Origin of the sequence: Streptomyces sp. enrichment culture (genome assembly GCF_964272895.1) — a bacterium.
Taxonomy (GTDB): Bacteria; Actinomycetota; Actinomycetes; order Streptomycetales; family Streptomycetaceae; genus Streptomyces.
Genome location: NZ_OZ186832.1, coordinates 172,026 through 287,368 on the forward strand (window position 1 = coordinate 172,026; position 115,343 = coordinate 287,368).

General features: G+C 72.3%; 98 protein-coding genes (1 of these 98 only partly in view). 55 read left to right on the forward strand and 43 right to left on the reverse strand.

Going from position 1 to position 115,343, the window contains the following annotated elements; translation table 11 throughout:
• From ACSU6M_RS00660 to ACSU6M_RS00675, 4 genes are all read right to left on the reverse strand, one after another.
• Positions 1-1,280: the beginning of an SAV_2336 N-terminal domain-related protein gene (locus tag ACSU6M_RS00660; protein ID WP_437066057.1), read on the reverse strand. 1,621 nt of this gene lie to the left of the window's left edge; 1,280 of the gene's 2,901 nt are visible here — the first part of the coding sequence; it begins with the start codon at positions 1,278-1,280; the stop codon falls past the left edge of the window.
• 7 nt (positions 1,281-1,287) lie between these two features.
• The gene (locus ACSU6M_RS00665) at positions 1,288-2,259 is read right to left on the reverse strand and encodes an AAA family ATPase (RefSeq protein WP_437066058.1); all 972 of its coding nucleotides are present in this window, start codon (positions 2,257-2,259) and stop codon (positions 1,288-1,290) included.
• A gap of 30 nt (positions 2,260-2,289) precedes the next feature.
• A complete protein-coding gene (locus ACSU6M_RS00670) occupies positions 2,290-3,708 on the reverse strand; it encodes an effector-associated domain 2-containing protein (protein ID WP_437066059.1) in 1,419 nt (472 codons plus the stop codon).
• A gap of 289 nt (positions 3,709-3,997) precedes the next feature.
• Positions 3,998-4,174, reverse strand: coding sequence for a hypothetical protein (locus ACSU6M_RS00675; protein WP_437066061.1), 177 nt, complete (start codon positions 4,172-4,174; stop codon positions 3,998-4,000).
• A gap of 165 nt (positions 4,175-4,339) precedes the next feature.
• Here ACSU6M_RS00675 and ACSU6M_RS00680 point away from each other — a divergent pair, with 165 nt between their 5' ends.
• Positions 4,340-5,185 carry a hypothetical protein gene (locus ACSU6M_RS00680; protein ID WP_437066062.1) on the forward strand — a complete coding sequence of 282 codons (846 nt, stop codon included), beginning with the start codon at positions 4,340-4,342 and terminating at the stop codon, positions 5,183-5,185.
• A gap of 80 nt (positions 5,186-5,265) precedes the next feature.
• On the opposite strand, the gene ACSU6M_RS00685 is transcribed toward ACSU6M_RS00680, so the two are convergent.
• Complete coding sequence (locus tag ACSU6M_RS00685; RefSeq protein WP_437074944.1) at positions 5,266-5,865, reverse strand: alpha/beta fold hydrolase; 600 nt, start codon at positions 5,863-5,865, stop codon at positions 5,266-5,268.
• Positions 5,866-6,055: 190 nt separating this feature from the next.
• Between ACSU6M_RS00685 and ACSU6M_RS00690 the strand changes: the two genes are divergently transcribed.
• From ACSU6M_RS00690 to ACSU6M_RS00705, 4 genes are all read left to right on the forward strand, one after another.
• Positions 6,056-6,436 (forward strand): nuclear transport factor 2 family protein, encoded by a 381-nt coding sequence (locus ACSU6M_RS00690; protein ID WP_437066063.1) that lies wholly within the window; start codon positions 6,056-6,058, stop codon positions 6,434-6,436.
• Between the two features lie 111 nt (positions 6,437-6,547).
• Entirely contained in the window at positions 6,548-6,787 is a 240-nt protein-coding gene (locus ACSU6M_RS00695; protein ID WP_437066064.1) for a hypothetical protein, read from the forward strand.
• Between the two features lie 114 nt (positions 6,788-6,901).
• Complete coding sequence (locus tag ACSU6M_RS00700; RefSeq protein ID WP_437066065.1) at positions 6,902-7,990, forward strand: helix-turn-helix domain-containing protein; 1,089 nt, start codon at positions 6,902-6,904, stop codon at positions 7,988-7,990.
• Between the two features lie 33 nt (positions 7,991-8,023).
• The gene (locus tag ACSU6M_RS00705; protein ID WP_437066066.1) at positions 8,024-8,446 is read left to right on the forward strand and encodes a peptidase inhibitor family I36 protein; all 423 of its coding nucleotides are present in this window, start codon (positions 8,024-8,026) and stop codon (positions 8,444-8,446) included.
• Positions 8,447-8,683: 237 nt separating this feature from the next.
• Here ACSU6M_RS00705 and ACSU6M_RS00710 read toward each other — a convergent pair whose 3' ends face one another.
• Entirely contained in the window at positions 8,684-10,111 is a 1,428-nt protein-coding gene (locus ACSU6M_RS00710; RefSeq protein WP_437074946.1) for a non-reducing end alpha-L-arabinofuranosidase family hydrolase, read from the reverse strand.
• A 1,027-nt stretch (positions 10,112-11,138) separates the two neighbouring features.
• Here ACSU6M_RS00710 and ACSU6M_RS00715 point away from each other — a divergent pair.
• The 6 genes from ACSU6M_RS00715 to ACSU6M_RS00740 all read left to right on the forward strand — a co-directional run bounded on the left by ACSU6M_RS00715 (position 11,139) and on the right by ACSU6M_RS00740 (position 19,263).
• Complete coding sequence (locus tag ACSU6M_RS00715) at positions 11,139-12,569, forward strand: endo-1,4-beta-xylanase (RefSeq protein WP_437066068.1); 1,431 nt, start codon at positions 11,139-11,141, stop codon at positions 12,567-12,569.
• 100 nt (positions 12,570-12,669) lie between these two features.
• A complete protein-coding gene (locus ACSU6M_RS00720; RefSeq protein WP_437074947.1) occupies positions 12,670-13,968 on the forward strand; it encodes an RICIN domain-containing protein in 1,299 nt (432 codons plus the stop codon).
• 318 nt (positions 13,969-14,286) lie between these two features.
• Positions 14,287-14,889 (forward strand): class I SAM-dependent methyltransferase, encoded by a 603-nt coding sequence (locus tag ACSU6M_RS00725; protein WP_437066070.1) that lies wholly within the window; start codon positions 14,287-14,289, stop codon positions 14,887-14,889.
• 86 nt (positions 14,890-14,975) lie between these two features.
• Entirely contained in the window at positions 14,976-15,347 is a 372-nt protein-coding gene (locus ACSU6M_RS00730; RefSeq protein ID WP_437066072.1) for a MazG-like family protein, read from the forward strand.
• A gap of 103 nt (positions 15,348-15,450) precedes the next feature.
• Positions 15,451-17,718 carry a fibronectin type III domain-containing protein gene (locus ACSU6M_RS00735; protein ID WP_437066073.1) on the forward strand — a complete coding sequence of 756 codons (2,268 nt, stop codon included), beginning with the start codon at positions 15,451-15,453 and terminating at the stop codon, positions 17,716-17,718.
• A 180-nt stretch (positions 17,719-17,898) separates the two neighbouring features.
• Positions 17,899-19,263: a DUF4241 domain-containing protein gene (locus tag ACSU6M_RS00740; RefSeq protein WP_437066074.1), complete on the forward strand. Its 1,365-nt coding sequence runs from the start codon at positions 17,899-17,901 to the stop codon at positions 19,261-19,263.
• Positions 19,264-19,339: 76 nt separating this feature from the next.
• Here ACSU6M_RS00740 and ACSU6M_RS00745 read toward each other — a convergent pair whose 3' ends face one another.
• The 5 genes from ACSU6M_RS00745 to ACSU6M_RS00765 form a co-directional block, all read right to left on the reverse strand.
• Positions 19,340-19,960, reverse strand: a complete 621-nt coding sequence (locus ACSU6M_RS00745; protein ID WP_437066076.1) for an MBL fold metallo-hydrolase — start codon at positions 19,958-19,960, stop codon at positions 19,340-19,342.
• Positions 19,961-20,028: 68 nt separating this feature from the next.
• The gene (locus ACSU6M_RS00750) at positions 20,029-21,063 is read right to left on the reverse strand and encodes a hypothetical protein (protein ID WP_437066077.1); all 1,035 of its coding nucleotides are present in this window, start codon (positions 21,061-21,063) and stop codon (positions 20,029-20,031) included.
• Positions 21,064-21,243: 180 nt separating this feature from the next.
• Positions 21,244-22,059 (reverse strand): SDR family oxidoreductase, encoded by an 816-nt coding sequence (locus ACSU6M_RS00755; protein ID WP_437066079.1) that lies wholly within the window; start codon positions 22,057-22,059, stop codon positions 21,244-21,246.
• A 141-nt stretch (positions 22,060-22,200) separates the two neighbouring features.
• Positions 22,201-22,701: a GNAT family N-acetyltransferase gene (locus tag ACSU6M_RS00760; RefSeq protein WP_437066080.1), complete on the reverse strand. Its 501-nt coding sequence runs from the start codon at positions 22,699-22,701 to the stop codon at positions 22,201-22,203.
• A 69-nt stretch (positions 22,702-22,770) separates the two neighbouring features.
• Positions 22,771-23,349: a TetR/AcrR family transcriptional regulator gene (locus tag ACSU6M_RS00765; RefSeq protein WP_437066082.1), complete on the reverse strand. Its 579-nt coding sequence runs from the start codon at positions 23,347-23,349 to the stop codon at positions 22,771-22,773.
• A gap of 97 nt (positions 23,350-23,446) precedes the next feature.
• Between ACSU6M_RS00765 and ACSU6M_RS00770 the strand changes: the two genes are divergently transcribed.
• Complete coding sequence (locus ACSU6M_RS00770; RefSeq protein WP_437066083.1) at positions 23,447-23,896, forward strand: VOC family protein; 450 nt, start codon at positions 23,447-23,449, stop codon at positions 23,894-23,896.
• Between the two features lie 58 nt (positions 23,897-23,954).
• Here ACSU6M_RS00770 and ACSU6M_RS00775 read toward each other — a convergent pair whose 3' ends face one another.
• Complete coding sequence (locus ACSU6M_RS00775; RefSeq protein ID WP_437066085.1) at positions 23,955-24,530, reverse strand: CGNR zinc finger domain-containing protein; 576 nt, start codon at positions 24,528-24,530, stop codon at positions 23,955-23,957.
• A 120-nt stretch (positions 24,531-24,650) separates the two neighbouring features.
• Between ACSU6M_RS00775 and ACSU6M_RS00780 the strand changes: the two genes are divergently transcribed.
• Positions 24,651-25,514: an NAD(P)-dependent oxidoreductase gene (locus tag ACSU6M_RS00780; protein WP_437066087.1), complete on the forward strand. Its 864-nt coding sequence runs from the start codon at positions 24,651-24,653 to the stop codon at positions 25,512-25,514.
• A gap of 111 nt (positions 25,515-25,625) precedes the next feature.
• On the opposite strand, the gene ACSU6M_RS00785 is transcribed toward ACSU6M_RS00780, so the two are convergent.
• Positions 25,626-26,006 carry a tautomerase family protein gene (locus ACSU6M_RS00785; RefSeq protein WP_437066089.1) on the reverse strand — a complete coding sequence of 127 codons (381 nt, stop codon included), beginning with the start codon at positions 26,004-26,006 and terminating at the stop codon, positions 25,626-25,628.
• A 70-nt stretch (positions 26,007-26,076) separates the two neighbouring features.
• Here ACSU6M_RS00785 and ACSU6M_RS00790 point away from each other — a divergent pair, with 70 nt between their 5' ends.
• A complete protein-coding gene (locus ACSU6M_RS00790) occupies positions 26,077-26,559 on the forward strand; it encodes a MarR family winged helix-turn-helix transcriptional regulator (protein ID WP_437074949.1) in 483 nt (160 codons plus the stop codon).
• Between the two features lie 247 nt (positions 26,560-26,806).
• Here ACSU6M_RS00790 and ACSU6M_RS00795 read toward each other — a convergent pair whose 3' ends face one another.
• The 3 genes from ACSU6M_RS00795 to ACSU6M_RS00805 all read right to left on the reverse strand — a co-directional run bounded on the left by ACSU6M_RS00795 (position 26,807) and on the right by ACSU6M_RS00805 (position 30,913).
• Positions 26,807-28,360 (reverse strand): M28 family metallopeptidase, encoded by a 1,554-nt coding sequence (locus ACSU6M_RS00795; RefSeq protein WP_437066090.1) that lies wholly within the window; start codon positions 28,358-28,360, stop codon positions 26,807-26,809.
• A gap of 283 nt (positions 28,361-28,643) precedes the next feature.
• The gene (locus ACSU6M_RS00800; protein WP_437066092.1) at positions 28,644-30,152 is read right to left on the reverse strand and encodes a DUF4246 domain-containing protein; all 1,509 of its coding nucleotides are present in this window, start codon (positions 30,150-30,152) and stop codon (positions 28,644-28,646) included.
• A gap of 176 nt (positions 30,153-30,328) precedes the next feature.
• A complete protein-coding gene (locus tag ACSU6M_RS00805; protein ID WP_437066093.1) occupies positions 30,329-30,913 on the reverse strand; it encodes a hypothetical protein in 585 nt (194 codons plus the stop codon).
• Between the two features lie 405 nt (positions 30,914-31,318).
• On the opposite strand from ACSU6M_RS00805, the gene ACSU6M_RS00810 reads away from it, so the two are divergent.
• The 4 genes from ACSU6M_RS00810 (at position 31,319) to ACSU6M_RS00825 (ending at position 36,541) form a co-directional block, all read left to right on the forward strand.
• Positions 31,319-32,413 carry an alpha/beta fold hydrolase gene (locus ACSU6M_RS00810; RefSeq protein WP_437066095.1) on the forward strand — a complete coding sequence of 365 codons (1,095 nt, stop codon included), beginning with the start codon at positions 31,319-31,321 and terminating at the stop codon, positions 32,411-32,413.
• Positions 32,413-34,812: a GMC oxidoreductase gene (locus ACSU6M_RS00815; RefSeq protein ID WP_437066097.1), complete on the forward strand. Its 2,400-nt coding sequence runs from the start codon at positions 32,413-32,415 to the stop codon at positions 34,810-34,812. The genes ACSU6M_RS00810 and ACSU6M_RS00815 overlap by 1 nt, the downstream gene beginning before the upstream one ends.
• Positions 34,813-34,943: 131 nt before the next feature.
• Positions 34,944-35,417: a hypothetical protein gene (locus tag ACSU6M_RS00820; protein WP_437066099.1), complete on the forward strand. Its 474-nt coding sequence runs from the start codon at positions 34,944-34,946 to the stop codon at positions 35,415-35,417.
• A gap of 491 nt (positions 35,418-35,908) precedes the next feature.
• Positions 35,909-36,541 (forward strand): FMN-dependent NADH-azoreductase, encoded by a 633-nt coding sequence (locus tag ACSU6M_RS00825; RefSeq protein ID WP_437066100.1) that lies wholly within the window; start codon positions 35,909-35,911, stop codon positions 36,539-36,541.
• 203 nt (positions 36,542-36,744) lie between these two features.
• Here the strand turns inward: ACSU6M_RS00825 and ACSU6M_RS00830 are convergent, their stop codons facing one another.
• The gene (locus ACSU6M_RS00830) at positions 36,745-37,776 is read right to left on the reverse strand and encodes a hypothetical protein (RefSeq protein WP_437066102.1); all 1,032 of its coding nucleotides are present in this window, start codon (positions 37,774-37,776) and stop codon (positions 36,745-36,747) included.
• 89 nt (positions 37,777-37,865) lie between these two features.
• On the reverse strand, positions 37,866-38,096 hold the full coding sequence (locus tag ACSU6M_RS00835; protein ID WP_437066103.1) for a DUF6479 family protein: 231 nt from the start codon (positions 38,094-38,096) through the stop codon (positions 37,866-37,868).
• 241 nt (positions 38,097-38,337) lie between these two features.
• Here ACSU6M_RS00835 and ACSU6M_RS00840 point away from each other — a divergent pair, with 241 nt between their 5' ends.
• The 3 genes from ACSU6M_RS00840 to ACSU6M_RS00850 all read left to right on the forward strand — a co-directional run bounded on the left by ACSU6M_RS00840 (position 38,338) and on the right by ACSU6M_RS00850 (position 42,524).
• On the forward strand, positions 38,338-38,817 hold the full coding sequence (locus ACSU6M_RS00840; RefSeq protein WP_437066105.1) for a hypothetical protein: 480 nt from the start codon (positions 38,338-38,340) through the stop codon (positions 38,815-38,817).
• Positions 38,817-41,357 carry a hypothetical protein gene (locus tag ACSU6M_RS00845; protein WP_437066106.1) on the forward strand — a complete coding sequence of 847 codons (2,541 nt, stop codon included), beginning with the start codon at positions 38,817-38,819 and terminating at the stop codon, positions 41,355-41,357. The genes ACSU6M_RS00840 and ACSU6M_RS00845 overlap by 1 nt, the downstream gene beginning before the upstream one ends.
• Before the next feature lie 132 nt (positions 41,358-41,489).
• Positions 41,490-42,524, forward strand: a complete 1,035-nt coding sequence (locus ACSU6M_RS00850) for a hypothetical protein (protein ID WP_437066108.1) — start codon at positions 41,490-41,492, stop codon at positions 42,522-42,524.
• A 122-nt stretch (positions 42,525-42,646) separates the two neighbouring features.
• Here ACSU6M_RS00850 and ACSU6M_RS00855 read toward each other — a convergent pair whose 3' ends face one another.
• Complete coding sequence (locus ACSU6M_RS00855) at positions 42,647-43,225, reverse strand: Type-2Aa cytolytic delta-endotoxin (protein ID WP_437066110.1); 579 nt, start codon at positions 43,223-43,225, stop codon at positions 42,647-42,649.
• An 804-nt stretch (positions 43,226-44,029) separates the two neighbouring features.
• On the opposite strand from ACSU6M_RS00855, the gene ACSU6M_RS00860 reads away from it, so the two are divergent.
• The 21 genes from ACSU6M_RS00860 (at position 44,030) to ACSU6M_RS00960 (ending at position 71,530) form a co-directional block, all read left to right on the forward strand.
• Positions 44,030-45,517 carry a sugar transferase gene (locus ACSU6M_RS00860; RefSeq protein WP_437066112.1) on the forward strand — a complete coding sequence of 496 codons (1,488 nt, stop codon included), beginning with the start codon at positions 44,030-44,032 and terminating at the stop codon, positions 45,515-45,517.
• A gap of 67 nt (positions 45,518-45,584) precedes the next feature.
• Positions 45,585-46,901: a nucleotide sugar dehydrogenase gene (locus ACSU6M_RS00865; protein WP_437066113.1), complete on the forward strand. Its 1,317-nt coding sequence runs from the start codon at positions 45,585-45,587 to the stop codon at positions 46,899-46,901.
• Entirely contained in the window at positions 46,891-48,156 is a 1,266-nt protein-coding gene (locus ACSU6M_RS00870; RefSeq protein WP_437066114.1) for a glycosyltransferase family 4 protein, read from the forward strand. The genes ACSU6M_RS00865 and ACSU6M_RS00870 overlap by 11 nt, the downstream gene beginning before the upstream one ends.
• A complete protein-coding gene (locus ACSU6M_RS00875; RefSeq protein ID WP_437066116.1) occupies positions 48,153-49,577 on the forward strand; it encodes a Wzz/FepE/Etk N-terminal domain-containing protein in 1,425 nt (474 codons plus the stop codon). The genes ACSU6M_RS00870 and ACSU6M_RS00875 overlap by 4 nt, the downstream gene beginning before the upstream one ends.
• Positions 49,574-51,106 carry a Wzz/FepE/Etk N-terminal domain-containing protein gene (locus tag ACSU6M_RS00880; protein ID WP_437066117.1) on the forward strand — a complete coding sequence of 511 codons (1,533 nt, stop codon included), beginning with the start codon at positions 49,574-49,576 and terminating at the stop codon, positions 51,104-51,106. Before ACSU6M_RS00875 ends, ACSU6M_RS00880 begins: the two co-directional genes overlap by 4 nt.
• A 3-nt stretch (positions 51,107-51,109) precedes the next feature.
• Positions 51,110-53,023, forward strand: coding sequence for an asparagine synthase (glutamine-hydrolyzing) (gene asnB / locus ACSU6M_RS00885; RefSeq protein WP_437066119.1), 1,914 nt, complete (start codon positions 51,110-51,112; stop codon positions 53,021-53,023).
• A gap of 24 nt (positions 53,024-53,047) precedes the next feature.
• Entirely contained in the window at positions 53,048-55,222 is a 2,175-nt protein-coding gene (locus ACSU6M_RS00890; RefSeq protein ID WP_437066120.1) for a bi-domain-containing oxidoreductase, read from the forward strand.
• Positions 55,219-57,162: an alginate lyase family protein gene (locus tag ACSU6M_RS00895; protein WP_437066122.1), complete on the forward strand. Its 1,944-nt coding sequence runs from the start codon at positions 55,219-55,221 to the stop codon at positions 57,160-57,162. The genes ACSU6M_RS00890 and ACSU6M_RS00895 overlap by 4 nt, the downstream gene beginning before the upstream one ends.
• Positions 57,163-57,254: 92 nt before the next feature.
• Entirely contained in the window at positions 57,255-58,775 is a 1,521-nt protein-coding gene (locus ACSU6M_RS00900; protein ID WP_437074951.1) for a right-handed parallel beta-helix repeat-containing protein, read from the forward strand.
• Between the two features lies 1 nt (position 58,776).
• Positions 58,777-60,009: an O-antigen ligase domain-containing protein gene (locus ACSU6M_RS00905; protein ID WP_437066124.1), complete on the forward strand. Its 1,233-nt coding sequence runs from the start codon at positions 58,777-58,779 to the stop codon at positions 60,007-60,009.
• A 2-nt stretch (positions 60,010-60,011) separates the two neighbouring features.
• Positions 60,012-61,223, forward strand: a complete 1,212-nt coding sequence (locus ACSU6M_RS00910; RefSeq protein ID WP_437066125.1) for a glycosyltransferase — start codon at positions 60,012-60,014, stop codon at positions 61,221-61,223.
• Positions 61,220-62,455 (forward strand): class I SAM-dependent methyltransferase, encoded by a 1,236-nt coding sequence (locus ACSU6M_RS00915; protein WP_437066127.1) that lies wholly within the window; start codon positions 61,220-61,222, stop codon positions 62,453-62,455. Before ACSU6M_RS00910 ends, ACSU6M_RS00915 begins: the two co-directional genes overlap by 4 nt.
• On the forward strand, positions 62,452-63,234 hold the full coding sequence (locus tag ACSU6M_RS00920) for a glucose-1-phosphate cytidylyltransferase (RefSeq protein WP_437066129.1): 783 nt from the start codon (positions 62,452-62,454) through the stop codon (positions 63,232-63,234). Before ACSU6M_RS00915 ends, ACSU6M_RS00920 begins: the two co-directional genes overlap by 4 nt.
• Complete coding sequence (locus ACSU6M_RS00925; protein ID WP_437066130.1) at positions 63,231-63,878, forward strand: PIG-L deacetylase family protein; 648 nt, start codon at positions 63,231-63,233, stop codon at positions 63,876-63,878. The genes ACSU6M_RS00920 and ACSU6M_RS00925 overlap by 4 nt, the downstream gene beginning before the upstream one ends.
• 3 nt (positions 63,879-63,881) lie before the next feature.
• Positions 63,882-64,907 (forward strand): NAD-dependent epimerase/dehydratase family protein, encoded by a 1,026-nt coding sequence (locus ACSU6M_RS00930; RefSeq protein ID WP_437066131.1) that lies wholly within the window; start codon positions 63,882-63,884, stop codon positions 64,905-64,907.
• Positions 64,895-66,178, forward strand: a complete 1,284-nt coding sequence (locus tag ACSU6M_RS00935) for a DUF4910 domain-containing protein (RefSeq protein ID WP_437066133.1) — start codon at positions 64,895-64,897, stop codon at positions 66,176-66,178. Before ACSU6M_RS00930 ends, ACSU6M_RS00935 begins: the two co-directional genes overlap by 13 nt.
• Positions 66,175-67,473, forward strand: coding sequence for a hypothetical protein (locus tag ACSU6M_RS00940; RefSeq protein WP_437066135.1), 1,299 nt, complete (start codon positions 66,175-66,177; stop codon positions 67,471-67,473). Before ACSU6M_RS00935 ends, ACSU6M_RS00940 begins: the two co-directional genes overlap by 4 nt.
• On the forward strand, positions 67,470-68,417 hold the full coding sequence (locus ACSU6M_RS00945; RefSeq protein WP_437066136.1) for a glycosyltransferase family 2 protein: 948 nt from the start codon (positions 67,470-67,472) through the stop codon (positions 68,415-68,417). Before ACSU6M_RS00940 ends, ACSU6M_RS00945 begins: the two co-directional genes overlap by 4 nt.
• Positions 68,414-69,643 carry a polysaccharide pyruvyl transferase family protein gene (locus ACSU6M_RS00950; RefSeq protein WP_437066138.1) on the forward strand — a complete coding sequence of 410 codons (1,230 nt, stop codon included), beginning with the start codon at positions 68,414-68,416 and terminating at the stop codon, positions 69,641-69,643. Before ACSU6M_RS00945 ends, ACSU6M_RS00950 begins: the two co-directional genes overlap by 4 nt.
• Entirely contained in the window at positions 69,640-70,191 is a 552-nt protein-coding gene (gene rfbC, locus ACSU6M_RS00955) for a dTDP-4-dehydrorhamnose 3,5-epimerase (RefSeq protein ID WP_437066140.1), read from the forward strand. Before ACSU6M_RS00950 ends, rfbC begins: the two co-directional genes overlap by 4 nt.
• Positions 70,192-70,198: 7 nt before the next feature.
• The gene (locus tag ACSU6M_RS00960) at positions 70,199-71,530 is read left to right on the forward strand and encodes a glutamate-1-semialdehyde 2,1-aminomutase (protein ID WP_437066141.1); all 1,332 of its coding nucleotides are present in this window, start codon (positions 70,199-70,201) and stop codon (positions 71,528-71,530) included.
• A gap of 63 nt (positions 71,531-71,593) precedes the next feature.
• Here the strand turns inward: ACSU6M_RS00960 and ACSU6M_RS00965 are convergent, their stop codons facing one another.
• Both ACSU6M_RS00965 and ACSU6M_RS00970 read right to left on the reverse strand, forming a co-directional pair.
• The gene (locus ACSU6M_RS00965) at positions 71,594-72,271 is read right to left on the reverse strand and encodes a phosphatase PAP2 family protein (RefSeq protein ID WP_437066143.1); all 678 of its coding nucleotides are present in this window, start codon (positions 72,269-72,271) and stop codon (positions 71,594-71,596) included.
• Positions 72,268-73,383 (reverse strand): AI-2E family transporter, encoded by a 1,116-nt coding sequence (locus ACSU6M_RS00970; RefSeq protein ID WP_437066145.1) that lies wholly within the window; start codon positions 73,381-73,383, stop codon positions 72,268-72,270. Before ACSU6M_RS00970 ends, ACSU6M_RS00965 begins: the two co-directional genes overlap by 4 nt.
• 116 nt (positions 73,384-73,499) lie before the next feature.
• On the opposite strand from ACSU6M_RS00970, the gene ACSU6M_RS00975 reads away from it, so the two are divergent.
• Complete coding sequence (locus tag ACSU6M_RS00975) at positions 73,500-74,348, forward strand: DUF72 domain-containing protein (RefSeq protein ID WP_437066147.1); 849 nt, start codon at positions 73,500-73,502, stop codon at positions 74,346-74,348.
• 11 nt (positions 74,349-74,359) lie between these two features.
• Here the strand turns inward: ACSU6M_RS00975 and ACSU6M_RS00980 are convergent, their stop codons facing one another.
• Positions 74,360-76,360: a DUF1996 domain-containing protein gene (locus tag ACSU6M_RS00980; protein ID WP_437066149.1), complete on the reverse strand. Its 2,001-nt coding sequence runs from the start codon at positions 76,358-76,360 to the stop codon at positions 74,360-74,362.
• Positions 76,361-76,634: 274 nt separating this feature from the next.
• On the opposite strand from ACSU6M_RS00980, the gene ACSU6M_RS00985 reads away from it, so the two are divergent.
• The 4 genes from ACSU6M_RS00985 (at position 76,635) to ACSU6M_RS01000 (ending at position 83,312) form a co-directional block, all read left to right on the forward strand.
• Complete coding sequence (locus ACSU6M_RS00985; protein ID WP_437066150.1) at positions 76,635-78,731, forward strand: DUF4139 domain-containing protein; 2,097 nt, start codon at positions 76,635-76,637, stop codon at positions 78,729-78,731.
• A gap of 8 nt (positions 78,732-78,739) precedes the next feature.
• Positions 78,740-80,299, forward strand: coding sequence for a mucoidy inhibitor MuiA family protein (locus ACSU6M_RS00990; protein WP_437066152.1), 1,560 nt, complete (start codon positions 78,740-78,742; stop codon positions 80,297-80,299).
• A 273-nt stretch (positions 80,300-80,572) separates the two neighbouring features.
• On the forward strand, positions 80,573-82,288 hold the full coding sequence (locus ACSU6M_RS00995) for a sigma-70 family RNA polymerase sigma factor (RefSeq protein ID WP_437066153.1): 1,716 nt from the start codon (positions 80,573-80,575) through the stop codon (positions 82,286-82,288).
• Between the two features lie 145 nt (positions 82,289-82,433).
• On the forward strand, positions 82,434-83,312 hold the full coding sequence (locus ACSU6M_RS01000; RefSeq protein ID WP_437066154.1) for a PucR family transcriptional regulator: 879 nt from the start codon (positions 82,434-82,436) through the stop codon (positions 83,310-83,312).
• A 41-nt stretch (positions 83,313-83,353) separates the two neighbouring features.
• On the opposite strand, the gene ACSU6M_RS01005 is transcribed toward ACSU6M_RS01000, so the two are convergent.
• From ACSU6M_RS01005 to ACSU6M_RS01015, 3 genes are all read right to left on the reverse strand, one after another.
• Positions 83,354-84,364, reverse strand: a complete 1,011-nt coding sequence (locus ACSU6M_RS01005; RefSeq protein ID WP_437066156.1) for an RNA polymerase sigma factor — start codon at positions 84,362-84,364, stop codon at positions 83,354-83,356.
• A 199-nt stretch (positions 84,365-84,563) separates the two neighbouring features.
• Positions 84,564-85,169 carry a flavodoxin family protein gene (locus ACSU6M_RS01010; protein ID WP_437066157.1) on the reverse strand — a complete coding sequence of 202 codons (606 nt, stop codon included), beginning with the start codon at positions 85,167-85,169 and terminating at the stop codon, positions 84,564-84,566.
• Positions 85,170-85,408: 239 nt separating this feature from the next.
• Entirely contained in the window at positions 85,409-86,419 is a 1,011-nt protein-coding gene (locus ACSU6M_RS01015) for a hypothetical protein (protein ID WP_437066159.1), read from the reverse strand.
• A 244-nt stretch (positions 86,420-86,663) separates the two neighbouring features.
• Between ACSU6M_RS01015 and ACSU6M_RS01020 the strand changes: the two genes are divergently transcribed.
• From ACSU6M_RS01020 to ACSU6M_RS01030, 3 genes are all read left to right on the forward strand, one after another.
• A complete protein-coding gene (locus ACSU6M_RS01020; protein ID WP_437066161.1) occupies positions 86,664-87,089 on the forward strand; it encodes a VOC family protein in 426 nt (141 codons plus the stop codon).
• Between the two features lie 117 nt (positions 87,090-87,206).
• A complete protein-coding gene (locus ACSU6M_RS01025) occupies positions 87,207-87,590 on the forward strand; it encodes a VOC family protein (RefSeq protein ID WP_437066163.1) in 384 nt (127 codons plus the stop codon).
• A gap of 85 nt (positions 87,591-87,675) precedes the next feature.
• Entirely contained in the window at positions 87,676-88,602 is a 927-nt protein-coding gene (locus ACSU6M_RS01030) for a LysR family transcriptional regulator (RefSeq protein ID WP_437066164.1), read from the forward strand.
• An 8-nt stretch (positions 88,603-88,610) separates the two neighbouring features.
• On the opposite strand, the gene fdhD is transcribed toward ACSU6M_RS01030, so the two are convergent.
• The 15 genes from fdhD to ACSU6M_RS01105 all read right to left on the reverse strand — a co-directional run bounded on the left by fdhD (position 88,611) and on the right by ACSU6M_RS01105 (position 106,925).
• Positions 88,611-89,447 carry a formate dehydrogenase accessory sulfurtransferase FdhD gene (gene fdhD / locus ACSU6M_RS01035; RefSeq protein WP_437066166.1) on the reverse strand — a complete coding sequence of 279 codons (837 nt, stop codon included), beginning with the start codon at positions 89,445-89,447 and terminating at the stop codon, positions 88,611-88,613.
• Between the two features lie 3 nt (positions 89,448-89,450).
• Positions 89,451-91,760, reverse strand: coding sequence for an FdhF/YdeP family oxidoreductase (locus ACSU6M_RS01040; RefSeq protein WP_437066168.1), 2,310 nt, complete (start codon positions 91,758-91,760; stop codon positions 89,451-89,453).
• A gap of 151 nt (positions 91,761-91,911) precedes the next feature.
• The gene (locus tag ACSU6M_RS01045; RefSeq protein WP_437066171.1) at positions 91,912-92,772 is read right to left on the reverse strand and encodes a universal stress protein; all 861 of its coding nucleotides are present in this window, start codon (positions 92,770-92,772) and stop codon (positions 91,912-91,914) included.
• A 91-nt stretch (positions 92,773-92,863) separates the two neighbouring features.
• Complete coding sequence (locus ACSU6M_RS01050; protein ID WP_437066173.1) at positions 92,864-93,691, reverse strand: hypothetical protein; 828 nt, start codon at positions 93,689-93,691, stop codon at positions 92,864-92,866.
• A 651-nt stretch (positions 93,692-94,342) separates the two neighbouring features.
• On the reverse strand, positions 94,343-94,996 hold the full coding sequence (locus ACSU6M_RS01055) for a DUF2637 domain-containing protein (RefSeq protein ID WP_437066174.1): 654 nt from the start codon (positions 94,994-94,996) through the stop codon (positions 94,343-94,345).
• A gap of 461 nt (positions 94,997-95,457) precedes the next feature.
• Positions 95,458-96,441 carry an NAD(P)H-dependent flavin oxidoreductase gene (locus tag ACSU6M_RS01060; protein ID WP_437066176.1) on the reverse strand — a complete coding sequence of 328 codons (984 nt, stop codon included), beginning with the start codon at positions 96,439-96,441 and terminating at the stop codon, positions 95,458-95,460.
• Positions 96,442-96,576: 135 nt separating this feature from the next.
• Positions 96,577-97,125, reverse strand: coding sequence for a GNAT family N-acetyltransferase (locus ACSU6M_RS01065; protein ID WP_437066177.1), 549 nt, complete (start codon positions 97,123-97,125; stop codon positions 96,577-96,579).
• Between the two features lie 10 nt (positions 97,126-97,135).
• Positions 97,136-98,053, reverse strand: coding sequence for an RNA polymerase sigma-70 factor (locus ACSU6M_RS01070; RefSeq protein ID WP_437066178.1), 918 nt, complete (start codon positions 98,051-98,053; stop codon positions 97,136-97,138).
• Between the two features lie 6 nt (positions 98,054-98,059).
• Positions 98,060-99,004, reverse strand: coding sequence for an NAD-dependent epimerase/dehydratase family protein (locus ACSU6M_RS01075; RefSeq protein WP_437066179.1), 945 nt, complete (start codon positions 99,002-99,004; stop codon positions 98,060-98,062).
• A 98-nt stretch (positions 99,005-99,102) separates the two neighbouring features.
• On the reverse strand, positions 99,103-100,110 hold the full coding sequence (locus ACSU6M_RS01080) for an SGNH/GDSL hydrolase family protein (RefSeq protein WP_437066181.1): 1,008 nt from the start codon (positions 100,108-100,110) through the stop codon (positions 99,103-99,105).
• Positions 100,111-100,400: 290 nt separating this feature from the next.
• Positions 100,401-102,137 (reverse strand): DEAD/DEAH box helicase, encoded by a 1,737-nt coding sequence (locus tag ACSU6M_RS01085; RefSeq protein ID WP_437066182.1) that lies wholly within the window; start codon positions 102,135-102,137, stop codon positions 100,401-100,403.
• A gap of 87 nt (positions 102,138-102,224) precedes the next feature.
• On the reverse strand, positions 102,225-102,428 hold the full coding sequence (locus tag ACSU6M_RS01090) for a cold-shock protein (protein WP_023544341.1): 204 nt from the start codon (positions 102,426-102,428) through the stop codon (positions 102,225-102,227).
• 199 nt (positions 102,429-102,627) lie between these two features.
• Positions 102,628-103,170 (reverse strand): AAA family ATPase, encoded by a 543-nt coding sequence (locus ACSU6M_RS01095; RefSeq protein WP_437066184.1) that lies wholly within the window; start codon positions 103,168-103,170, stop codon positions 102,628-102,630.
• 121 nt (positions 103,171-103,291) lie between these two features.
• Positions 103,292-105,364: a SpoIIE family protein phosphatase gene (locus ACSU6M_RS01100; protein WP_437066186.1), complete on the reverse strand. Its 2,073-nt coding sequence runs from the start codon at positions 105,362-105,364 to the stop codon at positions 103,292-103,294.
• Positions 105,365-105,875: 511 nt separating this feature from the next.
• Positions 105,876-106,925, reverse strand: coding sequence for a methyltransferase (locus ACSU6M_RS01105; protein ID WP_437066188.1), 1,050 nt, complete (start codon positions 106,923-106,925; stop codon positions 105,876-105,878).
• Between the two features lie 480 nt (positions 106,926-107,405).
• Here ACSU6M_RS01105 and ACSU6M_RS01110 point away from each other — a divergent pair, with 480 nt between their 5' ends.
• On the forward strand, positions 107,406-107,864 hold the full coding sequence (locus ACSU6M_RS01110; protein WP_437066190.1) for an RrF2 family transcriptional regulator: 459 nt from the start codon (positions 107,406-107,408) through the stop codon (positions 107,862-107,864).
• A gap of 135 nt (positions 107,865-107,999) precedes the next feature.
• Here the strand turns inward: ACSU6M_RS01110 and ACSU6M_RS01115 are convergent, their stop codons facing one another.
• Both ACSU6M_RS01115 and ACSU6M_RS01120 read right to left on the reverse strand, forming a co-directional pair.
• Positions 108,000-108,551, reverse strand: a complete 552-nt coding sequence (locus ACSU6M_RS01115) for a phosphatase PAP2 family protein (protein WP_437066192.1) — start codon at positions 108,549-108,551, stop codon at positions 108,000-108,002.
• Between the two features lie 586 nt (positions 108,552-109,137).
• The gene (locus ACSU6M_RS01120; RefSeq protein WP_437066194.1) at positions 109,138-110,412 is read right to left on the reverse strand and encodes a hypothetical protein; all 1,275 of its coding nucleotides are present in this window, start codon (positions 110,410-110,412) and stop codon (positions 109,138-109,140) included.
• 82 nt (positions 110,413-110,494) lie between these two features.
• Here ACSU6M_RS01120 and ACSU6M_RS01125 point away from each other — a divergent pair, with 82 nt between their 5' ends.
• From ACSU6M_RS01125 to ACSU6M_RS01140, 4 genes are all read left to right on the forward strand, one after another.
• Positions 110,495-111,166: a hypothetical protein gene (locus tag ACSU6M_RS01125; RefSeq protein WP_437066196.1), complete on the forward strand. Its 672-nt coding sequence runs from the start codon at positions 110,495-110,497 to the stop codon at positions 111,164-111,166.
• Positions 111,167-111,435: 269 nt separating this feature from the next.
• On the forward strand, positions 111,436-112,083 hold the full coding sequence (locus ACSU6M_RS01130; protein WP_437066198.1) for a beta-glucanase: 648 nt from the start codon (positions 111,436-111,438) through the stop codon (positions 112,081-112,083).
• 180 nt (positions 112,084-112,263) lie between these two features.
• On the forward strand, positions 112,264-113,433 hold the full coding sequence (locus ACSU6M_RS01135; RefSeq protein ID WP_437066200.1) for a tryptophan 2,3-dioxygenase family protein: 1,170 nt from the start codon (positions 112,264-112,266) through the stop codon (positions 113,431-113,433).
• A 77-nt stretch (positions 113,434-113,510) separates the two neighbouring features.
• A complete protein-coding gene (locus tag ACSU6M_RS01140) occupies positions 113,511-114,803 on the forward strand; it encodes a cytochrome P450 (RefSeq protein ID WP_437066202.1) in 1,293 nt (430 codons plus the stop codon).
• Here ACSU6M_RS01140 and ACSU6M_RS01145 read toward each other — a convergent pair.
• A complete protein-coding gene (locus tag ACSU6M_RS01145) occupies positions 114,782-115,297 on the reverse strand; it encodes a hypothetical protein (RefSeq protein WP_437066204.1) in 516 nt (171 codons plus the stop codon). The genes ACSU6M_RS01140 and ACSU6M_RS01145 overlap by 22 nt on opposite strands.
• Between the last annotated feature and the right edge of the window lie 46 nt (positions 115,298-115,343).

Below are 115,343 nucleotides of genomic sequence, written 5' to 3' on the forward strand. Positions count from 1 at the left end.
GCGGGCTGCGGATCGGGGATCATCACCTGGTGCACCATGCGCATCACGGGCTGGCTGAGGGGTACGGCGGTGAGATACATGGCCAGCCTCCACGCGGCGGGGCTGGCGAAGGCCCTGAACCCGTTGACGAGTTCGGCGGCGGACGGTTCCGGCCGGGCGTCGGCCGCGGGCCGGCCGGCCGGTGCCGCGTCGTCGACGAGGATGGCCAGGGCGTCGAGTTCACGGGACTCCCCGCTGGTCAGCGAGGCCCAGGGGCCGAGGGAGCGCGGGTCGAGCATCAGCAGGGGCACCGGCATGCCGGCGACTTTCTGCCCGCAGCCGCGCGGGGACGTCGCCACCAGGCGCGCGTTGGCGGTGCCCGCCTGCGGTGCGAGCAACCGTACGTGCTGCACGGTCGGCCGGGTGCGTTCCCACAGTCGGCGCGGCAGCGGCTGCACGACGGCGACCGGACCGCTGCGGCCCCACAGGCGCAGCAGTTGGGTGAGGGTTCCGTCCGACCACGCGGGCCCGATGCAGTCGGAGACCACGAGCACGATCCGACGTCCGGTCGGGTCGACGAGCTCGCCCGGACTGCGGTCCTCGGGCAAGGACGACGAGGTGGGCATTCCCCGGCGCAGCACGACTCCGCGCGAGCGGGACTCCTCCGACAGCAGCGTCCAGTCCTGCACCGTCCGGAAGGTGCCGACGGTCTGCAGCACGGCTCGGAACTCCTGGACGGAGCGGTCCCACACCCGCATGGACACGCTGTCCTCGACCACCAGGGCCACATCGAGCCACCGGGTCGGCGCGGGCCGCAGCACAGGCAGCCGGAACCCGGTCGCGGCAGCGCGGTCCACGGTGGCCTCCTCGTCCAACTCCCACTCCAGCCGCTCCCGGCCCCAGTGCCCGGCGGCGCGGGAGTGGCGGCCCAGCGGCCGCAGCGCCCTGCGCAGGGCGAGTTCGTGGGGCAGCGCGGGAGGCGTCGGCACGCGGACCGCGATCCCGCCCGCGCTTCCGTCGCGGCCCGGCAAGGTCAGCCCGTGGTGGCTGGTCGGGGACGGGCCGAAGCCGTCGCGGTACGGCTCCTCCGGGCCGGCACGTCCCCCGTGCGGCTCCGGTCCCGCCACGGCCTGCGGCGGCGGGCCCAGGGGCGGCGGAGGCCGGCCGTCGGGGGGCGCGGGCGCACCGCCGTCCGCACCGGACGCGGGCGGCGCGAGCTGGCGGGCCAGCCATAGGGCGTCCGCCAGGTCCTGCCAGCTCGGCTCGTCCGCGAGGAGCCTGGAGATGAAATCGCCGGTCATCCAAGCCTCAGTCCAGCCGCCTCAGCACAGTACGCAGCACGGCGTCCCTCTCGTGCTCGTCGCGCGGCAACACGTCGTGTCCGTCGCGCACGAGAAGGTACACGGCGTTCAGCAACTGATCGGTGGACAGCGCTTCTCGTGACTGGCGCTCGACGAACCGCTCGATCAGCCCCATCCCCTCCACCACCGCGGTCCGCCCGAGGTGCGCCTCGACGATGCGCAGCAACTGGTCGCCCGTGGGCCGCGGCAGGTCCAGGCGCAGACAGCGCCGCAGGAAGGCGGGCGGAAACTGGCGCTCGCCGTTGCTCGTCAGCACGGTGAACGGGAAGACACGGGCCCGGATCGAGCCGCGCCGGATCGGCGTGTGGCTTCCGTCGTAGTCGCGGACCTCCACGACCTCCTGGTTGTGCCGCACCAGTTCAGGGATCTCGAACTGGCCCTCCTCGAAGATGTTGAGCAGGTCGTTGGGCAGGTCCGTGTCGCCCTTGTCGATCTCGTCGATCAGCAGCACCCGCGGCACCCTGTGCGAGAGCAGGGCCGTGCCCAGCGGGCCCAGGCGGATGTACCGCCCCAGGTCCTCGGGGTGGTCTACGGCTTGCCCGCGGAGGTTCGTCTCCTGGAGACGGCCCAGCGCGTCGTAGGCGTACAGGCCGTCGCGCAGGGTGGAGCGGCTGGTGATCGGCCAGGTCAGCACCGGGCCGAGGCGCAGCTCGTGGGCGACGTGGTGGGCGAGGGTGGACTTGCCGGTGCCCGGTGCTCCGGTGACCAGCAGCGGGCGGCGCAGGTAGAGCGCGGCGTTGACCGCGTCCACGATCTCGGGAGTGGTCTGGTAGACGATTCCGCGCGGCCAGCCGCCGCCTTCGTGGCGTCCGGCTCCTTCCCAGTCCCGCCAGGGTGGAGGCACAGGCAGGCGGTCGATGTCGTCGTGCGGCTCACCGGTGCCCCGGTAGACGTGCCACGCGTGTGGTTGGGCTGTCACTCGTGTCTCCCGCTCCTCGCTCGTACGGCCTCACAGGGGAGACCGGAAATCCCCGCTGTCGACTGGTGAGTACTCCGGGTCGTCCCACAGCAGCGCCATCCGCGAGGTCACGAAGCTCTGCTGCCGGGCCTCCGCGGCGTCCCTGCGCCAGCGTCGGATACGATCCGGCAGCCGCGCAACTTCCTCCGGAGCGACGAGAGTTCGCGCCAGCCCGGCGAGGAACCGGTCGCTCTCCTCGTCCCCCCTGCGGTGCCACACCATCACCGGCACCCCGGCGTCCAGGGCCAGGTCGATCTCCGGTGGCACCGCGGCGCTGTGCTCGTGCCATGCCGATGTCCCGCCGACGAGGACGGTGAGGGCCGAGCGCAGGCGCAGGGCCAGCTCCTGCTCGTCACGGGCGGGCTCGTCGGCGTCCAGCAGCAGTGTGTTCCCGCCCCCGCGGTGGAACCACGCCCACTTCTCGTGCCACAGAGCGCGGACCTCGGGGTCGTGCTGCCGTTCCAGGTCGCGCAGCACCACGGGGTACAGCTCCCCGAGAGCAGCCTGGGCCCCGTCCGCGGGCCGCCGCACGGACCACGTCTCCACGGGCAGGTTCATCAGTTCCCTGGGCAGCATGAATTCGACGCGGCTGGGTCCGGCGTCGTCGTGGTCACGGGCCGCGGCCACGAAGTCGTCGACACGGGCGGATATCTGGTCGAGGCTCAGCGGGTCGTCCTCGTGGGTCAGCGGGACCCACCGGCTGGGGCCGTGGCCGAGCCACGCGGACAGCAGGTACTCGGACCGGGCCGGCAGGAAGGGCTGGATCCGCAGCGCCAGGACCAGCTGGCCGTCCTCACCGCCCAGGGGCTCGTCGACGGCGTCGTACACCCGTGTGACGGGGATCTGCAGCCTTGCGGCGACCTCGCCGGCCCAGCGCAGCACGGCCGACCGGTCCTCCGGTGCCGAGCGGTCACCGAGGGCGAGGACGAAGCGGATGAGGGGAGGGACGCTGCCCGGGGGCAGGACGAGGCCCTCCAGCAACTCGACCGCGTGGGGCAGATCGCGGGGGGACTCGGGCACGAGTGACGCGGTCAGCGCGAAGGCGCCGCGCCAGCTCCCGCTCTCCCACGGACGCAAGAACCCGCGCAGCACGTCCCGTTCCCGCCGGGTGAGCAAGGTCGCTACGTCCACCTGCGGCCAGAGTTCCGTGAAGCGGTCCACGTCGGGCGAGTCGCCGTGGAACTCCCGGAGCAGAGCGGCCAGCGTGGGCAGCACGTTCGGATGCCGGACGCAGTCGATCAGCAACGATCGGGCCTGCTGCTCCGGCTCGGTCCCCTCGGCGTTCGGCCGCTCCCCCGTCTCGTCGGCGAGCTCGTCGAGGATGACCGTCCGCGTCTGCTCGTCCCGGAAGCCGTCCAGCCGCAGGAGGACCGCGGCGAGCTCGTCCACCACGTCGTCACGGCGGTTCAAGCGCCCGCCAGGGCCGAACCGGCTGCCGACATATGACCTCCAGGAGGGTTGCGCGTGTGCGACCAGCGAGCCGAGTGCGCTGCCATCGTACGGAGTCGGCTGCGCCGCCAGCAGCCACTTCGAGGGAAGATTCGGCGGCGGCCGGTCCGGGGTCGGATTCGCCTGGCGCTGACCGCCGGCTTCGCGCGGTCGGAGCGGGCGGTGCGAAGGGGGGGCTGGGCGCCCGCGCCTGACACGGGCGGATGTCCGCCGCCGTCGCCGCGGCGCGGGCGCGGGCACCTCCTAGGGGTCAGTGCCCCAGCCAGCTCAGGACGGACACCGCGGTCTGGCACCCCGTCAGGGCTGCCATACCGGAAGGCGACGCCAGCCAGTTACCCATGTCACGGATCGCGGCCACCGCGGCTGTCCCGCGCGCGGCGATCACTGTGCTCACACGGGCCAGCTGTTCCTTGCGCGGCAACTTCATGTTCTTTGACCTCCTGCTGATCGAGGGGGTCACCGTGTCCCCCTCGTCCATCGTTGGAGAGGCCGCGGCCAAGGGGACGGCAAGTGATGCCGGTTGACGAAAGGGCCTTGGCAACGCAAAGCTGGCCTCGGTGAGTTGACACCAGTTGACAAGGGGGTTGGCCTCATGGCGAGGCGAACGGTGACCCTTCCCTCCGAGGAAGAACTTCCCGCCGGTCCACTGCGAGAGCTCACCGCGGCTCTCCACGAGCTGTACGTCGCCGCGGGCTGCCCGAGCCTGCGGGAGATCAGCGAGTCCATCGCCGAGAACGACGACGCTCCGACCACGGTGAGCCACGAACGCGTACGACAGGTCCTCGCCGGAAAAGGAGAGAACGCCAGTTGTGCGGTCGTCGTCGCCATAGCGATGGCTCTCGCCGGCAAGGCCCGCCCGGCCCGCGACGCGGACGCCGAGGCCGACCGCTTCTCAAGGCTCTGGCGCCTCGTTGCAGGCTACGAGCCCTGGCAGCCCTTCCGGCCGGACCCCGTCCCACAGAACCGCCCTGGCTCGCACCCGCACGGTGACAACCCCGTGCTGGACGCCTCGCTCCTCGCCAGTCGCTCGCCTCGGGACATCGCCCGGCAACTGTGCCAGGTCGGCGCCGAGGAGCCCGTGGAGGAGTTCCTCACGGTTTTCATCCGGCGGAGCGACGCCACGATGATCATCGAGCTGATCGGACAGCTGCGGATGGCGGGCCTGCACACGACGGCTGAGCGTCTCATCGACCTCTCGGCGCAGAACCTGCCGTTTCATGGTGTGGACGAACTGCTCTGGCGCTTCTACAAGGAAGACTGGCGCCGCCACCCGCTCTTGACGGCCATCGCTCGCCGTCGCACGCCCGGCGAGGTGTGTGACCTGTTGCGGCAGATGACCGAACGCCGACGCCCAGAGGCGGAAACCCTGAGGAACCTCTTCAGAGAGCTGAGGAGCGACGAGGACGACGCGGAGCTCGCACAACTACTGCAGGAGTAGCGGCCTGATGGTCCGGGCGAGCTCCTCCGGATGGTCGAACTGGGGCGTGTGCCAGCCGGGTGTCCGCAGCACGTCGACCCTCATGCGCTGGCCAGCCACGCGGCGACCTCGTGGAAGAAGGGTGGTGAGTTCTCGCTGACCAGGAGACGGGCAGGCGTGGTGATGCCGGCGAGCGCCTCATCGGCAGGGCGGTACGACTCGAACGTGCCGAGCTCCATGCCGACCAGGGTCTCGCCGTTCGACATCAGCCGGTCGCGCAGGCTCGTGGGCAGACGATCCCAGGTTGCGTCACCGTCCGCGAGGCGCAGGAAGCGGTCGACGGCTCCGGCGGGCCCGCCCTGTGCCATCCCCTCCTCGATGGCCGCCACGACGCCTGCCTGAGCCGCCGCCGGGTCGGCCACCACAGAGCCCATCGGAGGTTCGTGCAGCACGGCGGAGCGGACGACGCCGGGATGGCGGAGCAGCAGGTCGAGGGTGAAGATCGCCCCGTAGCTGTTGCCGTACACGGCGGCGGGAGCGAGCCCGAGCGCGGACAGGAGCGCCGCCGCGTCGTCGGCCTGCTCGGCCACCGATGTCGTCTCCCAGTCATCGGGACGCGGACTGCGCGAGGTGCCTCGCCGGTCGTAGGTGGGCACGGTGACGCGTCGGCGACACTGCTCGGCTTCCCCGGCTCTGCGGATGCTGCCGGCTCGCCCGGCGGGGCGGACCGGGCGCGGCGAACGGCGTCACCTGCGGGTGGGGCGCGTCGGGCGGCCGAACGGCCGTGGCCGGCACCGCGCGCCGGAAGGCGGACCTGCGCCCAGGCCACGCACGCGGCGGGGCGCGAGTGCCGCCCTCGCGAAGCCGGCCGCCCGATCCTAAGCTCCCCTCATGAGCGACCCCGAGAAGAACAAGGCCACGGCCAAGGCGTTCTACGACCTGATGTTCAACCAGTGCCGCCCCGCCGAGGCCGTCGAGCGCTACGTCGGCGACACCTACATCCAGCACAACCCGCACGTCGGCGACGGCAAGCAGGCGTTCATCGACTACTTCGAGCGTATGAAGGCCGAGTATCCCGGCAAGCGCGTCGAGTTCAAGCGGGCCTTCGCCGACGGTGACCACGTCGTCCTGCACTGCCACCAGATCTGGCCGGACGAGGAGTACGCGGGCATCGACATCTTCCGCTTCGACGACAACGGAAAGATCGTCGAACACTGGGACGTGCTCCAGGTCGTCCCGGCCACCTCCGAGAACGCCAACACCATGTTCTGACCAGCATCGACGTCAGGTTGCCGCGCCGGGCCACGCCCTGACGGGCCCGCGCTAGGTCGCGGGGTTCGTCAGCAAGGTCGCCTCCACGCCCGCGATCACGGCCCGCACTGGATGCTGCTCTCGGTCGGCACGGACCCGGTGCTGCCCGCGCTCGACCTCCCCCGGACACGGATCGCGGCCCATCACGCCTATGGCACGGGCGTGTATCTGATCCGCCCCGACGGCCATGTCGGCTGGGCGGGCGGGTCGGCCGAGGGACTGGCGGGGTACGCGCGCCGGGTCGGTCTCGCGGAGCGCGTCGGCGGGGAGACCGCGGGGGCCCGGATGGCGGGCTCCTCGGGGACAGGCTGACTCGATCCGCACGGGCAGCTGTCCCTCGTACCCGCTCCGCCCAGGCGGGAAGGCGACGTTGTCTGACCGGCGGTCGGCTTTCCGGCCGGGGCGCACGGCGGTGAGCATCGTGGAATGTCCATCATCCATGAGGCGGCGGGGCAGGGGGACGGCACGGACAGGCCGGTGATGTCCGTGAGCACGGACGGTGTGCCGGCGGCGGATCGGTTCGGCTGGTGGGCCGACATGGTCAGCGACGAGGTCATGCCCGTGACGATCCGCAGCGCGCACGCGGCACGCTTCAGGGGCGGTGTGGAGGCCGTGGGGATGCCGCACAGCCAGGTTGCCGCCTTCAGCTTCTCCCCGATGACGGCCCGGCGTTCACCCGTGCAGATCCGCCGCCGTGATCCGCAGGAGTACTTCCTGGTCCTGGTCCACGGGAGCCCCATCCGGTTGGAGCAGGCCCGTGGTGTGGCCTGCCTCGGGGCCGGCGACATGGCTCTGTTCTCCACTTCGGCGCCGCTCGTGTGTGACTTCCCCGACCAGGGCCGGCAGATTCGCCTGACCCTGCTGCGGCTGCCGCGCACGGCCCTGCCGCTGGCCGGTGGCCGGGCGGACCGGCTGCTGGCGGAGCCGCTTCACCGGGGCGGCGCGGGGTCGGCGGGGCTGCTCGGCTCGTACCTGCGCGGGCTGCCGGCGGCCGCCCGCACCTGCGGTCCGGCGGAGCTGGCCCGGCTCGGCCAGATCGGCGCCGATCTGGCCGCGACCGTACTGGCGGGACGGCTCGGGGCTGAGGAGACGCTGCCCGCGGAGACGCGCAAGGCCGTGCTGCACGCCCGGATCAGAAGCTTCATCGAGCACCACCTGGGCGATCCGGGACTGCACCCGGCGGCCATCGCCGCTCACCACCACATCTCCGTGCGCAGCCTGCACCTGCTGTTCCGGCGGGACCAGGAGACCGTGGGCGCCATGATCCGGCGGATGCGCCTGGAGCGCTGCCACGCGGACCTGGCCGACCCGGCGCTGGACCACCGCACCATCGCCGCGACGGCCGCCCGCTGGGGCTTCCGTGACCCGGCAGACTTCAGCCGCGCCTTCCGCAGGGCCTACGGAGTCTCGCCGAGCGAGGTACGGGCGCAGGCGCGGGCACAAGCGCGTGCGCTGGATGCCAAGGAAGTGTGCGCTCGGTCCCGACGACCGGCAGGCGGCAGCGGGCCACAGTGAACGCACGGCATTCCAGCGACTCCCGGAGGGGACATGCGCAAGAGGATCGCAGCACTCGCCGCGGCCACGGCTGCCGTCTTCGCGCTCGCCGCGCCGACGGCGGCGAGCGCCGAGGAGACCCGCGTCACCGAGGTGCCCGGCGTGGCGGGCCTGTACTGGCTCAGCGGCGGCGACTACGGCACCCGGGCCTGGTCCGAGTGCGGAAGCGGGTCGTGCTTCTTCCAGAACTCCAACGGCGGCGGCTGGCTGTGGGTGGTTCCCAGCTGCGGCCACCACGTCGTGCCCTCCTGGTTCCAGGACCGGGCGAGCTCGGCCTGGAACCGGACGTCCACCCCCATCCACCTCTACCGGCACAGCGACTACACCGGCTATCTGGGAACCGTCCCCGCCGGGTTCCAGGGCAACCTCGCGGCCGCGCACAACGACGTGCTCAGCTCCGTCTTCGCGGCCTGCTGACAGCCGGCACCCCGGCAGAGCCGGCCCTCGCCTCAACACACTGGTCCTGTCCCCCGGTCGGACGTGACAGGGGGACCCGCCAGGGGGGAACCAACGAGCCCGCTGCCCGGCGCTTTTGGCCCGGCAGCGGGCTCGTCGGGCGGCCGACAGGAACCCCGGCCGCCGCACGGCCGGGGTTCCTGGGGACCGCTTCACGGTCACGCGCATCGGGAGGTCAGCGCTGCAGGGTTCGGGAGGTCAGCGCTGCAGGGTGAGGACACCCGGCCGCCACGGCAGCCGGTTGTAGTCGCCGCCCGCGGTGGGGGACTTGCCCTGGTAGAGGAACTGCAGGTTGCAGGGGTCGATGGTCATGGTCTGGTCGGGGTTGTTGCGGACCAGGTCACCGTGGCTGATGTCGTTGGTCCAGGTGGCGCCGCTGTTGGCCTTGCCCGCGAAGGGGTTGGACTCGGTGGCGGCCTGCGGGGTCCACGTGCCGTTCAGGCTGGAGGCCGTGAAGGAGCGGAAGTAGCGCCCGTTCGCGCCCATCGCCTCGACGATCATCAGGTACTGGTTCTGGCCCTTGACCTTGTAGACCTGTACGCCCTCGAAGAGGTTGGCCTTGGTGTCGCTCATGATCGTCGTGTACGACGAGCCGAAGTTGCCCGGGAAGTTCCCGATCGGCATGCTCGCCCGGTAGATCTTGCCGTTGTCACCGGCGAAGAACAGGTACATGTTCTGGCCGTCGGCGATCAGGGTCTGGTCGATCGGTCCGGTGTCGGAGCCGGAGATGCTGCCGGTGAACAGCGGCTGCGGGGCGGACCAGCCGTTGGGGTTGGTCGGGTCGCTGGACGTGCGGTAGATGAAGGGCCACTGACCCCACTGGTACGCCAGCACCCATACGTTCTTGGGCGCGAAGTAGAACAGCGTGGGCGCCACCGCGGCCTGGTTCATGCCGGTCTGACCGGCCGACGCCATGTCCGACCAGTTCGTGAAGGGACTGAACATCATCGAGCCGTAGGACGTCCCCGAGAAGTTGGACGCGTAGACCAGGTGCTTGCCGTTGTGCGTCACGGTGGTGAAGTCCTTCACCGACGCCCACCCGTTGGCCGGCTGTGCCAGGACACCCGTCGACGTCCACCGGTACGTCGACGGCAGAGTGCACGTGCCGTCGGGCGGGGTCGGCGTCCCGGACAGGCCGGTCCACTTCTGGTTGCTGCCGCCGTTGCACGTCCAGATCTGCACCGCTGTGCCGTTGGCGGTACCGGCGCCCGCGGCCTCCAGGCAGAGACCCGACTGCACGCCGACGACCGTGCCGTCGGAGTTGACCCGCCACTGCTGGTTCGCGCCGCCGGAACAGGTCCAGATCTGCACCCGGGTACCGGGCGTGGTGGCGTGGCCCGGAACATCCAGGCACTTGTTGCCGTACACGGTGAGCTGGTTGCTGTCCGTCAGGGTCCACTGCTGGTTGGCGCCGCCCCAGCAGTCGTACAGCTGCAGAGACGCACCGTCGGTCTGGACGGCGCCCGTCACGTCGAGACACCGGTTCGAGCCGACACCGCGCAACGGGCCGGTGGAAGCCGCCTGAGCCGGAGTGGCGACGAGCATCGCCGCCAACGCGGCCAGGACCGCGACCGCGGCGGCGAGCACCGCGGACGGATGCCTGCGGCTGAAACTCCGTCTGTGCATGGTGGGCATGAGGACTTCCTCACCTCTGGGGTAGGTGTTCCGGACGGACTCGTCAGAGGTTGTCCGGACGGTCGGTGCAGTGCGCTGGTGTGCCGCGGCCTCTGAGCACGACGGCAGACCGCAGGGGACTTCGCGGTCGTGCGCGGCCTACGGGAAGACCGGTGGCGCCCGTCGCCTTCGGGGGGCATCGGCGCCGGGGTGGGGAATCTGACGACGCACAGAAAATGGTTGGCGGGTCCATGACATGCGCATACGCATACAGTGCGCCTCCTTGCGGCTCCGCGTCCGGGGAGCGTGAGGGAGCGAGTTCCCGTGTTCGCGATATCGAACGAAGGTCGGTTTATCGAGCAACCTGAATGATAGGGAGCCCCCGAGCCGCGTCAATACCTCTCGCATCGGTCGCCGAAGGCTCCGAAACATTCGGAGCGCAGTCTGGACCATTCCTAGATCACGCGAGGCAGTAACCCTTGCACGCCGACGCGCACAACCCCCACACAGAAGGCGATCCGACCCCCGCGCCGACGCCAGGTGAAACACTGGATCGGCGAAAGTTTCGAACTCGAAACAGAAAGTTTTTCTGGAGGAAGTATTGACGATGCATCACCAGCACCTCAATCATCCCTGTCTGAGAAACCGGCTCCGGGTCGATGGTTCGAACCGACATCGGTCCTGGGCGGTCCATGCCGCCCAGCCGGTCCACGCACACCCGCACGACACATCCGCGCACCAACGCACCTGCGCCACCCCCCTTCCGTTCCGGTGAGGTTCGCACCAGCGCATCCTGGCTCCTCCCCCAGGTGGAGAGGTACACGACGCCGCGTGACGGTCTCCCGGCTGAGCCGCGATGGAGCACCCGTGCCCGTGTCGAGACACCGCGCCCGCCCGTCGCGGCCCGTCCGTCCGCCTGTCCGCCGGCCCGTCCCTCTGTCCCGTCCGTCCGCCCGTGCGTCCGTCCGCGGAGCGGGAGCGCACAGCACAAGCCCCCGCACCTCAGTCCTTCCGTGATGTCTACCTTGGAGGCACAGTCATGGGCTCGTACGCCCTTCCCCGACCATCTGTCCGCCGGAAGATCGGCGGCCTGCTGCCGGCCCTGCTCGTCGGCGTCCTCGGTGCGACCGCCACACTGGCCGCACCGCCGCCCGCCCACGCCGCCGAGAGCACGCTCGGCGCCGCGGCAGCGCAGAGCGGCCGCTACTTCGGCACCGCCATCGCCTCCGGCAAGCTCGGCGACTCGGCGTACACGACGATCGCGAACCGTGAGTTCAACTCGGTGACGGCCGAGAACGAGATGAAGATCGACGCCACCGAGCCGCAGCGGGGCCAGTTCAACTTCACCGCCGCCGACCGCGTCTACAACTGGGCGGTGCAGAACGGCAAGCAGGTGCGCGGGCACACCCTGGCCTGGCACTCCCAGCAGCCCGCCTGGATGCAGGCCCTCAGCGGCAGCGCGCTGCGCCAGGCGATGATCGACCACATCAAGGGCGTGATGGCCCATTACAAGGGCAAGATCGTCCAGTGGGACGTGGTGAACGAGGCATTCGCCGACGGCAGTTCGGGCGCCCGGCGCGACTCCAACCTCCAGCGCACCGGCAACGACTGGATCGAGGTCGCCTTCCGCACCGCGCGCGCCGCCGACCCGGCCGCCAAGCTCTGCTACAACGACTACAACGTCGAGAACTGGACCTGGGCCAAGACGCAGGCCATGTACAACATGGTCAAGGACTTCAAGCAGCGCGGCGTGCCCATCGACTGCGTCGGCTTCCAGGCGCACTTCAACAGCGGCAGCCCCTACAACAGCAACTTCCGCACCACGCTGCAGAACTTCGCCGCCCTCGGCGTCGACGTGGCCGTCACCGAGCTCGACATCCAGGGCGCCCCGGCCTCGACCTACGCCGCCGTCACCAACGACTGCCTGGCCGTCCCGCGCTGCCTCGGCATCACCGTCTGGGGTGTGCGCGACACCGACTCCTGGCGGTCCGGGGACACGCCGCTGCTGTTCAACGGCGACGGCAGCAAGAAGCCCGCGTACACCGCTGTCCTCAACGCGCTCAACGGCGGCTCCACCACGCCTCCGACGGGCTCCGGACAGATCAAGGGAGTCGGTTCCGGCCGCTGCCTGGACGTGCCCAACGCCAGCACCAGCGACGGCACCCAGCTCCAGCTGTGGGACTGCCACAGCGGCACGAACCAGCAGTGGGCGGTCACCGACGCCGGCGAGCTCAGGGTCTACGGCAACAAGTGCCTGGACGCCGCCGGAACCGGCAACGGGGCCAGGGTCCAGATCTACAGCTGCTGGGGCGGCGACAACCAGAAGTGGCGCCTGGCCTCCGACGGGTCCATCGTCGGCGTCCAGTCCGGCCTCTGCCTCGACGCCGTCGGAGCCGGCACCGCCAACGGCACCCAGATCCAGCTCTACTCCTGCTCCGGCAGCAGCAACCAGCGCTGGACCCGCACCTGATGGGGTCTGACACCGACGAAAGGGTGAATCGATGACGGCTTCCCGAGCGGCTTCTTGCGCCCTGCCGGGAAGACATCGTTGGTTGTCCCGGGTCGCCGCCGTGGTGGCGGCGACCCTCGCCCTCGGCATGCTCGCCGTGCTGAAGCCGGCGCCCGCCGAGGCGGCGACCGTGGACACCAACGCCTGGTACGTCCTGGTGAATCGCAACAGCGGCAAGGCGCTCGACGTCTCCGGCGCGTCCACCGCCGACGGCGCGCGGGTCAACCAGTGGACGCGCAGCGACGGGGCCAACCAGCAATGGCAGTTCGTGGACTCCGGCGGCGGCTACTACCGCCTCAAGGCCCGGCACTCGGGCAAGGTTCTCGACGTGGCCGGGGCTTCCACCGCAGACGGTGCCGCGATCCAGCAGTGGGCCGATCACAACGGGGCCAACCAGCAGTTCCGCCTGGCGGACTCCGACGCGGGCCACGTCCGGCTGATCAACCGCGGCAGCGGCAAGGCGGTCGAGGTGCAGGGCGGCTCCACCGCCGACGGCGGCAACGTCGTCCAGTACAGCGACTGGGGCGGCGCCAACCAGCAGTGGCAGCTCACCAAGCTGTCGCCCGGTGCCGGCGGCTGCGGCAACGCCCCGGCACTGACGAGCGGTACGCACACGATCCAGAGCGGAGGCAAGAGCCGCAGCTTCATCCTCAGGGTCCCCGCCAACTACGACAACACCCACCGCTACCGGCTGATCTTCGCGTTCCACTGGCGGGGCGGAACCGCCACCGACGTCGCCTCGGGCGGCACGAGCGGGAGCGCCTGGTCCTACTACGGCCAGCAGGAACAGTCGAACAACACCGCGATCCTCGTCGCCCCCCAGGGCCTCGGCAACGGCTGGGCCAACTCCGGCGGTGAGGACGTCACCTTCGTCGACGACATGATCCGGCACATCGAGAGCGGCCTCTGCGTCAACCCGACACAGCGTTTCGCCACCGGCTTCAGCTGGGGCGGCGGCATGAGCTACGCCCTCGCCTGCAGCCGGGCCAACGTCTTCCGGGCCGTCGCGGTCATCGCCGGCGCGCAGATCAGCGGGTGCAGCGGCGGCACCCAGCCCATCGCCTACTTCGGGATCCACGGCATCAGCGACTCCGTGCTGAGCATCTCCCAAGGAAGGTCGCTGCGCGACAAGTTCGTCAGCAACAACGGCTGCACCCCGCAGAGTCCGCGCGAGCCCGCACCGGGCAGCCGAACGCACATCACCACCACGTACTCGGGGTGCCGTGCCGGATACCCGGTCCAGTGGGCGGCGTTCGACGGAGGCCACATACCCGGTCCGGTCGACGGCTCCCCCAACGAGAGCGGCGTCACCACCTGGACCAAGGCCGAGATCTGGAGGTTCTTCGCACAGTTCCAGTGACCCTGCCCGCACGAGGGCGTGGCGCCAGGACACTCCTGGCTCCACGCCCTCGACTGCTTTGGCGGAGGGAAGGACGCCGCCCCGCAGGCACCTTGGGCGTCGCCGTTCGGATGGCCCCGCCCCGGCAGCGGCACCCTCGGCGTTTCGGCCACCGCGGCTCGTAGCGCCGGCCTTGCACGGCAAGGGTCGGTGCATGGCACACGCTTTGCCGCGCGCTCCAGTACAAGGTTCGAAGTCCGTCCGAAAGACAGGTGTTCGAAGGGCCGGAAGCGTCGTTGAACTTCACGACGCACCCGCCACCGACGAGGGGGAACCCCTGTGACCTCGGCCGACACCCACGAGCAGCACGAGACATCCACCGCCGCCCCCGCGTACTGGGAGCCCCTGTGGGCGGGGGGCCGCCGCTACCGGCGGATCACCGATGCCGAGGCCCGGCTGCTGGACCAGCATCTCGGCCCCGGCCGCGGCCGGCCGGCCCTCGACATCGGCAGCGGCGACGGCGCCCTCGCCCGACACCTCCACCATCGGCTCGGCTACCGCACGACCGGCATCGACTGCGCGCCCAGCGCGCTCGCCCTCGCGGCAGCGCAGGACACCGCCCCTGGTCCGGCATGGCGGTGCATGGACTTCGCCACCGCCGATCTCTCCGAGCTGCCGGATGCGGCGTACGCGGTCATCACCTGCCGCCTGGTCTACCGATGGATGGAGGACAAGCCCGCCTTCCTCGACCGCCTCCGGCGTCTCCTCCCGCCCGGCGGGAGGCTCTGGGTCGTGACCGAAGTCGCCGGTCGCCGGGGCGCATCCGACCCGCTGGCGGACCTCGCCATCACCGCTGCCGAGGCCGAGACGCTGACCTCGGGCTGGTCCGTCGTCCGCACTGCCGATCTCGACGTGCTCCGCTGCTACGCCCTGCGCCCCTGAAACCCGGGCCCGTCACCCGGCCGCCCGCTTCGCACCCCGGCGACCGGCCGGCTCCGGACCGTCCTCCACGAAAGAGACTCCTCACCGTGAACAGCTCCGCCTGGAAAACCATCGAGCAACTGGCCCGCCTCTTCGATCAGCACGACGAACAGCGCGGCCTGGACCCGCACGAGCGATGGACCTTGCAGGTTCTGAAGATCGCCGAGGAGACCGGCGAAGCCTCCCAGGCGGTCATCGGCGCTCGGGGCACCAATCCCCGCAAGGGGGACAGCCACACGTGGAGTGACGTCCACGCCGAGGTGGCCGACGTGGTCATCACCGCTCTGGTCGCGCTCTTCAGGATGCGGCCGGAAGACGCCGCGCAGTACCTCGACCGGCAACTCACCGCCAAGGCAGTGAAGTTCCTGCCCTCGGCCACGCTCGGCTCCGCCTCCGAGGAAGCGGGACTCGCCCCCTGAATCACCTGTCACAAGTGATCTACCAAATGGCACTATTGGGGCGGGGCGGCATACACCTCGCCCTCATCTCTCATCTCCTCATCGAAAGCGTGAGCATCCGTAGATGCGAATATCCCTCGGCGCGGCGCGCCGTACAGGTGGTGCGGCCGTGCTGTCCTTGGCCACAGCCCTGGCCGGGCTCGCTCTCCCCGCGACCGCGCATGCGGCCGTGAACTGCCCGGCCGGCGTGTGGAAGGCGCAGTACTACGCCGACACCACCCTCTCCGGCACTCCGAAAGCCACCGTCTGCGATACCGCCATCGCCGAGAACTACGGCTACGGCGACCCCTCCGGCGTGACCCTGCCGCGCGACAACTTCGGCGTCCGCTGGACCACCACCCGCAACTTCGGCTCCGGCGGCCCCTTCGACCTGAGCGTCGCCGTCCAGGACGGCGCCCGCGTCTACCTCGACGGCAACCGCAAGATCGACCTGTGGCGCAACGTCAGCTCCACCCAGCGCAGGACCGTCCGCCTCACCGTGCCGCGCGGGACCCACACCCTGCGCGTGGACTTCGCCGCCTTCACCGGCACCGCCGACATCGCCTTCTCCTACAAGCCGGTCATCGGCGCCACGTACGACAAGACCGCTCCCCTGGCCCCGGTCGGCGTGAACTCCGGCTACTCGGCGTCCACTCTGAAGACGACCCTGACGTGGTCCCGCAACCACGAGATGGACCTGGCCGGTTACCGCGTCTACCGCCGCGTCGCCGGCACCAGCGGCTGGAATCTGCGCAACTCCGCCCCGGTCACGGGCACCACCTTCACCGACGCGCCCCCGGCCACCGGCGCCGCGTACGAGTACGCCCTGCGTGCCGTCGACCGCTCCGGCAACGTCTCCGCGCTGTCCGCGGTGACGAGCGTCGTCAGCGCCGACAGGACGGCTCCCGCCGTGCCCACGGGGCTGACGGCCACGTACGACCCGTCGGCCGGCGCCCGGCTCTCCTGGTCGCCGGTGAGCGGGGCGGGTTCCTACGAGGTGCAGCGGGCCGTCGCGCCCGAGGGGCCGTTCGCCTCGGTCGGCGCGCCCACGCAGGGCACCGCACTGACCGACCCGTCCACCGCCGTGGGCACGACCTACTACTACCGTGTACGGGCCAAGGACAACGCGGGCAACACGTCCGCGTACTCCGCGCCCGTCCAGCTCGACGTCACCGAGGCCAAGCCGCTGCCGCCGGCGGCTGTCTCCGCCAACGGCTGGGTCGACCGCAACACCGTCGGCTGGCGGTACGACGGTGACACCTCCCACCGGTTCCACGTCTATGCCGCCGGGTCGGCCGGCGGTCCGTGGACCCGGTTGACCGAGACGCCGGTCCCCGGCCCCGCGTACGACGACTACGCGGCGCCCGTCGGCGAGGTGCGCCACTACCAGGTCAGGACGGTCACGGCTCTCGGCACGGAGTCGTCCCCGTCCGCGACGGCCTCGGCCACCCGCACCGGCGACGTCACCCCGCCGCGCATGCCGTACGGCCTGGACGCCTGGGACGGCACGGACGGCGTGCACCTCGTCTGGACGCCCAACACCGACGACACGGACCACTACCTCGTCCTGCGCAAGCCGTCGTTCGGCGCGTGGGAGCAGATCGCGGTGGTGCGGGACGCCAAGTACCTGGACACCAGCACCCCGGCCGGCGTGCAGTTCGGCTACACCGTCCGTGCCGTCGACGCGGCCGGCAACGTCTCCCCCATGCCCGAGCCGGGTTACGGAACCGTCTACGGCAAGCGTCTGCCGGTCTACGAGAAGCCGGCCGCACCCGCCTCGGTCACCGCGACGGCCGACAACGGCGACGTCACGGTGGAGTGGTCCGCGAGCACGTCGACCGATGTGGCCGGCTACTACGTCTACCGCACGTCCGGAACGGACCCGACGACGGCGTACTCGGTCTCCCCGCTCATGAAGGGGACGACGTTCACCCACGAGAACGTGCCCGCCGGAAGGACCTGGAACTACTTCGTGCGCGCCGTCAGCACGCACAGCCAGTGGTCCGACTACTCGCCGATGGCCCAGGTCACCGTGCCCTGTCCGGTCATCACCGGCCCGGCCACCCCCCGGATCACCGGAGGCAGCAGGGGCGCGGACCACGTCCAGCTCACCTGGGCGGTCGAGGCGTGCGACCAGGGGGCGACCGTCTCGTACAACGTCTACCGGTCCACGTCCAGCTCCGACGTCTTCACTCCCGAGCGCCGCATCGCCACGGGCGTGACGGCACTGACGTACAAGGACGCCGGTCTGGCCCGCGCGTACTACTACTACGTCGTCACCGCCGTAGCCGCCGACGGCACCGAATCGGCCCCGCAGGCCGTACCGTTCGGGATCTCGATGATGGCACCCTGACGCCCCACTCGATCCTCCCGGCCCCCGCCGTCCGAACGCCTCGTGCCTCCGGACGGCGGGGGTCCTCGCGTCGGCTGTCGGCGGCGTCGTCCGCCGGCGGTGGGCGTGCCGCTCCCGGAGCACTGCCTCCACCGCCTGGGGGCCATTGTCAGAGGAGGCGGCTAGGTTGCGGTCCGACACGTGAGCGCGAAGGAGCGGGGAGCGGCAGTGATCGTCGAGGTGGGGTACGCGCAGGGATGGGACCTGAAGGGCCATGCGCCCTGGAGGCCGATCTCGTCAGCGGAGGCGCGTGAGCGGGATGCCGCAGGGCTTCCGTACATCGTCGTGTATCGGGCGGCGGGCCGGGAGGCGCCGCTGGAGGTGCGGCTCGTCTCCTGGCGGGACCACTATGTGGGGGTCTGGGTCTACGACGCTAAGGGCCGTCGTACCTACGACCTGGACATGCGGCTGCTGGACGATCCGGCGCGGCTGCTGCGCCGGTGCACCATCGGCTGGCGCTACCCCGACCCGGAGATGGCGGAGTTCGACGAGGCGTGTCCGCGCATCACCGTCGAGCTGTACCCGGACGGGAAGGGCCGGCGGACGGAGGAGTCCCGAGGCAGGACCGGGGGAGCGTACGTCACCGTACCCAGGGTCCGTGACGACGAGCGCTGGATGGACCGGCCCGCCTTCGGGGAGTGGCCACTGCTCTCGGCCCAGGTCCACGGGCTCACGGAACCGCTGGTCTTCGAGATCGGCGAGGCGGCCGACGACAGCGGCGGCGGGCCCGCGCCGGACACCTGCTGGCGTCCGCCCCTGCCCGCGCAGCCGGGGCCGATCTCCGAGCTGTTCCAGCCCGGCGCACGGGTGACCGACGGGTACCACCCCGAGATGACGGTCGTGGAACCGCACCGGGCCGGGACGCTGCGCGTGCCCAGCGGGCTCCTCGCCGTATCCGGCCCCGACATCAACCGCGGCGACGGCCCGCACCTCACGATCCCCGTCCCACCGGGGGAATACGCACTGGACGAGGCGCAGGCCCGCCACACCTACCACTGCGAATGGGAGGGAGGCCCGGTCACGCGTACGGACACCATGGCCGTCCGTGTGCGTGTCAGTGACGTCCCCGCCGCGACCTGGGAGATGGCGCTCCGGCCCGATGACGACCCCCGGCTGCTCCGGGAGGACGAGATCTTCGGCTTCGACACCGACGGTGCCACGGGCTGCTTCGCCGACGCCGGGGCCTGGGAGCCGCTCATCACGCTCTTCGAGAGGGGGCTGGTCCGCCGGGACCCGGACCTGAGCCCCGACGAGTACGAGAGCATCAGCGACTCCATGTATCTGCTGCGCACACGGGACCAGGCCACCGGCGGCGAACTGGTGGCCTTCGCGACGACGGGGGACGGCACCTATCCCGTCTGGGTCGGCCGCTGCGAGGCCGGCGAGGTGGTGGCCGTCGTGGTGCTGGTCGAAGGAATGCCCGAGCTGCTCCCGGAGGCCGGGGCGACCCCTGCCGGGCCGGCCACTGCCGGGGCGCCCCCTGCCGAGGCGTCCCCTGCTGCCTGACGCGATCCACGCGCAGTCGGGGAGCCCCGGCGTCCCTCACCCGCGGCCAGGGCCTCCCTGGCCGCCTGACGCCCTCTCACAGGTCGACGCTCTCGCCGGGGCGGAGCCGCCGGATGTCGGCGCCCGCCCGCTCCGCCTCCATGGCGAGGACGTCGTCCAGGACCTTCAGCCCCCACTCGTTGACGAGCCCGTCGTGTATCGCATAAGCACGGCGGGGTGCCGTCCGGCGCAGGTAGCCGATCATGTCGGGCACCGTCAGCCACGGCGCCTGACCCGGCAGCAAGAGCGTCGGCACGTCGACGACGGTCAGTGCGTCACCCGGGTGGAAGACCTCTGCGTCGATCAGGAACCCGACGTTGTCCACCGGCGGCACATCCGGGTGACTGAAGTGGTGCTTGTCGCCCCGCACCGACACCTGGAAGCCCGCGACGGCGAAGTGGTCGCCGTCGCGGACCACGTGCACGCGCTCGCCGAGGCCGCTCAGGTGCCGGGCGACGCCGGCACAGGTGTACACGTCCGACGGGACTGCGCGCAGCAGCTCCGGATCGAAGTGGTCGAAGTGTTCATGCGTGATGAGAACAGCCCCGGCCCCCGCCAACGCATCGGGCTCGGGAGTCAGCACACCCGGGTCGATGACGATCGCCTGGCCGTTCTTCTCCAACCGCACGCACGCATGACCGAACTTGGTGATCCTCATGGCCTTCACCCTGCCAACGACCTGGCACAGCGGCACGAACGTTCGCGATCAGCCGAAACGGGCGAGGGCTACGTCATCAATTCGATGTGGGGATGCTCGGGAGCCGCAGGGCAGACGTAGAGCTGCTGTCGGTAGCCGCTGCCGATCTGCACCGCGGTGGGCCGGCCGGGGTCGAAGTGCTCCGCCCCGGAGGACGGTCGGGCAGCCGGGTCCTCGGACGGGGACCAGCTGCGCGCCTCGTCGTCCCCTTCTTCGAACGTGGCGATGGTCAGCAGGATCTCCGTCTCCGTGCCGCACTCGGGGCAGGGCCGCGGGATCGGGTCGGTGGAGGCCCAGGCGGGCCAGCCGCCGACCTTCCAGCCAGGCGCATTGGACAGCACGCAGTCGTAGTACGTCCAGGGGTCCATGTCCTCCTCGGCCGCCTGCGGCACGTTCCACTGCCTGATCCGCTCCTGCAGTTCCGCGCTCAACTCCAGGAAGTCGGGGTATTCGGTGACCTGTTCCGGGCGGAGCAGGCACGGTTCGGGGAGGTAGGAGTCGAACTGCATCGCGGGCGGTTCGGGGGGCGTGGTGAGGATGTCGGTGACGGTGGCCGCCGATCGCCAGACCAGCACGGTCCTCGGCATGATCGGGTGGTCGAAGGGGCACCACAGAACCTGCAGCAGGTCCGCCCCGTCGGGCGTGCGCAGATCGGGCACGTCCCGTGCGTACAGTTGCGCGACGGGCAGCATCGCTATGGAGCCCTCGTAGGACTGGACGGCCAGCCTCAACGGATAGGTCCGAGGGGGCCGGATCCGCTCAAGGGCCTCTCGTTCCTGCGGGGTCAGGCTCCTGCCGCGGGAGGCGGCGCGGATCTGTCGTTCCAGCCGTACGTCGGCCGGGGACAGGGCCGGGTTCATCCCGTCGACCACATGGGGGCCGTCGCAGTGGGGCCACGGTTCGTCGGCGGGCCACAGCAGAGGTCCGCCGACGGAGCTGTCCCGGCACGTCGGGGCGCCGGGGCGGGGGTGCAACCGGGTCGCCGTACGGGCCAGCGGGGCCAGTTGAGGGAAAACCGCGGCGACGTCGACCGGCCGCGGCGGGGTGACTGGAGTGCCGTTCATGGCCACGATCTTGCCAACTGCCACTGACAATGGCTCCCGCCGCCTCACGAGCCCCGCGCTGCAACCGCCCCGCGCCTGTCGTGTCCGGCCGATCTCAGGTACGCACACTCCCACTTACCGGCACCGTCGCCGGCGTCTGCTCCCGCGCCCCGTCCGGGCCGGTCCTCGCGCCCTGCGTGCTCACGGGCGCCGCCAGGCGTCGTCGGTCAGATGGGAGCCGGCCTGCGGGCCCATCCGCAGCATCCCTCCGTCCACGACCCACGAGGCGCCCGTGACGTAGGACGCGTCCGGACCGGCGAGGAAGGCGATCACCGCCGCCACCTCGCGTGCGTCGCCTGGACGCCCCAGCGGTACGCCGGGCCTGCTCTCGTCGGTGACGTCGGTGTCCGTCTGGCCTGTCATCGGCGTGGCTATCTCCCCCGGTGCGACAGCGTTGACCGTGATGCCGTGCTCGGCCAGTTCCAGCGCCATCACCTGGGTGAGCAGCCCGAGTCCGCCCTTGGCCGCGCAGTACGGTGCCGCCCCCACCCGCGGCTGGTGCTCATGGACGCTGGTGACGTTGACGATCCGGCCGCCGCTCCCCTGCTGGATCATGCGCCGGGCGGCGCGCTGCCCGCACAGGAAGGGCCCCACCAGGTCGACATCGAGGACCTGCCGCACGGTGTCGTGGTCGAGTTCGAGGAAGGGGGTCATGGTGCCGGTCCCCGCGTTGTTCACCAGGACGTCGAGCCGGCCGAGTTCGTCGGCGAGCTGGTCGATCACCTCGGCGGCGTCGGGGAGTTGTGTGAGGTCCAGGTGCCCGACGACGGCCCTGCGCCCGGTCGCCCGCACCTCGTCCGCGGTGCGCCGGGCCCCTTCCCTGTCGCGGTGCCAGGTGATGCCGATGTCCATCCCGGCCTCCGCGAGGCGTACGGCCGTGGCACGGCCGATGCCCGAGTCGGACCCGGTGACGACGGCCACGGGGGCGGTGCCGGGGGTGTCGTGCTGCGCTTGCATCGAGGCTCCAGATCTCGCGTCCTGCACCGGGCGAGCGCGGTCGGGCTCGCCGACAGCCCCCGCGTACCCCGGACCGTTCCGGCCACACGGCACCCGGCCCGGCGGCCAGGTCCGGGGGGCGCCGGCGTTCGCCGCGACCCCTCACACGGCGCGCTGCATGCACACCAGTCGATCCCGCGCGTCCCATGACGGGGTGACGGTGAAACCGAACCGTTCGTAGAGGGAGATGGCCCCCGTCCGCCATGCCCACACGGAGAGGCGCACGGTGTGCACGCCGTGTTCCGCCGCGTGAGCGAGGGCGGCGCCCAGCAAGGCGGACGCCACGCCCCGGCCGCGCACCGCGGGGTCCGTCCACAGCCTCTTGATCTCCACCTGGCCGCCGGCCGGGGAGGTCACCACCACACAGCCCACGGGGGTGTCCCCTTGCCGCGCCACCAGCACGGTCTGGCCGGCGAACGCGGTCCGGGGATCGGAGACTTCCGCCCGGTAGCGGTCCGGCAGCGCGTCCACATCGCCGACCGGTTCGCCCTTCTCGGCTTCGGTCCGCAGATGGTAGGCCGCCAGCAACGCCGCCGGACCCTCTTCGAGCGCACCGGACCGGTCCGGCCAGCGAACTACGGCAACCTCGTGATCGTCGGTCATCGCCCCAGCGTCACACGCCGCGGACGACATCCGCGCGAGCACCCGGAAACACGGCCCTCGTTCAAGGGATCACCGGCTGCGCAGTCCCGACAGCAACCGGTCGAGCGCCTGCTCGGCGGACCGGGGATCCCCGCCCCGCGCGATCCACAGCGCGCCCTCGTTCATCGCCCCCGAGAGCAGCCGGGCCAGGGGCTCGACCGGCTGGTCGGCGATGAGCCCGGCCGCGGCGAGTGCCGCCAGGGCCTCGGTCAGGTGCCGGGCGGAGGACTCCTCGTCCATCGCCCGCCACTCGTCCCAGCCGAGGACGGTCGGCGCGTCGACCAGCAGGATCCGGCGCACCGCGGGATCGGTGCCGGCGGCCAGGAAGGCCCGGCAACCGGCCCGGAGCTGTTCCCAGAGGTCCTGGTGCTGCTCGGCCGCGCTCGCCACCCGCTCGCCCAGTTCGTGCTGCACCTCGGCGACGACGGCGCGGAAGAGCCCGGCCTTGCTGTCGAAGTGGTGGTAGGCGGCCCCCTTGGTCACCCCGGCGGCCTGCGCCACCTCGGCCAGTACCACCTGGTGGTACCCGTCGGCGGCGAACCGCCGTCGCCCCACGGCGAGCAGCGCGCGCCGCGTGGCCGCCCGCTGCTCCGCCCGACTGACCGCCATCGCGCGCACCGCCTTCCCATTTCACATACCGAGGGTATGCTAGCGCCAAGATTCACATACCCGGAGTATGTGAAACGGAGCGGGAAGGACCCCATCCATGACCCAGCGACCCACAACCGTCCCCACGACCGGGCTGAGCGGCTTCTACCCTGTCCTCGCCACCCAGGACGTGGCGGCCTCCCGCGCCTTCTACACCCGCCACTTCGGCTTCGAGGTGACCTTCGAGGCGGACTGGTACGTCAGCCTGCGCCGCACCGACGCCCCGCACTACGAGCTCGCCCTCCTCGACCACACCCACCCGACCCTCCCCCAGGGCCACCGGACCGCCCTGCGGGGCGGGCTGCTGCTGAACTTCGAGGTGGACGACGTGGACCACGAGCACCGGCGGCTGGTGACCGGGGCCGGACTCCCCGAGGTGCTGTCCCTGCGCACGGAGGACTTCGGCCAACGCCACTTCATCGTCGCCGCCCCCGACGGCGTGCTCATCGACGTCATCACCGTCGTCCCGCCCAGCGAGGAGTACGCGGCGCAGTACACCGACGCCTGACTCCCCGGCCGACCGGCCCCGGCAAGCCGCCTGGAGCTCCACGTCGTCTGACGGCCGTTCAGATCGCGGGCGCTGTCGGCCGACCGGCGGCACGTCGTGACTTCTTGACCTTGTTGCCGCAGGTGTTCATGGAGCACCAACGGCGGTTGGCTCCGCGGCTGGTGTCGAGATAGAGCCCCGCGCATCCGGGGCCTTCGCAGTTCTTGATGCGGGTGCGGTCGGGGCCCCCGAGGATGCGGATGGCGTCCGTGGCCAGGACGCCGAGGGCGTCACCGACCGGGGTCGTGTCCGTCAGGTGCCATGTCGCGCGCCCGTGTTCCAGCGCGGCCCTGGCATGCCCGGCGGCAGCCATCGAGTTGAGGGTGCGGACATCCTCGGAACGCGGCCGCCCACCTGCCGCGATCGCCGACCCGATGCGGTAGATCGCCTCACGCAGTTCGACGGCGTCCGCCAGATCGGCCGGCGACACGTCCGTGACGTCGAGCCCTGCCGCCCGCAGCCACATCTTCAGCCGTGCGGGGTCGGTCAGCCGCTCGCGCGGCTCCGTACCGGCTCTGTCGCTGACGGTGGCCGTGAATCGGAACGCGAGGACCTCGTTGTCCATCCGGAACACACGCCGTACGTCCTCGGTCATGTCCCCCCTCCGCAGGCAGCGACGACCCTCGTCGAACCGTCCCGGACGGCTCGGCACGACGGTGGCTTCATGGCACCATTGAACCGTCTTAGACGGTTCACCGGAAGGGGTGTGCTCTGTATGAGCAGCATCGCGGTCATCGGCCTCGGAGCGATGGGGAGGCCCATCGCGCGCAACCTCTTGGAGGCCGGCCACGAGGTCGTGGTGTGGAACCGCTCCGACGCACCCGCGGAGCACCTCGTCGCCGCGGGCGCCCGTCGTGCCGCCTCGGTCGAAGAGGCCATGCACGCGCCGGTGGTCTTCTCGGTCCTCTCCGACGACCGGGCCGTGACCGAAACATTCCTCGACTCCGGTGTCCTCTCGCGGATTCCGGGCGGGACCGTGCACGTCAACCTCGCCACGGTGAGCGCCGACCTGGCCCGCCGGGTCGCCGCGGCGCACGCCGAGTCCGGCGTCGGGTACGTCGCGGCACCGGTCTTCGGCCGTGTGCCGGTCGCCGAGGCCGGGGCGCTCAACGTCCTTGCGGCCGGTGAGTGCGGGCTCATCGACCGCGTGCAGCCGTTCTTCGACGTGATCGGCTCGCGGACCTGGCGACTCGGCGACCGTCCGGAGCAGGCCAACATCGTGAAGATCCTCGGGAACTACCTCATCGCCTGCGCGATTCAGTCACTGGGCGAGGCCGTCAGCCTCGCCGAAGGCGCCGGTGTCGACTCCGGGCAGTTCGTCGAACTGCTGACCTCGACCCTCTTCCCCGGTGCCGTCTACACAGCCTACGGGTCGATGATCGCCGAACGGCGCTACCAGCCGGCCGGCTTCACCACGGTCCTGGGCCGCAAGGACCTCCACCTCGCGCTCGACGCGGCGAACGACCACGAGGTCCCGCTCCCGATCGGTGAGCTGCTGCGGGCCGTCTTCGATCAGGCCGTCGCCGACGGTCGCGGGACCGACGACTGGGCGGTCATCGCGGAACAGCAACCGCGGTGACCACCGCGGCCGACGCGGGGCCAGAAAGGCGGAATAGCTGAGCCCACGCGCACCAGGGACGGCACCCGCACCCCGTGATCCCGCCGCTCTGTGTTCGGTCACTCAGGGGCGTCATACGGCGAGAGAGCCGCCGACGAAGGTCCGTTCCGGCGGTGACGCCACGAGTTCGACCATGGTGCCGCCGCGGAGGTCGTCGCCGACGACACGCGTGATCGCGTCGGTGAGCGCGGTGCCGAGGCGCTCGGTGATCCGGGCGGCGTCGGGGCGGTCGAAGACACCGGCTCGAACGCCCATGACCACCGAGGCGTTGGTGTCGACGGCCTTGCCGCCCTGCGCGAAACGGCCTGCAGGGACTCCGGCGAGGCGGACGCTGACGAGTTCGCGGGCCCATTCGCCGTAGACGCCGACGACAGCGTCGGTCAGTGCGGCGACGAGCACGGGTTCCTTGCCGGTCAGCCTGCTCTCTGGAAGGTGGACGGTCAGATGCGGCATAGTGGGACCTCATTCTCTTTGAGTCCAAAGCCTTTGCACTCAAAGGTATCCGGGAGAGGTCGCTGTGTCCATGGAATCGGACGGCCCAGCCGTCGACGAGGCCGTCCGCACCCTGCTGTTGCTCATGCCGCGGCTGGTCGGCCGCGCCAAGCGCCTGCCGGTCCCTCCGGCGCTCCAGGGCCTGGACCTGGCACCGCGCCATCTCGCACTGCTGGCCCACCTGGAGTACGACGGTCCCACCAGCGTCAACGACCTGGCCGCCCGGCTGGAGGTGGCCCCGACGACCGTCAGTCTCATGGTCAGCGAGCTGTCACGCCTCGGCGTCCTGCAGCGCACCGCCGATCCCGCCGACCGCCGGCGCCGCATCGTCGCCATCGCCCCCGCCTACGCCGCACCGATCGGCGCATGGCTTTCCGGCAGTGCCTCCGCCTGGGAACGCGTCATGCGCGGTCTCGCCCCCACGGAACGCGCCACGGTCATCGCCGCCCTGCACGCCTACGAGGCCGCCCTGGAGCAGGCGCTCGACAAGCACCGCAAGGCGCAGCCGGGTTAGCGGGGTGGCGGAGCGGGCGAGTGGCCCACCCTCGATCTCACGCGCCGTATCCGCCATGCGGTGGACCCGCGGGAGCAGACGTTTCTCCATCCGGGTCTTGACCCGGTGACGGGAGCAGCGACCGACACGACCGCCGTACCACAGCCCCAGCGGGCTGGCGTACGGGCGGGCTGTCGCGTGGTGTGGACGCGGTTGACATGACTGCGGCCCCCGGTGAGGGGGCCGCAGTGCGCTGGTGCGTCGCTGTCTACTCGGTCACGTGCTCGTGGCCGTCGTGGAGGCCGCCGCCGCTGCCGGAGTCGCCGTCCGTCGGGACGGAGTCGACCGGCCGGCTGAGCGGGTCCAGGTCGTACGCGTAGTGGCCGACCGCATCGGCGATGACGTCGATGTTGACGTCGAACGCCCGCATGTTGATGTTGTTGATGTCGTCGCCGGGCGCGTGGTAGTTCACGTCGTACGCGACACCCGCCTGGCCGCCGAACTTCGCGGCCTGCGCCTCGGTCTTGATGCCCTCCGCACCGGTGAACGTGCCGCCCGAGGGGATGCCGACCTCGATGAACGGGCCGTAGTCGGAACGGCCGGTGAAGTCCGTGCCCTCGTGCGGGATGTTCTTCGAGTCGAGGAAGTCGTTGATGCCCTTCTCCAGCTGGGCCGAGCCTTCCGGGCCCGGACCCGCGCCGGTGCGGTCGGAGTCGTCGCCGTCGTAGACGAAGTAGGCGGCGTTCGGCGAGGCGATCATGTCGAAGTTCAGATAGAGCTTGATCTGCTTCTTCTGCGCTTCCGTCAGCGAGGCGACGTACGCCTCCGAGCCCAGCAGTCCGAACTCCTCGGCCGACCACCAGGCGAACTTCACCTTGTTCTTGACCTTGTCCTGGGACTTGGCCAGCTTCAGCGCGACCTGGAGGATGCCGGCCGAACCGGAGCCGTTGTCGTTGATGCCCGGGCCGTCGGAGACCGAGTCGAGGTGCGCTCCGAGGAAGACGGTGTCGGCCGCGTCGCCGCCGCGGGTCTCCGCGACGAGGTTGAAGGTCCTGCGGTTCTCGCGCAGTTCGCGGATGTCGAGGGTGACCCTCACCGGGCCGTTGGCCGCCTCGGCGGCCAGCGCCTCTCCGTCCGCCTGGGTGATCCCGCCGGTGGGGATCCTGCCGAGGGTCGCGTCGCCGATGGTGCCGTTGAGTGTGCCCGCGGTGTTGTTGTAGACGATGGCACCCACCGCGCCCGCCGCGTGGGCGTTGGCCTGCTTGACGGCGAAGGTGCAGCCACCGCGCTTGATCAGGGCGATCTTGCCGGTGAAGGCGCCGGCGGCGAAGTCGGTGGCCTCGCAGCCGTTCGTGCCGTCGGCGTCCACGGGCGCCACGGCCAGGTCCGCGGTCACCCCGCCCTCGGGTCCGCTGGCGGTGTACGTCATCAGCTGGATGGGGATGGCGCGCGGCGTGGGCGAGACCACGGCGAGGGACTCGGCGATCTCGTCCGTGTAGACGAAGTCGAACTCGTGACGGGAGAGCTGGTAGCCGGCAGCCTTCAGCACCGCCTCTATGTAGGCGGCCGACTGTGCGTGGCCCTGCGAACCGGCCACTCGGGTGCTGCCGTTGCTGTCGGCTATCCGTTGGAAGACTCTCAGATGGCGGATGGCGTCCTTGGCCGTGGACTCCTCGACGAGTTTCCTGGCCAGTGCATCGCCCCGATGGGCCCAGCTCGGGGTGTCGGTCTCCGCGGTGGCGGTCCCGGCGACGAGCAGGGGCGAGATCAGTGCGGCGGCGGCCAGGGTGGCGGTCGCCGTGACGCTACGACGTGCGGACATAAAGGTCCTCTCACGGCAGGTCGACAGATACATCGACGGTACGGGAGAACGCGGATGAGGCACGTTAGCCCTGCGATCGCCCGCTGCCAAGAAGAAGTTCAGAGGCTGTTCCGACTGGAGCAGGCGCGGGTTGCGGGGCAGAAGCACAGGGCGACCGTTCGGGTGACGGCAGACAGTGCAGCCAGTCGGGCCACGGCATGGGCCTTGCCGTGCGCCGTGGCCGCCGAGCGCGTCGTCGAAACGGACGACGTCCACGGCGTCCACGGCATTCACGGTGTCCGTGTCAGTGCTCGCAGAGGGAGAATTCCCGCTCGTAGAGCTGCTCGTTGTGTTCGTCGACGAAGTACTTGCGTTCCTGCATGAGCTGTTCGCGGTATTCCTTCGCCTGCTCAAGCGTCATGGTGGACGTCTCGGCCCACGGCTGCTGCGGCGGCACATCGGATGTCGAGACGATCTTTTCCGACGGATCGACGAGGAAGAACGCGAGAATCTTGCGGTGTCCCGGGCGGGTGGGGTCCAGGAGGCGGAACGAGCCGACGCGGTGTTGCAGGATGTTCGGGAACGCCAGGCAGCGGCCTTCCGGGGTGGCAACGGAACCCAGCACCTGGTTCAGGGCGTCCTCGTTCTCCAGGCCGTAGACCTCACGCATGCCCGCGTCGTCGTTCTGCTCGTAGTACGGGTCGTCGACAGCGGCACGGAAACTCAGCCGGCTCTCGGTGATGTTCTCGCTGTCCCAGTAGTAGATGCCGGTCGAGACGATCCGCTCGTTCAACATGCCCTCGACATGCCAGGAGCCGCCCGCGTATTCAGGCTTGTCCGGAGTGAGATGAATGGTGGCGAGCTTGACGATGACCTGGAGGCGACTGCCGCGCAGATCGATCCGGGCGGACTCGTCGGGTGCCTCGGGCGGGGTGAAGTCCGGGGCGTCCGGAACGACCGGGCGGCGGTTCTCCCACCAGGCGTCCTGGGCCTCCTCCCATGCCTCGACGGCTTCTTGGTAGGCATCGTCGTCACTGTAGGAGTTCTTGTCCGGATACTCCGGCTCCGAGTCGTACCACCCGAAAGGATCGGCCTCGATCCGCAGGGGCCGCGGATGGCGGAGATCGGTCAGTACGTTCTCCAGCAAGGGGCGCATCCGGGCGAACACGTCCGGCAGGACGGAGGCCAGTTCCCGATGCTTTTCCGGATGGACGTTGTTGACGTACGAGCGGAACGTGACATCGCCGTCGTCACTGACCTCGATGTCCGTGGGCAGCCACTGGAACCGCTCCGAGAACTCGTACTTCGAGTAGCGGTCCGTCGGGTTCCGCCAAGCCTCCTCGGGCGCCCCGCTCACGTCTCTCACCAGGCAGAACAGTGAGGGATGAACCAGGTCCAGCACCTGGCCGTCGGATCCGGGATGCCAGTCCTTCTCCGCTTCCGGGACCTCTTCCAGAACCCGAACCGCCTCGCGCAGCCGGGAACCGAGTTCGCTGTCGACCAGTGCGTCGGACTGCCATACGCCGTCGACGCCGGACACCTCGATGCCGGTGCGCGCGTCCCGCAGTGCGGCGTAATGCCGGAGTTCGGCCAGCACATAACGAACCTGCGCCTCGGTGAGGCCCTGGTCCATCGCCTCTTTCGTCCACCTCGCGACAATGTCGGCATCGTTCATCTTGTCGAACCATCCGGGCTTCTCCCGAATGTGCGCGCTGCACTGCATCATCTGAAGTTCCCGCAGCGTTCGCGCCTTCGCGAACGATATGGAACGGGAAGCCTGAAACGGCAGCGGGAAGGCCGAACGGTCAGTCAACTCTCTTGATCCTTCAAGTCGGTGTGCGGTGCCGCGAAGGATACTTCAGCCCACTGACATCACAGCCACGCTGCACGAACACCTGGCAAGGGCCCACTACGCGCTGCCGGAACAGCCCCTCGGCACACCAGCACATCAGCACACCAGCACACCACTGTCCCGTGCACTTCTGGCTGTCAGCCGAAGAGGTCCAGGACGTCGGGCCGGGAGTCGTCGGCGGTGGGGCGGGCGCGCATGGGGCGCGGCTCCGGATACGTCGCCGCTGCGGCCTTGGCGCGGACGACGTCCGGCCCACCGCATGCGGTGACCGCGAAGGCGCCGAAGACCTCGGCGAAAGCCGCCGGGTCACGAAACTCCACGCCGAACGCCCGGCCGTCCCGCAACGGCACCCACACCGCCCGCTCGGACCGCGTCCACTCCGACACCGGCTGATCGTCCGCGGTCGACCGCCCCTCCAGCCACAGCCGCGCCACGTGGAGCAGGTTCACGTCCTCCATCGGCAGCCGCTTGCGTCGTACGCGCAGTTCCCGCGTGGTCAGCGTGATCCGCTGGTCCTTCCTCTGGTACCAGACGATGCCGACGCCGAACGGCACCCACAGCAGGATCCCGATCAGCGGCCAGACCAGAGCGTCGCCCCACGACCGGAACAGCCCACCGTCCAACAGGTACAGGACGCCGAAGACCACAACCCACTTCGCCGTCATCCGCCAGAACCCGGTGCCCTGCCGGTACAGAACCCGCCGCTTCCCCGTCATCACCATGCCCCTACGCTATCCGCCGCCCACCGGCATGCAGAGCGCACCCACTGGCTGAGGCTGAAGGGGCTCGCTCCTTCGCTTCCGTCGCGACCACCGCCCGCCCGCCTGCCCGCCTGCCCGCCTGCCACGGCGGTTTCACCGTCTAACGCAGAAATCTGACCGGACCGACACGCATACCGCCAAAGTCGCAGCCCGGAGTCCAACTACCGCGGGACGCCCCCATGACGGCGATCTTCGTAAAGTCGCAGGACGCCGTATCCGGGCCACCGGTGGCGCGCGTCCGCGGGGAGGCGGACGTGTCACGGCGTGAGCGGTGTGACAGGGGGCGCCTGGCCGGCGGTGTCGGTGGTGGGGCGGCGGACCACCCCGTGTGCCGCTCGTCCAGGCGACACAGGGGGAGAGAACACCATGACGGCAGGTATCGCACGCCATACGACCCAAGGGGTTTCCGACGCGCGGGTGTCGGTGCATCCGTTCACGACGGACGACGGCCTGGGACTGCACCTGACCCGTTTCCACCGCGAGGATTGCGAGGACGTGGTCCTTCTGGTGCACGGGCTGACGAGTTCCAGCGACATCTACGTCATGCCCGAGATCCCCAACCTGGCCGGGCACTTGCTCGATCGGGGATTCGGCGACGTATGGACCGTCGACTTCCGGATGAGCAACCGCTACCCGTACAACACCGAGCCCACCGCCCACACCCTCGACGACATCGCGCACTTCGACCACCCGGCCACCTTGGCCGAGCTGCGCCGGCACATCGGCGACCGGCGGGTGCACGTCGTCGCACACTGCCTCGGCTCGGTGTCCTTCACCATGGGGCTGGCGGCGGGCACGGTGACCGGAGTCAGCAGCATGGTCGCCCAGAGCGTCTCGCTGATCGTGAAGGTGCCGGCGTGGTCGCGCTGGAAGCTGGAGGTGCTGCCCACGCTGCTCGGGCGTGGACTCGGGATGCGCGGCCTCGACCCGCGGATGGCGGCGGCGCCCCGCTTCACTCCGGACTGGGCGGTGTCACGGCTGCTGTCGCTGGCCCACCCGGAGTGCGACAACTCGGCCTGCCATGTGATCAGTTCGATGTGGGGGACGGGCTGGCCCGCCCTCTACCGGCACACGAACCTGGCGCCCGAGACACACGACCGCATCGCCGATCTGCTCGGCCCCACCGGCCTGCACTATTACCTCCACATGCGGAAGATGGCACGGGCCGGGCACGCCGTGCGCGACGACCCCGCGGACCCGCGTCATGCGGTACTGCCGGCCGACTACCTCGCCCACGCCGACCGTATCGACACCCCCATCCTCTTCCTCACCGGGGAACACAACCACGTCTTCGGTGAATCCAACGTCGTCTGCCACCGCGAGCTGTCCCGGCACAGGCCCGCGCAGTACGAGGTGGCGGTCCTGCCCGGATACGGCCACCTCGACCCGATCATCGGCAAGAACGCGCACCGGGACGTCTTCCCGCTGATCTCCGACTTCATCGAGCGGCGGGCGAGCTGATGGCGACGGACAAGCCCACGGCCGCTTCGAACGCCTGGAACACTTCGGCCGCTTCCGTCGCTTCGAGCGCGTCCGTCGAGCACACGGACGTCCTCGTCGTCGGCTCCGGATTCGGCGGATCGGTCGCCGCCTGTCGTCTCGCCGAGGCGGGCCTCGACGTGGTGGTGCTGGAACGCGGCCGCGCCCATCCGCCCGGCAGCTTCCCCCGGACTCCCGCCCAGGCCGCCCGCGCCTTCTGGGCACCGGCGAACGGCCGTCACGGGCTGTTCGACGTACGCGGGTTCCGGCACTTCGACTCGGTGGTCGCCAGCGGTCTCGGCGGCGGCTCGCTGATCTACGCCAATGTGCTGCTGCGCAAGGACGAGCACTGGTTCGTCGACCGGCAGCCGCTTCCCGACGGCGGCCATGAGTCGTGGCCCGTCACCCGCGCCGAACTCGACCCGCACTACGACGCCGTCGAGCGCGTGCTGACCCCCGTCCCCTACCCTCTCGACTCCCCCGGCCACGACGACGTGCCCAAGGCCCACGCGATGCGGCAGGCCGCCGAACGGCTCGGCCTCGACCACTTCCTGCCGCCGCTCGCCGTCAGTTTCGCCCCCGAGCCGGGCGCCGAGCCGGCCATCGGTCTGCCGCTCGTCGAGCAGCCGGACGCCAACCTGCACGGGGTGGCCCGCAGGACGTGCCGCCTGTGCGGCGAGTGCAACATCGGCTGCAACGAAGGCGCCAAGAACAGCCTCGACCTGACCTACCTCTCCCGCGCCCAGCGGCACGGAGCGGACCTGCGGCCCGGCCACGAGGTCCGCGCGATCCGGCCCGCCGCCGGAGGGGGCTACGAGGTGGACTACGTACGACACGAGGAACCGCGGCCCCGGCTGCGCACGATCACCTGCAAGCGGCTGGTCCTCGCCGCCGGGACGTACGGCACGACACACCTGCTGCTCGCCAACCGACGACACCTGCCGGGGCTGGGCCCGGCGCTCGGCACGCGGTTCTCGGCCAACGGCGACCTCCTGTCGTTCGCGGTCCGCGCCCAGGACACCGGCGCGCCCCGTTCCAGCAGCGTCGATCCCGCGCGCGGCCCGGTCATCACGAGCACGATCCGGCTGCCCGACACAGCCGACGGGCCGCACGGCGAAGGGCCCCTGCCGCCCGGCCGGGGCGGGTACCTCCAGGACGGGGGCTATCCGGGCTTCGTCGGCTGGTTGGTGGAGGCGGCCGGGCTGCCGCAAGCTCCCGGCCGGGCCCGGCGCCTCCTGCTCCAGCAGCTGCGCAGCCACACCGTGGGGGCCCGAGGCGGTGAACTCGGGCCGGCTGTCGCCGCGTTCCTCGCCGAGGGCGCCCTCTCCGACACCTCGCTGCCGCTGCTCGGCATGGGCCGGGACATCCCGGACGGCGTGCTGCGACTGCGCGGCGGTTCCCTGGACGCCGAGTGGTCCACCTCCGGCAGCGCCGCCTACTACGAGCGCGTACGCGCCGCCATGCGCGGTGTCGCCGAAGCACTGGGCGGCCGGTATGCCGACAGCCCGCACTGGCTGCTCAAGCGGATCATCACGGTGCATCCCTGCGGCGGGGCCCCCATGGGACGTACCCCCGCGGAAGGCGTCTGCGACGCGTACGGAGAGGTCCACGGCCACCCGGGCCTGTACGTCATGGACGCCGCCGCACTGCCGGGCCCGGTGGGCACCAACCCGGCGCTGACCGTGGCCGCGCTCGCGGACCGCGCGTGTACCGCGCTCCTGGAGTCCCGGACGCCCCACTCCCCGGCTGCACGCTCCGCTCCTGCCCCGCGCGCCCTGGCCACCTGCGCACCGCGCGACTCCGTGCAGTTCACCGAGACCATGAAGGGCACGTGCACGCCAGGCCACGGCGACCCCCGTACGGTCGACAACTCCTCGGGAAGGGAGCCGCTGACGGTCCGGCTCACGGTGACCATCGACGACATCGACTCCTTCCTCGACGATCCCCGGCACACCGCGCGCGTGGACGGCTGGATCGAGGCACGCAGCCTCGGCGGACGCCGCCCGGTGACGGACGGCGAGGCTCACCTCTTCGCCGCCGGCCCGGCACCCGGCCACCGCGAACTACGCTACCGGCTCCCCTTCACCGACTGCCACGGCAGGCCCCGCACGCTGACCGGAGCCAAGGACCTCGCCCCCGCCCCGCCGACCCGCCTGTGGCCGGCCACCACCACCCTCCCCTACGTCGTCCTCGACCGGCTCGCGCCCGAAGAAGCGGACGACGAAGACGCCGTCGCCGTCGCGGCCGGCACCTTGCGCATCTCACCGACCGGGTTCCTGCGCCAACTCACGACCTTCCGCACGACCGGCCCGCACGGAGCCGCCGCGCTCGCCCGCTTCCACGTCTTCTTCCTGGACCAGCTGCGTCAGCTCTACGGGTAGCGGGGGGCGTTCCACCGCAGCCGTGACCGATGGCCCCCTGGCCGGTGGGCGTGGAGCCCGTTCCCCTATCGTTTGCCATCAGACCGGCCGCACGCACAAGACCACCGGGAGGTTCACCGATGGGGCGCTCGGTGCGCAGCACGAGCCGGAAGGAGCACACCCAGCAGGCCGCTGTGCTCGTAGCCCTCGCCGGTTTTCTCGGAGTGTCCCTGTGGCTCGGTGACGAGCTGTGGCAACTGGCCGCGTACTGGCCGGGCTCCGGCCTCGGATTCGGCGTCACCGTCGGCGTGTTGCTTCCGGTCACGTTCAGGGCCGCCCGGCGCTCGTTCCGTCGGGCCACGTCGTACGGCAGCACGTACTCGCCCCGGTGGGTCGTGGCCGGCGTCGGCTACGGGGCCGTGGCGCTGGTGAGCGCGCTGGCCGTATCCCGCGCGGTCCCCGGAAAAGGCTCTCCGCCCTGCCAGAGCGAGTGGCAGCCGTGCTGGGTGAACCACCTCTATCCGGGGGCCTTCCTCGCGACACTCGTCAGCTTGGCCGCGACGGTGGCCGCCATGCAGGTGCTGCCGAGACAGATGTCCAAGTTCCGCGCCAGATACCGCCGGTAGCCGCCCGCGAGCCCGACCGTGGATGCCTGGCCGCTGACGCTGCACCAGTTCAGGCTGGGCGTGTGGGGCGTTGAGAACCGGGGCGTCGACCGGGTCCCGTAGCGGCACGCTCAAGGCCCACCGGAGAACTGGACGAGAAACACTGGAGGTCACCATGGAGCGCACCGTCGAAGACGCCCGCAGCCTCCGGCACCTCACCCCTGCGCGGACACCTGAACCGCACACCTGGCCAGGATCGGCGATCGCCCCGACGCCGCACTGGAATACCTGCTCAGCGGCCTGCTGACGCCCGTTCATGACGGTGGGAACGGGCCTGCTCATGGGCCGGCCGCCACACCGCGGTCCGGGCCCACCGACAGGGTCCACCCGATGCTCACCTCCGGAGCGGCCCGAGCGATGATTGAGGCCATGCGGCCCACACTTGCGTCGTACGACGCGAACCACCGGGATCGCGCTGCCATTGCCAGCACCACTGACTTCATGGAGACATCGTGAGCTTATTCCGACTCGACGCCAGCATCCTTCCCGGCACGTCCAGCAGCGCTGAACTCGCCGACCTGGTGGAGGCGGAGTGGACCGCGGCCCACCCGGGCGCACCGGTGACGCGCCGTCACCTGGGCACCAACCCGCTGCCCTCCGACGCATGGCCCCTGGCCCACACCGGCAACCTGACGCCCGAGCCCGAGCGCACTCCCGCCCAGCGCGAGGCGATGGCCCTCGCCGGCACGCTCGTTGCGGAGCTTGAGGCCGCCGAGGCGGTCCTGCTGGCGGTGCCGCTGTACAACTTCGGTGTCTCGCAGCACTTCAAGGCATGGGTCGACCTGATCATCGCCGGGGCCCCCGTGGGCAGCCCCGTGCTCAAGGACAAGCCGACCATTCTGACCACCGTGCGCGGCGGCGGCTACGCCCCCGGCACTCCGCGTGAGGGCTGGGACCACTCCACGCCGTACCTCAGGCGCATCCTGGCCGACGTGTGGCAGGGCGACCTCGTCATCGTCGAGCGCGAGCTCACCCTGGCCGGTGTCTCCCCGGCCATGGCGCACCTCAAGGATCTCGCCGACGACCTGCACGCCAAGGCCCTGGACGCGGCCCGCGAGGCCGGCCGGCAGCTCGCGGCCAAGTGACCCTGGCCGTACCAGCGCACCTCATGGTCGCCTTCCGCCCGTCACGCCGTGATCGCCGAAGTCCGTAGCGGCACCGGCTCCTTCCGGGCGAGGGCGGCCATCGGCCGTTCGCCGGGCCGGCGGCGGTCGGTCTCCGCCACCGCGGAGACCGACCGTCGTCAGGCGGTGCGGTCGCCTCGCCGCACGGCGCATGCCGGGAGGTGTCAGCCCGTGGGCAGGCCCAGCCCGTAGTAGATGACGTGGTAGTCGTCCACGTACGATGCCTCACCGCCCACGATCAGGCCGGTCGGCTCGCTCACGCCCGCCGCGCGGGCGGTGGCCACCAGCAGCTCCGCGAGTTCGCGTCCCTTCGGCCGGCCGGGCCCGCCGGCGTCCACGCGCCAGACCGGGTCGTCGTCGCTCCAGATCGAGGCCGTGTCCGGGTGTTCGGCGACGGTGCCCCAGCCCAGGGCGGCGGGGTCGATGTCGTCCGGGGCGAAGCAGCCGATGGCCAGGCGGTCGGCGCACACCACGTCGAACAGGAGCGGGGCGCCGCGGTCGGTGCGCCCGTAGAACGGCATTCCGAGCCTGATGCCGAGGGCGGTCGTCTCGGCGGGCAGCGCACCGAGGAAGTCGGCCAGCGTCCGGGTGACGGTCTGCCAGCTGCGGGCGGTCCAGCCGCCCGGGAAACCGAGGCCCGCGTTGGCATGATCACGGTTACTGCCGAAGTAGCCGCTGATCGAGTACTCCTCGCCGACGCCCTGCCGCCAGAACCAGTTCTCCGCCGGGTCCGTGGGCTGCAGAACCAGCTCCGGGCCCGCCTTCCCGGCGCGCAGTTCCAGCGTGTCCGGCCGCCCGCGCCACCGCAGGAACGGGGATCCCCACAGCTGGCCGCTGTCGTAGAAGGGGCCCATGCCACCGTGGGAGCCCATGATCGACGGCTTGCCCAGCGCCGCGGTGACCTCCCTGCGCACCTCGCGGAAGGCCGCGGCCTGCGCGGCGTCGTCCGGCTCGGCCGTCAGCACCGGCACGGCGAGCTCGACGTACGACTCGCCGCCGACGTAACGCTCCTCGAACGTGCCGACCGGGCGCAGCCGCGCGTCACCGGCGGAGCGCCCGGTGTCCAGGACCGGACCGGCCGGCGTCTCCTTCAAGGCCCAGCCGAGCCCGGACGCAAGGGCCTTCACCCCGTCCGGGGTCCACCCTCCGCTGTTCGCCGCGACGAGCCGTCGTGCGAGATCCCCGACAGATTCCACTGCGTTGCTTCCCCGTTCTTCGTGCACGTGTCGTGACAGTGATCGTGATCATCGTGCCCGATGGGGTGGGGCCGCTGCGCGCGGGGTGGTCAGGGGCGCCGGTGGCCGGTGCCGTCGTCCGGGGTGTCCCAGGAGTTCTCGCGGGTCGCGGCGGCCGGTGGCTGGGCGGTGGGCCCGGTGGGGCCGGGAGACTTGCGTCGGGCCGCGCGGCGGGATCCCCACCAGAACGCGCCGAGGATCAGCAGGACGAGCACGACGCCGACGAGGATGAGGAACAGGGACGGGGAACCGGACGCGGCCAGAGGATGGAGTTCGTTCATGGGAAGCGCGTTCCCCGCCTGGGCGGCCTCACCCCTGATGTGACCCGTCTGGCCGATCCGGGGCGGGCGTCGAGGGCGCGCTGGTGCAGCGGGGGCGTGGCGCAGAGGCGGGGCGCTGCTCGAGAGCAGGGATGTGACGGTCGGGGCGCCTGTGGTGGCGTACGGCCCTCCGGGGTCCCTGGTCCGTGGGAATCTCGGCGAAGGTCTCCCGGAGAGAGGGATTCTTCGGTATCTGTGAGGCATGCCGGAGCCCATCACGTTGGCCGCACTGTCGTTGACCGCCCTGCCTGTCGCCGCCTCCTTCCTGCTCGACCGGGTCGGGTATGTACTGGACCGGCGGCGGGAGGACAGGGATCTTCCGGTCGTACGGGAGCCCACGCCGCAGCAGTGGGACGAGCTGAGGGAGTTGCGGGGGACGCTGAGCGCGGTGGCGGCGCGGCCGGGGGCCGAGGTGCGCCAGGACGAGGAGGCGCTGGCGGCGATGGAGCGGGCGCGGACGCTGCTGGAGCACCTGCACGACCGGCAGATCGACTTCGAGGGAGAGCGCCGGGCGCCGGCCAAGTACCGGATCAGGTCGGTGATCGATGTCGACCGGCTCCACGAGGGGGCCACGGGGATCCGGCTGGGCAGGATGGGGTCGTCGGGGACCGTCGACTCGACCATCAAAGGGACGTCCGCGGACGGGCCCGTCGTCGGGGTGCACATCGACTCGCTCGACTGATGCACCGGGACCAGTTGCTCTTCGAGGACCTCCTTCAGGAGTACCTCGCCCACGACCTGGTCCCTCGGGACTGGCTCGTGGAGCGGGTCAGAGCGCTCCTCGGGGCGCCGCGGGTCCGGTTCGTCGTCGTCGAGGGAGTCGCCGGCACCGGCAAGAGCACCCTGCTGGCGTCCCTGGCACGGGAGCCGGGGATCAACGCGCGGTACTTCATCCGGCGGGACAGCATCACGCCGTTGTCCTCGGGTGACGGGCGGGCGTTCCTGGTCCGGGTGGGGCATCAGATCGCGGTGCTGCGGCCCGAGTTGATGGATCTGGACCTGTCCGTGAGCGCGACGATGGACATCGGCCGGGCCGACGATCTGGTCGGCGTCGAGATCGGCAGACTGGTCGTGTCGTCGTTCCGGCGCACCGCCTTCGAGGTCCGTCAGTCGGCCGGGACAGCCGGACGGGTGATCGCGGTGCGGATCGGGGAACTGGTCGACGACCTGTCCCGCACCAATCTGGCCGATCTGACCCGGCAGGCGCTGATCGAGCCGGCCGCCCGGCTGGCCGCGGCCGACCGGTCGGCCACGATCGTGCTGCTGATCGACGCGCTGGACGAGATCGGCGCGGCCACCAGCTGGACCACCGGCGAGGACTCGATCGTCGACTGGCTCACCGACTGCGGCGAACTGCCGGAGAACCTGCGGGTCGTGGTGACCACCCGCCCGGCGCCGCTGCGGCAGTTCTATCTGCGCCAGCGCGGCCGCTGCGCGCGCATCAGCCTGGACGAGCACCGCCGGCAGATCGAGGACGAGATCACCCGGTACGCCGATGCCGCACTGGCCCGCGCCGGGATCACCGGACGGCCCGGCCTGGGCCGGGAGGTGGCGCGCAAGGCCGACAACGTCTTCCTCTACGCCGTGCTGTGGGCCGGCACCCTGCCCGACCTGCTCGACCCGGAGAGCCTGCCCGACGGCCTGGACGACCTGTACGAGTATCTGCTGGGCCAGGCACGCCGCGCCGCGGGCCGCCGGGTGGCGGGCGCCAGGGCGGCGGAGGGCCGCTGGAAGGCGTACTACCAGCCGCTGCTGGCCACGCTCGCCATCGCCTTCACCCCGCTGCCGCCGCGTCTGCTGACCCGCTACCTCGGATTCCCCGCCCACGCGCCGGAGTTCCTGGCGGCCGTGCTGGAGGACCTCGGGCCGATCCTGCGGGCCGACGAGGACCGTGTGAGGTTCTGCCACGGCAGTCTGGCGGACTTCCTCACCGCCCCCTCCAGGCAGGAGTATTGGCGCGTGCAGCCTGCAACGAACCATCTCGACCTGGCACGCAGCCTGATCGGCCTGTACGGGCACGACTGGGAGTCCTGCGAGGACGTCTACGCCCTGACCTACACCGCACGGCATCTGGCCGCCGCCCTGGAGGAGGGCGAAGGCGAGGCCCTGGAGCCGCTCGTGGGCCTGCTGACCGGACTGCCGTTCGCCCGGGCCAAGGCCCGCCACCCCGATGTCGGGTTCGCCAGTCTGGTCACCGACTACATCGCCGCCTGGACGATCGCACCCGGTGCCCGCGACGAGGTGGCACGCGCCCTCGCCCGGCTCGTCATCGGCCTCGAAGCCCACGACCAGCTGCGCGACACCCTCGGCTACCGCCCCGACGGCAAGGACCTCCACGAGCGCGTCCTGACCCTGCTGGGCGACGAGGAACTGCTCCGCCGGCACGCCGCCCCCGAGCGCCAGCGGGCCCTCGCCGTGGTCGCCGCGCACGCCGAGTCGGCCCGCCTGCGGCGCCTGGGCGGCGCGGCCAACCTCGAACGAGCGGGCCGCATCCTGCGCCGTCTGGTCTCCCCCGGTGCGCTCGGCGACGAGGAACCGGCCAACCTCGCGGCGATCTACTACGACTTCGCCTACCTCGAATTCCTCCTCGGCGACGCCGAAGCGGCCCGCCGCTGGTTCCACCGCTCCCTCGAGGTCGACCGGCGCCGCGGCAACACCAAGGGCGAGCACATCACCACCAGCGCGCTGCGCCGGCTCGAGTTCCACCTCGGCGAGCTCGCACCCGCCGCCTACCGGGCCTTCCTGGACCGGGCCGAGACCTACTTCCGCGGCCTGGGAGCCGACGCCCAGGGCGAACGCTGGATCATGACCCTCACCTTCCACCGCCTGGAACTCGCCATCGCCACGGACGACCCCGACCTCGCCGTCGCCCAGCTCCAGGCGCTGGAGAACAACTCCTGGCTGCGCGCGTACGGCCGCACGGACGATCGCGCCCAGGACAACCTCATCACCGTCGCGCGCGCGAGAACCGAACTCGCCCGCCGCAACTGGGCCGACGCCATCCCCCTGTTCGAGCACCGCCTGGGCGCCGACCTCGACGGCGACCCCGACCACCGGGAGGAAATGGCCCGCGATCTGTACGACTACGCCACCGCCCTCGTCGGCGCCGGCCGCACCGACGACGCCCGGCGCGTCCTGGCCCTGGCGGCCGGACTGCCGGACGGCACCGGCGCCTGGCTGTGGAAGCCCCGCATCCGCGCGCTTCGGGAGACGCTGGGATAGGGCGGGTGTTCCACCGCTGTCCTACGGCCCCGGCACGATCGGGAACCGGTGCGCCCGTCAGGGCGTCCTCCTGGCCGACCGGGTGAACGACCCGGTCACGCAAGGGTCGTTGTCGCGACAGGGGGAGGAACGATGGACGTACCCGGCAACCGGCGGGGTGACGGGCCGCGGCTCGGGGCGCAGGAGCAGACGGCAGGGGTGGACCGGCGTGCGCTGCTGCGGGGTGTGGTGGCGGGAGCCGTGGCGGCGCCGGTCACCGGGTTGTGGACCGCGCAGACCGCGCACGCGGCGCCCGCGCCGTTCGACGTCCTGGTCGGGGACGTCACCTCCGGCACGATCTACCAGTTCGCTCGGAACAAGCCGTTCACCCGCGCCAATGTGAAGTGGTCCTTCAAGCCGTCCGGCGGCCACCCGATGGAGCACCGGGTCCGTGACACCGTCGCCGACGGCCGGATCCTGCTGATCGCGACCGGCACACGGGACGGCGGGGTGGCGAGCATCCGCCGCCGCAGCGACAACAAGCTGCTGTGGTCGGCGTCGCTGGGGACCTATCTGCACGCCATCGAACGGGCGCCCGGCACGGGTGTCGTGGTGGTGGCCGGCCGCAGCCGGGGACCCGCGCCGGGCGGCGACGGCGGTGCCACGCCGGGCGGCAAGATCTACGTCTACCGGCGCACCGGCAGCTCCAGCAGCACCCTGGTCAAGGCCCAGCAGTTCGACTTCCACCAGGCGCACGGCGTGCTGTGGGACCCTCACCTGGAACGCATGTGGATCATCGGCGGCAGCGTGCTCCAGGCGTACCGGATCGTGACCACCTCCACCTCGGCCAAGCTCGTCGCCGACCCGGAGCGCAAGATCAAGGTGACCCGGGGCCACGACCTCCAGCCGGACTACACCAGCCCCAACCGCCTGCTGTTCACCGACACCAACGGCGTCTACAGCTACGACAAGGCCGCCAAGAAGGTCACCGAGCTGTACGGCCGCCGCAAGGTGAAGTCCTTCGTCCGGCACGCCTCCGGCGAGGAGATGTGGACGGGCGCCTCCGACGGGGGCAGCGCCTTCGGCACGAAGTGGGTCCACTTCAACACGGCGGGCGCCCGCGCCCTGCAGATCGGCAGCAGTCCCGTGATCTACAAGGCGCGCATCGTCGACCCGGACTTCGTCTAGGCGCCGAAGCACCTCCCCCTGCCTCCCGTTCGGCGAGCGGGCGGTTCGGTCCATGAGGCAGGGGGGCCGGGGTCGGAGCGTAGGGCCGGGGTCGGAGCGTAGGGCCGGTTCGCGCTGTGGCGTCAGGCCGGGTGCGCGAGCTTCTGACGTACGACGATCGCGTTGAGCTGCACGGCGAACGGCGCGGTGTCGGTGAGGGCGAGGGTCCCCACGCGTTGCTTGGCGAAGCCCACGGTGACGTCGGTGCAGAAGGCCACCGCGTACAGGTAGGCGCCGGCTTCCGCGTCCTGGAGGGCGAAGAACAGATCGCGGTAGTAGCTGGTGCGGTCCGGTTCCTCCGCGTAGTAGGCCAGCCCCGGTTCGCCCTCCTGCGCGGCGAGGTCGGTGAAGGCGGCCACGAGGTCGCGCTCGATGGTGTCCCAGAACGTCGCCTGAGCCGCCTCCGGTGGCAGCGCCTGGCGGACCGCCTCCTTGAGGGACAGCACCATGACCAGCAAAGGCGCCTCCTCCTGGAGCCTCCAGCCGCGCACCACCTTGACGATGTCGCTGTCGGGGAGCAGAGCGGCGGCGTCGCGGATGTGCGCGAAGTCGTAGTTCACGGTGGCGGGCGCGATCGCCTCCTGGAAGGCGCGCTGGAGAGCTTCCGCCTGGTCCTGGTGCGCCTCTTCCACCACGGTGACGGTCCTGAAGCAGGCTGCCAACTCTCACTCCTTCAACAATTTGTTGCAGTGACGAGGCGACAGTATGCCTTGTGGTTCCTTCCATGAGAACGGGCGGCAGGCAGGTGTGACGCCCTGTCGGCGCCTGACACGACGCCGGTGCTCCGGGAGCGTGCCGACCCCCGCCCCCTTCCCGCGCTTAGGGGCGGTGGCGGAGGGGCCGGGCGGACCCGAACCGGCCCGCGCGGCGGAATTCGCCCCCTTCAGGCCCTCGGCGGCGACTCCCCCGCGAGCTGGGGATCACGTACTGACGGCATTTCAGGGCCGATGCATCTCCCTTAACTTACGCACCTCACGTCACACGCATTGGCGCAATAGGGCACACCTCCATGCCTTTTCAGCCAGGTCCGACCGGCCGGCCGCGTCGATTTGCCTCGGTCTTATCGAGCACCGAGCGATCATCGATCGATGGAACCAGTCCGAAATCCTGCACACGAATTACACACATCCCCTCTACACGCTGGCGCCGATGGTCTAGATTGACCGTGCTTCGGCTGCTCAGACACTGAGCGACGAGGAATGATCTTTGGTCCGGCGTTGCGGAAAAAAGACGACGAGGGGTTTCCGCGCGCCTTGAGGTCCAGGGGGACCTGTGCGTTCCGTGCCGCCGGACGGGGGCTCGCGTGGCGGCGCGGCAGCGGCACGAGGGGTCGAGGGCGGCGGGAGGCGGGGGCCTCCCGGTCGTGAGGGAGAGGATCAGCGCGGCGCCGGGAGGGACGGGGGTGCCTTCCGGGGCGAAACAGTGTGAGGCGACCACGTCGAACCACTGGTGACCTGGGGGGTCCTGTGCAACAGGGGGAACTAGTCGACCCGTTTTCGTCGGCGCGCGGGCGTCTGGCGAACCGACCGGGCAGACCGATCAGCCGGCCCGCGACCGACTGGGAACAGCGATATCGCCGTACCGTGATCGGCAGCGACACCGTGTGCACCGCCTTCGTGGTGGCGGCGATCGGAAATTTCTTCGGGTCGCGCGACGCGGCCAACTGGCATGAGAAGTGGGGAATTCTCGCTTTCGGCACCGAGCTGCTGGTACTGGGGTCGCTCGCTGTCAGCCGGGCCTGGGCGCCGGCCGTTCTCGGCCAGGGTGCCGAGGAATTCCGCCGGCTCGGACGCTCGCTGTTCACGGCGACCGTCGTGCTGGCGCTCGGCGGGATCGCGCTCACCTCACGCAATATCAAATTGTGGATCTTCGTCGCGATCCCCGCGATCGCGGTCGTCACCATGACCGCGCGGTATCTGCTGCGGCTCGGGCTGCACAAAGAACGCAAGGAAGGGCGCTGTCTGAGACCGGTGCTCGCCGCCGGGAGCCTGGCCACCGTCAGCGATCTGATCACCCGGACCCGCAAGTTCCCGCACCTCGGCTGGCGGGTGGACGCGGTGTGCACGACGGACGGTCCCGGAATCGACGGTGACCGGCTGGACGGGGTGCCGGTCGTCGGCCGGCTGGCGGACGTCGCGGTCCACGTCCGCCGCGACGGCTACCGTGTCGTCGCGATCACTCCGGACCCGCACTGGTCCCCGGACCGGCTGCAGCGGCTGGCGTGGAACCTCGAAGGCAGCGACGCCGAGATGGTCGTGGCACCCGTCCTGATGGAGGTGGCCGGCCCCCGGCTGCACGTCGACGCGGTGCTCGGGATCCCGCTGCTGCGGGTCAGCATGCCGACCTTCACCGGTGGCCGCCGGGCGGTCAAAGGGGTCGTCGACCGGGTGGGCGCGGCGGTCCTGCTGGTGCTGTTCGCGCCGCTGATGGCGCTCGTCGCGCTGCTTGTGACGGTGGACAGCCGGGGCGGGGCGTTCTACCGCCAGCGCAGGGTCGGCAAGGACGGCCGCGAGTTCACCATTCTCAAGTTCCGCACCATGGTCGTCGGGGCGGACCAGGCGCGTGCCGAGCTCGCCGACCGCAACGAGGGCGCCGGCCCGCTGTTCAAGCTCCGCAGGGATCCGCGGGTGACCCGGGTGGGCGCGGTGCTGCGCCGGTACTCGCTCGACGAGCTCCCGCAGCTGTTCAACGTACTCACCGGATCGATGTCGCTCGTCGGTCCGCGTCCTCCCCTGCCGGAGGAGTCCGCCGCGTACGGCCCCGACATCCGGCGGCGGCTGCTGGTCAAGCCCGGCCTCACCGGGCTGTGGCAGATCAGCGGACGCAGCGACCTGTCGTGGGAGGAGGCCGTCCGGCTGGACCTGCGGTACGTGGAGGACTGGTCGCTCGCACTCGACACGGTGATCTTGTGGAAGACGCTGCGGGCAGTCCTCCACGGGCAGGGGGCCTACTGATGCGCGGGGGGCGGCTGCCCAACGGTCCCGCAGGCCCAGGGGGCCTGCCTGGGGGGAGGAACGGGTCATGAGAGTCAGCGTTTTCGGCCTCGGCTACGTGGGCTGCGTGTCGGCCGCGTGCCTGGCCAGCATCGGTCACGAGGTCATCGGGGTGGACGTCAGCCAGGTCAAGGTCGACCTGGTCAACGACGGCAAGGCCCCGGTCGTCGAGGAGCGGATCGGGGAGCTGGTCGCCGAGGTCGTGCACAGCGGGGCGCTGCGCGCCACCACCGATGTGCGGGACGCGATCGCGGGCAGCGAGGTGTCGCTGGTCTGCGTGGGCACACCGTCGGAGCCCAACGGCAGCCTGTGCACCACGTACCTGGAACGGGTCACCGAGCAGATCGGTGCGGCGCTGGCCGAGCGGGGCGGGCGGCACACGGTCGTGTTCCGCAGCACCATGCTCCCCGGCACCTGTCTGAATCTGCTGGTGCCGATCCTGGAGAAGTACGTCGGCGGCACGGCCGGGGTGGACGTCGGGGTCGCGGTGAACCCGGAGTTCCTGCGTGAGGGCACGAGCGTGCGGGACTTCTTCGACCCGCCCAAGACCGTCATCGGCGAACTCGACGCGGCGAGCGGCGACGCGGTGGCGGCGCTGTACGCGGGGCTGCCCGGCGAGGTGTTCCGGGTGCCGGTGCCGACGGCCGAGGCCATCAAGTACGCGGACAACGCGTTCCACGGACTGAAGATCGGCTTCGCCAACGAGCTGGGCGCGGTGTGCCAGGCCCTCGGGGTGGACTCGCACCAGGTGATGGACGTGTTCCTGGCCGACCGCAAGCTGAACATCAGCCCCGCCTATCTGCGGCCCGGCTTCGCCTTCGGCGGCTCCTGCCTGCCCAAGGACCTGCGCAGCCTGGTCCACGCGGCGCAGCGGGCCGATGTCGCGGTGCCCATCCTCGCCCATGTGCTGCCCTCCAACGCCGAGCATCTGCGGCGCGCGGTGGAGCTGGTGGAGCGCACCGGCAAGCGCCGGGTCGGCCTGTTCGGGTTGTCCTTCAAGCCCGGCACCGACGACCTCCGCGAGAGCCCGCTCGTGGAGCTGGCGGAGCGGCTCTTCGGCAAGGGGTACGACCTGAAGATCCACGACGCCAACGTCAGCCTGTCCCGGCTGATCGGCGCGAACCGCGAGTACATCGAGACCCGGCTGCCGCACCTGGCGCAGCTGCTCGCGGACTCCGTCGAGGAGGTGCTGGAGCACGCCGAGGTGTGCCTGGTCGGCACCCGGGACCCGGCCGTCCTCGCGGCGCTGCCCCATGGCGGCGGACCGGTGATCGTCGACCTCATCCGCCTTCCCGACGCCGAGACGCGCCGGACCGAACCGGGGTACATGGGCCTTGCTTGGTGACGCGATCAGCGACGAGGGGTCGGGCCGGCGCGCGCTGATCCTGGTGGAGAACCTGTCGGTGCCGTTCGACCGGCGGGTGTGGCAGGAGTGCACGACCCTGCGCGACGCGGGCTGGGAGGTCCATGTCGTCTGTCCCCGCGGGGAGAAGCGGGACACCGAGCCGGAGGCGGTGATCGACGGGGTGCGGATCCACCGCTACCCGTTGCGCGCGGCCACCGGAGGGCCGGCCGGCTATCTGCGGGAGTACGCGACGGCGTTGTGGCACACGCTCCGGCTGGCCCGCACGGTCGGCCCGGTCGACGTGGTGCACGCCTGCAACCCGCCCGACCTGCTGTTCCTGCCCGCGCTGTGGCTGAAGCGGCGTGGCGCGCGCTTTGTGTTCGACCAGCACGACCTGGTGCCCGAGCTGTATCTCTCCCGCTTCGGGCGCGGCAAGGACCTGCTGTATCGCGCCGTGTGCGCGCTGGAGCGGCGGACCTACCGGGCCGCGGACATCGTGCTGGCCACGAACGAGAGCTACCGGGACGTGGCGGTGCGGCGCGGCGGGCGGCGGCCGGAGGAGGTGTTCGTGGTGCGCAGCGCGCCCCAGACCGATCGGTTCCGACCGGTGCCGCCGGAGCCGGAGTTGAAGCGGGGCAAGCCTCATCTGCTGTGCTACCTCGGTGTCATGGGCCCCCAGGACGGCGTCGACTACGCCCTGCGGGCCCTGGCGAAGCTGCGCGACGAGATCGGGCGGAGCGACTGGCACGCGGTGTTCGTCGGCGCGGGCGACGCCTTCGACGCGATGGTGGAGCTGTCCCGGCGGCTCGGGCTGACCGAGCAGGTGCAGTTCACCGGGCGCGTCCCGGACGCCGATCTGGTGCGCTACCTGTCCACCGCGGACGTGTGCCTCTCCCCCGACCCGCGCAATCCGCTCAACGACGTGTCGACCATGAACAAGGTCCTGGAGTACATGGCGATGGGCCGGCCGATCGTCTCGTTCGACCTCAAGGAGGCGCGGGTCTCCGCCGGTGAGGCCGCCGTCTACGCGCCCGCCAACGACGAGTCAGAGTTCGCCCGGCTCGTGGCGCTGCTCCTCGACGACCCGGAGCAGCGGGCCCGGATGGGCAAGATCGGCCAGGAGCGGATCGGCGGACCGCTGTCCTGGCGGAACTCGCAGGCGTCGCTGCTCGCCGCCTACGCCGCCGCGTGCCGTGGCCGCGCTCCGGTGGCGGCGGGCGATCCGGTCCGGGCACGAAGGAGACGGCGCCGTTGAGCGATGACACGATACGCCTGGTCACCATCGGGCGGATTCTCCGTCGGCGTCGGCGGCTGCTCGCCGTCGTCGCCGTGCTGGGCGCGCTCGTCGGCCTCGGCGTCTCCGCGGTGTTCTTCCCGCCGCGCTACACGACGTCGGCGTCGGTGCTGCTGCCGGGGGCGTGGGAGGAGCGCGAACTGGTGACCCAGGCGGAGATCGCGGCCAGTTCGGCGGTGGTCGACCGGGCGGCCGCCGCGCTCGGCTGGACCGACGTCGGCGCCGCCGAGCTGCGGGACCGGGTGAGCGCCGAGGCCGCCGACGGGAACATCGTCGAGATCTCGGGGACGGCCGAGACGCCCGAGCGCGCGCAGCGGCTCGCCGACCAGGTCGCCCAGCAGTTCGTGGCGTTCGCCGCGCGGATCGCCGGCGACGACACCGCCCCGGGCACGGCGGCGGGGCCCGAGGCGCTGCGGCGGAAGGTGGAGCAGACCAACCGCCTCATCACCGAACTGGCCGACGCGGCCGATCCGGGGCGGACCGTCGAGAGCGTGCAGGCCCGCACCGAGCTGGAGAAGCTGCGCACCGCGCTGTACGAGGCCATGAAGAAGCTGGACGAGGCCGACCCGGCGACCGCCAAGGCCGCCGGCATGGTCGTCATGGGCCCGGCGGCCCGGCCGGCCGGCGAGGCACCGCCGACGAGGGTGCACCTGGTCGTGGCCGGGGCGCTGTTGTCCGTCCTGGTCGCGGTCGTCTGCCATCTCACCGCCGCGCGGGTGAGCCGCCGGCTGCGCACCGAACCGGAGATCGCCGCGGCACTGGGGGCTGTGCTGCTGGGCACCGTGGACGTGCCGGGTGACCGGTCCGCGCGGTCGCACGGGGGCCACGGCGCCGCGGATGGGCCGGACGACCGGTCCGCGCGGTCGCGCGAAGGCCGTGGTGGGCGGGCCCGGTTGCGTCGGCTGCTGGGTGTCGACACGCCGTGGGACATCCCGGCCCGGCGGCCCTCCGGCGGCGAGTCCGGGGCGCGGATCCGCTACCGGCGGGTGTGTGCCCGGCTCCGCGAACAGCTGCCGGCTCCTCGGCGGCTGCTGGTGCTCGTACCGGAGGGTGACGAGATCGCCCGCCGGGCCGCCGGGCGGCTCGTCGCCGAGGCCGGGGGCGACCCGCTGCTGCGGGTGGTGGGGGTGTCGGTGTCCCGTCCGCTGGTACCGGACCGCGACGCCGAGTCCGGTGCCCTGGTGGTGCTCAGCGCGGGCCACTGGACCGCGGCGGAGCTCACCGGCATCGCCGAGGCGTGTGCGGACGCGGGGCACGAGGTCGTCGGGACCGTCGTCGCCGGTCTGGCCCTGGGCCGCCCCCCGCGGTCCGCCGTCCCTGCGCCGGACGACCCCGCTTCGGCGCTCGCGGTGCGCAGCGGGGCGACGGGAGGTTCGGCGTGACCACGAGCAGAACCGCGGAGTCGCCGGCTCCGCTGCTGGACCTCCAGGCACTGGTGGCCGCGGTGCGCAGGCGCCGCCGCCTGTGGGGCTCCCTGGCGCTGCTGGGGCTGCTGATCGGCGCGGCGGTGGCGATCCTGCTGCCGCCGCCCCCGAGCGCGACGACCAAGGTGCTGGTCGCGCACAAGGAGGACCAGCCGAACGACACCGGCACCCTGATCCGCACCGACGTCGAGCTGCTGCACACCACGCGGATCGCCGGCCAGGCCCTGAAGTCCCTCGGCTCTCGGGAGAAGCCGGAGGACTTCATGCGGGACTACCGCGGTACGGGGGTGACCAACAACCTGCTGCGGATCGATGTGTCCGGTGACAGCGACGCGGAGGCGGTGGCCCGGGCCGGGGCGCTGGCCGACGCGTTCGTCGCGGACCATGTGAAGCGGATGCGGGACGCCGCGAACGCCGAGGCCAAGGCCCTGCTCGACCAGCGCGACCGGATGCGCAAGGAGCTCGCCGAGGTCAACGAGGCGATCGGGGACGAATCCGCGCAGGGCGACCCGAGGGCGTCGGCGAACCTGGAGTCGCTGTTCGCCCGCCGGGCGGAACTCACCTCGCGCATCGCCGACTTCGACCAGCGCGCCGAGGAGGCGCGCATGGGCACTCCCGCCATCGTCGTGGGCACGCGGATCGTGGACGCCCCGCGCGCGATACGGCACTCCCTGCCCAGGTCCGTCGCCACCGACGCCGCGATCGGGCTCTTCCTCGGGCTCGCCCTCGGGCTCGCGGTGGCCGCGGTCGGCGCGGTGGTGGCGGACCGCCCCGTGCTGCGCCGGGACATCGCGGCGAACCTGGGCGCCTCGGTCCTCGGGGAACTGCCCCGCCGCTCGCCCGTGCTGTGGCGGCGCCGACGGGTGCGGGCGGACCGTACGCGGCTCACCGTGTCCCTGGCCCGCTCGGTGCGCGGCGCCGGGGGGCCGGTGTCGCTGCTGGAGCTGGGCTGTGCCCGTACCACCGGGGCGATCGCCCTCGACCTCGCGCGGGCGCTGGCGGCCGAAGGGCCGGTGGCCGTCGTCGACGGTCTGCCGGGCTCGCGGCTCGCGGGCCGCCGCCGCAGGCCGGGAGACCCGGCGGTGGTCGGCGCGGAGCGGGCCGCGGCCCTGCCGCACCAGGAGCGCCGCCTCGGCGTCGGCTCGGTGGCGCCCGGCACGGCGTGGACCGACCTCCCGCAGTTCGGCACCCGGACCGTGCTCGTCGTGCGGGCGGGGCACGGCAGCGCGGCATGGCTGCACACGGTGGCGCGGCAGCTCGCGGACCAGCGCATCGAGGTGATCGGTGTGGTGCTGATCGACCCCGATCCGCGTGACCGCACCGACGGCACGCTGTGGGACGGGCCGCGCACCGCCCTGCGCGGATACGGCCGGCGTACGGCCCGGCACAACGGTGGGGGCACCTCCCACGCCGCCGAGGCAGTGGCGGAGGGCCGGCTGCCGATGTGGGCCGCACCGGTCCCGGACAGCGACCAGGAGGCACGGTAGGACATGTGTGGCATCGCAGGCACGTACCGATGGCCGGACGGCAAGGTCCTCACCGACCGGCTCACCGACGCCCTCGCCCACCGCGGCCCCGACGGGTCCGGCCGCTACAGCCACGGCGCCGGTGACGGCGAGGTGCACCTCGGGCACCGCAGGCTGGCCATCGTCGACCTGTCCGAGACCGGCGCCCAGCCGATGGTCAGGGACGGCCTCGTTCTGACGTACAACGGCGAGCTGTACAACGCGCCCGAGCTGCGCGAGGAGCTGGCGACCGCCGGGGTGCGCTTTCGCGGGACCTCCGACACCGAGGTGCTCCTGGAGGCGTGGCGGCGCTGGGGCACCGGCTGTCTGCCCCGGCTGCGCGGCATGTTCGCGTTCGGGGTCTTCGACGAGCGCACCGGCGAACTGGTGCTCGTCCGCGACCAGTTGGGCATCAAGCCGCTGTTCCTGCTGCGGCGCGGCGAGGGGCTGGTGTTCGCCTCCGAGCTCAAGGCGCTCGCGCACGCGACCGGCGGGTCGCTGGAGGTGGATCACGCGGCGCTGGTGGCCTCGCTGCTGTACTACTGGGTGCCGGACTCGCGCTGCGCGGTGCGCGGGGCGGAGAAGCTGCCGCCGGGGACGTGGCTGCGGTGCCGGCCCGACGGCCGGGTGGAGCGCGGCCGGTACTGGAACCTGAAGGACGTCGCCGCCGAGGCGCGCGGCGGTGAGCCACCGGATCTCGCCGCCGTCGTCGAGGAGTCCACCCGGCGTCATCTGCTCTCCGACGTGCCCGTGGCCACGTTCCTGTCCGGCGGGCTGGACTCCAGCTATCTGACCGCGCTGGCGGCCCGCGACCGGCCCGGCATCTCCGCCTACACGATCGGGTTCCGCGCCGAGGACGCCCGGTTCGAAGCGATGCCGGACGACCTGCGGTACGCCCGCCAGGTGGCCGAGCGGTTCGGCGTCGATCTGCACGAGATCGAGATCGCCCCGGACGTGCTCGACCTGCTGCCGCGGATGACGTACCACCTGGACGAGCCGATCGGCGACCCGGCCGCGATCAACACGTTCCTGATCTGCTCGGCCGCGCGGGAGGCCGGGGTCAAGGTGATGCTGTCGGGGATGGGGGCCGACGAGCTGTTCGCCGGGTACCGCAAGCACCTGGCCAACCTGCTGGCGCTGCGCTACCAGCGCGTCCCGCGGCCCCTGCGGCGCGGGGTGTCGGCGGCCGTGGACCGGCTGCCGGTGGCGACCTCCCGCCGCGGCCTGCGGTCGGTGCGCTTCGCGAAGCGGTTCCTGTCCTTCGCCGGGCTGCCGGAGGAGACGGCGTTCCGGCGCAGTTACACCCTGTACGACCGGCAGGAGCTGCTCGCCCTGGTCGACCCGGACCTGGCCGGCACGGTCGACGACGTGCTGACCGAGCACGCGGACGTCTACCGGGACAACGACCTGGACGACTTCGTCAACCGCATGTGCCTGGCCGACGCCCGGATGTTCCTGCCGGGCCTGAACCTCGCCTACACGGACCGCTCGAGCATGGCCGCGTCGACCGAGGTGCGGGTGCCGTACGTGGACGTGGACGTGGTCAGGGCGGCGTTCGCCGTGCCCGGTGACCGCAAGATCGTCGGACGGCAGGGCAAGGCCGTGCTCAAGGAGGCGGCCGCGTCGGTCCTGCCCCGCGAGATCGTCTACCGGCCCAAGGGCCTGTTCAGCGCCCCGCTGCGGGCCTGGATGAGCCGGGATCTGGCCCCGCTGGTGCGCGAGGTGGTCGACGACGGCGTTCTCGTGCGCTCCGGGTTCCTGCGCCGCGACGCCCTGCGGCGGCTGGTCGCCGAGGACGCCGCCGGGCAACGGGACTTCTCCAAGCATCTGTGGCACGTGCTGACCCTCGAGTACTGGTACCGCGGCGCGACCTCCGGGTCCGGCCGGACCCCTTCCTGACGGCGTAGAGACAAGAGGACTTCGGTGAAACAGGTTGTGCAGAACTACAAGAGCGGCGAACTGGCGCTGCTCGACGTGCCGGCGCCGGGGTGCAAGCCGGGAGGTGTGCTGGTCAGGAGCGCCTACTCGCTGATCTCCACCGGGACCGAGCTGATGAAGGTGTCCGAGGCCGGCATGTCGATGGTGGGCAAGGCCCGCTCGCGGCCGGACCAGGTGGCCAAGGTCATGCAGAGCGTGGCCACCAACGGGGTGCCGGCCACGTACCGCAAGGTGATGGGCAAGCTGGACTCCTACACGCCGCTGGGCTACTCGCTGTGCGGGGTGGTCGAGCAGGTCGGCGCCGGGATCGACGATGTGGCCGTCGGTGACGTCGTGGCGTGCGCGGGGAACGAGCACGCGCTGCACGCCGAGGTGAACTGGGTGCCCAAGCACCTGTACGTCAAGGTGCCGGACGGTCTGGCGCCGCGGCACGCGGCCTTCGGCACCGTCGGGTCGATCGCGCTGCAGGGCGTCCGCCAGGGCGAGCCGCAGCTCGGCGAGGTGGCGCTGGTGATCGGCCTCGGGCTGATCGGGCAGCTGGTGGTGCAGTTGCTCGCCGCCTCGGGGGTGCGGGTGGTCGGGGCCGACCCCGACCCGGTGCGCTGCGAACTCGCCGAGCGTCTGGGCGCGGTGGCCTGCGGGGACCCCGGGTCCGCCGCCGTGGAGGCCGCGGTCGCCGCCCTCACCGACGGCCACGGCGTGGACCAGACGTATCTGGCCGCCGGCGGCGGCAGCAACGAACCCGTCGAGCTGGCCGCCCGGTTGAGCCGAGACCGCGGGCGGGTCGTCGACATCGGCAAGTGCCGCCTCGACCTGCCGTGGAACGCGTACTACGAGAAGGAGCTCGACGTCCGCTTCTCCCGTTCGTACGGTCCGGGGCGCTACGACCCGTCGTACGAGCTGGAGGGCCGGGACTACCCGATCGGCTATGTGCGCTGGACCGAGCGCCGCAACCTGGCGTGCTTCCTCGATCTCCTCGCCCGCGGCAGCGTCGACGTGGAGCCGCTGATCTCCCGCATCGCCGACTTCGACGACGCCGTCGAGACGTACCGGAGCCTGAAGGACGGCGAGCTGAAGGCCGTGGCCGTGCTGTTCCGCTACCCCGGCCGGCGGGCCGAGGCGGCGGCCCCGGCGGTGGCCGTACCCGCGGTGGGCGTCCGGCGGAGTCCGGCGCGGCCCGTGCGGACGCCGGTGCGGCTGGCGTTCGTCGGCGCGGGGAACTACGCCACGTCGATGCTGCTGCCGCACCTGGCCGGGCGTGACGGTGTGCAGCTGTCCACGGTCGTCACCACGACCGCGCTGTCCGCGGCCAACGCGCAGCGCAAGTTCGGTTTCGCCGGCGCGACCACCGATCTGGACGCGGTGCTCGGCGACACATCCGTCGACGCGGTGTTCGTGGTCACCCGGCACAGCTCGCACGCCGAACTGACCCGCAAGGCGCTGCTGGCGGGCAAGACCGTGTTCGTGGAGAAGCCGCTGGCCCTGACCGAGGACGAACTGGCCGGCGTCCTCCAGGCGGTCGAGGAGTCCGGCAACGACCGGCTCCAGGTGGGCTTCAACCGACGGTTCGCGCCGCTGCTGGGGGAGGCCAGGCAGCGGTTCGGCGCCCGGAGCCGTCCGGCGAGTCTGCGCTACCTGGTCAACGCGGGCCGCCTCCAGCACGGCAGCTGGTACCTCCAGCAGGGCACCGAGGGCTCGCGGTTCGCCGGTGAGGGCGGCCACTTCATCGACACGGCGAGCTGGCTGATCGACGCCGACCCGGTCTCGGTGTACGCCGTCGGCACGCCCGGCACCGAGGACCTCCAGGTCGTCCTGCGCTACCCGGACGGGTCGACGGCCACCCTCAGCTACGTCACCACCGGCGCGCCCGGCTTCCCCAAGGAGACCCTGGACCTGGTCGCGGACGGCAAGGTGCTGCGGCTCGACGACTTCGTCCGCGCCTCGGTGTACGGCCGCAAGCGGTGGGTCAGTTCGCGGCTGCCGCAGGCACGGGACAAGGGGCAGAACGCCGAACTGGCCGCGTTCGTCAAGGCCGTCCGCACCGGCGGGCCGATGCCCGTGCCGCTGGAGTCCCTGGTCGCGACGACGGCGGCCACCCTCGCCGTGCAGACGAGTACGGCGAGCGGGGCGCCCGTGACGCTGGCGAGGTCGGCGCGATGACGATGAGCGCGGGCTGGTATCTGCGGCGGCTGTCCCGGATGGGGCCGCGGGAGGTCGCGGGCCGGGTGGGCGACACCGTGCGCAGACGCCGGTGGCGGTCGGCGCCGCCCGTGTGCCCCGGCGTGACCGGCGCCCGGTTCGCCGCGGCCCTGCCCGCGGGGGCGCTCGACGCGGTGCCGCCGGACGCCGTGAAGCGTCTGGTCGCCGAGGCGGACCGGCTGATGGCCGGGCACGCCGAGTTCTTCGGGGTGGGGCGCGACGACCTGGCCGACCCTGACTGGTGGTACGACCCGAAGACCGGGCGCCGGGCTCCGTCGGGCTACGCCTTCGACGTGCCGTACCGCGACGAGGACACGGTCGGGGACGTCAAGCAGATCTGGGAGCTGTCCCGGCACCAGTACCTCACCGTGCTCGCCGCCGCCTACGCGCTCACCGGGGACGAGCGGTACGCCGAGCGGGTGGCCGGGCATCTGCGGTCGTGGTGGTCGGCCAACGCGCCGCTGCGCGGGGTGCACTGGACCAGCGGCATCGAGCTGGGGATCCGGCTGCTGTCCTGGGTGTGGATCCGCCGGCTGCTCGACGGGTGGCCGGGCGCCGGGGAGCTGTTCGAGGGCAACCCGGTGGCGGTGCGGCAGATCTGGCACCACCAGCGCTGGCTGGCGGCCTTCCCCAGCCGGGGGTCGTCGGCGAACAACCACGTCGTCGCCGAGGCCGCCGGACAGTTCGCGGCGGCCTGCGCGTTCGGCTGGTTCCCGTCCTCGGCGCGCTGGCGGGCCGAGGCGCTGCGGTCGCTGGAGCGGCATCTGCGCCACAACACCTTCCCCTCCGGCCTCAACCGTGAGCTGGCCACCGAGTACCACGGGCTGGTGCTGGAGCTCGGCCTGGCCGCGGTGGCCGAGGCGGACGCCGCCGGTGTCGCGGTGCCCGTGTCGGTCCGGCTGGTGCTGCTGCGGATGACCGACGCGCTCGCGGCCGTCGTCGACAACCGGCTGCGGCCGCCGCGCCAGGGCGACGCGGACGACGGGCACGGCCTGGTCCTGGACGGGACGGGCACCGACCGCTGGGGCTCGCTGCTGGCCACCGGGGACGCGGTGTTCGGCCGGCTCCCCTGGTGGCCGGAGGTGACCAGCACCGACGTACGCACCCCGCTGCTGGCCGCGCTCGTCCGGCCCACCGCGCTGTCCGTGCGCCGCCCGGCGACCCGGCCGGCCCACTTCGCCGACGCGGGGCTGACCGTCCTGCGCGGACCGGGAGAGATCTGGGCCCGCTGCGACGGCGGTCCGCACGGCTTCCTGTCCATCGCCGCCCACGCCCACGCGGACGCGCTGTCGGTGGAGGTCCGGCACGACGGGGTCGATGTGCTCGCCGACCCGGGGACGTACTGCTACCACGGGCAGCCCGAGTGGCGGCGGTACTTCCGGTCGACCCTCGGCCACAACACCCTGCAACTGGACGGCGCCGACCAGTCCGTCTCCGGCGGCCCGTTCCTGTGGACCCGGCACGCCCGCAGCCGCGTCCTGGTCGCGGACGCCTCCACCACGGGGGTGGCCCGCTGGTGTGCCGAGCACGACGGCTACCGGCCCTGCGTGCACCGCCGCCGGGTGGAGCTGACGGCCGCGAGCCGGGAGCTGCGGGTGGTCGACGAGGTGCGCGGCCCGCGCCGGGCGGCGCGGTTGGCGTTCCACCTCGGCCCGGAGGTCTCCGCTGAGCTGGTGGGCAACCGGGCACGGCTCAGCTGGACGCGGGACGGCGAGGTCCGCTCCGCGGTGCTGGACCTGCCCGGGCAGCTGTCCTGGCGCGCGCATCGCGGTGAGACCGATCCGCCGCTGGGCTGGTACTCCGCCGGGTTCGGGCGCAAGGAACCCGCCACCACGCTGGTCGGTACCGGCTTCGTCGAGGGTGCCGACGAGTTCACCACCGTGCTCGGGTTCCACGGCTAGGGGGGCGCGTGGGGTCGAAGAGGCGGCAGAGGGCGTGGGCGGCGGCACGGCGGTGGCCGGCCCCGCGGCGACCGTGGGCGGCGGCACTGCTGGTGCCGGCCCTGCGGCGGCGCGGCGCGCCGGCGGCCGTACCGCTGGTGCTGGCCCTGCTGACAGCCGCCGGCTGCGAGAGCGCGCCGGACGCCCCGGCGAAGCCGGCCGCCGCGCCGTCCGCGTCCGTGGGCCGGGTGTGCGCCGCGCCCGCCGCCGGGCCGGCGAAGGCCCCGGAGGGCGCGGTGACGGTCGACCCCTCGGTGGTCGGCGACCTGGCAGCGAAGACCCGCACCAGCCCCCCGAACACCACGTTCTGGCTACGCCCGGGCCGGCACAGGCTCGCCCCCGACCGCTACGCCCAGGTCGTTCCCAAATGGGGCAACACCTACCTCGGCGCGCCCGGCGCGGTGCTCGACGGCCGCGGCACCAACCAGTACGCGTTCGGCGGCACCGCAGGCGCCGTCACCATCCGCCACCTGACCGTGCAGGGTTTCGCCGCGCCGCACGACGAGGGCGTGGTCAACCACGACTCGGCCGACGGGTGGACGATCGAGCACGCGACGATCCAGTACAACTCCGGCGCCGGGCTGATGGCCGGCGATCGCCAGCGGGTGCGCGCCAGCTGTCTGCGCGGCAACGGCCAGTACGGAATGAACGCGTACAAGGCGGGCGGCCGGATCGGCGGGCTGCTGGTCGAGGGCAACGAGATCGTGGGCAACAACACCGACGACTGGGAGCGGCGGCGGCCGGGCTGCGGCTGCACCGGAGGCGTGAAGTTCTGGGCCGTCGACGGCGCCGACGTCCGCGGCAACTGGGTGCACGACAACCGCGGGGCCGGGCTGTGGGCGGACACCAACAACAACGACTTCCGCATCGAGGGCAACCTGCTGGAGGCCAACGACGGTGCCGCGCTGATCTACGAGACCAGCTACAACGCGGTCATCCGCAAGAACACGATCCGGCGGAACAACTGGGTCGAGGGGCGCAGATACGCCGAACGCGGCGACACCTTCCCGTTCGCGACCGTCTACGTCTCCGAGTCCGGCGGCGAACCCCGCGTCCCGGCCCGCACGGACAAGATCGAGATCTACCGGAACGTCCTGGAGGACAACTGGTCCGGGATCACGCTGTGGGAGAACGCCGACCGGTTCTGCAACAGCCCCGCCAACACCTCCTCCGGCCAGTGCACCCTGCTGGTGGAGGACACCGCCCGCTGCGCCCGGCCGGGGATCGCCACCGCACCGCTGTACGGCGACTGCCGGTGGAAGACCCAGCGGGTCGACATCCACCGCAACCGGTTCGTGCTGGACAAGGCCGTCGTCGACTGCACGGCGCAGTGCGACCGGATGGCGGTGCTCGCCAACTACGGCACCTACCCGCACTGGTCGCCGTACAAGGGCGAACGGGTGGCCGAGGCGATCACCCGCAGACAGCACAACCGCTGGCACCACAACGTCTACGTCGGGACCTGGACGTTCGTCGTCCACGACCCGAGCCGGGTCCTCGACTCCGCGCAGTGGCAGGGGCTGCCCTACCGGCAGGACGCGGGAAGCACCTTCCGCACGCGGGGCGGTGGTTGAGATGAGCGCGGACCGTACGCCGAGGGCCGTCGGGGTGGTGTGGGGGCTGCTGGTCCTCAACACCCTCGGCTCGGCGGGGGCGAGGACCATCGTGGTGCTCCCCCGCTCCCTCATCCAGATGGTCACCATGGGGGCGCTGGTCGCCGCCTTCACGCTGGCCCTCGCGCTCAATCTCCGGCTGCGGATCCGCGCCAGCGCTTATCTGCTGCTGCTCACCCTGCTGCTGGTGCCGAGCCTGATCGCCAGCGCGGACCTGGAGTCCGGCTTCGGGGCGCTGTTCCGCTGCGCCCGGCTGGCGCTGTTCGTGGGCACGCTGTGGCTGCTCAGCCGCTGGTGGGACGGGGGCCTGACGTTCGTACGGCATCACATCCGGATGTACTTCGCGGTACTCGCCCTGGTGGCCGCCGGCCTGGTGATCTCGCCGGGCACGGCCATGCCCGAGCTCTACGGCGGGCGGCTGGTCGGCGCGTTGTGGCCGCTCACCCCGCCGCAGATCGGCCAGTACGCGGCGGTGATCATCGGGCTGACCGTACTGCTGGTGCTGGGCCGCCGGACCGACCGGACCGGCGCGGCGGTGATCGTGGTGCCCTCGCTGGTCCTGCTGGCGCTGACGCACACCCGCACGGCCACGCTGGGGCTGCTGATCGGGCTGGCGGTGGCGATCGCCTCGCTCGTGCTGACCAGCGCCGCCGCCCGCCGGTTCTTCGCCTGGGCGGTGCTCGCCGCCGCCGTGGCCGCGGTGGCGTTCGGCTCCGCGCTGCGGGCGTGGTTCCTGCGCGGGCAGAGCCAGGAGAACTTCAGCAGCCTCACGGGCCGGGCCAAGGTCTGGGACGCCCTGCTGGCGGCCCCCCGGTCGACCACGGAGCATCTGTTCGGCGCGGGACTGGGCGACAAGTCGTTCGGCGGGCTCCCGATCGACAACAGCTGGCTGGCCGTCTACCACGAGCAGGGCATGACCGGTGTCGTCCTGGTGGCGGCGGTCGTGGCCGTGCTGGGCGGGGTGGCGTTGCTGCGGCCGCCGTCGCTGTCGAGGGCGTGCGCGCTCTTCCTGATCAGCTACTGCGCGATCGCGTCGTACACCGAGGCCGGGCTGGGCGACGCCTCGCCGTATCTGCTGCATCTGGCCGTGGCCGCCTCGCTGCTGGCGGCCCCCGCCGCGGCCGCTCCCCGACCGGCGCCCGCCGCCCCACGACGACGTGTCCCGCGCTGGGCGCGGACCTCGGAGGTGACCTGAGCATGCACGTCCTGGTGGTGCACAACCGCTACGCCTCGGCGCAGCCCAGCGGGGAGAACAAGGTCGTCGACCAGGAGGTGGCGCTGCTGCGCGGGGCCGGTCACCGGGTCGAGGTGTTCGAACGGCGCAGCGACGACATCGCCGCCCGGTCGCTGCCGGGCAAGGTCGCGGTGCCGCTGCTGGTGCCGTGGAACCCGGCGGTGCGCGCGGAGCTCGCCGCCCGGCTGCGCGCCGACCGGCCGGACGTGGTGCACGTCCACAACGTCTTCCCGCTGCTGTCGCCCGCGGTGCTGGCCGCCTGCGCCGACGCCGGGGTGCCCGCCGTCGCCACGCTGCACAACTACACCCAGGTCTGCCCGCCCGGCACGCTCCAGCGGGACGGCCGGCCGTGCACCGAGTGCGTCGGGGCGGCGGCGCCGCTGCCCGCCGTCCGGCACGGCTGCTACCGCGGCTCGCGTCTGGCGACGGTGCCGCTGGCGGTCAGTCTGTCGGTCAACCGGCGGCGTTGGTGGTCCGGCGTGGAGCGGTTCCTGTGCATCTCGGCGGCGCAGCGCGAGGTCCTGGTGCGGTCCGGGATGCCGGCCGAACGGCTGGCGGTGAAGCACAACTTCGTGCCTGATCCGGGCGTCCGCCGCACCGGCGACGGCGAGCATCTGCTCTACCTCGGCCGGCTCGCGGAGGCCAAGGGCGTACGGCTGCTGATGGCCGCGTGGGACGAGCTCGCCGCGGCCGGCGGGGTGGGCGTGCCGCTTGTGATCGCCGGGGCGGGGCCGCTGGAGCCGGAGGTGACCGCGTGGGCGGCGGGCCGCGGCGACGTGCGCCATGTCGGGCTGCTGGACGCGGCGGGGTGCCGGGAGGCCGTCGCGCGGGCGGTCGCGGTGGTGGCTCCCTCGACGTGGCTGGAGGCGTTCGGCCTGGTGGTCGTGGAGGCGATGGCGGCGGGGGTGCCGGCCGTCGCCGCGGGTCACGGCGCCTTCGTCGAGCTCGTCGAGGACGGGGTGACCGGGCTGCTGCACCGGCCGGGCGAGCCCGCCTCGCTCGCCTCCTGCCTGCGCCGGATCGCCGGGGAGCCGGATCTGGGCCGGGAGATGGGCCGGGCGGCCCGGCGCCGTTACGAGCAGGGGTTCAGCCCGGCCGTCGGCCTGGAGCGCCTGCTGGAGGAGTACCGCACCGCGATCGCGGGTCGGACGCAACCGTTGGGGGGCAGTAGATGACACGATGCCGACTGTGCGGCTCGGCGACGCTGGCGAGCGTCGTCGATCTGGGGGCGACGCCACCGTGCGAGAGCTTTCTCGCCGCGGACCGGCTCGACGATCCGGAACCGGCGTACCCGCTGCATCTGCGGGTCTGCACCGCGTGCTGGCTCGCGCAGATCCCTCCGCTGATCACGCCGGAGGAGACGTTCAAGGAGTACGCGTACTTCTCCTCGTACTCGACCTCCTGGGTGGAGCACGCGCGCACCTTCGTCGCCGACGCCGTGCGGCGGCTGGGGCTCGGCGCCGACGCCTTCGTGGTCGAGGTCGCGAGCAACGACGGGTATCTGCTGAGGCATGTGGTGGAGCGGGGGATCCGCTGCCTGGGCATCGAGCCGTCGGTGAACGTCGGCGCCGCGGCGCGGGAGGCGGGTGTCCCCACGCTCACGGAGTTCCTGAGCCCGCGGACGGGTGCCGCCGTGCGCGCCGAGCACGGACCGGCGGACCTGGTGGTGGCGAACAACGTGTACGCGCACATCCCGGACGTGGTCGGGTTCACGCGCGGGCTGCGCGCCCTGGTCGCCGACGACGGCTGGGTCTCGATCGAGGTGCAGCACCTGCTGACCCTGATCGAGGAGAACCAGTACGACACGATCTACCACGAGCACTTCCAGTACTACACGGTCGCGTCCGCGATCCGGGCGCTGGCGAGCGGCGGGCTGGCGCTGGTGGACGTCGAGTCGCTGCCCACGCACGGCGGCTCCGTCCGGCTGTGGGCCCGGCCCGTCGAGGCGGCCGGCGAGCCGTCCCGGCGCGTGGCCGACGTACTGGACCGGGAGAAGGCGGCCGGGCTCCAGGAGCTGTCCGGGTACACCGAGTTCTCCGCCCGGGTGGCCAAGGTGCGCCGGGACCTCCTGAAGTTCCTGATCGAGGCGGCCGAGCGCGGTGAGACGGTCGTCGGCTACGGGGCTCCCGGCAAGGGCAACACCCTGCTCAACCACTGCGGCATCCGGCCCGACCTGCTGCCGTACACGGTCGACCGCAACCCCTACAAGCACGGCAGGTTCACCCCCGGCACCCGCATTCCGATCCTGCCGCCCGAGCGGATCGCCGCCGACCGGCCGGACTACGTCCTCGTCCTGCCCTGGAACCTGCGGGACGAGCTGGTCGAGCAGCTGTCCTACGTGCACGAGTGGGGCGGCCGGCTGGTCTTCCCCATCCCGGAACTGAGCATTGTCGAGGTCACGCGATGAAGGTCGTTCTGTTCTGCGGCGGTTACGGGATGCGGATGCGCAACGGCGCCTCCGACGACGTACCCAAACCGATGGCGATGGTCGGTCCGCGGCCGCTGATCTGGCATGTCATGCGCTACTACGCGCACTTCGGGCACACGGAGTTCATCCTGTGCCTGGGGTACGGGGCCCATCACATCAAGGACTTCTTCCTCAACTACGAGGAGACGACGTCCAACGACTTCGTGATGTCCCGCGGGCGGATCGAGCTGCTGTCCACCGACATCGCCGACTGGACGATCACCTTCGCGCAGACCGGCATCGAGTCGCCGATCGGGGAGCGGCTGCGCCGGGTGCGGCACCATCTGGAGGGCGACGAGATGTTCCTCGCCAACTACGCGGACGTGCTCACCGACGCCCCGCTGCCGGAGATGATCGACCGGTTCGCCCGGCGGGACGCCGGTGCGTCGATGATGGTGGTGCCGCCGCAGTCGTCGTTCCACTGCGTGGACCTGGGCGACGACGGCCTGGTGGGAGGCATCACGGCGGTGAGCGAGCTGCCGCTGTGGGAGAACGGCGGCTACTTCGTGCTGCGCCAGGAGGTCTTCGACCACATTCCGGAGAACGGGGACCTGGTCGCCGACGGATGCGCCCAACTGGCCAAGCGCGGGCGGCTGCTGGCGTATCAGCACCGCGGGTTCTGGAAGCCGACGGACACCGTGAAGGAGCGGGCCGCGCTCGACGACGCCTATGCGCGTGGTGACCGCCCGTGGGCCGTGTGGGAAGAGGCCGCCGCGTGATCCGGCTCGGCGCCGGGCGCCTGGAGCGGGTCGTCGCGCTGGGCGCGCACTGCGACGACATCGCCATCGGCGCGGGCGGCACCCTGCTGACGCTGTGTCTGGCCCGGCCGGGCGTCCGTGTCGACGCGCTGGTGCTCTGCGGTGGCGGCAGCGAGCGGGAGCAGGAGGAGCGGGCCGCGCTCGCCGCCTTCTGTCCGGGCGCCGACCTGCGGCTGACCGTGCTCAAGCTGCCGGACGGCCGGACGCCCGCGTACTGGGACGAGGCCAAGTCCGCGCTGGAGGAGCTGCGCGAGCGGACCGACCCGCAGGTGATCCTGGCCCCGCGCACCGACGACGCGCACCAGGATCACCGCGGCCTGGCCCGGCTGGTGCCCACCGCGTTCCGCGACCACCTGGTGCTCGGCTACGAGATCGTCAAGTGGGACGGCGATCTCGGCCGGCCGTCGGCCTACCAGCCGCTGACCCCGCAGATCGCCGAACAGAAGGTGCGGCTGCTGCAGGAGCACTACCCCTCGCAGCGGCACCGGCCCTGGTACGACCGGGAGACCTTCCTCGGCCTCGCGCGGATCCGCGGCATCGAGTGCCACGCCCGCTACGCCGAGGCGTTCACCGCCACCAAACTCACTCTCAGCCTGGGGGGTTGAACCTTGCGCGTACTGCTCACCGGACACCAGGGATATCTGGGCACCGTGATGGCCCCGGTCCTCACGGCCGCCGGACACGAGGTCACCGGTCTGGACGCCGGTCTGTTCGCCGACTGTGTGCTGGGCCCACGGCCCGCGGACCCGCCCGGCCACCGGGTGGACCTGCGCGACGTCACCGCCGAGCACCTCACCGGGGTCGACGCCGTGATCCACCTGGCCGCGCTGTCCAACGACCCGCTGGGATCGCTGGCGCCCGAGCTCACCTACGACATCAACCACCACGCGTCCGTACGGCTGGCCCGGCTGGCCCGCGACGCCGGGGTGCAGCGGTTCCTGTACGCGTCGACCTGCTCGGTCTACGGTGCCGCCGGCGGCGGCGACCTGGTGACCGAGGACGCCCCGCTGCGGCCGGTGACGCCGTACGCGGAGTCCAAGGTGCGGGTGGAGGACGACCTGCACGCGCTGGCCGACGGCGACTTCAGCCCGGTCTACCTGCGCAACGCCACCGCCTTCGGCCACTCGCCCCGGCTGCGCGCCGACATCGTGCTGAACAACCTGGTGGGCCATGCGCTGCTGTCCGGTGAGGTGCTGGTGCTCTCCGACGGCACGCCCTGGCGGCCGCTGGTGCACGCCGCCGACATCGCCCGTGCCTTCGCGGCCGCGCTGGCCGCGCCGCGGGCCGCGGTGCACGACCGGGCGTTCAACATCGGCAGCGAGATCAACAATGTGACGGTCGCCGAGATCGCCGAGCAGGTCGCCGCGGCGGTGCCCGGCTCGCGGGTGGTGATCACCGGGGAGACCGGGGCCGATCCGCGGTCGTACCGGGTGGACTTCTCCCGGTTCCGCGCCGCGGTGCCCGGCTTCGACTGCGAGTGGACCGTGAAGCAGGGTGCGCTCGAACTGGCCGACGCCTACCGGAAGTTCGGGCTGACACGGGAGGACTTCGAGCGGCGCTACACCCGTCTCGCCGTGCTGCGCTCGGCGTCGCAGGCCGGCACCGTCGACGACACGCTGCGGTGGCGCCGGTGACCCTGCACGGCGACGAGATGTACGCGCTGGTGGAGCGGCTGTACCCGCTGTGCCGGAGCATCACCGGCGACGGTGTGCGCGCCACCCTGGAAATCGTGGGCGAGTACCTCCCGCTCCAGGTCCACGAGGTGCCGACGGGCACGCAGGTGCTCGACTGGACGGTGCCGCAGGAGTGGAACATCCGCGACGCGTACATCGCCGACCCCTCCGGGCACCGGGTCGTCGACTTCGCCGCGTCCAGCCTGCACGTGCTCGGCTACAGCGTGCCGGTGTCGGCGACCATGCCGCTGTCCGAGCTGCGCCCGCATCTGCACACCCTGCCGGACCACCCGTCCTGGGTGCCGTACCGCACCAGCTACTACCAGCCGGACTGGGGGTTCTGCCTGTCCCAGGAGACCCTGGACGCGCTGCCCGACGGCGTGTACGAGGTGCGGATCGACTCCACCCTCGCCGACGGCCACCTCACCTACGCCGAGCATGTGATCCCCGGTCAGGTCGCGGACGAGGTGATCGTCTCCTGCCATGTCTGCCATCCGTCGCTGGCCAACGACAACCTGGCCGGCATCGCGGTGGCGACGTTCCTGGCCAGGGCGCTGGCGGAGCGGACGCCGTACTACACCTACCGGTTCCTGTTCGCGCCCGGCACGATCGGGGCGATCACCTGGCTGGCCCGCAACAGGGAGCGGATCGAGCGGGTCAGGCACGGGCTGGTGCTGGCCTGCGCCGGTGACCCGGGCTCGCTCACGTACAAGCGGAGCCGGCGCGGGGACGCGGAGATCGACCGGGTGATGCGGCACGTGCTGGCCGCGTCCCGGCGCCCGCACCGCGTCACCGAGTTCACCCCCTACGGCTACGACGAGCGGCAGTTCTGCTCCCCCGGCTTCGACCTCGGCGTGGGCTCGCTGACCCGCACGCCGTACGCCGGCTACCCCGAGTACCACACCTCGGCGGACGACCTGGACTTCGTCTCCCCGCAGGCGATGGCGGACACGCTCGCCGTGTGCCGGGAGGCGTTCGCCGTCCTCGACCGCAACCGCCGGTACCTCAACCTCAGCCCCTACGGCGAGCCGCAGTTGGGCCGACGCGGGTTGTACGACGCGCTCGGCGGCCGCAGCGACACCAAGCAGGCGCAGATGGCCATGCTGTGGGTGCTCAATCTCTCCGACGGCGAGCACAGTCTGCTGGATGTCGCGGAGCGGTCCGGGCTGCCGTTCGACACCGTCGCCGCCGCGGCCGACGCCCTGCGCGGCGCCGGGCTGATCAAGGCGTGACGCCGGTGACCACGCAGGGCGCCCCGACGCCGGCACCGGCCCGGTCGGCCCGGCGGGCCGTCGCCGGCCGGCTGTCCTGGGGGCTGGCCGACCAGGCGGCCTCCAGCATGACCAACTTCGCGGTGGGCATCTACGTGGCCCGCTCGCTCGGGCTGGCCGCGTTCGGTGTGTTCGGTCTCGCCTGGGTGACGTACGGCGTGGTGCTCAGCGTGTCGCGCGGGCTGGCCACCGACCCGCTCGTGGTGCGCTTCAGCGGTGTGCCGGAGGCGGCCTGGCGGGGAGCCGTGGCGCGGTCGTCGGGCACCGCGCTCGGTGTCGGCGTCGCCGTCGGCGGAGCGTGTCTGGTGGCCGGGCCGGCTGTCGGCGGCGGTGTGGGGACCGCGTTCGCCTGTCTCGGGGTCGTCCTGCCGGGGCTGCTGCTCCAGGACGCCTGGCGGTACGCGTTCTTCGCCGCCGGCGCCGGGCGCAAGGCGTTCGTGAACGACGTCGTGTGGGGCGTCGCGCTCGTCCCGGCCATGGTGGTGGCGGCCCGTGCGGGCAGCGTGGCCGCGTTCCTGCTCGCCTGGGGCGGGGCCGCCGCGGTGGCCGCGGTGTACGGCTGCTTCCAGTCCGGGATCGCGCCCCGGCCGGACGGTGTGCGCGCCTGGGTGGGCGAGCACCGCGACCTCGGCTACCGGTACCTGGTCGAGAACACCTGTGTCAGCGGCGCGAGCCAGCTGCGGGCGTACGGGCTCGGCGCGATCGTCGGGGTCGGCGCGGTGGGAGTGATCCGGGGCGCCGAGCTGCTGCTCGGCCCGTTCCTCGCCGTGCTGATGGGTCTGTCGCTGGTCACCGTCGCGGAGGCGGCGCGGGTGCTGCGGCGGGCCCCGCACCGGCTGGGCGCGTTCTGTCTTCTGCTCGGCGCCGGGCAGGCCGTCGCCGCGCTGCTGTGGGGCGGGGCGCTGCTGCTGGTCCCGGACCGGCTGGGCGAGTTGGTGCTGGGCGGTGTCTGGCACGCCGCCGCCGAGCTCGTCGTGCCGGCCACGCTCGGCGTCGCGGGCGCCGGCCTCGGCACCGGCGCGGCGGCCGGGCTGCGTGCGCTCGGCGCGGCCCGGCGCAGCCTGCGCGCCCAGTTGTTCGCGTCCGCCGGCTATGTCGCCGGCGGGCTCGGCGGTGCGGCCGCGGGCGGCACGGTCGGCTCGGCCTGGGGCGTCGCCGCCGCGACCGTCTGCGCCTCGGGCGGGTGGTGGCTGCATCTGCGGTCCGCCCTGCGCGAGCGCCACCACAACCCCATCCCCGAAGTGAGGACGCCATGACCGCGCAACCCCGGCTGAGCATCGGCCTGCCCGTCTACAACGGCGAGGAGTACCTGGCGGAGGCGTTCGACGCCCTGCTCGGCCAGACCTACGAGGACTTCGAGCTGGTCGTCTCCGACAACGCCTCGACCGACGGGACCGAGGACATCTGCCGCAAGTACGCCGCGCAGGACTCCCGCATCCGGTATCTGCGGCTGCCCCGGAACATCGGCGCCGCGCCGAACCACAACCATGTGTTCGCCCAGTGCCGCGGCGAGCTCTTCAAGTGGGCCTCGCACGACGACCTCTACGCCCGCGACCTGCTGCGGCGCTGCGTCGAGGCGCTGGACGAGCGGCCGGAGGTGATCCTCGCGCACTCCGGCCAGGCGGTCGTCGACGGCGAGGGCCGGGTGAAGGTCCCCTACGCGTACACCCTCGCCACCGATTCGCCGCGCGCGCCGGAGCGCTTCCGCAGCCTGCTGTTCGAGCCCGGCGGCGACGACTTCTACGGGGTGATGCGCGCCGATGTGCTGCGCCGGGTGAAGCCGCACGACAGCTACCACCACGCGGACCGCACGTTCGTCGCCGAGATCACCCTGCACGGGCCCTTCCATCAGGTGCCGGAGCTGCTGTACTTCCGCCGCGACCATCCCGCCCGCGCCGAGCGGGCGAACCCCTCCAAGCGCTCCCGGTGCGTCAATCTGGACCCGCGTCGGGCGGGCCTGCTGCATCCGACGCCCCGGCTGCTGGCCGAGTACGTCTGGGGTTTCGTCGCGGCGATCCGGCGGGCGCCGCTGTCGTCGGCCGACCGGCGCGCGTGCTACCGGCACCTGGCCGCGTGGATGGCCAGCCGGGTGCGGCCGGGCGCGGGCGAGCGGGTCGAGGACCGTGTGCCGGTCGACCCGGCCCTGTTCGAGGTCTCGGTCGACGACCTCGTCGCCGGCCGTGAGGGGCGGCGGGCGTGAGGCCGACGCGTGTGGGGGTGTTCGGCCTGCTCGGCTCCGGCAACCTCGGCAACGACGGCTCCCTGGAGGCCGTGCTCGGCTACCTCCGTGCCGAGCACCCGGAGGCGGTCGTGGACGCGCTGTGCGGCGGGCCCGAGGCCGTCACGGCCCGGTACGGGATCCCCGCCACGCGGCTGCACTGGTACCGCGGGGAGTACCGGACCGCCTCGCGTGCGGGGGCGATCGCGGGGAAGGGGCTGGGCAAGCTCGTCGACGCCGTGCGCACCGCGGCCTGGGTGCGCCGGCACGACGTGGTGATCGTGCCGGGCATGGGCGTCCTGGAGGCCACACTGCCGCTGCGGCCGTGGGGCTTCCCGTACGCGCTGTTCCTGCTGTGCGCGAGCGGGCGGCTGTGCGGTACGCGGGTCGCGCTGGTCGGTGTCGGGGCGGCCCCGATCGGCGACCGGGCGACGCGGGCGCTGGTGCGCCGGTCGGCACGGCTGGCCGCGTACCGGTCGTACCGCGACGCCCAGTCCCGTGACGCGCTGCGGGAGATGGGCGTGGACACCACGCGCGACCCGGTCCACCCGGACCTGGCGTTCGCCCTGCCGGCGCCGCAGGCGAGCACGCCCCCGCCCGGCCCGCCCGGCCCGCCCGGGCCGGTGTGCGTCGGTGTCATGGACTTCCACGGCGGCAACGACGACCGCGCCCGCGCCGAGGAGATCCACCGGCGCTACCTCGACGGGACGACCCGGTTCGTCCGCGCCCTGGCCGAGGACGGCAGGCCCGTCCGGCTGCTCACCGGGGACGCGTGCGACGTGCCGGTGGCCGCCGCGATCCGCGACGCGGTCGGCTCACCGCTGGTCACCGCCGCCGAGGCGGGCTCGCTGGCCGACCTGATGAAGGAGACGGCGGCGGCGGAGACGGTGGTGGCGACCAGGTACCACAACCTCGTCTGCGCGCTGAGGACCGGCACGCCGACGCTGGCGCTCAGCTACGCCGCCAAGAGCGACGCGCTCATGGACCGGATGGGGCTCGGGGCGTTCTGCCACCCGGCTCGCGAGGTCGACGCCGACCGGCTGCTGGAGCAGTTCCGGGAGCTGGAGAAGCGGTCGGCGGAGCTGCGGCGGACCCTCGCCGAGCGGAACCTGACCGTCGCGCATCAACTGGCGCGCCAGTTCGCCGACTTGACCGAGGCCCTGTTTCCGGCGGCCGGCCCCGCCCACGCGTATCGGGAGACACCATGAAAGTGACCGAAGTCCCGCGGATCGCCGGCGCGTACCTCTTCGAGCCGACGCCGTACACCGACGAACGCGGCTTCTTCTGCCGCACCTTCGACGCGGACGTGGTCCGCTCGGTGGGCCTCGATCCCCACGCCTTCGTCCAGGACAGCGTCTCCCGCTCGGCACGGGGCGTGGTGCGCGGCCTGCACCTGCGCTCCGGTGCCGGGGAGGCCAAGCTGGTGCGCTGCTCGTACGGCAGGATCTACGACGTCGTCGTGGACCTTCGCCCGGACTCGCCGACGTACCGGGACTGGACGTTCTTCGAGCTGTCCGGCGAGACGCAGGCGACCTTGTACATCCCGGCGGGGTGCGCGCACGGCTTCCAGGCGCTGACCGCGACCGCCGACACCGCGTACCGGATCGACCGTCCGCACGACCCGGCCGAGGACGTGACGATCGCCTTCGACGACCCGGAGCTCGCCATCCCCTGGCCGCTGCCGGTCACATCCATGTCCCGGCGGGACCGGGAGGCACCGGGCCTCGCCGAGGTCCTGAAGCAGTGGGAGAGGTGAGGTCGGCGTGGACAACTCAGGCGAGGAGCTCCTCCTCCCCCGGTCGCGGCAGGCCAACGAGCGGCTGCACGCCCTGATCCCCGGAGGCGCGCACACCTACGCCAAGGGCGACGACCAGTATCCCGAGCACCTGGCCCCGGTCATCAGCCACGGCCGCGGCGCCCATGTGTGGGACGTCGACGGCAACCGGTACATCGAGTACGGCTCCGGCCTGCGCTCGGTCAGCCTCGGCCACGCCCATCCGCGGGTGACCGAGGCGGTGCGGCGGGAGCTCGACCGCGGCAGCAACTTCGTGCGGCCGTCCGTCGTGGAGGTCGAGGCCGCGGAGCGCTTCCTGGCCACCGTGCCGACCGCCGACATGGTGAAGTTCGCGAAGAACGGCTCCGACGCCACCACCGCCGCCGTGCGCCTGGCCCGCGCGGTCACCGGCCGCCCGCGGGTGGCCGTCTGCGCCGACCATCCGTTCTTCTCCGTCGACGACTGGTTCATCGGCACCACGCCGATGTCCGCGGGCATCCCGGCGCCGACCACCGACCTCACCGTGGCGTTCCCCTACGGGGATCTGGCTGCCACGCAGGAGCTGCTGTCCCGGTACGAGGGCGAGGTCGCCTGTCTGATCCTCGAACCCGCCACCCACACCGAACCGCCGCCCGGCTATCTCGCCGGTCTGCGCGAACTGGCCGACCGGCACGGCTGTGTGCTGGTCTTCGACGAGATGATCACCGGCCTGCGCTGGTCCGAGGCGGGCGCGCAGGGTCTGTACGGGGTCGTCCCCGACCTCTCGACGTTCGGCAAGGCGCTCGGCAACGGGTTCGCCGTCTCCGCGCTGGCCGGGCGCCGCGAACTGATGGAGCGGGGCGGGCTGCGCCACGGCGGTGACCGGGTGTTCCTGCTGTCCACCACGCACGGCGCGGAGACGCACTCCCTGGCGGCCGCCATGGCCGTGCTCAGCACCTATGTCGAGGAGGGCGTCACCGCGCGCCTGCACGCCCTCGGCGAGCGGCTGGCCGCCGGTGTCCGTGACGCCGCGGCCGGCATGGGCGTCGGCGACCACGTCGTCGTCCGGGGCCGGGCCAGCAACCTGGTCTTCGCCACCCTCGACGCGAACGGGCAGCCGTCGCAGGCGTACCGGACCCTCTTCCTGCGCCGGCTCCTCGCGGGCGGGGTCCTGGCCCCGTCGTTCGTGGTGAGCAGCGCGCTCGGTGACGCCGACATCGACCACACCGTGGACGTGGTAGCCCAGGCGTGCGCGGTGTACCGCAAGGCGTTGGACGCCGGTGACCCCGGGCCCTGGATGGGCGGGCGGCCGGTGAAGCCTGTGTTCCGCCGCACGGCGTGACGCGCCGCGGGGAGCCGCCTCGGGGTGACGTCAGGGTGCCCTGGCCGCCTGCTCGACACACGGTCAGGGCGGCTGCCGTCGACCGGCGTCGGCCGTCCGGTCGATCAGCCACGCGGTCACCGGTGTCACCGCCAGCGCCGTGCACCAGCCACCGAGGACATCGGTCGGATAGTGCGCGCCCAGGGCGACCTGGGCCCAGCCCATCGCGGCGCCCGCGACCAGTGCCGCGGCGAGCACGAGCGAGGTGCCGGCCGTCCTGCCCAGGCCGAGCCGGCCCGTCGCGAGCAGCGCCACCGCGAGGGCGAACGCGGTGAGGAACGCCGTGTGCCCGCTCGGGTAGGAGAGGTTGTCGTCACCGTGGATGGTGCGCCCGACCAGAGGTTTGAGCAGCGTCGTCGCCCCCACCGCCAGGCCGGTGCCGGCGACGAGGAACACCGCCGCGCGAGGGCGCCGCAGCAGCAGGCAGACCGCCACGGCGGCCCCGACCAGCAGCGCCGCCCCCACCGGCTCGCCCAGGAAGTCCGTGGCCAGGGCGACGCGCCGCCACGGCGGCCCCACGCTGTCCGCCGTCGGCCGGACGATCCACCGGTCCACCCGGCCGCTCTCGCCGTGACCGGCGTACAGGACTCCGAACACGGCGGCCACCAGCGCGGCGAGCCCCGCGGTCAGCCCGAGCGGCGGGCGCAGCGACGGGGGCAGCAGTGCCGGCGCCCGAGGGGAGGTCGGGGGCGCCTGGGTCACGACGGAACAGCGGCGCCGGGAGCCGGTTCGCCGCCGCCCGGCTCGGCCGGCGGTTCGCCGAGCTGCTCGCGGAGGTAGCCCCACACGACCGCGATCAGCGCTGCGACGGGGACGGCGAGCAGGCTGCCCACGATGCCGGCCAGGTTCCCGCCCAGCGTCACCGCCAGCAGGATGACCCCGGCGTGCAGCCCGAGTCCGCGGCTCTGGATGATGGGCTGGAACACGTTCCCCTCAAGCTGCTGCACCACCACGATGATGCCCAGCACGATCAGCGCGTCGGTCAGGCCGTTGGAGACCAGCGCGATGAGGACCGCGACGAGCCCGGCGAACAGCGCGCCCACGATCGGCACGAACGCGGTGACGAACGTCAGCACCGCCAGCGGCAGCACCAGCGGCACCCCGACGATCCACAGGCCGAGGCCGATCAGTACGGCGTCCAGCAGGCCGACGGCGGCCTGGGACCGTACGAACGAGCCCAGCGTGTCCCAGACGCGCCCGGCGACCGCGGGCACGTCGGTGGCGAGCCGGCCGGGCAGCTGGCGCGAGAGCCACGGCAGGAAGCGCGGCCCGTCCTTGAGGAAGAAGAACATCAGGAACAGCGCCAGTACGGCGGTGATCACACCGTTGACGACCGTGCTCACGCCCGAGACGACGGCGGTGACCGCGCTGCCGAGCCCCTCCTGGGCGCGGTCGACCGCGCTGTCGAGGGCCTTGTTGATCTGGGCGTCCTCGATGTTCAGCGGCGGCCCGGCGGCCCACTCCCGCAGCCTCTGCACGCCCTCGACGACACCGTCGGTCAGCTCACCGGACTGGGAGGCCACCGGAACCGCGATCAACGCCACGACCCCGGCGGCGACGAGCAGGAACCCGATCGTCACCAGCGATGCGGCCAACGCCGGACGCCACCCTTTCGACCGCAAGAAGCGCGTCGGGGGCCAGGTCAGCGTCGTCAGCAGCAGACCGACGACGAGCGGCCACACCACCGACCACATCCGGTCGAGCAGCCAGAGAGCCAGCGCGAGCATCACGACGACCAGCAGCAACTCGGCGGAGACACGTGCCGATGTGCGCAACGCGGCGCGGGTTTTCACGGAACTCAACCTGGAAGACATGGGGTTCACCTTAGGGGGAGCCCGGCACCGCTCAGGCACCGAGCACCCGCGACCGGCCGGACCCACGGACCGGACACCGCCCGCATCCGGTGGACGCGGCCGGGTAACCGAAGGCGATGGGCGACATCCTCGTGGGTACGTGTTCATGGACCGACCCGGCGTTGGTCCGCAGCGGGTGGTACCCCGCCGGGAGCCGGGACGCCGAAGGGCGGTTGCGGTACTACGGCGAACGGTTCCCGCTCGTCGAGGTCGACTCCTCCTTCTACGCCCTGCCCAGCGAGCGGAACAGCCGGCTGTGGGTGGAGCGGACGCCGGACGGGTTCGTCTTCGACGTGAAGGCGTTCTCGCTGCTCACCGGGCATCCGACGCGGAGTGCGAGGATGCCAGAAGGGCTGCCCGCCGACGCCCGGGACCCAGCGGTGCTGGACGAGGTCTGGGCGCGCTTCACGGCGGCCGTGGCGCCGCTTCGGCGGGCGGGGCGGCTCGGGAGTGTGCTGCTGCAGTTCCCGCCGTGGTTCAGGCCGGGGGCGCGCGCCGAGGCGGTGCTGGCGCAGACCGCCGTGCGGTGCGAAGGCTGGCCCCTCGCCGTCGAGTTCCGGCACTCCTCCTGGTGGCGGGAGGGGCAGGCCGAGGCCACGCGCTCCTTGCTCGCGCGGTACGGGATGGCCGCCGTCGCCGTCGACATGCCCCAGGGGTTCGCCGCCTCCGTACCGCCGGTCGCCCCCGTCACGACGCCCCGGCTGTCCGTCGTGCGGTTCCACGGGCGCAGCGCCGTGTGGCAGGGCGGGAACAAGGAGGAGCGCTACCGGTACGCGTACGGTGACGACGAACTCGCCGCATGGGTGCCGCGGATCCGTCGGCTCTCCGGGCAGGTCGAGCGGGTGCACGTGCTGTTCAACAACTGCTGCGGTGACGCCGCGGTACGGGCCGCCGAGAGGATGGCGCAGCTGGTCACCCGCTCCTAGGGGCTGTGTCGTCAGGGTCGCGTCGGGCGCCTCCTGGTGCGGGTCAGGAGAACTCCGCCCGCGATGAGGAGTGCCGAACCGGCCGCGGTCGGCCACAGGCTGGTGCCGGTCTCGGCGAGTCCGCCGGGGGTGCCCTGTGGGGCGGCCACCTGCTGATCGGCCGACGGGGCGGCGGGCGCCGCCGCGCTGGGGGTACCGGCCGACCTGGGCTCCGCGGGGCGCGGCGCGTCGGTCGCGGGGGCGCTGGTCGGGGGCTTGGGCGGAGCCTGGCTCGCGGTGCCGGGCAGCGCGGGTCCGCTTGCGCCGTCGGCCGGTGCGACGGGCCGGTCGTCGATGTCGCCGGGCTCGGCGGGCCGCTCCTCGCCGCTGCCCGGCTCGATGGTCTGATCCGCGCCACTGCCGGGTTCCGCACCGCTGCCGGGCTCCTCGCCGTCGCCGGGATCGGCGGGAGGCTCGCTGTCGCCGTCCTGCGGATCCTCGGGCGCGGGCGCTGGATCCGGCGCTGTTCCGCCGTCCCCACCCCCGGCGCCGTAGCCGTTCCCGTCCCCGGCACCGTCGCCGTTCCCGTCCCCGGCACCGTCGCCGTTCCCGTCCCCGGCACCGTCGCCACCTCCGGAGTCCGCACCGGCGCCGCACTGGCGGCCGGTGTTGAGGCATTCGACCATCTCCGCCATCAGGTCCTCGTCGAAGACGTTGATGAAGTCGCCGTGGTCGGTGACCGGCTTGTGGAGCTGCTCGGGAAAGGAGTCGACCGCGAACAGCGGGGTCGTACGCCCGCCGTCGGCCAGGCTCGGGGCGTCGACGTCGTAGACGATGCGCTGCACCAGCTGCGGGATCGCGCGGAAGCCGGCGGGGCAGTTGCCGGATGCGTCGGCGAAGGCCACGTGGGTGCGGTGGTTGGCGCTGTCGATGTTGCGGCCGTCCCAGCAGCTCTGGAACCTGAAGGTGCGCACCACATCGCTGCCGGGGGGACAGAGCGGGTACTTGTCCTTCAGCTGCCGGTCCTCGAAGCCGGTGCAGCTCCAGGACGCGTTGGCGTTGGCGGGGCCGTTGACGAATGCCTTGGCGTCGCCGGTGATGATGCGCAGCAGCCGGGGCATCGCGGTGACCTCGCCCACCGGGCTGCCGACGAAGGTCAGCGTGACGTCCTTCGGCGTGACGATCTCGCCGGCGTTGCCCTCGATGCCGCCGCCGGGCGACTGGGCGTCGCGCTCCTGCGTCCCGTTCTGGAGCCGCAGCACCGGCCAGTAGTAGGAGGACCGGTCGCCCTGGTCCAGGCAGCTGGTCGCGGCGGCCGCGAGGTCGTCGTCGCTCGCGAAGGCGTTGTTGGCCTGGTTGCCGATGTAGTCGTGGAAGTGGTGGGCGCCGTTGGTGACGCCGGGCGCGACGATCACGTTGTCCGAGTTGAACAGTCCCGCCGCGTTGACGCCGCAGCTCGTGGTGAAGGTACCGCGCGAGGCTCCGTCCGTCGGGGCCGGCGCCGCAGCGCCGGGCCGGACGGTGGTGATGTCCGCGTAGTCGGCGGCGACGGGGCCGTTGCCCGCCTGCCCTGCGACGCCCCCCGCTCCGGCTTGTCCGGTGCCGCTCCCGGCACCGTTCTGCGTGTCGTTCCCGCCCTCTGCGTCGGCCGGCGCCCCCTCGGCCTGCCGCAAGGCGCAGGCGCTCAGGGAGTCCAGCCCCTGCGGCCTCGTGCCGGAGTCCTCCAGCGCGGCGGCGATGCGACCGATCGTTCCCGCCCGCCGCTCCGACAGCGGCTCCACGATCACCTCCTGGGGCGAGTCGGCGGACTCCCCCTCCGGCTCCAGCAGTTGCCGGTACGCGTCGGCGATCTGCTGGTCCAGGACGGCCAGTTCCCCGTCGACGGTCCCCCGTGCCCGATCCGGCACGTCGGTGAGCCGTTCGCCGACGTCGGGGCAGTCGATCGTCAGACCGCCGCGCCACCCGCTCCCCGCGTCGGTGGTGGCGGCCGCGGTGCCGTCGGTGGCGGAGGCGTACACATTCACCGCCACCATGCCTCCTCCGCCCAGCATGAGAGCGACGGCGGCGAATGTCGCGCGTCTCGCCCCGGTCGGGCGTCTGCGTCTGCTGCGTGTCACGTTCGTACTCCTACGCGTCGGTCGACCCGCGTCCTGTGTTTCCCCTGGAGTCCCTTACGCGGCAGAACCGGCTTGTGTTCAACCGGAGCTGCCCTTCGCCGCCACCGGCACCGGCACCGTGCGGTTCTCCCGTTCGCCGCCCTGGGCGCTAGGCTTCGCCCGGCACGGGCAGTGACGGGGGGCTGAGCACATGAAGTCCGAGGAGACACCGCGGTGGGCGTCGGCCCTCGACGCGGTCGTGGTGTACGCGCAGGGTGCGCTGTGCACCCGCCTGGCCAGGGGCGCGGTGCCCGCGCAGGGGCGGGTGCGGGTCACGGGACTGCCCCGGTCGATGGACCCCGGTTCCCTGCGGGCACGCGTCGTCGGTGACAGCGGGGTGCGCGTCACCGGGGTGCGGGCCGAGGTGGACGCCGAACCGTCCGGAACGGGCGCGCCCGACGCGTTGCTGCGCGAGGTGGAGCGGCTGCGGGACGAGCACGCGGCGACGCAGGGCCGCCGTGACCGGGTTCTCGCCCGCATCAAGGAGGTCAGCGGCCTGCGTCCGGTGCCGCCGCCGCGCAAGCGTGACGATCCGCACCGGCGCACTCCCGTGGAGGCGTGGCTGACGCTCACCGACTTCGTCGACGAGCGGCTGACCGCCCTGCACCAGCGCCTCGCCGAGCTGGAGGCGGAACTGCGCCGCGTGGAGCACGAGCTCGACGTGGCGACCGACCGCTGGTCCCGTGCCTCCACCGACACCCCGTCCGCCCACGTCGAGACGTCGGTCTGCGCGGTCGTGACCCTCGACGGGACGGGTGACGTCGAGCTGGAGCTGGAGTACGGGGTTCCGGGCGCCGTGTGGGTACCGGCCTACCGTCTGGCGTACCGTCAGAGCGCGGACACCGGCAGCCTGGTGCTGCGCGCTTCGGTCGCCCAGCGCACCGGGGAGGACTGGACCGGCGTGCGCATCGCTCTGGCCACCGCCGATCTGCGGCGCCGCACCGATCTGCCGAGGCTGCGCTCGCTGCGGATCGGCCGCCGTCAGCCCGCGCCCGCGCCGTCCGGCTGGCGGGAGCCCCCGGCGGGTCTGTCCGACCTGTTCACCGGGTACGACGCGGCGGGCCCGCGCCCGGCCGCCGCACCGGGGGACTTCGGTGCCGCACCGGCCGGCGCGGCCGGAGGCGCGGCCGCCCGGTCGGCCCCCACACCCGCGGCAGCCGCCGGCGCTCACGGCCCCGCTCCCGTACCTCCGCCCCCGATGTACGGCGCGGCCCCGGTCATGCCCGCCGCTCCGGGCAGCGCTCCCGGACCTCAGGCGGCCGGGCCCGCCCGTGCGATGCCGGAGTCCGCGCAGGTGGAGCGGCAGCGGTCGAACCGCCCTCGGACGGGCCGCGCACCCGCCGCCGTGCCACCGGCCCCGGCCGGCCCGATGGCCCCCGCTCCCGTGCCGCCGCCCGCCCCGGTGCCCGGTCCGCCGCAGCCCTCCAGCGACGAGCTCGACTACGCCGCTCTCGTCCTCAGCGGCCCCGACGAGCCCGAGAACCGCAGAGGCCGCCTGTTCCCGGACGCCTCCTTCGACCCGGTGGCGGCCGAGTACCGCCGGCGCGCCGAAGCGGTGGCTTCCCTGCCGCTGCCGGGGCGTGCGGTGCCGCCCCGCCGGTCGGCCGGTTCCTTCGACCACCGCTACGACGCCGTGGCCCGCGCGGACATCCCCTCGGACGGCACCTGGCACACCGTCACCATCGCCGAGATCCCGGTCGGCCTGCGCACCGAGTACCTGTGCGTGCCGTCCGTGGAGACGCGGGTGTACGCGACGCTGGTGCTGTCCAACGCCACCGACCAGGCGCTGCTGGCGGGCCCGGTGGAGGTCACCGTCGACGACGACTTCCTGCTGACCGCCGCGCTGCCCACCCTCGCGCCCGGCGGCGTCCGCCGGATGGGGCTCGGGCCGGCCGAGGGCGTCCAGGTCACCCGGCGCACCCATGTCGACGAATCGACAGCGGGCCTGCGCAACAACGTCACCGTGCTGGACCACCGCGTGCAGGTGGAGCTGGCCAACCGGCTGGCCCGGCCCGTGCGCGTCGAGGTGCGGGAGCAGGTGCCGGTCACCTCCGACACGGACGTACGGATCGAGGAACACGCCGACTGGACGGTCCCGGACGACTCCGCGGAACCCGACCGGACCGCGCCGGGCACCCGGGTGTGGCGGGTCGATCTGCCCGCGGGCGGCACCACCGCCCTGCACGGCGGCTACACGATCCGTATCCCGGCCGCGAAGGCCCTGGTCGGCGGCAACCGCAGGAGCTGACACAGATCATGTCCACGGATCCCGCAACGATCCCCGCCCCCGTCACCGCCGTGACCTGCCTGGAGGACCGCGCCCAGGTCGAGCGCACCGTCGCCCTCGACCTGCGGGCCGGTGTGCAGCGGCTGGTGCTCGGTCCGGTCACCGCCCTGGCGGTCGACCGCACGCTGCACGCGGAGCTGACCGCCGGCCCGCCGGCTCGTGTCCTCGACGCCCGGCTCGTCCGCGCCTGGACGCCTCGGGGACCGCTGCCCTCGGCGGAGGACCCGGCGCTGCGCCGGCGCCTGCACGACCTGGAGGAGGAGCGGTTCGCGCTGGAACGGCGCAGCGACCGGCTGCGCGCCCGCCTCGACCTGCTCGGCCACCTCGCCGCCGATCTGCTGCGGGAGATCGGCGAGGGAGCCGGCTCCGGCGAGACGGACCCCACGCGCTGGACCCGGGAACTGGACCGCGTGGACGCCGAACGCGACGAGCACAGCGAGCAGTTGCGCGCCGTACAGGCCCGGCTGGCCGTGCTCGCCACCGGCGTCCAGGAGACCGCGCACGCCCTGCACCTGTCCGAGGAGCAGCCCGCCGAGCTGCTCGCCCATGTCGAGCTGACCGTCGACGCCGAGGCCGCGGGGCCGGCCCGGCTGCGGCTGAGCCACCTCGTTCCCTGCGCGCTGTGGCGCCCCGCCTATCGGGCCGTGCTCGACGGGGACACCCTCACGCTGGACACCGACGCCATGGTCTGGCAGCGGACCGGCGAGGCATGGACGGACGTACGCCTTGTCCTGTCGACGGCCCGGTCGGCCCTGGCGACCGAGCCACCGCGCCTGACGGAGGACCGGCTGACGCTGACCGACCGGTCGCCCGCCGAGCGGCGCACGGTCGAGGTCGAGCTGCGCGAGGAGGAGATCGGGGAGCTCGGCCCCGCGCCGGTGCTCGGCCTGCCCGGCGTGGACGACGGCGGCCGGACCAGGGTGCTGCACTCCCCCGCGCCCGTCTCGGTGCCCGCCGACGGGCGCGCCCACCGCGTGCCGCTCTCCCGCGCCACCACGGCCGCGAGCAGCCAGTACGCCTGCTCGCCCGAGCTGTCGCCGCTGGTGACGCAGGTGGTGCGGTTCGACAACCCGTCCGGGCACGCGCTGCTGGCCGGGCCGGTGGACCTGGTGCGCGGCAGCGGGTTCAGCGGCCGCGGCACCATGGAGTTCACCGCGCCCGGTGGGCCCGTCGAGCTCGCCTTCGGGAGCCACGACGACTACCGGGTCGTACGGGAATACGAGGAGTCGCGCGACACCACGGCCGTGACCCAACGCACCACCGTCACCCGCACGGTGCGCCTGCACCTGTCGCGCTTCTCCGCTCCCGGCGCCCAGGGCGAGCAGGTGGTCGTCCTGCGGGAGCGGATCCCGGTCTCCGAGGTCGCGGCGGTGGAGGTACGGCTGCGCAAGGAGGCGTGTTCCCCGGTCCCGGACTCCCTCGACGACGAGGGCATCGCCCGCTGGGACATCGCCCTGCCGCCCGGTGGCCGCCGTACGGTCACCCTCGTCTACGAGCTCTCCGCGAGCGGCAAGGTCACCGGCCTCTGAGGACGCGGCGCGAACAGCCGACAGCGCATGAGGACGCATCTGCCTCCGCGCCGACGGCTGTTCAACCGCGTCCGGCAATGATCGAATGTGTGTCAGTAAGCCATGGTTCGGTGGACTTGATCACTGAACGGTCACAATGATCCGCGACATCTCGCGCCTGTGGCCGATTACGGCAGCATCACAGCGGGCGGGCGACGGAGCCGAAGCCCCAGGACCTGCAAGGACCTGCAAGGACTTCCCCATCGATCCACAGGCGAGGCGTTGGCCGGCGAGATGACAGCACTGCACGAACTGACCGACGGCGAACTCACGGCCAGGGTCCGCGCATCGGCCTGCCCGGAGGCGGCCGAGGAACTGCACCGGCGCCATCACCAGGCCGTCCTGACCTATGCCCGGCTGTGCTGCCGGGACGAGCACACCGCCGAGGACCTGGCGTCCGAGGCGTTCACCAGCGCGTGGGAGGCCGTGCGTTCGGGCCATGGTCCGAGCGGCCCCTGGCGCCCGTATCTGCTGGTCACCGTGCGCCGGGCGGCCGCTCGCCGGTTCGCCACCGAGCGGCGCCACCAACTGGCCCTGGACTTCGAGCAGTGGCTCGACGCCCGCGACCCCGCCGCCATGGACGCCGAGGCGTGGATCGTCCGCCAGGAGGAACGCAGCCTCGTCCGCCACGCCTTCCGCTCGCTGAACGAACGCTGGCAGTCGGTCCTGTGGTACACGGCCGTGGAACAGGAGCCGGCGGGTGTGACCGCACGGCTGCTCGGTCTGACTCCGAGCGGTGTGGCGTCGCTGGCCTCCCGTGCGCGAGAGGGGCTGCGCGAGGCGTATCTGGCCGCGCACGCCCAGGACACGCTGGCGAGCGAGGAGTGCCGGCACTTCAGCGCGCTCCTCGGCGCGTACGTGCGGCGCGGGGAGCACAAGGCGGGCAGAGCCGTCCGGCGTCATCTGGAGGGCTGCGCCCGCTGCCGGGGAGCGGTGCAGGAACTCACCCACCTCAACGACCGTTTCGGCGCCTACCTCGCCACCGGCATCCTCCTGTGGGCCGGACCCGCCTACCTGGCCGGCCGGTCCGCCGCGCACGCGGCGTCCGCCGCCGCCCCGGACGGCCCCGCCGACCCCGCCGGCGGGAGCCCGTTCGTCCGCCCCGCGACCGTCGCGGCGGGGGCCGCCGCCCTGGCCGTCGCCGTCCTGGCCGTGATCTCCCTCGGCCCCGGCGACCCGGACACCGAGGAGAACAAGCCGGCGCGGGCCCGGACTTCGGTCGCCGCGCCCTCCGCCTCTGCGCCGGTGTCCCCCACGTCGGCCTCCCCCGCGCCGGCCGCGGAGCCGCCGCCCTCCCCGCGCCCCGCACCCACGACGGCACGGCCCTCGCCCGCCCCCGCCGGCGCCCCTCTGGCCGCGTGCACCGGCTTCCACGCCGACGACCGCGAACTCCGGCCGGCCGTCGACGAGTACGGCATTCCGCGCTCCGTCCTGGGATGGACGCACAGCTTCCCCGGCGGCTGGCGGGTGGACAACTCCCGCATGCCCGACAACGGTGTCAGGGAGTGGCGCGGCTGGACGCTGACGACCCGTGAGTTCTGGGAGCACGCCCATCCGGGCCAGTACCGCGAGGACTTCACCCTCGGGGACGGCGCGATCGCCGTCGCGGACCCGGACGAGTGGAACGACCTCGGCGACCCGTCCGCGACCAGCGCCTTCGACTCGACACTGGTCTCACCGGCCTGTGCGGCCCCACCCGGCCGCGACCGGCTCACCCTCAGCTATGTCACCCACTACTGGCAGCTCGGGGCGCAGCGCGGAGAGGTCCTGGTGTCCTTCGACTCCGGCCCGGACCGTGTGCTCAGGGCCTACTCCGCCGACCGGTTCGACAGCCGGGAGAGCCTGGTCGTCGCCGTGCCCGAAGGGGCCCGGACGGTCACCGTGAAGTTCCGTCTGCGCGACGCGGGCAACGACTGGTACTGGGCCCTGGACGACGTACGCCTGTCCTGAGCACTTGGCAATGGTTCGGCAAAGCGGCGGGACGGGGTGCGAAGAGGTTCCTCTCTCTGTCCGATCCGTCCCGGAGCCGGGCGCGGGGCCACGCCACCGGGTGGCTCACGGCTCTCCGGGCAGCAGCAGAGGAAAGGGGCAGACGGTGACCGACTGGTTGGCACCGGGCAGGACATCCGAGCAGGGCGGGGCGACGCCCGCGGAGGGAGAGACGGGGGACCCGGCGAACGGGCGGCACCGAAGGGGCCCTTCGCGGAGCCGCTGGCTGCCGCTGCTCGCCGCCGCCCTCGCCGGCGAACCCGCGCCCGACGAACCGGCTCTTCGGGAACTGGCGCACCGGGCCGGGTGGCCGCTGCCGCCACGACTGCGCGCCGTGGCCGTCGCGCCGCCCCCGCCCAGCGGGCTTCCGGGCGCGGGGCCGGGCTGGCTCGCCGACTGGGGCGCCGCCGCGCCGTACGTCCTCATCGCCCAGCCGGGACCCGAACCGGCCGATGTCGTACGGCGGTTGCTGCCGGAGAGCGATGTGGCCATCGGGCCGGCCCTGCCCAGGGAACGGGCCGGCGCCTCGCTGCGCTGGGCCCGCACCCTGCTCTCCCTGGCCGCCGGTCCCGGCCGGCGGCCTGGGGCGGTGTACGTCGAGGAGCATCTGCCGGCTGTGCTGCTGGCGCAGGACGAGGCGCTTGTGCTCCAGTTGGTCAGAAGGCGCCTCGGCCCCCTGGCCGTCCTTCCGCCCGCCCAGGCGGAACGGCTGGCCGAGACCCTGCTGGTGTGGTTCGAGTGCGGCAGCGCCGCACAGACGGCGCGGGTCCTGCGGGTGCATCCGCAGACCGTCCGCTACCGCATCCGTCAGGCGGAGCGCCTGTTCGGCGATGAACTGCGGGCTCCGGGGCAGCGGTTGGAGTTCGTCCTGGCGCTCAACGGGCTGCGGCTGACCGCACGCAGCCGCCGCCATCTCGCCGCGGCCGCCCTGCGCAGGAGCCGCGGCCGGCACAGCGCCGCTCACGGCGGCGGCGACAGCGCCTGACGGCGGATCGCGGGCAGCGCGGCGGTGGTCGAGAGGGGCCCTCATCGCCACACGGCCAGGGCCAGGGCCAGGACGAGACCCAGCACCGCCGCCGCGAGAAGTCCGGGGCCGACGGGGCGGACTCGCGCCCGTCGGCCCCGTCGCGTACGCCGCCTGCCGGTGGCGGCCGGGCCGGAACCCGCCGGCCCCTGCTGCTCCGCGCGGGAACCCGGGGCCGTGTCCCTGGCCGCGCGGGAGGGCGAGTGGGTCTCCTCCGCCGTGCGGGAGCGCGGAGCCGCCTCCTTGGCCGTGCGGTACGCGCCCGCCGGCCACCAGCCCAGCAGCCCTTCCGGCAGCTGTACGGGGAGCCGGAGGTGGTGGCTGCGCAGCTCCCGGAAGAGTTCCCGGCAGTCGGCGCACAGCCGCAGGTGGCCGGTGTCGTACGGGCCGTTATACGACTCCGCGGAGCCGAGCAGCACGCTGTCGACGAAGCGCAGGCACGCCGTCTGCCGCACGCGGCGCGCGTACAGCTCGGCGCACCGGCTGCGGAGCTCTCCCTGGACCTCGGTGACCGATCGCCACACTTCCCGCTCCGGTATTCCCGCGACACGGGCGATCACGTCCAGGGGGTCCCGCTCCACCGACGCGTGCCACAGCACGCACTGCTGCTGCGGTGTGAGGCTGTGGAAGGCGGCGAGGAGTGCGCCGTCCTCCGCCAGGGACCACACCGCCCCGGAGGCGAGCCAGGCCCCGAACGGCCGTGTGAGCACCGCCTGATCCGGTCCGGCCCACAGCACGGCGGTGCTGCGGACAGCATCGAACAGCGCGACGCGCACGCACCCCAGGGCGTCCACGGGTGTGCGGGCCGCGCGCAGGCGCAGCCCGGTGAACGTGTAGGCGGTCAGCTCGGCGGCGTCGTCCTGCGAGGCCACACACGTACGGGCGTAGGCCATGACCGCCGCCCCGTGCCGCTCCTCCAGCGAGCGCACCGCCTCCGACGAGCCCTCGCGCACGGCGAGCAGCAGCTGCGCGTCCGACGGTTCGAAGCGACGCGGGCCGGAGGTCAGGAACACGCGGCCACCTCCCCTGGGAGTCCGGCTCGGATCACCGACCCGAGCCGTCGTCATCATGGTCCGGGGTCGCCACGGCATGCGATCGATTAGTCACAAAGAGACAAAGAGCCGGGACGGGCTTCGCCCGCGGCGCAGTGCGGACGCGCGCAACTGCCGCCCCACGGAGGGGCGTTGGGGAGACATGTCTGGCGTGCCGGGGTCAGGAAGGCGGCGCGGGCAGGGGGTTGGCGGCGAGCGCGCGGGCGGCGTGGGCGAGGTTGGAGGCCATGGCGCGGGCGGTGGAGTTCGACCAGTCGTGGCCGCGGTCGTCGTCGAGGTAGTCGGGGCCCGGACCGGGGCCGAGGTGCCAGTACGTCCATGCCTGGCCGGGGATGGTGTAGCCGATGTCCGCGAGGGCGCCGCTGATCTCGCTGATGACGTGGTGGGCGCCGTCCTCGTTGCCGGTGACCACCACACCGGCCACCCGGTTGTAGGCGACGGGGCGTTGTTCGTCGTCGGTCTCGCCGAGCATGGCGTCCATCCGTTCCAGCACGCGCTGTGCGACCGAGGAGGGTCGGCCCAGCCAGGTCGGCGAGGCGATCACCAGGATGCGGGCGGCGAGCAGCTTCTCGTGGACGGCCGGCCAGTCGTCGCCGGCGCCCATGTCGGTGCGTACACCGGGTTTGAGATCGAGGTCGACCGCCCGCACGACGTCCACCTCCACGCCGTGGCCTTGGAGCGCAGCGACGACCGTTCCGGCCAGGGCCTCGGTGTTGGACGGCTGAGGCGAGGGCTTCAGGGTGCAGTTGATCACCAGTGCGCGCATGGAAGACGCCTTCCCCGTGGGACGGATCCATGCGGGCGGCCACGCGCCCGGTTCACTCCGGCGCATCAACCTCCGGGCCGGGAGGTCCCCGCCTGCGCGACGCCCCCGCGGGGTGCGGGGCGTCGCACGCACGCCCGGCGTGCGTGTGCGCCGGGGCGGGTACGGCGGCGCGGGCGGGTACGGCGGGGCGGGCGCGCCCGTGTCGGCCGCGCCCCCCGCACGCACGTCCCGGCGTGTGGCTACGCCGCGTCCTCGGCGAAGCCCTCCTCCTCCAGGCTCTCCCCGCCGAAGTCCTCTTCGGCCATCATCGCGGCGCCGAAGCCGCCGAAGATCTCCTCCATGTCCAGCTCGGTGGCACCGGCCGGGGCCTTCGGCGTCTCGCCGTCGCTCATCCGGACCACCAGGCCCAGCTTCTTCACCTTCGCGTTCTCGGTCAGCTTGGCGAGGTCGATGTAGACCTCGGACAGCTCGCCGTTCTTCAGGGCGAAGTCCGCCGTGACCTTGGTGTCGGGGGCGTCCTTGAGGTCCTTGTCCGTGGGCAGTTCCATGCCCGGCGGCAGGTTCTTCGCCAGCGGACGGATCTCGTCGAAGAACTTGGTGATCAGCGTGCGGAACGGGGCCGTGGCGGTGATGTGCTCCGCGCCGTCCTTCTCACCCGCGTTCTTGAAGTCGACCTCACGGGCGATGGTCCGACGCAGCGCGTCCAGCACCTTCTTCTGCGTCTTCGCGTCGAGGGTGGGCTCCGGTTCCGGCTTCTCACCCGGCGCCGCCCCCATCTCGGCGGCGCTCTCCTCCATCTCCTTGGTGTTAAACTTCACCCACTCGCCCTCAAGCACCTTCTTCAGCCCGCTCGCCTCCGGCGGCAGGTCCCCGGCCGACGGCACGGGGGCGCCCAGCGCCTCGCCGACGGACTTCACGTCGGAGCGCAGGTAGGTGTAGTCGCCGACGACCCGGTACTCGATGAGGTCGCCGTCCTCGGTGCTGACCTTCATGGCCATGCCGACGTAGTCCTTCTCGCCGGACTCGCCGAGCGGCTTCTTCGACTGCACGGTGACACTGATCTTCGCGCCACTGAGCAGATCGGCGGCCTCGTCGGGCATCTCCTCGCCCGGCTCCGGGTCCGACGCGGCGTCCAGTTCCTTCAGGGTCCGGGCGTCGGCGTCCAGGTCCAGCTCGAAGGAGATCGACTTCTGGCTCGCGAGCTCGTCGAACGCCTGGTCGAGCTTCTTCCCGGCGGAGAGCTGCTCCACGGTGCCGCAGGCGGCCGAACCCGCCAGAACGGTACCGGCGAGTGCGGCAGCGGTCAGGGACTTACGTATCGCGGTAATGATGGTCTCCTCGTCGATGCGATCACAGCGTGATCACCTAGGAGACTCACCACCTCGCCGAATGGTTGTACGCCGCCGAGCGCCGAGCGCGGCCGGTGCCCCGTGGTGCGCCGGGCGAGCGCGCACCCCCCATGAGCCGCTTCGGGGCCCCTGCTAGGGTGCGCCGATGTCAACGATCAAGCAGTTCCAGGTGACCTTCGACTGCGCGGAGCCCCAGCGTGTCGCTCGCTTCTGGTGCGAGGTGCTGGGATACGTCGTGACGCCGCCCCGTGGGTTCGCCAGCTGGGAGGACTTCGATCTCACGCGGCCCGCCGAGGACCGCGGTTCGTGGTGCGCGTGCACCGATCCCTCGGGGGTGGGTCCGCGTCTGTTCTTCCAGCGCGTTCCCGAGGGCAAGGTCGTCAAGAACCGGGTGCATCTCGACGTGCGGGTCGGAACCGGGCTCGTGGGCGCGGAGCGCCTGGCCGCGCTGGAGGCCGAGTGCACCCGGCTGGTCGCGCTCGGCGCGGTGCGCGTGCGGCTGCTCGCCGACGAGCACGACTCGTGCATCGTGATGCAGGACATCGAGGGCAACGAGTTCTGTCTCGACTGAGTTCCCCGGGGGCCGGTCCGCTCGGGCCCTCGTGCCGTCTCGGCCGTCGGCATGGGGCCGTCGGCCGGGACGGCGACGGGGTGGCGTTCCGCGCCAAGATCGGGGAGCCTGATCCGCATGGTCTCGGTGGTGCAGAACGTAGCGATCGACTGTGCGGATGCCTATGGACTGGCCCGCTTCTGGAGCGAGGTGACGGGCCGTCCGCTGCATCCGGAGGACCGGCCCGGCGACCGGGAGACCCAGGTGATGCCGGACGACGGTCCGGCGCTGTACTTCAACCAGGTGCCCGAGCCCAAGACGGTCAAGAACCGGCTCCACCTGTGCCTGCGCCCCGAGACCTCGCGCGATGAGGAGGTGGCCCGGCTGCTGGGTCTCGGCGCCGCCTTGGTCGCCGATCACCGCGCCGCGGACGGATCCGGCTGGGTGGTCCTCGCTGATCCGGAGGGCAACGAGTTCTGTGTGCTGCGCAGTGCGGCGGAGCGGGCGGCCGCCGGTTCCTGACGCCCACGGGCCCTCCCGCCCGCTCCCCTCTCGCACGCCACCGCTTCGGCTGGCTTTACGGACAGGCGTCGGGTAGACCCTTGACGTGCTGTTTCGCCAACTGGAGTACCTCGTCGCCCTCTCCCGTGAGCGCCACTTCGCCCGTGCCGCCCAGTCCTGCTACGTCTCCCAGCCCGCGCTGTCGGAGGCGATCCGCAAGCTGGAGGAGGAACTGGACGTGCCGCTGGTGCGGCGGGGCCGGACATACGAGGGGCTCACGCCCGAGGGCGAGCGGATCGTGGTGTGGGCGCAGCGCATCCTGGCCGACCGTGACGCGATGAGGGACGAGGTCGACGCGCTGCGCAGCGGGCTCAGCGGGCGGATGCGGATCGGTTCGGTGCCGACGGCCTCGGGCGCCGTGTCGCTGCTGACCGCTCCGTTCTGTGCGGCGCATCCCCTGGTCACCGTGGAGGTGACGGCGGACATGCAGTCCCGCGAGATCCTGCGGCAGCTGCGGAACTTCGAGATCGACGCCGGGATCACCTATCTGCACGAGGGCGTGGGCGAGCAGTTCCACACGGTGCCGCTCTACGAGGAGCGGTACGCCCTGCTGATCACGTCCGCCGACGGGCTGGGCCGGCGCTCGACGGCGACCTGGGCCGAGGCGTCCCGGCTGCCGCTGTGCCTGCTGACCGAGGCGATGCAGGGCCGCCGTGTGCTGGACGCGGTGTTCGCCGAGGCCGGCGTACGGCCCTCGCCGCGGGTGGAGACCGACTCGGTCGCCACGCTGTTCGCTCATGTACGCACGGGCCGCTGGGCCAGCGTCGTACCGCGGGCCTGGCTGCATGTGTTCGGCGTGCCGCCCGGCATGCGCGCCGTTCCGCTCGTGGAGCCGGAGCACAGCGTGCCGGTCGGCCTGGTGGTCACCGCCCGCGAGCCGGGCTCGGTGATGGCGCGGGCCCTGCGGGAGGTCGCCCGGCGCACGGACGTGGCCGCGGCCCTGGAGCGGCTGCCCGGCGCCCCGCGCCCGTAGCCCGCTGTTCAGTTGACCGGCTGTCCCGCCAGTCGCTCGGCGCCGCTGTACACGTTCATCGAGCTGCCCCTCAGGAAGCCGACGAGTGTCAGCCCGCTCTCGGCGGCCAGGTCGACGGCGAGGGAGGAGGGCGCGGAGACCGCCGCGAGCACCGGGATCCCCGCCATGACCGCCTTCTGCACCAGCTCGAACGATGCCCGCCCACTGACCAGCAGGACCGTGCCGCGCAGGGGCAGCAGGCCCTCGCGCAGGGCGTGTCCGACGACCTTGTCGACGGCGTTGTGCCGGCCCACGTCCTCCCGCAGGCACAGCAGCTCGCCCTCGGCCGAGAACAGACCGGCGGCGTGCAGTCCGCCGGTGCTGTCGAACACCTTCTGCGCGGCGCGCAACCGCTCCGGGAGTCCGGCCAGCCGCTCGGGCGCGATGCGCAGGTCGTCGTCGGCCACGGTCCAGTGGGCGACCGTGCGGACGGCGTCCAGGCTCGCCTTGCCGCACAGGCCGCAGGACGAGGTCGTGGCGAAGTTGCGCCGCAGGGAGGCGTCCGGGGGTGTGACGCCTGCGGCGAGGGCGACGTCGACCACGTTGTAGGTGTTGGTGCCGTCCGCGGTGGCGCCCGCGCAGTAGCGGATGCCGGCCACCTGGCCGGTGCGGTGCAGCACGCCCTCCCCGACCAGGAATCCGGCGGCGAGGTCGAAGTCGTCGCCCGGTGTGCGCATGGTCACGGTGAGGGGGTGTCCGCCGACCCTGATCTCCATCGGTTCCTCGGCGGCGAGGGTGTCCGGGCGGTGGTCCGGGACCCCGTCCCGGATGCGCAGCACGCGTCGCCGCGATGTCACTCGCCCCATGGCCTATCGCTCCCCACGGGGTGCTGCGGCGGCAGGCGCCGGTTCCAGCCGGACGACGACGCCCTTGGAGGTGGGGCAGTTGCTGATGTCGGCGACGCTGTCCAGGGGGACGAGGACGTTGGTCTCCGGGTAGTAGGCCGCGGCGGAGCCCCGGCTTGCGGGGTAGGCGACGACCGTGAAGTCCGGCGCGCGGCGCTCCCTGCCGTCGTGCCACACGCTGACCAGGTCCACCCTCGCGCGGTCCTCGATGCCGAGCTCGTCCAGGTCGGCGGGGTTGACCAGGACGACGCGGCGGGCGCTGTGGATGCCCCGGTAGCGGTCGTCGGGGGCGTACCAGACGGTGTTCCACTGGTCGTGCGAGCGCAGGGTCTGCAGCAGCAGGTGCCCCTCGGGGACGTGCGGCATCGTGAAGTCGTTGCGGGTGAAGACGGCCTTGCCGCTCGGCGTGGGGAACGCGTACGCGTTCACGGGGTTGGGCAGCTTGAAGCCGCCGGGGCGGGCCACGCGTTCGTTGAAGCGCTCGAAGCCGGGTACGACACGGGAGATGCGGTCGCGGATGGTGCCGTAGTCCGCCTCGAAGTCCTCCCAGGGCAGGTCGGGTGCGGTGCCGAGCGTCCTGCGGGCGAGCCGGGAGACGATGGCGACCTCGCTGAGCAGGTGCGGGGAGGCCGGGGGCAGCTTGCCGCGGGAGGCGTGGACCTCGCTCATGGAGTCCTCGACGGTGACGAACTGCTCGACGCCGTTCTGCACGTCCTTGTCGCTGCGGCCGAGTGTCGGCAGGATCAACGCGGTCTCGCCGCACACCGTGTGTGACCGGTTGAGCTTGGTCGATATGTGGGCGGTGAGCCGACAGCGGCGCATGGCCTCCTCGGTGACCTCGCTGTCGGGCGCGGCCCGCACGAAGTTGCCGGCGACGCCGAGGAAGACCTTGGCGCGGCCCTCTCGCATGGCCCGGATCGCGCCCACCGCGTCGAGGCCGTGGTGTGCGGGCGGGGTGAAGCCGAACTCGGCCTCCAGGGCGTCCAGGAACCTCTGTGGCATCCGCTCCCACACGCCCATGGTGCGGTCGCCCTGGACGTTGCTGTGACCGCGCACGGGGCAGACGCCCGCGCCGGGCCGGCCGATGTTGCCGCGGGCCAGCAGGAAGTTGACGATCTCGCGGATGGTGCGGACGCCGTGCTTGTGCTGGGTGACGCCCATCGCCCAGCACACGATGATGCTGTCACTGTTCAGCACCCGCTCGAAGAGCTGCTCCATCTCCTCGCGCGGCAGCCCGGTGGCGGTGAGGATGTCGTCCCAGGACACCTTGCGGGCGTGCTCGGCGAACTCGGCGAAGCCGGTGGTGTGTTCCTCGATGAACGCGTGGTCGAGGACCGTGCCGGGCGCGGCGTCCTCGGCCTCCAACAGCAGTTTGTTCAGGGCCTGGAAGAGGGCCAGGTCGCCACCGGCGCGGATGTGCAGGAACTGGTCGGCGATCGCCGTGCCGCGGCCGATGACACCGCGCGCCTTCTGCGGGTTGCGGAACCGGATCAGCCCGGCCTCGGGCAGCGTGTTGACGGCGACGACCTGGCCGCCGTTGCGCTTGGTCTCCTCCAGGGCCGACAGCATCCGCGGGTGGTTGGTGCCCGGGTTCTGCCCCACGACGAGGACGAGGTCACTGCGGTGGATGTCGTCCAGGGACACGCTGCCCTTGCCGACTCCGAGCGTCTGCGTCAGGGCGGAGCCGCTGGACTCGTGGCACATGTTGGAGCAGTCGGGCAGGTTGTTGGTGCCGTAGGCGCGGGCGAACAGCTGGAGCAGGAACGCCGCCTCGTTGCTCAGCCGGCCCGACACGTAGAACAGTGCCTCGTCCGGGGACGCCAGGTTCCTCAGTTCACCGGCGAGCAGATCGAGCGCCTCGTCCCAGCCGATCGGCTCGTAATGGGTGGCGCCGGGCCGCTTGACCATCGGTTCGGTCAGCCGGCCCTGCTGGTTCAGCCAGTAGTCCGACTTCGTGCCCAGCTCGGCGATCGCGTGCTCGCGGAAGAAGGCACGGGTGACGCGGCGCGTGGTCGCCTCGTCGCTGATGTGCTTGGCGCCGTTCTCGCAGTACTCGTTCAAATGCCGCTTGCCCGGCGCGGGCTCCGGCCAGGCGCAGCCGGGGCAGTCGATGCCCTTGGCCTGGTTGACGTTCAGCAAGGTCAGAGCGGTGCGCCTGGCGGAGGTCTGCTCCAGCGAGTACCGCAGCGCGTGGGCGACCGCGGGAACCCCGGCCGCCCAGGTCCTGGGCGCTGTGACCGACAGGTCGTCGCCGGGATCCTCGATGCTGCTCATGGTGGCGTCTGCCTCTTCTCCGGCGGTCATCGGAATTCCGCCGAGTGACCATTCTTGTTTTCCTGCCGGAGCAGTCAAAGATTCCTTTTCGATGAGGTGATAAGTGCGGCCTATCACCGCACGGCAGGCCGGCTTCGGGACAAGCGGCGGCTCATGGCCTGCCGCCCCGTACGACGGCGACGGGGCACTGGGCGTGCCGCAGGAGCGCCTGGCCCACCGAGCCGGTCAGCAGTCCGGTGAGCCCGCCGTGGCCGCCGGCGCCGGCCACCATCAGCTGCGCGGTACCACTGGCGTCGATCAGAGCGGTACGGATGCGCGAGCGCATCACGCGGCGCTCGGCGGCCACGTGCGGGAAGAACTCCTGCCAGCGGGCCACCGTCTCGTGCAGCAGGCGCTGCTCGGCCGCGCGTACGTGCTCGACATCGCTGACCACGGCGGTCAGCGGGTCACCGGCGCCTTCGTAGGCGTGCTCGCTCCAGCTGTTCCACACATGCAGCGCCACCAGCGGCGCCTCGCGCAGCGCGGCCTCGGCGAACGCGAACGCCACCGCCGCCTCCCCCGCCGGGGAGCCGTCCACCGCCACCAGAACCGGACCGCTCGCCGCCACCCGGCCGCGCGCGACCAGCAGCGGGCAGTGCCCGTGCACGGCCAGATGCGCGGCGGTGGAGCCCAGCGGCAGCCCGCCCGAACCGGAGACGGCCGCCGTGCCCAGCACCACCAGGGCGGCCGAGCGGGACTCGATCTCCAGGACCTGGCGCGGGTCCCCCGCCACCACGGAGCGCGAGATCTCCAGGCCCGGCGCGGCCGCGCACGCCCGTCCCTCGGCCCGTGCCAGGACCCCGCGCGCCAGCGGCTTCAGGCCGCGCCGCCACGCGGCCGCTCCCGCAGGAGGGCCGAGAGCGTGCACCATCCGCAGCGGCGCCCCGCGCAGGCGCGCCTCACGGGCCGCGACATCGACCGCCACGAGGCCGGAGGCGGCTCCGTCCACCCCCACGACGACCGGATCCTTCATACGCGTGCTCCCTCCCGGAACCGCACCGGGGAGCGACTCCTTCCATTCTCGGCACGCGCTGCTCCGGGAGGCCACCGGCGACGGCACGCGTCTACCGGCCGGTCGCCGCCGGTGCCGTGTGCCGTGGGTGGGCGGGGCACCGGCTGTCGACGGGTTCGTCGGGAGCCGGCGCGGTGGCGATGGTGACGGTGACGGCCCCGACGAGGGCCGCCGTGGTCGCGAACACCGCGCGGGTGAGCGTACGGACGCGACGCTCGCCTGTGGCACGAACGGACCAGGGCTGGGCGAGCGTGGCGACGGACACGTCCTGGACGCGGGTTCTCAGGGCGTGCCGGGCGGCGTCGGCGCCGCTGTGCGGCAGTTGCCGGGCCATGGCGGCACGCGCGTGCCGCAGTCTGGCGTTGGTGGCGGCGACGGTGGCCTCCGTCTCGACGGCGGCCTCGTCCACGTCGAGGCCGAGGCCGTCGCACAGCACCGCCGCTCGGCGCTGCCAGGGCGGCAGGTCCAGCAGCGCGCGCAGAACCGGGTCGGCGGGCTGGGGTGCGGGGCGGCCGAGCAGGTGCCGCAGACGCTGCCAGGGAGCCAGTGCGTGCTCGTGGGTCCGTGCGCGCACCCATCCCTCGGGGTCGGGGTCGCGCGCGACCTCGGGCCAGCGTTCCCAGGCCCGGTGGAAGGCACGCTCGGCGGCCTCGAAGGCCAGGCGGCGGCAGCCGGTCAGCACATACGCCTGCTGGACGAGCGCGGGCGCCGCGGCGGTGTACAGCGCGTCGAAGGCCGCCCGCGCTGTGCAGGCCGGTGCGGCCGGGGTCTGCGGGGGTGCGGTGCGGGGCGGTGGCATGTCGAGGGAGTCGGTGCCGGGTTCGTTCGGTGGCGTCGATCTGCCGGGCGGTGCCGAGATGGCGGTCGGTCGGCGGTACACGGTGCGGTGCTCCAGGTGAGAGGTCGGCCGGAGGATGGGCGGCGCCGGGCAGCGGCCGGCGCCGGGGCCGTCGCAGACTCTCCTACGCGCTGTCCGCGGCGGGCCGACGCGCGGACGCGCCTGCACGCCGCGCACGAGCGGCCCAGGGTCAGCGGTCGGCGAGGAAGGCCGCGAACGCGGCGGCGCTGCGGGCCATCCGGTACTTCTCTACGGTGGGGTCGTCGTCGGCGTTCTCGCGCCACAGACGGGCGTCGGCCGCCGCGAAGGCCGCCTTCGCGCGGGCATCGGCCCGCTTCCAGGAGGGGAAGGTACCGGCGATCGCGTCGGCCTCGGCGGGCGTGTGGCCCGCGGCCAGCAGACGCGGGGCCAGCAGCGCGGGATCGATCCATGCCGCGCCGCGTGTGGGCCGGGCCCAGTCGACGTGGGCCCGGTGACGAACCCCCGTCGGCTGCGGCGCGGGCCCGGTGACGAGCCCCCGTCGAGTGCGGCGTGGGCCCGGTGACGAACCCCCGTCGGCTGCGGCGCGGTTGCGTCAAGGAGCCCCGCGCCGCACCGGACAGGTCAGCGCACCTCAAGCCCGAAGAATGGTTTCTCCGCTAGCGGCCGCGCCGACAGGTGTGCGGGCACTCGGAGGAGCCCACGGCGACGGCCTCACCTCTTGGGGCGCGGCGCATGCGCCCCCTTGCGGCCGCGGTGCTTGGACGAGACCTGTCCGACGAGTTCCCAGAAGCACACCAGGGCGGTGATCGGCGGGATGCCGAGGGTCACATAGGCCAGCACCGAGCCGGTCGAGTGACTGACGCACAGGGCCACCGCCATCGCGGACGTCACCAGCAGCACGCCCCAGGAGCGCGGCGCAGCCTGATGCTGGACGGTCGCCCGCAGGATGGACAGGGCCGCGACGAACCACGGCCCGTACACGGTCAGCGGCCACCACTGCGCCAGCCGCGAGGGCAGGACGAACTCGGCGATCGTGCGCAGCTGGCCGTAGGTATAGGTGATGGACCAGCCCAGCAGACAGGCCGCGCACACGGCGATGACGGCGAACAGGACCGTCACCTGGTTGATGCGTCGAACGGCGATCAGGAGCGGCGATGTCGGCCGCGTCCGCCTGCGGTCGCCGCGCGACGGCGGCCGGCTCCCACTCGCGGCCGTCGGCCGCGGGGGCGACGCCGCGGCCAGCATCTCGGCCAGTTCCTCCTCAAGTCCCCGCCGGCCCGGCGTGGTGTCCGGCCCGCCCTCTTCCCAGGACTGCTGGGCGGGAATGGGGACGCCGTCGTACCCGGCCGGCGTGTCGTGCTCCAACCTCTGGGGGAATTGCGGGACATACGTACTTTCCCTGTTGCCGTACCAGTCCATGGGGTTCCTTCGTACCGTCGTGAATCGATCTGCCCAGAGCGCGGAACCCGGACGCCGGCACCGGTGCGGACCGTTCCCGGCATGCCCCTCGCACACCGGCCCGCAGACGTTCGCTCGTCATCGTCCTGATCTCGTTTGGAAAACCATCCGACAGCCCGGAGACACCACGGCCGCTCGTCACCCCACCGGGATCGCCGAGCACCGGAAGAATCCTTTCTCCAAGCCACCTGCCCCTTTCACGTCCGCATAACGAACGAGGTCGGAGAAGGGGGTGTGCGGCGATCGGGTGATCGCATCACGCGAACGAGTCACCGCTGACGCCGCCTCAAACGCTTGACCGAGCACCAGGTCTGGGGGGTACGAGCGGACGCTCCCACAGACCGACTGGGCGCGGCCACGAGAGGCGGCTATTCCGTCGTCCGCACCAGACCGGCCAGGTCGCGCAACGCCGTCTCCGCCTCGGCGACCAGCCGGTGGACGAGGTCCGCGGCCGGTGCCACGTCGTGGATCAGGCCCGCCGTCTGTCCCGTGAGCGGGATCAGTTCGTACGCCGTGCCGTCCCGCATCGCCGTCATCATCTGGTTCCGCAACGCCTCCGCGGAGGCCGCCGCCGCCTCGGGCCGGCTGTTCCACTCCTCCACGAAGCGGGTGCGCAGCGAACGGGGCACGGTCTCGTACCCGCCCTCGGTCGGCCCCGGCAGCACATGCTCGACGAACTGCACCTTGACGGCGTCCTGGCTGGCGGCGGAGACGATGTCGGCCTTCCACTCGTCGGGGATCGCGCACTCGGCCGAGGCCAGGAACCGGGTGCCGATGTTGACCCCCTGCGCGCCCAGGGCCAGCGCCGCCGCCAGCCCCCTGCCGTCGGCGACGCCGCCGGAGGCCAGCACCGGCAGCGGCCTCACCGCGTCGACGACCTGAGGGACCAGCGCCATCGTGCTGACCTGCCCGCTGAACCCACCGGACTCGGTCCCCTGCGCGCTGATGACGTCGACCCCGGCCTCGGCCGCGCGCAGCGCCTGCTCGACGGTGGTGACCTGCTGGAGGAACACCGCTCCGGCGTCATGGACGCGCGCCACCAGGTCACCCGGCTCACCGAGGGCGAAGGAGAACACCCGCGGGGCCAGTGCGATCACGGCGTCGAAGATCTCGGGGTCGAACGGCCGCCGCGTCATGTTCACCGCGAACGGCCGGTCGGTGAGGTCCCGCAACCGCGCGACGTCCTCACGGACCTGCGCCGGCGTGCGCAACGTGGTGGGGACGCTGCCCAGGGCCCCGGCATCGCTCACGGCCGCGGCGAGCTCCATGCTCTGCCGCCAGGGCCCGCCGAGAGGCCCCTGGACGATCGGCACGTCGATGCCGAGCACTCCGCACACCGGTGTCCGAAGCATTTGCGTCTCCATTCCGGGAAGCCCGGGGGCACGAAAAGGGCAATTCCGGACAGAGCCTAGTTCGTTTCCGGTGGACACCTCACCGTTGATCCAGGCGTTTCGCCACCCGCCGTCCCGTTCCGGCCGTACGACAGCTCATCCCGGCGGCGTGAGCGCGGAACGCACGCCGAACCACTGCTCGGCGCCGAACTGCTCGAACCGTTCCACCTCGGTGAACCCCAGCCTGGCCCCGAGGCGCATCGCGCGGGCGTTGACGGTCTGGGTGCAGAGCACCACGGGTTCGCCGGGGAGCGCGCCGGTGAACCAGTCGAGGGCCGCCGTACACGCCTCGACGGCGTACCCGTGTCCCCACGCGTGCGGCAGGAACAGACAGCCGAGTTGGGCCTCCCCCGCGTCCGGGCGGACGTGTCCCGGCTGCCCGGCGTCGCGCCGGTCGAACGTGATCATGCCGATCATCGCTCCGTCGAGCTCGGTCACGAACAGGCCGGGGCGCCGGCCGGGCACCTCCGGCATCGCGCGGTCGAGCTCCTCTCGCGGCCGGGCGCCCCCGATGTACGTGCCCACCTCCGGGGAGGCGAACAGCTCGACGAAGGCCGCGCGGTCCCGCGCCTCGGACGCGCGGAGCACGAGCCGTTCCGTCCGGATCGGGGCAGGAGGCCAGACGACGGATCCGAGTTCGGCCATGCCGGGCACCTTATCGGGCGGGCGGGCCCGGCGTGATCCGCCGGGCGCCGGGGTCCTCGGCCCCCTGGAGGTGGTGGAGCTTGTCGGGGTTGACGACGGAGTGGATCGCGCGGATCCGGTCGTCGGCGATGTCGAGGCTGATGACCCCGACCAGCCGGTCACGCGCGTCGTACACCATGGCGCCCGGCGTGCCGTTGATCCCGGTGAGGCGGAGGTGACCGCCGAGGCGGTCGCACGCGGCCATTCCGGCGAGGAAGGTCCGGGCCACGTGCTGCCGGCCGGCGACCACGCGGCCCAGCGCGGGGACCTTGCCGCCGCCGTCGCCGTGCAGCGAGACGTCCTCGGCCAGCAGCGTCTCCAGGGCGGACAGATCGCCCTCCTCGACGGCCGCGAAGAAGCGCCGGGTCAGTTCGTCGCGCCGGCGCCGGGAGGCGTGGTAGCGCGGGCGGCGCTCGCGGAGGTGCCGGCGGGCGCGGGCGACCAGGTGGCGTGCGCTGTCCACGTCGGTGCCGACGATCTCGGCGACCTCCGGGTACGGATAGTCGAACACCTCGCGCAGCAGGAACGCGGCCCGCTGGTGCGGTGAAAGACTCTCCAGCAGCACCAGGAAGGCCAGCGACAACGAGTCGGCGGCCTCCGCCTGTTCGGCCGGGGTCGGGTCGTCCAGCAGCGGCTCCGGCAGCCACTCACCGACGTAACTCTCCCGCCGTACCCGCGCCGAGCGCAGCTGGTCGATGGCCAGACGGGTCGTCAGAGTGGCGATGTACGCGTGGGGTGAGGCGATGGGCTCCGCCCGCTCCAGGGTCTGGTGCATCCGCAGGAACGCCTCCTGGACCACGTCCTCGGCCTCGCTGACACTGCCGAGCATCCGGTAGGCGATGGCGAACGCCCGCGGTCGCAGTTCGCCGTACAGGTCCGCGACGGACATCGCGAGCTACTCCAATCCCTGGGTGAACCCGGTCCGCCAACTCGCGTACCGCGGCGCCCAGTCCAGCTCGCGCTTGGCCTTCTCGCTGGTGATCCCCGGGGCGCGCGTCATCATATCCACCGCGGCCCGGCCGGCCACGGCGCCGACCAGCCAGCCCGGGATGCGGCGAGGGGGCTTGGCGCCGAGTGCGCGGGACAGGTACGGCAGCCACTCGCTCACGGGGGCCGGGTCGTCGTCGGCGACGTGGTAGATGCCCGGCCTGCCGCGCTCCACGGCCGCGACGGTGGCCGAGGCGGCGTCGGCGATGTGCACCAGCGACCAGATGCCGGCGCCGCTGCCGATGACCGGGAACTGCCGCCTGCGGATCTGACCGGCGAAGACCGCGTCCGGCGCGGAGCTGATGCCGGTGCCGGGGCCGTAGAAGCAGCCGTAGCGGATGGCGATGCCGTCGGCCCAGGTGATGCCGGTGACCGAGTCCTCCAGGTGGCGCAGGGCGGCCACTCCCTCCTCGGCGTCCGCCGGGGGGTGGGGCTCAAGGCGGCCGTTCTCGTCGACGACCGGGCCCGCCGCGCGCTCCATCCACATGGCGTTGCTCTGCGCCACGAACCGGCGCACGCCCACGGCGCGGGCGGCGGCCACCAGGTGGTCGGTGCCCTGGGTGCGCAGCCGGTTGGTGGCCGCGGCCATCTCCTTCATCCGCCGCATGTTCACCGGCCCGCTCAGCGCGGTGAGCTGGTGGACGACGACCTCGGGCTCGGCCTTGGCCATCGCGTCGGCCACCGACTCGGGGTCGAGGGCGTCGACGACGGCCGGCTCGGCGCCGAGCGCGCGCAGGGCGTCGGCCCTGGCGGCCGAGCGGGTCGTACCGACGACCTCGTGGCCGCGTGCCACGAGCTGGGTGACGATGTGGCCGCCGATGGCGCCGGACGCTCCGGCGACGAAGATCTTCATGGTGTCTCCTTGGGTGCCGCTCTCACCCATGAAGACGGGACACCTCCGCACCGCATGATCGGATGTGACCTGGATCACCATCCAGGCGGGCCGTCAGGTCAGGCGGGGCCACGGCCGTACATCGCCGCGATCGACTGGGCGACGGTGTCGCCGTTGCCGTCGCGGCCGGTCTCGTTGGCCGCCAGCAGCCACGGCAGCCTCTGATGCAGGAGGGTCACCGCGGAGGGTTCGAGCAGTCCACCGGCCGAGCGGTCGGTGCCGTCGCAGGCGGTGGCGGTGCCGGTCGTGGCGTAGAGGTCGACGAAGTGGGCGTGGTGCTGCTCGGCCTTGGCCGCCATCAGCGAGTTGAGGCGGGCCTGCACCTTGCTGTCGAGGAAGTCCCATGCGCTCTCCGGCACGTCCGCGAGCGGCCGTTCGGCGCTGTCGGGGAGCGGAGTGCGGCAGCGCCCGCGGTCCTCGGGGACGAGGCGGGGATAGCCCACGAGGACCGTCCTGGCCGAGGGCGACTCACTGGCGATCTCGGAGAACAGCTTGTCTAGGTCCTTGCCGGTCTGCTCGAACCGCTGCTCCAGCCAGCGCGCGCCGACACCCCTCGCGAAGTACGCCGCGCACTGTCCGGCGGGCGACCCGGCGTCCACGGGGAGGTCCGGCAGATGCGAGCCCTCGGTGCCGCGCAGGCGCTGCGAGCACTGCTTGAGGATCTGCCCCCACCCCGCGGTTCCGGCTCCGAGTCCGGCCACCACGAGCTCCGTCCGCTTCGTCAGGGCCCGCTTCTGCGGTGCGGCGACCTCACCACCGCCGAGATCCTGCTCCTGCCATACGTGGTGGAGGGCCGCGCCCGCGCAGGACACGTCGGCGGTGATGTCCAACAGGATGGACTGGTCGGCCAGTTGGTCCTCGACGACGTCGGGAAGGTTCTCCTTGGCCCGTACGCAGAGCAGGGCGCCCGGGTCGACGGGGGCGATGCCCCATCCGGCGACGAAGGCGTCGCCCAGGAAGACGGTGGGGATCTTGGGGGGATTCGCTCGGGCCGCGTGGGCAGGGGGTCCGGCGGTCGCCACCGCCAGGAGCGCCGCCGCCGCGCAGAGCGTCCTCGTCAGCCTCATGCCGGACATTCAACGGCCGCGGCGGTCCCTGCGGTGCCGTGCGCCGCGGAGTCCACCTGGGAGAGGGAATTCAGCGGCGCATGGAGGCACGCGGGGTTTGCCCGGAGGCGGGGCGGTTCGGGCGCCGAGGGGTGGTTCAGGTGGCGCGGGGGGGCGGGGGTCGTGGAGCGGGCCGGTTGGCGTGGTGGGGCAGGGAGGCGGCCGCCTCGGGGACATCACGGCCGCCGTCACCGGCTTCGCCTACGGGGTCACGGTCGCTTCGCTACGGGGTCACGGTCGGGTGCCGGTCGTCACCCGGAGGCGGACCCGGTCGCCCCACGGCCCCTGGACCGGCGGTTCGCACCGCGTCCGGGCGTCTCGGCGGATCCGCTGCCGGCGCCTGCGCGGCGGGCGGTGGCGCGTCCACCGGCCGTGGCGGGGGCGCCACCGGAGGCCGCGGCCCGGCGGTCGGAGCCGCGGCTCCCCTCGGCACCCCGGCTCCCCTCGGACGCTCGCCTGCTCCCGGACCCGCGGCTGCCCTCGGAGCCTCGGGTTCCCGCGGAGCCCCGCCGTCCCTCAGCCCCGCGGCCGCCGTCGGAACCCCGCCGTCCCTCGGAACCCCGGCTTCCGGTGGAGGTGGCTGTCGTCGCCTTGGCACCGCCGCCGCTGCGGCGTCGGCGGCCGGACCGCCGCGCGGACTCGGCGCCGGACTTGCGCTCGGCGCCGGCCCCCGTCGGTGTCGCCGGCTGGGGGACCTCGATGGTGACGGCCACGCCGGAGGGCTCGCGGGCGCCGGTGATGGTGGCCAGTTCCTCGTCGCTCGACTTGATGCGGGCGGTCCGGGGGCGGATGCCCGCGTCGGACATGAGCCGGGTGACGTCCCGCTTCTGCTCGGGCAGCACCAGCGTGACCACACTGCCGGAACCTCCCGCGCGGGCCGTGCGGCCGCCGCGGTGCAGATAGTCCTTGTGGTCGGCCGGCGGATCGACGTTCACCACGAGGTCGAGATCGTCGATGTGTATGCCGCGCGCCGCGACGTTCGTCGCCACCAGTGCGGTGACCTGGCCGTTCTTGAACTGTTCCAGGGTGCGGTTGCGCTGCGGCTGGCTGCGGCCGCCGTGCAGGGCAGCGGCGCGGACGCCGACGGCCAGCAGGCGCTTGGCGAGCCGGTCCGCCGACCGCTTGGTGTCGAGGAAGAGGATGACCCGGCCGTCACGGGCGGCGATGCGCGTGGTGACGGCCTTCTTGTCGGTCTCGTCCAGGACGTGGAACAGGTGGTGCTCCATCGTGGTCACCGCGCCGGCGGACGGGTCGACGGAGTGCACCACGGGGTCGGTCAGGAACTGCTGGACCAGACGGTCGATGTTGCGGTCCAGGGTGGCCGAGAAGAGCATGCGCTGCCCGTCGGGCCGTACCTGCTTGATCAGCTTGGTGATCTGCGGCAGGAAGCCCATGTCGGTCATCTGGTCGGCCTCGTCGAGCACCGTGATGCGCACGTCGTCCAGTACGCAGTCCCCGCGGTCGACGAGGTCGTTGAGCCGGCCGGGGCTCGCCACGACCACCTCGGCGCCGCGCCGCAGGGTGGCCGCCTGCTTCGTGATGGACAGCCCGCCGACCACGGTGGCCACGCGCAGGTTCACCGCGGTCGCGTACGGGGTCAGGGCGTCCGTCACCTGCTGGGCGAGCTCGCGGGTCGGCACCAGCACCAGGGCGAGCGGGGCCCTGGGCTCCGCGCGCAGTCCGGTCGTACGGGCCAGCAGCGCCAGTCCGAACGCGAGGGTCTTGCCGGAGCCCGTGCGTCCCCGGCCCAGCAGGTCGCGTCCGGCGAGGGAGTTGGGCAGGGTGGCGGCCTGGATGGGGAAGGGCGTGGTGACGCCCTGTGCGGTGAGGGTCTTCAGCAGCCCCGCGGGCATGTCCAGAGCGGCGAAGTCCTCAACGGCGGGAAGTGCGGGGGTCGTTCCTTCCGGCAGCCGGAAGTCCTTCGGCGGCGAGGCGGGCGGCGGTGACGATGTCGCGCGCCGGTTCTGCTTCTGGGGTCTGCGGGGCATGCAGTGATTCGCCTTCCTGAAAACGGCAGAAACCGGGGTCCGCACCGTCACGGTGCGGACCCCGGCGAGTGGACGCGCGTCCGGCGATCAGGCGGGGACGATGTTCTCCGCCTGCGGGCCCTTCTGGCCCTGCGTGACGTCGAAGGAGACCCGCTGGCCCTCCTGGAGCTCACGGAAGCCCTGCGTCGCGATGTTCGAGTAGTGCGCGAAGACGTCGGGGCCGCCGCCGTCCTGCTGAATGAAACCGAAACCCTTTTCGGCGTTGAACCACTTCACAGTTCCCTGTGCCATGTCTTTTCTCCTTCTGTAGGCAGAGGCCCCATCCGGAGACGCCGGAAAAACAAATGCGCCTGAAGGAGAAACATTCCCGTCAGGCGCACATAGGTTCATGGGTACCACAACTGCAACTCCAAAACCGTAGCACACCTGGACGGCGCCGGGGGGATCAGGAGAGGTGGCGCCCGTCACTCCTGCCCCGAGCTCCGCACCCTCACCTGCCTCGCGCGGCTCGTTCGGCGCTTGCGGCCCCGGCGATCCGCAGGGCCGTCTCGGCGGGCGTGAGGCGCGTGGTGTCGACGACCTCGGCCTCGGCGTGCAGCCAGGCACGGGCGGCCTCGGCGTACGGCTCCAGATACGCCAGCCGGAAGGCGGAGGGACCCATGTCGGGGTCCCGCTCGATGCGCCCGCGCAGGGTCTCCTGGTCGGCATGGAGGACGAAGTGCCGTACCGGAATGCCGTGTTGGGCGAGACCCGCGCTGATCTCCCTCCAGTACTCCTCGACCAGGACGGTCATGGGCATCACCAGAGTGCCCCCGGTGTAGTCGAGGACGCGGCGCGCGGTCTCCACCACGAGCGGCCGCCACGGCGCCCAGTCCTGGAAGTTGCCCGTCCAGGGCAGCGTCGGTTTGATGTCCATCAGCGTCTCACCGACCTTCTCGGCGTCCAACACCCGCGAATCGGGGATCAGTTGCTGCACGAGCGCGCTGGTCGTCGTCTTACCCACGCCGTGGGTGCCATTGAGCCATACGATCATGCGGGCGACGCTAGCGCCGTACGGTCGCCCTCCGGTCCTCGACCTCCTCGGCTCCGATGCGCCGGCACACGTCCGTCCGCGCCGGGGAATGCGGACCGGCGCCGTTCGTGACGGTCCGTGTTCAGGGTGTGGTCTCGGCGACGAGGAGGGCGACGTCGTCGTGGTCGTCCGGGTGGCGGAGGGTGTGCAGGAGCCACTCGCAGGTGGAGTCCAGGGGGCGGCGTTCGTGGGCGAGGGCGCGCAGCAGGGTGTCGAGGCGTTCGTCGATGGGGTGCTGGCGGGTTTCGACGAGGCCGTCGGTGTAGAGGAGGAGCCGGTCGCCGGGGTCGAGGGCGAAGGTGGTGGTGCGGAAGGCGACGCCGCCCACGCCGAGGGGGGCGCCGGTGGGCAGGTCGAGCAGTTCGGGGGGCCGGTGCGCGGGGTGGAGGACGGGCGGGAGGTGGCCGGCGTTGGCGATGTGGCACTGCCGCCGGTGGGGGTCGTAGACGGCGTACAGGCAGGTGGCGATGTAGTGCTCCAGACCCTGTGTGATCTTGTCCAGGTGCAGGAGCACCTCCTCGGGGGCGAGGTCGAGGTCGGCGTAGGCGCAGGTGGCGGTGCGCAGGCGGCCCATGGTGGCGGCGGCGTCGATGCCGTTGCCCATGACGTCACCGACGACGAGGGCGGTCTTGTCGTCGGCCAGCGGGATGACGTCGTACCAGTCGCCTCCGACCTCGTGCGATGCCTGGGCGGGCTGGTAGTGCGAGGCGACCTCCAGTCCGGTGAGCCGCGGTGGGCGGCCGGGCAGGAGGCTAGGCTGGAGGGTCTCGGCGGCGTTGCGCACGCTCTCGTGCCAGCGGGCGTTGTCGATGGCCACGGCGGCGCGGGCGGCCAGTTCGACGGCGAGGATCACGTCCTCCTCGTCGAACGGCAGCGGGTTGCGGGCGCGCATCAGGTCGAAGGCGCCGAGGACCTCGTTGCGGGCGATCAGCGGCACCGCGAGGTAGGAGTGCACGCCGGCCCGCGCGAAGGCCGCTGCGGAGTCGGGGTCGGGGGCGATGCGCTGCAGGTCCTTCTTGCCGGTGTGGGCCACGACCACGGGCCGCCCGGTGTGGACGCACTCGGTGATCAGCCGGTCCGCCGCGTACATGGAGAGGTCGCCGACCTTGTCCGCGGCGGCGGTGGCCTCGGTGGGGTAGGCGGAGGCGACGGCGAGCGCGCGGAACAGTTCCGGGCCCTCGTGGGAGTCGCCGGCGCGGCGGAAGGCCAGGACGGCGTCGAGGACGTCGACCGCGGCCATGTCGGCCAGGACGGGGACGGTCACCCCGACCAGTTCCTGGGCGGTCTTCTCCACCTCCAGCGTGGTGCCGATCCGGGCGGAGGCGTCGGCGATGAGGGCGATTCGGCGCCGGGCGCGGTCGGCCTCGATCGCGGCCTCGTGGCGTTCGGTGACGTCGATGACCGTGATCGCCGTGCCGATCACCCGTCCGCTGGGGCCTTCGAGCCGGTAGCACGACACCGACCAGGCATGATCGTGCTCCGGGTCGGCCGGCGTGCGGCCGACGGTGTACTGGTCGATGAGCGGGGTGCCGGTCAGCAGCACCTGCCGCAACGCGGACTCGATGGTGTCCATGTCGATGTGCGGCAGGATGTCGCGGGGGTGGCGGCCGATGTGGTCGGCCGCGGGCACGCCGTTGATGCGCTCCAGGGCGGGATTGATCAGCAGATAGCGCAGGCTGGTGTCCAGCAGGGCCACGCCGATCGGCGCCTGGGACACCAGCCGCTCGGACAGGGCCACGTCCCGCTCGACCCGCCGCAGCCGGGACTGCTCGGCGGCGATGCCCAGCGCGTACACGTCCCCGAGGTCGTCCAGGAGCCGCATGTTGCGGAACTCCACCAGCCGTGTGCCGCCGTCCTTGTGCCGGATCGGGAAGACCCCGGCCCAGCTCGCCCCGCTGCTCATCACCTCGTCGAACAGCCTGATCACCAGGTCACGGTGCTCGTCGTGCACCATCAGCCGCGCCGCGTACTGGCCCAGCGCCTCCTGGGCGCTGTAGCCGAACACGTCGTCGGCCTGCGGGCTCCAGAACACGATCCGCCCGCGGGTGTCCACCACGACCGCGGCCACCCCGAGCAGGTCGAGCAGCCCGCCCGGCGGCGACGTCCCTGCCCGGCGGTCCGGCTCCTCGCCGGGAACCGGCTCGTCCGCACCCATCCTGCAGCTCCCTCCTCAGCACACCCTGGGGGCGTCTGGTTCGGGCCGTGTCTTCCATGCTGCGCGCAAAACCGGCACGGCACGATTTCGGGCGGCGGGCGGAGGGGGCGGCGCGGGCGGGCGGACCAGGCGGGGGCCGGGGCGGGGCTGGCTGAGCAGGGTGGCGGGGCGGGCAGGGTGTGGGGCGGCGGGAGCGGTGGGGGGCGGGTGGGGGCTGAGGACGGGCGGGGCGGGACGGTGGCGGGGTGCGGCGGGAGCGGCCAGGGGGCTCGGGGGGAACGGGTGGGGCTATGCGGACCGGGGCACGCGGGCCCGGAGGGGGCGGTTGAGTGCGGGTGGGCCCGGAGGGGGCGGCGGGTGTGACCCTGCCGGGCGGGGCACGGCGGCGGGGCGTGGCGGGAGCGGTCGGGGGTGGCACGGCGACGAGCGGCGGGGGCACGGCCGCAGTGCGGCGGGGACCGACCTGGACGGGGCCTCCGTGGCGCAACCGGACACGCCCGCCCCGGACGGGTCAGCCGGCGAGGGCCCCTTCGAGCACCGCGGCCTGCGGCGAGGGCTCCAGGAAGCGCACGATCTTGAATCCCGCCTCCTTGAGCAGCTCCTCGTACTGCGCGCGGGTGCGGTTCATCCCGTTGAGGACGGTCATCATCAGGATGTCGATCGTCTTGCCGAAGTGGGGTTCGTTGCCCGCCGGGATCATGGGGTTGGCGACCAGCAGCCGCCCGTGCGCGGGCATGGCGTCGCGGCATGTCCGCAGGATGCGCACACACTCCTCGTCCGACCAGCTGGCCAGCACATGCTTGAGGAGGTAGACGTCGGCTCCGGAGGGCACGGAGACGAAGAAGTCACCGCCCTCGGCCTTCCAGCGGCCGGCGAGGTCCGGGGTGTCGAGGACGTGCTCGGCCACCACGTTCTCGCGGTCGAACAGGATGCCGGTCATGTGCGGGTTGTGCTGCAGGACGGACCGCAGCAGACCGCCCCGCCCGCCGCCGACGTCGACGACCGTCTTGGCCTGCGAGAAGTCGAAGGCCCTGGTGATGCCGTTGCTCATGGCCTGGGAGGCGGCCGCCATGCTGGAGTTGAAGGCCGCACCGAATTCCGGGTCGGTGGCGACGTAGTGGTAGAAGGGGGTGCCGTACTGCTTCTCGAACACGGTGGCGCCGCTGCTCACCGCCTCGTGGAGACGGCCCGTCGGCTCCCAGAAGGGGGCCTCGGTGTACACCATCACGGTGTCGCGCAGCGAGCCGGGCACGCCGGAGCGCAGCGGCTGCGCGAGGGGGGTGAGGTGGAAGCGGCCGGTCTCGTCCTCGTGGAAGACGCCTTTGGTGGCGACGTATCTCAGGAGCCGGTACAGGTGTCCGGCGTCGGTTCTCGTCGCCGCGGCGAGTTCCTCGACCGTGCGCGGGCCGTCGGCCAGGTGATCGGCGATGCCGAGACGTGCGGCGCTGCTCAGGGCCGCCGAGTAGAGGTAACCCATGGCGAGTTCGAGCAGCTGGCCCGTCTCGCGCCCGGCGGGGGAACTCGACTGACCCGACTCCGGCTTGCGGTCTGCGATGGACATCGACAACTCCCTCTCTCACGCCCCCGGAAGCGCCGGCTGCGTGACGACTGGACGAGACGTGGTGACAGGCACCCACCCTCGGCCCGATCCATCGCGTTCCGCTCTAATGAAGCACGCGTACCGCAGGACGGAGTGCCGCACTCCATCGGAGGTGCCGCCCCTGACGATGCCTCAGGCACTACTTTCGGCCGCAGTCTTCCGCAGTGGCCTGATTGTGCTGCATGGTGTGCACAGCGGCTCCCCTTCCCCCGGGGGCGCCCACCCGGGTCCTGCTGCTCCATGAGCCATGGGCCCGCCGCACCTCCCGGCTCCCCACGGGAGGTCTCGCGGCTGCCCGCGGACAGCACGGTGGGACGGGCGCACCGGGCCCGGTCCGCCGACAGAGCCGCGCCGATCCACGCTCATCCACGCCCGTCCGCGCCGATCCGCGCCGTGAGCCGTGGCGGACGCCGACCCCGAGCCGTACGGGATAATGGGGGCATGCGGATCTCAGCCAGGGCGGACTACGCGGTACGTGCCGCGCTGCAACTCGCCGCGTCGCGGGACGACGGCCCCCTGAAGGCCGAGGCGATCGCCGACGCCCAGGACATTCCGCACAAGTTCCTCGAAGGCATCCTCAACGACATGCGCCGGGGCGGCCTCGTGCTCAGTCAGCGCGGGGGCAACGGCGGCTACCGTCTGGCCCGGCCCGCCGAGGACATCAGCATCGCGGACGTCATCCGCGTCGTGGACGGCCCCCTGGTCTCGGTACGGGGGGTCCGCCCGCCCGAGCTGTCCTACACCGGCCCCGCCGAGTCACTGCTGCCCCTGTGGATCGCCCTGCGGTCCAACGTGCGGGAGATCCTCGACGGCGTGTCGCTCGCGGACGTGGCGTCCGCCCAACTCCCTCCCGACGTGGCCGCGTTGACCGAGGCTCCGGACGCCTGGGTGAACCCCTGACCCGCCGGACCACCCCGACACTCGTCCCAGGGACAGGCCGGGCACGCCGTCGAGGCCGGGCCGGGCGCCCGATGACGACTCGTGCGGCGAGGGTCCGCCGGCGCCTCCGGGCGGTCCCCGGCCGGGGTCGGTGCGTCAGGCTCGCAGGGCCCGCCACAGCAGGCGCGGGGCGTGCCGGGCCGTCCAGGCACTGAGCAGTCCGATGGCGGCGCCGGCGGCCACGTCGCCGGCGTAGTGGGCACCCGACTGGACCCGCTCGACAGCCACCATGATCGTCGGCACCGACAGTGCGACACCGGCGGCCGGCCAGCCCGGCGCGACGGCGACGCTGAAGGCGACCGCCCCCGCAGTGTGACCGGAGGGGAACGACGAGGAGCCGGGACGGTCCTCGACCTCGTCGTGCGGAAACCACTCCTTCGGCGGTCGGGGCCGGTCGGCGAGCTGCTTGCCCAGACCGTTGGAGGCCACCTGCGCCACCACGAGCGCGGTGAGGCCCGCGGCCGCCGCCCGGCGCCCCCGCCACCCGCCGAACGAGGCCATCACCACCGCTGCGCCGCACCACAGCTTGGCGCTCTCGGCAGCCTCTTCCACCAGCGACAACACCCGACCCGCCGGAGTCGGCACGCCCTCGCCCGTCCGCCGCGTCACCGCGCGGTCGGTCTCGCGTACGACAGCTGACAGCTCCACGACATGCGCGTATCCCCTGCGGGACGATCTACACCCGAGCCGGTTGTCGTGGCACCAGGGCGAGGAATCCGGTTTGCGCACCCGCGTCGGCGGCCGGCGATCGGCGCCTCGGGGGACGCGCACCGGCACACGGTTCCGAGTCCGTGCGGCCCGCCCGGCCGACTCGGGGGATCCGTGCGGCCCGCCCGGCCGACTCGGAGGATCCGTGCGGTCACCCGGGCGGCCCCAAGGCCCTGCCGGTCGGCCCGGCGGCCCGAGCCTCTGCGGTCGGCCCGGCGGGTGGCCCTGCGGCCCTGCGGCCGGGCGGGAGTGGCGGCGGCGCCCCTGCTACCCCGGCGAGTGCCCCCTGACGCGTCGTGCCCCAGGCCCTGTGGCGGGGGCGCGCGAGAACCACGGCCCGCCCCCTCAGCCGCTCCCCGGCCCCGCCGATGAACGGGCCGAGGCGCAAGAAGCCGCCCTCGCAGCCGGCCCCCGTGAAGACTGTCACCCAGGCGCACCCGTCGGCCCGCCCCACATCCGCGCCCCCACCCGCACGGGCGGCGACGCAACGACCCTCGACTCCCCCGTACGCCGGCCCCGCCCCGCCTCAGATGCGCAGCATCCCGGGGAACGCGCCGTGGCCGACGCCCGGTGCGGTGACGGCCAGCCAGCCGTGGCCGCGCACCTGGGTGTCGGGGCCGACCTCGCCGGGGTCGACGGAGAGGTACGCGCAGGCGGAACGGGCGCCGGTGGTACCCGCGTTGGGCGGGACGTCGTCGTACTCGGGGTCGAAGTCCTCGTCGTCGACCGCGAGGGTCTCCCAGGGCAGCGGGTCGCCCTCCCACTCGGGGTCGCTCTCGGCGGCGTACTGACGGATCACCCGGCCGTTCTCGGCGACGATCCATATGTCGGAGCCGCCGGCGTCGTCCAGGAAGAAGAACTGGGCGTGGCCGCAGTGGACACTGACCCGCTCGACCGTCTCGATCATGCCGTCCCAGGGCTCCCCGACGAGCAGGTCGAAGGGGCCGAAGACCAGGCGCCAGCCGTCCAGTTCGGGGGTGACGAAGGCCCGCCCCGCGCGGGGGCCGGCACCGTCCGGCCGGGGTACCCGGATGTCCCGGCTCTCCACCGCCTCGACGCCGGCGGCGACCGTGACGGGCCGCCGGTCATGGAGGTCCAGGGCCTCGAAGACGCCCTCGTAGGACGCGCCGGGCACGGCCATCCACCAGCCGCTCAGCGTCGTCGACGGAAGCCGCGGGGTTTCGTGCGGGATCTTCACGTGTATCAACCGCTCGATCGCCGCGCGGTCGCGGTCGTCGAGCGCGTCGGCACCACCGCCCGCCACCAGTGCGGCCATCGCGCCCCGCCGGCTCCTCGGGGACGCGGAGGGGTCGCGGCGCAGGGAGCGCAGCCGCGCCCGGAAGGAGTCGTGCGTCAGGCGGGCGTAGTCGGCCGCGGTGTAGGGGATGAGGCGGCCGCGGGCGTAGGTGTCCACCAGGGCTCTCAGCCCGGCTTCCGAGTCCACCCGCAGCCGGACCAGCCCCCGGAATCCCTTGTGCGACGTGGAGTGATCGGGGTCGGCGGCCAGGGCCGCGTACTGGTCGGCGGAGCGCTCGTCGAACACCCCGAGGAAGCGGCCCGCGTGCCAGTCCGACACCTCCTTGCGGCCCCAGGCCGCCACCACGGCGTCGAAGGCCGGCGGGCCGATGTGCCGCAACGCGCGCATCACGGGCTCGAGTTCCGCCGTCCGCTGCGCACCGGCCACGCCGCGCAGCAGCGTCGGCACCACACTGCCGGCCTCCTCCGCCAACCGCGCGGCGGCAGCCTCGACCCGTGCGGGGTCGTCGCTGTGCAGGTCCTCAAGGAGGGATTCGATCTTCATACTCAGCACGGTAGCGCCGCCCACTGACAACGCCCCTTCGGTGGGCGTCCCGCCCCGGTCCTCCCGCTTCTAGAGTGACGGTATGCCCATCGCTGTTCATGCCCTTGCCCACGGCCCCCTCACCACCGATGCCGTCGCCGAGTTCGTGGCGCTGCCGTCGGTACCGCCCGTCCCGGACGACGTGGACGCCGTCGACGAGGAGGTGCGGCGGCGTGGGTGGGGTTGGCAGCACGCGTTGGTGTGCGACTCGTTCCTCACCGGCCACGGACACATCGTGTGCACGGACGGCATCAGCCCGTTCGGGCAGGCGGACGCCCGGCGGTTCCTGGTGTTCGGCGAGGTGTATCCCGTCGACCCGGAGGACGACGAGATGGTCAACGGCCCCTGTCTGTACGGCCTGATGGACGAGTGGCAGCGGCTGCCCGGCTGGAACGGGCTCAGGCCGGGCACCGATCGGGACTGCGAGGCCGTGCTGGCGCGTGCCGCCCAGGCGGTGACCGAGCATCTCGGCGCGGGCCCAGAGCGGATGATTCCGTCGTCCGAGTCCCTGGCGGCGGGGCCGCCGTTGACCCACCGCGTCTGGCGTACCGCCACCCACGCCCTGGTCCTCGGACCGGCGCCCGACAACGGCCCGTACGGCTATCTCACCCACTTGCAGCTGTCCAGCACCCCGCTCGACTGCGGCCCCGACCTGCCTCCCGCGGATGACACCGACGGCCTGACCAAGTGGATCAGCACCCATATCGACTGGTGAGCCCGGCCTCGGCGGCGTCCGGGCGTCGTCCGCCCGCGCGCGCCTGCCGCATGCGATCCGCCCTCCCTGCCGTGATGGAACGGGTCCCGTCCGGCCCCGTGGAGTACCACCGCGCACAACCTGGCCTTGTGGAACCGCCTGCGCTGACACCGCGCCTTCACTCGTTCGCGTGAAAGCGGCGCCTCGCCGGGAGGATGTCGCATGGAACGGGCCGCTGGGGGGATGGCTCGGTCAGGGATGCCGTGGGGCACGACGGAGGGGAGCCGTGCGTGAACGAACTCGTCTTCGAAGCGGATTTCGCCTCCACCCGTCAATGGGTCGCCGGGCGCTCCTGGGCCTATCCGAACGGAGGCCCCACCAATCGACGTGACGACAAGCTCGACCATCTCACCGCGGATCCCGGCTATTCCCGCACCGGCACGTTCCGGGCGACCCGGCGTTCCGACGGTCTGTGGGACGCGGGGCTGCTGACCACCGAGGAGAGCGACGACGGGTTCATGGTGCGGACCGGGGACCGCCTGGAGACCAGGGTGCGCCTGCCCGTCGACGTGGGCGCCTGGCCGGCGATCTGGACGTGGCGGGACGGGGGCAATGAGATCGACGTGTTCGAGTACCACGCGGACAACCCCGATCTGCTCGAACTCAGCAACCGCGTGCGGGGAAGCAGCAGTTATGTCCGCGACGACGCCGTCCGTCCGGGAGGCGTCGTCGAGCTCGGCGTCGTGCTGGGCCGGGACAGCGTGGACTGGTGGCTGAACGGCAGGCAGGTGTTCGCCGACGGCCGTGGGGTCGGTCCGGACTGGCATGCCTCTCTGATCGTCAACCTGTCGGTGTGCGCGGGCCGCCACCACCCGCGCCCCGACCCGGCGGTGGACGAGCTGTCGTACGAGGTGCAGAGCCTGGTCGTCCACCGATAGATCCGAGCGCTCTCGGCCGGCCTCGCTGCCGCGGCGGGCCGCCCCGGCGCGCACCGGAACCGCGCATTGTCAAGACCCGAATTTCCGAGACATGACGTGAGGCATTCGTCATCGCCTAATGGAAAGCCCCCGCCTCACCCGCACAGGGTGAGGCCCCTCGGAACGAGGAGGCGAAGGGCGATGACGACCCTCGGAGAAATTGAGCGCCGGATGACCGGCCGACACCCGAACGGAATATCGGACGGCATTCATCTGGCCCACGCCATAACAAAGGAGGTGCGCCGGACCGGGAAACATTTTCTGCCGCAGCCCTTTCTGCATGAGCTCTGTGAAATCCGGCGCCGCCACGCCACGGACGGCCGCCCGTTTCTCCAGGCGTTTCTCGACTGCCTGCTCGACAAACACGAAGGGCGCTACTGGAACCGGACCTATCTCTCCCTTCCCCTGCTGGAGCTCCTCCTCAAGGAACCGGCCCACTCACTCGGCCCGAACCGACTGGCCACCCTGCTCATCGCCGATGTCGTACGCCACGAGACCCAGACCTCGGCCGTCGACCAGGTATCCGACGCGGATCCCCCCGAGCCGGCGGTCGTGCGCAAGCGGCTGCGCCACGCCCTGCGCTTCGTGGACCCCGGCCTCCTGGCCCCCTCCCGCCGGACCGACGTCTCCGACCTGCTCCCCCGGCCCCCGGCGACGCAGGCCGGGGGCTGGTTCGACGTGACCGTCCAGCCCGTGTACGTACTGCACGACGAATACTTTTTCATCCGTGTTCTCCAGGCTCACGAAATGCTTTTCACGGCGATCACGGAGGACATACGGAAGACGATCGCGGCATTGCGCGAGAAGGGGCCGGTGGAAGCAGCCGGGCATATGGATCGGGCCACTTCCCTGTTCGACCGGGCAGCGGCGCTGTTCCGGATCGTCGCGACGATGAGGCCGGCACATTTCCTTACATTCCGGCAGTTCACCCAGGGCGCCAGCGCCCTTCAGTCGGAGCAGTACAAGAGATTCGAGATCCTGTGCGGCGTGCCGCCCGCGCCGCGTCTGCGGTCGGCGGCCTTCACGAGTGTCCCTGCCGTCCGGGCCGAGGCGGAGGCCCCCGGCCACGACACGGTCGTACGCGCCTGGCTCGACCTTCGGCAGGCGGGCCGTTTCGCTGAGGCCGAGTGGCATGTCCTCGACGCCGCGCTGAACCGGCTGGAGGCCACCCACCACCGCTGGAAGTCCACCCACCGAAGCCTCGCCGCGCGCATGCTGGGGAGCGCACGGGGATCGGGCCACACCGATGGCGTCCCGTACCTCACCCAGTGCCTGGACAACCGCCTCTTCTGGCAGCTCCGTGGGTCCTGAGGGCCCCACCTCGTCCCTGGCGTGATGCCGCGCACATGTGTGCGAGGGTCGTATGGATCACGTGTTAGCGTCCGGCCGTGACTTCCCCGGCTCTGGATCTGGACACCTCCCCACCGCTCGGGCTGCTCGATCTGTTCGGGGACGGTTTCGTCCGCGACCCCTACCCCTGGCTCGACACCCTGCGCGCCCAGGCGCCGGTGCACCACGACCCCGGCACCGGTCTCTGGCTCGTCAGCCGCCACCAGGACATCCGGCGTGTGCTGCTCGACCCGGTGGCCTTCCACCCGGACAACGCCCAGCACGCCGTCACCCCGCTGCCGGTCGCCGCGCTGCGGGTGCTCGCTCGGGCCGGTTTCCGCGTGGCGCCCGCGCTGGCCAACAACGGCACCGACAGCCATCCGGGACTGCGCCGCGTGGTCACCCGGTTCTTCAACGCGCGGCGCGTCGCCGCCGCCGTACCCGTGATCGAGCGCATCGCCGACGATCTGCTCGCCTCGGTGGCGGAACAGCTCGACACCTCCGGTGGCTGCGACCTCTTCGCGTCCTTCGCGCAGATCCTGCCGTGCCGGGTGCTGATGGAGCTGCTGGGCATCGGCGGTGTCTCCCCGGCCACGCTGATCCGCTGGAGCGATGCCTCGCTGGAGCTGTTCTGGGGGCGGCCGACGCCCGAGCGCCAGCTCGAACTGGCGGTGCTGGTCGCCGAGTTCCACCAGTGGCTGACGGCGACCGTGGCCGACGGCGGGGCCCTGCCCGACTCGTTCATCGGCGCGCTGCGCGCGCACCGGCTGCCCGACGGCACGCCGCTGGACCCGGCGACCGCCGTCGGCGCCTGCTTCTTCGTGTTCATCGCCGGTCAGTCCACCACCGGTCAGCTCATCTCCACCGTCCTGAGCAGCGCCCTGGCCGAACCCGGCCTGTGGGCCCGCCTGGCCGACGAACCGGGCCTGGCCGAGGCGTGGGTGGAGGAGGTGCTGCGCCGGGAGCCCCCCGTGACCAGCTGGCGCAGGGTGACCGCCCGCCCGGTCGAACTGGGGGGCGTCCAGCTCCCTGAGGGCGCGCAGTTGCTTCTGATGCTGATGGGCAGCGGGTCGGACCCCGAGGTCTTCCCCGACGCGGACCGCATGTGCCCGCACCGGCCCGAGGTGAAGCAGCACCTCGCCTTCGGTGTCGGCCGCCACCGCTGCCCGGGCGCGTCCCTGGCGCGTACGGAGGCGGCGGTGGCCCTGCGTGCGGCGGCCCGGCGCCTGCCCGGGCTGCGGCCGGCGGCCGTGGCCCAGGAGGCGCCGATGCTCGGTCTGCTGTCCTTCCGGGCACCGTTGGAGGTGGCGGTGGCCCCGCGGGACCGAGGTCAGCAGCCGCCGCAGTTGTAGTACAGGACGTCCCAGTGGTTGCCCTCGTCGGCGTAGATGTTGCCGGAGCCGGAGCGCCACTGCGGGGCGCCGTCGCCGCGCACGCCGATGTAGGTGAAGTTGTTCCTGATGTAGTTCCCGATGCAGGTGTACTTGCTGTAGTCCAGCTTGTAGCCGTTCCAGTGCGAGTAGGTGCCGGAGGCGTGGCCGACCTCCGTGCCACCGGTGATGTTCAGGGCGCAGCCGCTGGCGCGTCTGAGCGTCTGCGCGCCCTGGGCGGTGGCGAGGTTGAGCTGCTCGAAGGACGTACAGGTGGAGTTGTAGCGGTCGGAGCAGTTTCCGGACGACGACCAGGTGATGCCGACCTCGCGGAACATGGAGGTCGCGGTGGCGTGGCTGATCTTCGTGACGGCGTGGGCCTCGCCGGCGGTGCCGACGACGGCGGCTCCCGGGGCGGCGACGAGGGCGAGGGCGGTCAGGACCGAGCGGAACTTCGGGACCTTGAGTGCCTTCATATCGGGACCTTCCTGCGATGGGCCGGGCTTCCGGTAGGGCGGCTGT

Coding starts and splice junctions, on each gene's coding strand:
- ACSU6M_RS00945 (WP_437066136.1), top strand. CDS start 67,470: ATGACCGCGCAACCCCGGCTGAGCATCGGCCTGCCCGTCTACAACGGC.
- ACSU6M_RS00700 (WP_437066065.1), top strand. CDS start 6,902: ATGTCCATCATCCATGAGGCGGCGGGGCAGGGGGACGGCACGGACAGG.
- ACSU6M_RS01105 (WP_437066188.1), bottom strand. CDS start 106,925: ATGTCCATCGCAGACCGCAAGCCGGAGTCGGGTCAGTCGAGTTCCCCC.
- ACSU6M_RS00980 (WP_437066149.1), bottom strand. CDS start 76,360: ATGGTGGCGGTGAATGTGTACGCCTCCGCCACCGACGGCACCGCGGCC.
- ACSU6M_RS00865 (WP_437066113.1), top strand. CDS start 45,585: ATGAGAGTCAGCGTTTTCGGCCTCGGCTACGTGGGCTGCGTGTCGGCC.
- ACSU6M_RS01145 (WP_437066204.1), bottom strand. CDS start 115,297: ATGAAGGCACTCAAGGTCCCGAAGTTCCGCTCGGTCCTGACCGCCCTC.
- ACSU6M_RS00850 (WP_437066108.1), top strand. CDS start 41,490: ATGGACGTACCCGGCAACCGGCGGGGTGACGGGCCGCGGCTCGGGGCG.
- ACSU6M_RS00690 (WP_437066063.1), top strand. CDS start 6,056: ATGAGCGACCCCGAGAAGAACAAGGCCACGGCCAAGGCGTTCTACGAC.
- fdhD (WP_437066166.1), bottom strand. CDS start 89,447: ATGGGGCGAGTGACATCGCGGCGACGCGTGCTGCGCATCCGGGACGGG.
- ACSU6M_RS00835 (WP_437066103.1), bottom strand. CDS start 38,096: ATGAACGAACTCCATCCTCTGGCCGCGTCCGGTTCCCCGTCCCTGTTC.
- ACSU6M_RS01100 (WP_437066186.1), bottom strand. CDS start 105,364: ATGGGTGCGGACGAGCCGGTTCCCGGCGAGGAGCCGGACCGCCGGGCA.
- ACSU6M_RS00770 (WP_437066083.1), top strand. CDS start 23,447: ATGACCCAGCGACCCACAACCGTCCCCACGACCGGGCTGAGCGGCTTC.
- ACSU6M_RS00810 (WP_437066095.1), top strand. CDS start 31,319: ATGACGGCAGGTATCGCACGCCATACGACCCAAGGGGTTTCCGACGCG.
- ACSU6M_RS00745 (WP_437066076.1), bottom strand. CDS start 19,960: ATGAGGATCACCAAGTTCGGTCATGCGTGCGTGCGGTTGGAGAAGAAC.
- ACSU6M_RS00780 (WP_437066087.1), top strand. CDS start 24,651: ATGAGCAGCATCGCGGTCATCGGCCTCGGAGCGATGGGGAGGCCCATC.
- ACSU6M_RS00760 (WP_437066080.1), bottom strand. CDS start 22,701: ATGACCGACGATCACGAGGTTGCCGTAGTTCGCTGGCCGGACCGGTCC.
- ACSU6M_RS01135 (WP_437066200.1), top strand. CDS start 112,264: ATGACGACCCTCGGAGAAATTGAGCGCCGGATGACCGGCCGACACCCG.
- ACSU6M_RS00755 (WP_437066079.1), bottom strand. CDS start 22,059: ATGCAAGCGCAGCACGACACCCCCGGCACCGCCCCCGTGGCCGTCGTC.
- ACSU6M_RS00750 (WP_437066077.1), bottom strand. CDS start 21,063: ATGAACGGCACTCCAGTCACCCCGCCGCGGCCGGTCGACGTCGCCGCG.
- ACSU6M_RS00910 (WP_437066125.1), top strand. CDS start 60,012: ATGCACGTCCTGGTGGTGCACAACCGCTACGCCTCGGCGCAGCCCAGC.
- ACSU6M_RS00895 (WP_437066122.1), top strand. CDS start 55,219: ATGACGATGAGCGCGGGCTGGTATCTGCGGCGGCTGTCCCGGATGGGG.
- ACSU6M_RS01075 (WP_437066179.1), bottom strand. CDS start 99,004: ATGAAGATCTTCGTCGCCGGAGCGTCCGGCGCCATCGGCGGCCACATC.
- ACSU6M_RS00840 (WP_437066105.1), top strand. CDS start 38,338: ATGCCGGAGCCCATCACGTTGGCCGCACTGTCGTTGACCGCCCTGCCT.
- ACSU6M_RS00675 (WP_437066061.1), bottom strand. CDS start 4,174: ATGAAGTTGCCGCGCAAGGAACAGCTGGCCCGTGTGAGCACAGTGATC.
- ACSU6M_RS00775 (WP_437066085.1), bottom strand. CDS start 24,530: ATGACCGAGGACGTACGGCGTGTGTTCCGGATGGACAACGAGGTCCTC.
- ACSU6M_RS00845 (WP_437066106.1), top strand. CDS start 38,817: ATGCACCGGGACCAGTTGCTCTTCGAGGACCTCCTTCAGGAGTACCTC.
- ACSU6M_RS01010 (WP_437066157.1), bottom strand. CDS start 85,169: ATGCGCGCACTGGTGATCAACTGCACCCTGAAGCCCTCGCCTCAGCCG.
- ACSU6M_RS00990 (WP_437066152.1), top strand. CDS start 78,740: ATGTCCACGGATCCCGCAACGATCCCCGCCCCCGTCACCGCCGTGACC.
- ACSU6M_RS00975 (WP_437066147.1), top strand. CDS start 73,500: ATGGGCGACATCCTCGTGGGTACGTGTTCATGGACCGACCCGGCGTTG.
- ACSU6M_RS00920 (WP_437066129.1), top strand. CDS start 62,452: ATGAAGGTCGTTCTGTTCTGCGGCGGTTACGGGATGCGGATGCGCAAC.
- ACSU6M_RS01085 (WP_437066182.1), bottom strand. CDS start 102,137: ATGCCCCGCAGACCCCAGAAGCAGAACCGGCGCGCGACATCGTCACCG.
- ACSU6M_RS00905 (WP_437066124.1), top strand. CDS start 58,777: ATGAGCGCGGACCGTACGCCGAGGGCCGTCGGGGTGGTGTGGGGGCTG.
- ACSU6M_RS00735 (WP_437066073.1), top strand. CDS start 15,451: ATGCGAATATCCCTCGGCGCGGCGCGCCGTACAGGTGGTGCGGCCGTG.
- ACSU6M_RS01095 (WP_437066184.1), bottom strand. CDS start 103,170: ATGATCGTATGGCTCAATGGCACCCACGGCGTGGGTAAGACGACGACC.
- ACSU6M_RS00995 (WP_437066153.1), top strand. CDS start 80,573: ATGACAGCACTGCACGAACTGACCGACGGCGAACTCACGGCCAGGGTC.
- ACSU6M_RS00970 (WP_437066145.1), bottom strand. CDS start 73,383: ATGTCTTCCAGGTTGAGTTCCGTGAAAACCCGCGCCGCGTTGCGCACA.
- ACSU6M_RS00795 (WP_437066090.1), bottom strand. CDS start 28,360: ATGTCCGCACGTCGTAGCGTCACGGCGACCGCCACCCTGGCCGCCGCC.
- ACSU6M_RS00680 (WP_437066062.1), top strand. CDS start 4,340: ATGGCGAGGCGAACGGTGACCCTTCCCTCCGAGGAAGAACTTCCCGCC.
- ACSU6M_RS01025 (WP_437066163.1), top strand. CDS start 87,207: ATGGTCTCGGTGGTGCAGAACGTAGCGATCGACTGTGCGGATGCCTAT.
- ACSU6M_RS01110 (WP_437066190.1), top strand. CDS start 107,406: ATGCGGATCTCAGCCAGGGCGGACTACGCGGTACGTGCCGCGCTGCAA.
- ACSU6M_RS00695 (WP_437066064.1), top strand. CDS start 6,548: ATGCTGCTCTCGGTCGGCACGGACCCGGTGCTGCCCGCGCTCGACCTC.
- ACSU6M_RS00815 (WP_437066097.1), top strand. CDS start 32,413: ATGGCGACGGACAAGCCCACGGCCGCTTCGAACGCCTGGAACACTTCG.
- ACSU6M_RS00985 (WP_437066150.1), top strand. CDS start 76,635: ATGAAGTCCGAGGAGACACCGCGGTGGGCGTCGGCCCTCGACGCGGTC.
- ACSU6M_RS00785 (WP_437066089.1), bottom strand. CDS start 26,006: ATGCCGCATCTGACCGTCCACCTTCCAGAGAGCAGGCTGACCGGCAAG.
- ACSU6M_RS01090 (WP_023544341.1), bottom strand. CDS start 102,428: ATGGCACAGGGAACTGTGAAGTGGTTCAACGCCGAAAAGGGTTTCGGT.
- ACSU6M_RS00790 (WP_437074949.1), top strand. CDS start 26,077: ATGGAATCGGACGGCCCAGCCGTCGACGAGGCCGTCCGCACCCTGCTG.
- ACSU6M_RS01070 (WP_437066178.1), bottom strand. CDS start 98,053: ATGTCCGTCGCGGACCTGTACGGCGAACTGCGACCGCGGGCGTTCGCC.
- ACSU6M_RS00915 (WP_437066127.1), top strand. CDS start 61,220: ATGACACGATGCCGACTGTGCGGCTCGGCGACGCTGGCGAGCGTCGTC.
- ACSU6M_RS01020 (WP_437066161.1), top strand. CDS start 86,664: ATGTCAACGATCAAGCAGTTCCAGGTGACCTTCGACTGCGCGGAGCCC.
- ACSU6M_RS00805 (WP_437066093.1), bottom strand. CDS start 30,913: ATGGTGATGACGGGGAAGCGGCGGGTTCTGTACCGGCAGGGCACCGGG.
- ACSU6M_RS00705 (WP_437066066.1), top strand. CDS start 8,024: ATGCGCAAGAGGATCGCAGCACTCGCCGCGGCCACGGCTGCCGTCTTC.
- ACSU6M_RS00710 (WP_437074946.1), bottom strand. CDS start 10,111: ATGCACAGACGGAGTTTCAGCCGCAGGCATCCGTCCGCGGTGCTCGCC.
- ACSU6M_RS01120 (WP_437066194.1), bottom strand. CDS start 110,412: ATGAAGATCGAATCCCTCCTTGAGGACCTGCACAGCGACGACCCCGCA.
- ACSU6M_RS01125 (WP_437066196.1), top strand. CDS start 110,495: ATGCCCATCGCTGTTCATGCCCTTGCCCACGGCCCCCTCACCACCGAT.
- ACSU6M_RS01045 (WP_437066171.1), bottom strand. CDS start 92,772: ATGAAGGATCCGGTCGTCGTGGGGGTGGACGGAGCCGCCTCCGGCCTC.
- ACSU6M_RS01080 (WP_437066181.1), bottom strand. CDS start 100,110: ATGAGGCTGACGAGGACGCTCTGCGCGGCGGCGGCGCTCCTGGCGGTG.
- ACSU6M_RS01065 (WP_437066177.1), bottom strand. CDS start 97,125: ATGGCCGAACTCGGATCCGTCGTCTGGCCTCCTGCCCCGATCCGGACG.
- ACSU6M_RS00715 (WP_437066068.1), top strand. CDS start 11,139: ATGGGCTCGTACGCCCTTCCCCGACCATCTGTCCGCCGGAAGATCGGC.
- asnB (WP_437066119.1), top strand. CDS start 51,110: ATGTGTGGCATCGCAGGCACGTACCGATGGCCGGACGGCAAGGTCCTC.
- ACSU6M_RS01040 (WP_437066168.1), bottom strand. CDS start 91,760: ATGAGCAGCATCGAGGATCCCGGCGACGACCTGTCGGTCACAGCGCCC.
- rfbC (WP_437066140.1), top strand. CDS start 69,640: ATGAAAGTGACCGAAGTCCCGCGGATCGCCGGCGCGTACCTCTTCGAG.
- ACSU6M_RS00765 (WP_437066082.1), bottom strand. CDS start 23,349: ATGGCGGTCAGTCGGGCGGAGCAGCGGGCGGCCACGCGGCGCGCGCTG.
- ACSU6M_RS01060 (WP_437066176.1), bottom strand. CDS start 96,441: ATGCTTCGGACACCGGTGTGCGGAGTGCTCGGCATCGACGTGCCGATC.